This window comes from Kitasatospora sp. NPDC008050 (genome assembly GCF_042957465.1).
In the GTDB taxonomy this organism is placed as follows: Bacteria; Actinomycetota; Actinomycetes; order Streptomycetales; family Streptomycetaceae; genus Kitasatospora.
In genome coordinates this window covers 170,928-286,270 of sequence record NZ_JBIBIJ010000004.1, presented here as the reverse complement: position 1 = coordinate 286,270, position 115,343 = coordinate 170,928, and the positions used below count along the sequence as shown (strand labels likewise).

General features: G+C 72.3%; 86 protein-coding genes and 2 pseudogenes (2 of these 88 cut by a window edge). 47 read left to right on the top strand and 41 right to left on the bottom strand.

Going from position 1 to position 115,343, the window contains the following annotated elements; translation table 11 throughout:
- The 5 genes from ACFZB9_RS10470 to ACFZB9_RS10450 form a co-directional block, all read left to right on the top strand.
- On the top strand, nucleotides 1-1,837 hold the 3' portion of the coding sequence (locus tag ACFZB9_RS10470; RefSeq protein WP_391445602.1) for an amino acid adenylation domain-containing protein. Its footprint begins 1,328 nt before the window's first position; only the last 1,837 of its 3,165 coding nucleotides appear in the window; its start codon lies off the left edge, out of view; its stop codon occupies nucleotides 1,835-1,837.
- Nucleotides 1,834-2,511: a formyltransferase family protein gene (locus ACFZB9_RS10465; RefSeq protein ID WP_391445600.1), complete on the top strand. Its 678-nt coding sequence runs from the start codon at nucleotides 1,834-1,836 to the stop codon at nucleotides 2,509-2,511. Before ACFZB9_RS10470 ends, ACFZB9_RS10465 begins: the two co-directional genes overlap by 4 nt.
- Before the next feature lie 172 nt (nucleotides 2,512-2,683).
- On the top strand, nucleotides 2,684-5,119 hold the full coding sequence (locus ACFZB9_RS10460) for a helicase C-terminal domain-containing protein (RefSeq protein WP_391445599.1): 2,436 nt from the start codon (nucleotides 2,684-2,686) through the stop codon (nucleotides 5,117-5,119).
- 111 nt (nucleotides 5,120-5,230) lie between these two features.
- Nucleotides 5,231-6,085 (top strand): isocitrate lyase/phosphoenolpyruvate mutase family protein, encoded by an 855-nt coding sequence (locus ACFZB9_RS10455; protein ID WP_391445597.1) that lies wholly within the window; start codon nucleotides 5,231-5,233, stop codon nucleotides 6,083-6,085.
- A gap of 212 nt (nucleotides 6,086-6,297) precedes the next feature.
- A complete protein-coding gene (locus tag ACFZB9_RS10450; RefSeq protein WP_391445595.1) occupies nucleotides 6,298-7,023 on the top strand; it encodes a helix-turn-helix domain-containing protein in 726 nt (241 codons plus the stop codon).
- Nucleotides 7,024-7,169: 146 nt separating this feature from the next.
- Here the strand turns inward: ACFZB9_RS10450 and ACFZB9_RS10445 are convergent, their stop codons facing one another.
- Both ACFZB9_RS10445 and ACFZB9_RS10440 read right to left on the bottom strand, forming a co-directional pair.
- Nucleotides 7,170-9,371, bottom strand: a complete 2,202-nt coding sequence (locus ACFZB9_RS10445; RefSeq protein ID WP_391445593.1) for a tetratricopeptide repeat protein — start codon at nucleotides 9,369-9,371, stop codon at nucleotides 7,170-7,172.
- Between the two features lie 17 nt (nucleotides 9,372-9,388).
- A complete protein-coding gene (locus ACFZB9_RS10440) occupies nucleotides 9,389-10,648 on the bottom strand; it encodes a hypothetical protein (RefSeq protein WP_391445592.1) in 1,260 nt (419 codons plus the stop codon).
- Nucleotides 10,649-11,266: 618 nt separating this feature from the next.
- Here ACFZB9_RS10440 and ACFZB9_RS10435 point away from each other — a divergent pair.
- Complete coding sequence (locus ACFZB9_RS10435; protein ID WP_391445590.1) at nucleotides 11,267-12,073, top strand: TnsA-like heteromeric transposase endonuclease subunit; 807 nt, start codon at nucleotides 11,267-11,269, stop codon at nucleotides 12,071-12,073.
- Here the strand turns inward: ACFZB9_RS10435 and ACFZB9_RS10430 are convergent.
- The 11 genes and pseudogenes from ACFZB9_RS10430 to ACFZB9_RS10380 all read right to left on the bottom strand — a co-directional run bounded on the left by ACFZB9_RS10430 (nucleotide 12,004) and on the right by ACFZB9_RS10380 (nucleotide 19,920).
- Nucleotides 12,004-12,504 carry a hypothetical protein gene (locus tag ACFZB9_RS10430; protein WP_391445588.1) on the bottom strand — a complete coding sequence of 167 codons (501 nt, stop codon included), beginning with the start codon at nucleotides 12,502-12,504 and terminating at the stop codon, nucleotides 12,004-12,006. The two genes, ACFZB9_RS10435 and ACFZB9_RS10430, sit on opposite strands and share 70 nt — an antisense overlap.
- A gap of 372 nt (nucleotides 12,505-12,876) precedes the next feature.
- Nucleotides 12,877-13,272 carry a hypothetical protein gene (locus ACFZB9_RS10425; protein WP_391445586.1) on the bottom strand — a complete coding sequence of 132 codons (396 nt, stop codon included), beginning with the start codon at nucleotides 13,270-13,272 and terminating at the stop codon, nucleotides 12,877-12,879.
- Nucleotides 13,269-14,118, bottom strand: a pseudogene (locus ACFZB9_RS10420) (IS5 family transposase). The gene ACFZB9_RS10425 and the pseudogene ACFZB9_RS10420 overlap by 4 nt, the downstream one beginning before the upstream one ends.
- A gap of 113 nt (nucleotides 14,119-14,231) precedes the next feature.
- A complete protein-coding gene (locus ACFZB9_RS10415) occupies nucleotides 14,232-14,444 on the bottom strand; it encodes a DUF397 domain-containing protein (RefSeq protein ID WP_391445584.1) in 213 nt (70 codons plus the stop codon).
- A gap of 64 nt (nucleotides 14,445-14,508) precedes the next feature.
- Complete coding sequence (locus tag ACFZB9_RS10410) at nucleotides 14,509-15,654, bottom strand: tetratricopeptide repeat protein (protein WP_391445583.1); 1,146 nt, start codon at nucleotides 15,652-15,654, stop codon at nucleotides 14,509-14,511.
- 141 nt (nucleotides 15,655-15,795) lie between these two features.
- Nucleotides 15,796-16,308 carry a hypothetical protein gene (locus tag ACFZB9_RS10405; protein ID WP_391445581.1) on the bottom strand — a complete coding sequence of 171 codons (513 nt, stop codon included), beginning with the start codon at nucleotides 16,306-16,308 and terminating at the stop codon, nucleotides 15,796-15,798.
- A 557-nt stretch (nucleotides 16,309-16,865) separates the two neighbouring features.
- Nucleotides 16,866-17,297: a hypothetical protein gene (locus tag ACFZB9_RS10400; RefSeq protein ID WP_391445579.1), complete on the bottom strand. Its 432-nt coding sequence runs from the start codon at nucleotides 17,295-17,297 to the stop codon at nucleotides 16,866-16,868.
- A gap of 439 nt (nucleotides 17,298-17,736) precedes the next feature.
- Nucleotides 17,737-18,207, bottom strand: a complete 471-nt coding sequence (locus ACFZB9_RS10395) for a glycine-rich domain-containing protein (RefSeq protein ID WP_391445577.1) — start codon at nucleotides 18,205-18,207, stop codon at nucleotides 17,737-17,739.
- A gap of 93 nt (nucleotides 18,208-18,300) precedes the next feature.
- Complete coding sequence (locus tag ACFZB9_RS10390; RefSeq protein ID WP_391445575.1) at nucleotides 18,301-19,149, bottom strand: helix-turn-helix domain-containing protein; 849 nt, start codon at nucleotides 19,147-19,149, stop codon at nucleotides 18,301-18,303.
- A gap of 38 nt (nucleotides 19,150-19,187) precedes the next feature.
- Nucleotides 19,188-19,706: a DUF6879 family protein gene (locus ACFZB9_RS10385; protein WP_391445573.1), complete on the bottom strand. Its 519-nt coding sequence runs from the start codon at nucleotides 19,704-19,706 to the stop codon at nucleotides 19,188-19,190.
- Nucleotides 19,681-19,920, bottom strand: coding sequence for a hypothetical protein (locus tag ACFZB9_RS10380; protein ID WP_391445923.1), 240 nt, complete (start codon nucleotides 19,918-19,920; stop codon nucleotides 19,681-19,683). Before ACFZB9_RS10380 ends, ACFZB9_RS10385 begins: the two co-directional genes overlap by 26 nt.
- A 346-nt stretch (nucleotides 19,921-20,266) precedes the next feature.
- Between ACFZB9_RS10380 and ACFZB9_RS10375 the strand changes: the two genes are divergently transcribed.
- Complete coding sequence (locus tag ACFZB9_RS10375) at nucleotides 20,267-20,794, top strand: DUF1062 domain-containing protein (RefSeq protein ID WP_391445572.1); 528 nt, start codon at nucleotides 20,267-20,269, stop codon at nucleotides 20,792-20,794.
- A gap of 178 nt (nucleotides 20,795-20,972) precedes the next feature.
- On the opposite strand, the gene ACFZB9_RS10370 is transcribed toward ACFZB9_RS10375, so the two are convergent.
- Both ACFZB9_RS10370 and ACFZB9_RS10365 read right to left on the bottom strand, forming a co-directional pair.
- Nucleotides 20,973-21,740, bottom strand: coding sequence for an alpha/beta hydrolase (locus tag ACFZB9_RS10370; protein WP_391445570.1), 768 nt, complete (start codon nucleotides 21,738-21,740; stop codon nucleotides 20,973-20,975).
- Nucleotides 21,741-21,905: 165 nt separating this feature from the next.
- The gene (locus ACFZB9_RS10365; protein ID WP_391445568.1) at nucleotides 21,906-22,973 is read right to left on the bottom strand and encodes an ArsR family transcriptional regulator; all 1,068 of its coding nucleotides are present in this window, start codon (nucleotides 22,971-22,973) and stop codon (nucleotides 21,906-21,908) included.
- 177 nt (nucleotides 22,974-23,150) lie between these two features.
- On the opposite strand from ACFZB9_RS10365, the gene ACFZB9_RS10360 reads away from it, so the two are divergent.
- Nucleotides 23,151-24,062: an aldo/keto reductase gene (locus ACFZB9_RS10360; RefSeq protein ID WP_391445566.1), complete on the top strand. Its 912-nt coding sequence runs from the start codon at nucleotides 23,151-23,153 to the stop codon at nucleotides 24,060-24,062.
- A gap of 109 nt (nucleotides 24,063-24,171) precedes the next feature.
- On the opposite strand, the gene ACFZB9_RS10355 is transcribed toward ACFZB9_RS10360, so the two are convergent.
- From ACFZB9_RS10355 to ACFZB9_RS10345, 3 genes are all read right to left on the bottom strand, one after another.
- A complete protein-coding gene (locus tag ACFZB9_RS10355) occupies nucleotides 24,172-24,813 on the bottom strand; it encodes a DUF2461 domain-containing protein (RefSeq protein ID WP_391445564.1) in 642 nt (213 codons plus the stop codon).
- Nucleotides 24,814-24,930: 117 nt separating this feature from the next.
- The gene (locus ACFZB9_RS10350) at nucleotides 24,931-25,590 is read right to left on the bottom strand and encodes a hypothetical protein (RefSeq protein ID WP_391445562.1); all 660 of its coding nucleotides are present in this window, start codon (nucleotides 25,588-25,590) and stop codon (nucleotides 24,931-24,933) included.
- A gap of 149 nt (nucleotides 25,591-25,739) precedes the next feature.
- The gene (locus ACFZB9_RS10345) at nucleotides 25,740-26,411 is read right to left on the bottom strand and encodes a DUF4232 domain-containing protein (RefSeq protein WP_391445561.1); all 672 of its coding nucleotides are present in this window, start codon (nucleotides 26,409-26,411) and stop codon (nucleotides 25,740-25,742) included.
- 323 nt (nucleotides 26,412-26,734) lie between these two features.
- On the opposite strand from ACFZB9_RS10345, the gene ACFZB9_RS10340 reads away from it, so the two are divergent.
- From ACFZB9_RS10340 to ACFZB9_RS10325, 4 genes are all read left to right on the top strand, one after another.
- Entirely contained in the window at nucleotides 26,735-28,579 is a 1,845-nt protein-coding gene (locus ACFZB9_RS10340) for a gamma-glutamyltransferase family protein (protein WP_391445559.1), read from the top strand.
- Nucleotides 28,580-28,748: 169 nt separating this feature from the next.
- A complete protein-coding gene (locus ACFZB9_RS10335; RefSeq protein ID WP_391445558.1) occupies nucleotides 28,749-29,591 on the top strand; it encodes a siderophore-interacting protein in 843 nt (280 codons plus the stop codon).
- A gap of 189 nt (nucleotides 29,592-29,780) precedes the next feature.
- Nucleotides 29,781-31,124, top strand: coding sequence for a DUF3533 domain-containing protein (locus ACFZB9_RS10330; protein ID WP_391445556.1), 1,344 nt, complete (start codon nucleotides 29,781-29,783; stop codon nucleotides 31,122-31,124).
- A 198-nt stretch (nucleotides 31,125-31,322) separates the two neighbouring features.
- Nucleotides 31,323-32,087: an SAM-dependent methyltransferase gene (locus ACFZB9_RS10325; protein ID WP_391445554.1), complete on the top strand. Its 765-nt coding sequence runs from the start codon at nucleotides 31,323-31,325 to the stop codon at nucleotides 32,085-32,087.
- 214 nt (nucleotides 32,088-32,301) lie between these two features.
- Here ACFZB9_RS10325 and ACFZB9_RS10320 read toward each other — a convergent pair whose 3' ends face one another.
- The 6 genes from ACFZB9_RS10320 to ACFZB9_RS10295 form a co-directional block, all read right to left on the bottom strand.
- Nucleotides 32,302-32,667 carry a hypothetical protein gene (locus tag ACFZB9_RS10320; protein WP_391445552.1) on the bottom strand — a complete coding sequence of 122 codons (366 nt, stop codon included), beginning with the start codon at nucleotides 32,665-32,667 and terminating at the stop codon, nucleotides 32,302-32,304.
- A 45-nt stretch (nucleotides 32,668-32,712) separates the two neighbouring features.
- Nucleotides 32,713-38,037, bottom strand: coding sequence for a DUF6531 domain-containing protein (locus ACFZB9_RS10315; RefSeq protein ID WP_391445550.1), 5,325 nt, complete (start codon nucleotides 38,035-38,037; stop codon nucleotides 32,713-32,715).
- Between the two features lie 65 nt (nucleotides 38,038-38,102).
- Nucleotides 38,103-40,109, bottom strand: coding sequence for a choice-of-anchor D domain-containing protein (locus tag ACFZB9_RS10310; protein ID WP_391445548.1), 2,007 nt, complete (start codon nucleotides 40,107-40,109; stop codon nucleotides 38,103-38,105).
- A gap of 736 nt (nucleotides 40,110-40,845) precedes the next feature.
- On the bottom strand, nucleotides 40,846-41,460 hold the full coding sequence (locus ACFZB9_RS10305) for a DJ-1/PfpI family protein (protein WP_391445546.1): 615 nt from the start codon (nucleotides 41,458-41,460) through the stop codon (nucleotides 40,846-40,848).
- 20 nt (nucleotides 41,461-41,480) lie between these two features.
- Nucleotides 41,481-42,464: a GlxA family transcriptional regulator gene (locus ACFZB9_RS10300; protein WP_391445544.1), complete on the bottom strand. Its 984-nt coding sequence runs from the start codon at nucleotides 42,462-42,464 to the stop codon at nucleotides 41,481-41,483.
- Between the two features lie 115 nt (nucleotides 42,465-42,579).
- Nucleotides 42,580-43,743, bottom strand: a complete 1,164-nt coding sequence (locus ACFZB9_RS10295; protein ID WP_391445542.1) for an ADP-ribosylglycohydrolase family protein — start codon at nucleotides 43,741-43,743, stop codon at nucleotides 42,580-42,582.
- Nucleotides 43,744-44,012: 269 nt separating this feature from the next.
- On the opposite strand from ACFZB9_RS10295, the gene ACFZB9_RS10290 reads away from it, so the two are divergent.
- The 5 genes from ACFZB9_RS10290 to ACFZB9_RS10270 all read left to right on the top strand — a co-directional run bounded on the left by ACFZB9_RS10290 (nucleotide 44,013) and on the right by ACFZB9_RS10270 (nucleotide 47,950).
- Nucleotides 44,013-44,525: a hypothetical protein gene (locus ACFZB9_RS10290; protein ID WP_391445541.1), complete on the top strand. Its 513-nt coding sequence runs from the start codon at nucleotides 44,013-44,015 to the stop codon at nucleotides 44,523-44,525.
- Nucleotides 44,525-45,448 (top strand): hypothetical protein, encoded by a 924-nt coding sequence (locus ACFZB9_RS10285; protein WP_391445539.1) that lies wholly within the window; start codon nucleotides 44,525-44,527, stop codon nucleotides 45,446-45,448. Before ACFZB9_RS10290 ends, ACFZB9_RS10285 begins: the two co-directional genes overlap by 1 nt.
- A gap of 35 nt (nucleotides 45,449-45,483) precedes the next feature.
- Complete coding sequence (locus ACFZB9_RS10280; protein ID WP_391445538.1) at nucleotides 45,484-46,743, top strand: hypothetical protein; 1,260 nt, start codon at nucleotides 45,484-45,486, stop codon at nucleotides 46,741-46,743.
- A 125-nt stretch (nucleotides 46,744-46,868) separates the two neighbouring features.
- Nucleotides 46,869-47,501, top strand: coding sequence for an FxLYD domain-containing protein (locus ACFZB9_RS10275; RefSeq protein ID WP_391445537.1), 633 nt, complete (start codon nucleotides 46,869-46,871; stop codon nucleotides 47,499-47,501).
- A 149-nt stretch (nucleotides 47,502-47,650) separates the two neighbouring features.
- Nucleotides 47,651-47,950, top strand: coding sequence for a YciI family protein (locus ACFZB9_RS10270; RefSeq protein WP_391445535.1), 300 nt, complete (start codon nucleotides 47,651-47,653; stop codon nucleotides 47,948-47,950).
- A gap of 109 nt (nucleotides 47,951-48,059) precedes the next feature.
- On the opposite strand, the gene ACFZB9_RS10265 is transcribed toward ACFZB9_RS10270, so the two are convergent.
- Nucleotides 48,060-50,369, bottom strand: a complete 2,310-nt coding sequence (locus tag ACFZB9_RS10265; RefSeq protein ID WP_391445534.1) for an MMPL family transporter — start codon at nucleotides 50,367-50,369, stop codon at nucleotides 48,060-48,062.
- 271 nt (nucleotides 50,370-50,640) lie between these two features.
- Between ACFZB9_RS10265 and ACFZB9_RS10260 the strand changes: the two genes are divergently transcribed.
- On the top strand, nucleotides 50,641-51,885 hold the full coding sequence (locus ACFZB9_RS10260; RefSeq protein ID WP_391445532.1) for a sensor histidine kinase: 1,245 nt from the start codon (nucleotides 50,641-50,643) through the stop codon (nucleotides 51,883-51,885).
- On the top strand, nucleotides 51,882-52,568 hold the full coding sequence (locus tag ACFZB9_RS10255) for a response regulator (protein ID WP_391445530.1): 687 nt from the start codon (nucleotides 51,882-51,884) through the stop codon (nucleotides 52,566-52,568). The genes ACFZB9_RS10260 and ACFZB9_RS10255 overlap by 4 nt, the downstream gene beginning before the upstream one ends.
- A 48-nt stretch (nucleotides 52,569-52,616) precedes the next feature.
- Here the strand turns inward: ACFZB9_RS10255 and ACFZB9_RS10250 are convergent, their stop codons facing one another.
- Complete coding sequence (locus ACFZB9_RS10250) at nucleotides 52,617-53,258, bottom strand: LuxR C-terminal-related transcriptional regulator (RefSeq protein WP_391445528.1); 642 nt, start codon at nucleotides 53,256-53,258, stop codon at nucleotides 52,617-52,619.
- A gap of 675 nt (nucleotides 53,259-53,933) precedes the next feature.
- Between ACFZB9_RS10250 and ACFZB9_RS10245 the strand changes: the two genes are divergently transcribed.
- From ACFZB9_RS10245 to ACFZB9_RS10200, 10 genes are all read left to right on the top strand, one after another.
- Nucleotides 53,934-54,248, top strand: a complete 315-nt coding sequence (locus tag ACFZB9_RS10245; RefSeq protein WP_391445526.1) for a phosphopantetheine-binding protein — start codon at nucleotides 53,934-53,936, stop codon at nucleotides 54,246-54,248.
- On the top strand, nucleotides 54,245-57,727 hold the full coding sequence (locus ACFZB9_RS10240; RefSeq protein WP_391445524.1) for an amino acid adenylation domain-containing protein: 3,483 nt from the start codon (nucleotides 54,245-54,247) through the stop codon (nucleotides 57,725-57,727). The genes ACFZB9_RS10245 and ACFZB9_RS10240 overlap by 4 nt, the downstream gene beginning before the upstream one ends.
- Nucleotides 57,727-60,006, top strand: a complete 2,280-nt coding sequence (locus tag ACFZB9_RS10235; RefSeq protein ID WP_391445522.1) for a beta-ketoacyl synthase N-terminal-like domain-containing protein — start codon at nucleotides 57,727-57,729, stop codon at nucleotides 60,004-60,006. Before ACFZB9_RS10240 ends, ACFZB9_RS10235 begins: the two co-directional genes overlap by 1 nt.
- Nucleotides 60,003-63,254 carry an amino acid adenylation domain-containing protein gene (locus ACFZB9_RS10230; protein ID WP_391445520.1) on the top strand — a complete coding sequence of 1,084 codons (3,252 nt, stop codon included), beginning with the start codon at nucleotides 60,003-60,005 and terminating at the stop codon, nucleotides 63,252-63,254. Before ACFZB9_RS10235 ends, ACFZB9_RS10230 begins: the two co-directional genes overlap by 4 nt.
- Nucleotides 63,251-63,997, top strand: a complete 747-nt coding sequence (locus ACFZB9_RS10225; protein WP_391445518.1) for a thioesterase II family protein — start codon at nucleotides 63,251-63,253, stop codon at nucleotides 63,995-63,997. Before ACFZB9_RS10230 ends, ACFZB9_RS10225 begins: the two co-directional genes overlap by 4 nt.
- A 53-nt stretch (nucleotides 63,998-64,050) precedes the next feature.
- Nucleotides 64,051-64,239 (top strand): MbtH family protein, encoded by a 189-nt coding sequence (locus tag ACFZB9_RS10220; RefSeq protein WP_391445517.1) that lies wholly within the window; start codon nucleotides 64,051-64,053, stop codon nucleotides 64,237-64,239.
- 51 nt (nucleotides 64,240-64,290) lie between these two features.
- Nucleotides 64,291-65,883 (top strand): amino acid adenylation domain-containing protein, encoded by a 1,593-nt coding sequence (locus tag ACFZB9_RS10215; protein ID WP_391445515.1) that lies wholly within the window; start codon nucleotides 64,291-64,293, stop codon nucleotides 65,881-65,883.
- Nucleotides 65,884-65,906: 23 nt separating this feature from the next.
- Nucleotides 65,907-69,074 (top strand): condensation domain-containing protein, encoded by a 3,168-nt coding sequence (locus tag ACFZB9_RS10210; protein WP_391445514.1) that lies wholly within the window; start codon nucleotides 65,907-65,909, stop codon nucleotides 69,072-69,074.
- A 6-nt stretch (nucleotides 69,075-69,080) separates the two neighbouring features.
- The gene (locus ACFZB9_RS10205; protein WP_391445512.1) at nucleotides 69,081-69,968 is read left to right on the top strand and encodes a TIGR03621 family F420-dependent LLM class oxidoreductase; all 888 of its coding nucleotides are present in this window, start codon (nucleotides 69,081-69,083) and stop codon (nucleotides 69,966-69,968) included.
- 214 nt (nucleotides 69,969-70,182) lie between these two features.
- Nucleotides 70,183-70,635, top strand: a complete 453-nt coding sequence (locus tag ACFZB9_RS10200; RefSeq protein WP_391445510.1) for a DUF5709 domain-containing protein — start codon at nucleotides 70,183-70,185, stop codon at nucleotides 70,633-70,635.
- Between the two features lie 214 nt (nucleotides 70,636-70,849).
- On the opposite strand, the gene ACFZB9_RS10195 is transcribed toward ACFZB9_RS10200, so the two are convergent.
- Nucleotides 70,850-71,071 (bottom strand): hypothetical protein, encoded by a 222-nt coding sequence (locus ACFZB9_RS10195; protein ID WP_391445935.1) that lies wholly within the window; start codon nucleotides 71,069-71,071, stop codon nucleotides 70,850-70,852.
- On the opposite strand from ACFZB9_RS10195, the pseudogene ACFZB9_RS10190 reads away from it, so the two are divergent.
- A pseudogene (locus ACFZB9_RS10190) lies at nucleotides 70,985-71,344 on the top strand (response regulator transcription factor); the annotation flags it as partial. The gene ACFZB9_RS10195 and the pseudogene ACFZB9_RS10190 overlap by 87 nt on opposite strands.
- A gap of 30 nt (nucleotides 71,345-71,374) precedes the next feature.
- Here the strand turns inward: ACFZB9_RS10190 and ACFZB9_RS10185 are convergent.
- Nucleotides 71,375-72,208, bottom strand: a complete 834-nt coding sequence (locus tag ACFZB9_RS10185; RefSeq protein ID WP_391445508.1) for a helix-turn-helix domain-containing protein — start codon at nucleotides 72,206-72,208, stop codon at nucleotides 71,375-71,377.
- Between the two features lie 144 nt (nucleotides 72,209-72,352).
- Here ACFZB9_RS10185 and ACFZB9_RS10180 point away from each other — a divergent pair, with 144 nt between their 5' ends.
- Together ACFZB9_RS10180 and ACFZB9_RS10175 are read left to right on the top strand one after the other, a co-directional pair.
- The gene (locus ACFZB9_RS10180; protein WP_391445505.1) at nucleotides 72,353-72,730 is read left to right on the top strand and encodes a VOC family protein; all 378 of its coding nucleotides are present in this window, start codon (nucleotides 72,353-72,355) and stop codon (nucleotides 72,728-72,730) included.
- A 29-nt stretch (nucleotides 72,731-72,759) separates the two neighbouring features.
- Complete coding sequence (locus tag ACFZB9_RS10175) at nucleotides 72,760-73,176, top strand: SRPBCC family protein (RefSeq protein ID WP_391445503.1); 417 nt, start codon at nucleotides 72,760-72,762, stop codon at nucleotides 73,174-73,176.
- 122 nt (nucleotides 73,177-73,298) lie between these two features.
- Here the strand turns inward: ACFZB9_RS10175 and ACFZB9_RS10170 are convergent, their stop codons facing one another.
- Nucleotides 73,299-73,841, bottom strand: a complete 543-nt coding sequence (locus ACFZB9_RS10170; RefSeq protein WP_391445501.1) for a DUF1707 domain-containing protein — start codon at nucleotides 73,839-73,841, stop codon at nucleotides 73,299-73,301.
- Between the two features lie 202 nt (nucleotides 73,842-74,043).
- On the opposite strand from ACFZB9_RS10170, the gene ACFZB9_RS10165 reads away from it, so the two are divergent.
- Nucleotides 74,044-74,472 carry a nuclear transport factor 2 family protein gene (locus ACFZB9_RS10165; protein ID WP_391445499.1) on the top strand — a complete coding sequence of 143 codons (429 nt, stop codon included), beginning with the start codon at nucleotides 74,044-74,046 and terminating at the stop codon, nucleotides 74,470-74,472.
- Between the two features lie 66 nt (nucleotides 74,473-74,538).
- On the opposite strand, the gene ACFZB9_RS10160 is transcribed toward ACFZB9_RS10165, so the two are convergent.
- The 5 genes from ACFZB9_RS10160 to ACFZB9_RS10140 form a co-directional block, all read right to left on the bottom strand.
- Complete coding sequence (locus ACFZB9_RS10160; RefSeq protein ID WP_391445498.1) at nucleotides 74,539-75,492, bottom strand: Gfo/Idh/MocA family protein; 954 nt, start codon at nucleotides 75,490-75,492, stop codon at nucleotides 74,539-74,541.
- Complete coding sequence (locus ACFZB9_RS10155) at nucleotides 75,489-76,733, bottom strand: trehalase family glycosidase (protein ID WP_391445496.1); 1,245 nt, start codon at nucleotides 76,731-76,733, stop codon at nucleotides 75,489-75,491. Before ACFZB9_RS10155 ends, ACFZB9_RS10160 begins: the two co-directional genes overlap by 4 nt.
- 47 nt (nucleotides 76,734-76,780) lie before the next feature.
- A complete protein-coding gene (locus tag ACFZB9_RS10150) occupies nucleotides 76,781-77,998 on the bottom strand; it encodes an MFS transporter (protein ID WP_391445494.1) in 1,218 nt (405 codons plus the stop codon).
- Nucleotides 77,995-79,140, bottom strand: coding sequence for a zinc-binding dehydrogenase (locus ACFZB9_RS10145; RefSeq protein ID WP_391445492.1), 1,146 nt, complete (start codon nucleotides 79,138-79,140; stop codon nucleotides 77,995-77,997). Before ACFZB9_RS10145 ends, ACFZB9_RS10150 begins: the two co-directional genes overlap by 4 nt.
- A 120-nt stretch (nucleotides 79,141-79,260) precedes the next feature.
- Nucleotides 79,261-79,983, bottom strand: a complete 723-nt coding sequence (locus tag ACFZB9_RS10140) for a GntR family transcriptional regulator (protein WP_391445491.1) — start codon at nucleotides 79,981-79,983, stop codon at nucleotides 79,261-79,263.
- Between the two features lie 259 nt (nucleotides 79,984-80,242).
- Here ACFZB9_RS10140 and deoC point away from each other — a divergent pair, with 259 nt between their 5' ends.
- From deoC to ACFZB9_RS10105, 7 genes are all read left to right on the top strand, one after another.
- The gene (deoC, locus tag ACFZB9_RS10135; protein ID WP_391445489.1) at nucleotides 80,243-80,944 is read left to right on the top strand and encodes a deoxyribose-phosphate aldolase; all 702 of its coding nucleotides are present in this window, start codon (nucleotides 80,243-80,245) and stop codon (nucleotides 80,942-80,944) included.
- 695 nt (nucleotides 80,945-81,639) lie between these two features.
- Nucleotides 81,640-83,901: a WD40 repeat domain-containing protein gene (locus ACFZB9_RS10130; protein ID WP_391445487.1), complete on the top strand. Its 2,262-nt coding sequence runs from the start codon at nucleotides 81,640-81,642 to the stop codon at nucleotides 83,899-83,901.
- A gap of 93 nt (nucleotides 83,902-83,994) precedes the next feature.
- Entirely contained in the window at nucleotides 83,995-84,570 is a 576-nt protein-coding gene (locus tag ACFZB9_RS10125) for a hypothetical protein (RefSeq protein ID WP_391445486.1), read from the top strand.
- 133 nt (nucleotides 84,571-84,703) lie between these two features.
- A complete protein-coding gene (locus tag ACFZB9_RS10120) occupies nucleotides 84,704-87,007 on the top strand; it encodes a hypothetical protein (RefSeq protein ID WP_391445484.1) in 2,304 nt (767 codons plus the stop codon).
- Nucleotides 87,008-87,100: 93 nt separating this feature from the next.
- On the top strand, nucleotides 87,101-88,015 hold the full coding sequence (locus ACFZB9_RS10115) for a hypothetical protein (protein WP_391445482.1): 915 nt from the start codon (nucleotides 87,101-87,103) through the stop codon (nucleotides 88,013-88,015).
- Nucleotides 88,016-88,020: 5 nt separating this feature from the next.
- Complete coding sequence (locus ACFZB9_RS10110; RefSeq protein WP_391445480.1) at nucleotides 88,021-94,578, top strand: hypothetical protein; 6,558 nt, start codon at nucleotides 88,021-88,023, stop codon at nucleotides 94,576-94,578.
- 5 nt (nucleotides 94,579-94,583) lie between these two features.
- Nucleotides 94,584-95,156 (top strand): GNAT family N-acetyltransferase, encoded by a 573-nt coding sequence (locus ACFZB9_RS10105; protein WP_391445477.1) that lies wholly within the window; start codon nucleotides 94,584-94,586, stop codon nucleotides 95,154-95,156.
- 42 nt (nucleotides 95,157-95,198) lie between these two features.
- Here ACFZB9_RS10105 and ACFZB9_RS10100 read toward each other — a convergent pair whose 3' ends face one another.
- Nucleotides 95,199-95,939: a class I SAM-dependent methyltransferase gene (locus tag ACFZB9_RS10100; protein ID WP_391445475.1), complete on the bottom strand. Its 741-nt coding sequence runs from the start codon at nucleotides 95,937-95,939 to the stop codon at nucleotides 95,199-95,201.
- A 353-nt stretch (nucleotides 95,940-96,292) separates the two neighbouring features.
- On the opposite strand from ACFZB9_RS10100, the gene ACFZB9_RS10095 reads away from it, so the two are divergent.
- The gene (locus ACFZB9_RS10095; protein WP_391445473.1) at nucleotides 96,293-96,760 is read left to right on the top strand and encodes a DoxX family protein; all 468 of its coding nucleotides are present in this window, start codon (nucleotides 96,293-96,295) and stop codon (nucleotides 96,758-96,760) included.
- Nucleotides 96,761-96,908: 148 nt separating this feature from the next.
- Here the strand turns inward: ACFZB9_RS10095 and ACFZB9_RS10090 are convergent, their stop codons facing one another.
- The 6 genes from ACFZB9_RS10090 to ACFZB9_RS10065 all read right to left on the bottom strand — a co-directional run bounded on the left by ACFZB9_RS10090 (nucleotide 96,909) and on the right by ACFZB9_RS10065 (nucleotide 106,801).
- Entirely contained in the window at nucleotides 96,909-98,183 is a 1,275-nt protein-coding gene (locus ACFZB9_RS10090) for a peptidase S8 (protein ID WP_391445471.1), read from the bottom strand.
- Nucleotides 98,184-98,587: 404 nt separating this feature from the next.
- Entirely contained in the window at nucleotides 98,588-99,352 is a 765-nt protein-coding gene (locus ACFZB9_RS10085) for a class I SAM-dependent methyltransferase (RefSeq protein WP_391445469.1), read from the bottom strand.
- Nucleotides 99,353-99,449: 97 nt separating this feature from the next.
- The gene (locus ACFZB9_RS10080) at nucleotides 99,450-100,328 is read right to left on the bottom strand and encodes a hypothetical protein (RefSeq protein ID WP_391445466.1); all 879 of its coding nucleotides are present in this window, start codon (nucleotides 100,326-100,328) and stop codon (nucleotides 99,450-99,452) included.
- On the bottom strand, nucleotides 100,325-104,539 hold the full coding sequence (locus tag ACFZB9_RS10075; RefSeq protein ID WP_391445464.1) for an NEW3 domain-containing protein: 4,215 nt from the start codon (nucleotides 104,537-104,539) through the stop codon (nucleotides 100,325-100,327). Before ACFZB9_RS10075 ends, ACFZB9_RS10080 begins: the two co-directional genes overlap by 4 nt.
- Nucleotides 104,540-104,615: 76 nt before the next feature.
- Nucleotides 104,616-105,572: a chitinase gene (locus tag ACFZB9_RS10070; RefSeq protein WP_391445462.1), complete on the bottom strand. Its 957-nt coding sequence runs from the start codon at nucleotides 105,570-105,572 to the stop codon at nucleotides 104,616-104,618.
- Between the two features lie 209 nt (nucleotides 105,573-105,781).
- Nucleotides 105,782-106,801, bottom strand: coding sequence for a LacI family DNA-binding transcriptional regulator (locus ACFZB9_RS10065; protein ID WP_391445460.1), 1,020 nt, complete (start codon nucleotides 106,799-106,801; stop codon nucleotides 105,782-105,784).
- Nucleotides 106,802-106,977: 176 nt separating this feature from the next.
- Here ACFZB9_RS10065 and ACFZB9_RS10060 point away from each other — a divergent pair, with 176 nt between their 5' ends.
- The 6 genes in view from ACFZB9_RS10060 to ACFZB9_RS10035 are tightly spaced (at most 60 nt apart) and all read left to right on the top strand, a layout consistent with a single transcriptional unit that may run on beyond the window.
- Nucleotides 106,978-108,282 (top strand): ABC transporter substrate-binding protein, encoded by a 1,305-nt coding sequence (locus ACFZB9_RS10060; protein WP_391445458.1) that lies wholly within the window; start codon nucleotides 106,978-106,980, stop codon nucleotides 108,280-108,282.
- A gap of 33 nt (nucleotides 108,283-108,315) precedes the next feature.
- Nucleotides 108,316-109,188 (top strand): carbohydrate ABC transporter permease, encoded by an 873-nt coding sequence (locus tag ACFZB9_RS10055; RefSeq protein WP_391445456.1) that lies wholly within the window; start codon nucleotides 108,316-108,318, stop codon nucleotides 109,186-109,188.
- The gene (locus tag ACFZB9_RS10050; protein ID WP_391445454.1) at nucleotides 109,188-110,105 is read left to right on the top strand and encodes a carbohydrate ABC transporter permease; all 918 of its coding nucleotides are present in this window, start codon (nucleotides 109,188-109,190) and stop codon (nucleotides 110,103-110,105) included. Before ACFZB9_RS10055 ends, ACFZB9_RS10050 begins: the two co-directional genes overlap by 1 nt.
- A 37-nt stretch (nucleotides 110,106-110,142) precedes the next feature.
- Nucleotides 110,143-111,402, top strand: coding sequence for a glycosyl hydrolase (locus tag ACFZB9_RS10045; protein WP_391445452.1), 1,260 nt, complete (start codon nucleotides 110,143-110,145; stop codon nucleotides 111,400-111,402).
- Between the two features lie 60 nt (nucleotides 111,403-111,462).
- On the top strand, nucleotides 111,463-114,507 hold the full coding sequence (locus ACFZB9_RS10040) for an alpha-mannosidase (RefSeq protein ID WP_391445450.1): 3,045 nt from the start codon (nucleotides 111,463-111,465) through the stop codon (nucleotides 114,505-114,507).
- A 57-nt stretch (nucleotides 114,508-114,564) separates the two neighbouring features.
- Nucleotides 114,565-115,343, top strand: partial view of an ROK family protein gene (locus ACFZB9_RS10035; RefSeq protein WP_391445448.1) — the 5' portion only. 283 nt of this gene lie beyond the right edge of the window; 779 of the gene's 1,062 nt are visible here — the first part of the coding sequence; it begins with the start codon at nucleotides 114,565-114,567; the stop codon falls past the right edge of the window.

Sequence of the window (115,343 nt, the reverse complement as noted above, 5' to 3'; positions counted from 1 at the left end):
GGCCCGGACCCCGCAGGCCATCGCGCTCGACGGCCCGGCCGGCCCGGTCAGTTACGCCGAACTGGACCGCCGCTCGGACGCGGTGGCGGCGGAGCTGCTGCGCCGCGGCACCGGGCAGGCGGCCGTCATCGGGCTGGTCGTCGAGCGCTCCCCGGCCGGCCTGGCCGCGCTCTGGGGCATCCTCAAGGCCGGGGCCGCCTACCTGCCGCTGGACCCGCGGCACCCGGACGCCCGGATCGCCGACGTACTCCAGGAGGCAGGCGCCGTCGCCTGCCTGACGCAGCGTCATCTTCGGGAGCGGCTCACCGCCGCCACCGGCACCCCCGTCCTCACCGTCGAGTCCATCATCACGGCCCCGACCGAGGCCCCCACCCCGGCTCCCACCCCGGCCCCCGCAGTCGAGATCGATCCGGCGCAACTCGCCTACGTCATCTACACCTCGGGCTCCACCGGGCGCCCCAAGGGCGTCCAGATCGAGCACCGCAGCCTGGCCGCCCTGGCCCGCTGGGCGACGGAGCTGTGCGGGACCGACGCGGACACCCGCTTCGCCTTCCTCGCCTCGTACTCCTTCGACATCTCCGTCTTCCCGCTCTTCCTGCCGCTGCTGAGCGGCGGGACGATCGTGCTCGTCCCCGACGAGCCGAGCCGCCCCGTGCTGGACGAGCTGCTGACCCGGCACCGGCCCGACGCGTTCGCGATCACCCCCTCCCACCTGGAGCTGATCGAGCACCACGACCTCGAACTCAGTGGCCTGCGCACCCTGGTGGTCGCCGGCGAGCAGTTCACCCGGGCCGCCGCCGACCGGGCCCGGCGCCGGGTCGGGCCCGACACCCGGATCATCAACGGGTACGGGCCCACCGAGGCGACGGTGATCTGCCTGGCCCACGTCCTCGACGGCGGCGCGAGCGGACCGGTCGTGCCGATCGGGCTCCCCGGCCCGTTCGCGCAGGTCGAACTGGTCGAGCGGGTCGACGGCGAGGAGCGGCCGATCGGGCCCGAGCGCACCGGCGTGGTGGGCGAGATCCTGGTCTCCGGGCTCCAGTTGGCGCGCGGCTACCTCGGCCGGCCGGACCTGGACGCCGAGCGGTTCCCGGTCGGCGCCGACCAGCTGCGCCGCTACCGCACGGGCGACCTGGCCCGCCGACTGCCCAGCGGCGCCCTGGAGTTCGTCGGCCGCAACGACGACCAGGTGAAGATCGCCGGGCACCGGATCGAGCCCGCCGAGGTCCAGGCCGCTCTGGAGCGCCACCCGGCCGTGCGCCGGGCCGGCGTGGTGGCCCGCACCCGCCCCGGCGGCTCGGCCGCGCTGTGCGCGTACGTGCTGCCCGCCTCGGACCGGAGCCAGGATGGCGAACTCAACGCCACGCTACGCGAGTTCGTCGCCGAGCTGCTGCCCGCCCACTTGGTGCCGGCGGTCGTGGTGGTGGTCGCCGAACTCCCCAGCACGGTCAGCGGCAAGACGGACTTCGCCGCCCTGCCCGACCCGTTCGCCGGCGAGGACGCCCCGCTCGCCGACGAGGACGCCCCGCTCGCCGACGATTGCGCTCCGGAGCAGTCCGACGTCACCGAACGCCTGACCTCCCTGTGGTCCCGCATGCTCGGCGTGGACCGGTCCCAGCTCGGTCCCGACTCCGACTTCCAGGAGCTGGGCGGCGACTCGCTGGCGGTGCTGGAGATGCTCTCCGCCATCGCCGAGGAGCTGCTCAGCACCCCGCAGGCCGGCCTGTTCACCGCCGAACTGCGCGACTTCCTGGCCGAGTTGACCATCCAACGGGTCAGCGACGCGATCCACCGCGCCCAGCAGGCCACGCTCCCGGCCGCCGGAGTGCCGGCATGATCCTCGTCGGAAGCGGCGCCCTGCTCAAGCGGGCCACCACCCACGCACGGGCCACCGGCCACCGGATCGACCTGGTGGTCACCAACGACCCGGCCGACGCCCCCGTGGGCGAGGTCCCCCACCTGGTCACCACCGACGTCAACGCCGATGCGGCCCAGCTGACCGCCCGCTGCACCGACGGCGTGGTCTGGTCGATCAACAACTGGATGATCTTCCGCGCGCCCGTGCTCGACTCCGGCCTGCGGATCTACAACATCCACAACGGCCTGCTCCCGCAGCACCGAGGCCTGCCCTCGGCCGCCGTCGCCTACGCCCTGCTGCTCGGCCACACCGAGTACGGCGCCACCCTCCACGAGGTCGACGCGGGCGTGGACACCGGCCGTGTCCTGGCCGAGCAGCCCTTCCCGATCGCCCCCGACGCCCGCTACCACCAGGTCCTGCTCCGCGGCATCCAGGCCTGCCACCAGCTCTTCCAGCGCACCCTCCCCGCCATCGCCGCCGGCCGCCCACCCGAGCCACCCCTCCCCCGCACCCCGCACCCCGGCGCCTACTACGGCCGCCGCTCCCTGCGCGAACTCCCCTCCCACGCCGGCCACCCCGCCTACCCCCGCGCCACCGACCTCGGCGTCGCCGCCCCCTTCGTCCCCGAACTCGTCACCGCCCTGGCCGAATGAGGAAGCAAAACCCTCAGCCCACGGAGCCACTCTTTCGGGTGACGCGCGCACGCCCCCGGATGCGCCATTCTTGAGTTCTGTGCCCGGTGCCTCGCGCCCTGACTTCTGCTCAGGGCCGACCGGTCCCAGGCCGGAAGCAGCGTTCGTGATACGTGATGAGGTGCCGTCAGTCGTGAAGTCCAGTTCCGGATCCTCCCTGGCGGCCTGGCTGCACGGTCTCGACAGGTCGCAGCTGGAGACCGTCCTCGCGCTGCGCCGGGACGTCGCGGCTCCGCCGCTGCCGCGGTCGGCGGGTGAGCTGGCGGACCGGCTGCAGCGGCCGGGGTCGGTGGCGCTGATGCTGCCGCACCTGATGCTGCCGTGTCTTCAGGTGGCCGAGACCCTGGCGGCCTACCGGGCGCCCACGACGCGCGAGAGCCTGGCGGACATGCTCGGCGTGGCGGACAAGGAGGTCGAACTCGGGCTGGACGAGGCGCTGCTGGTGCTGACCGCCTGCGCGCTGGTCTGGCCGGACGACGACGGGATGCTCCATCTGGCCGAGCCCCTGCAGGACTTCTGGGACTCGCCGCTGGAGTTGGACCCGCCGCTGGCGGTGCTGCTGGCGAACACGACCTCCTACGAGCTGCGCGGCATGCTGGTGGCGCTGGGTCTCAAGCCGCTGAGCACCCGGGAGCAGCGCCTGGCGGCCCTGCAGGAGCACCACCTCGACCCGGAGCGGATCGCCGAAGTGGTCGCCCGCGCGCCGACGGCCACCCGCGAGCTGCTGGAGCGCCGAGCGCTCCAGGCACCGCGCAAGGACCTGTTCATCATGTTCGGGGGCGTGGAGCAACGCATCGAACCGGGCGCGCGCTGGGCGCTGGACCGCGGTCTGCTGGTCCAGTGGCAGCACGGGTACGGGCCCGCGCGCATGCCCGCCGAGGTGGCGCTCCTGCTGCGCGGGCCCGACTGGTACGCCCGGTTCACCCCCGCCCCGCCCGCCGTGCCGCTGGCGCCCGTCACCCCGCAGGAGGTCGACCGGGAGGCGGCGGCCACCGCCACGGCGTTCGCCGCCCAGGCCGCCGCGGTCCTGTCGGCGTGCGCGGCCGCCCCACCGGCCCGGCTGAAGTCCGGCGCGGTCGGGGCACGTGAGCTGGGCCGGATCGGCAAGGCCGCGCAGTGCGAGGACGCCGTGCTGCGCATCACCCTGGAGACCGCCCGCGCGGCCGGGTTGCTGACCCCGGAGGGCGACCACGTGGTGGCGACCAAGGCGTACGACGCCTGGGCGGAGCAGGAGCCCGGCCGACAGCTCACCGTCCTGCTCCAGGCCTGGCTGAACCTGCCGTTCACCCCCTCGCAGACCTGCGACGAGGACGGCAAGGTGCTGCCCGTGCTGGCCGGGGCGCCGCCCCAGGACGACTGCATCCATGCCCGCCTCGGGCTGCTCGATGCCGCGGCGCAGCTCCCGGCGGGGCAGGGCGTGCTGAGCGCCCCCGAGTTGGGGACGTTGGCTGCCTGGTACCGCCCGCTGGCCGAGCAGTCGCCGGTGGACGAGACGCCGTTCGCCACCACGGTCCGCGAGGCCGAACTGCTCGGCGTGCTCGCCCGCGGCGCCCTCTCCCCCCTCGGCGCCGCGCTGCTGACCGACGACACCAAGCAGCTGCGCGCCGCCGGTCGGCGGCTGCTGCCCGCGGCGACCACGACGGTCCGCATCGGCGCCGACCTCACGGCCGTCGCCGCCGGCACGCCGTCCGCCCGGCTCAGCGCGCTCCTGGACGGCGTCGCCGACCGGGAGACCAGCGGCACCGCCTCGGTGTGGCGGTTCAGCCCGGGCACCATCCGCCGCGCGCTGGACGCCGGCCGCACCCCTGACGGGATCACGGCCGACCTCGCCGCCGTCGCCACCGGCTCCCTGCCGCAGCCACTGGCGTACCTGATCACGGACACCGCACGCGGCCACGGCCGGATGCGCATCGCCCCCGCGCTCTGCGTGATCCACGGCGAGGAGCCCGCGCTGCTGGCCGAACTCGCCGCCCACCGCAAGCTCGCCCGGCTCGGCCTGCGGCAGCTGGCGCCGACCGTGCTGGTCAGCGCCGGCCCGCTCGACCAGACCCTCGCCGCGCTGCGGGCCGAGGGCTACGCCCCCGTCGCCGAGCACGCCGACGGGACGGTACGCATCGAGAGGGCCCAGCCCCGGCGCGCCACCGCCCCGGTACCGCCGCCCCGGACGCCGGGCGCCAAGCCCCGCAGCCGGAAGGCGGCCGCCCGCACCGTCGCGGCCACGACCGCTGCGGCCACCGACCTGAGCGCCCTGGCCATCGATCTGCTGGCCGCCCCGGCGATCCTCCCGGACCCCGACCCGCACCACGGAGTCCCCTTCGGCAGCGACACCGAGGAGATCATCGCCGGACACGCGCGCCAACTGCCCCTGGCCGACATCCGCCAACTCGCCCACGCGGTCAACGAGGGCCGGCTGGTCACCATCGACTACCTCAGCGCCGCGGGGACCCGCACCTCCCGCCTCATCAGCCGACTCGACATCGAACCGCCCTTCCTGACCGCCTGGTGCCACCTGCGCGACGCCGAACGCACCTTCACCCTCTCCCGCATCCAGGGCGTCATGCCGGGCTGAGGCCTGCGCGGCGGATCGTGGCCGGTGCGTCAGCGCGTCGTACCCGCAGGTCACACGGCCAGGTCGGAAAACCGCCGGACAGACGCCGCCGCAACCTGATCAACTGACGTCATGACAAACCTGCACGACAAGGCCGTCCTCTTCCGTTCCCTGCACACCGGCGACGAGGTGCTCGCCCTCGCCAACGCCTGGGACGCGGCCAGCGCCCGGCTGGTGGAGGCCGCCGGGGCCCGCGCGATCGCCACCACCAGCGCCGGGGTCTGCTGGGGGCTGGGCGCCGCCGACGGTGGCCGGCTCGGCCGTGACCGGGCCCTCGACCTGATCGCCCGGATCACGGCCACCGTCCGGGTCCCGGTGACGGCGGACATCGAGAACGGCTATGCGGACACCCCGAGCGGCGTGGCCGAGACCGTCGCGGGTGTGCTGGCCGCCGGGGCCGTGGGCATCAACCTCGAAGACGCCCACCACTTCGGCGACAGCCCGCTGCGCGCCGTCGCCGACCAGTGCGAGCGCATCGCCGCCGCCCGGGCCGCCGCGGATGCGGCCGGGATCCCACTCTTCGTCAACGCGCGCGTCGACACCTACCTGCGCGCCGTCGGCGACCCCGCCACCCGGCTGCGCGAGACCCTGGAGCGCGCCACGGCCTATGTCGCCGCGGGCGCCGACGGCATCTTCGTCCCCGGCGTCACCGACCCGCAGACTGTGACGGCGCTGGCCGACGGCCTGTCGGTCCCGCTCAACGTGCTGGCCGGCCCCGGCGCGCCGACCGTCGCCGAACTCGGCCGACTCGGCGCGGCCCGGGTCAGCCTCGGCTCCTCGGTCGCCGAGGCCGCCTACGCGGTCGCCCGCCGCGCCGCCGAGGAACTGCTCAGCACGGGCACCTACACCGCGCTCACCGACCCGATCGCGTACCACGATCTCAACACCCTGATGCACACCCCTCAGCCGACCACCGTCGCCCCGTAGACCAGCAGCCAGGCGACCTGGCGACCTGGCGACCTGGCGACCTGGCGCCGCGAGCCCGACCCCGCACCTTGCCGGGGTCGGGCTCGCGGCATGACGGGGCACGCCGGGGCACGACAGGAACGCCGGGGCGTGACAGGAACGCCGGGGCGTGACGGGCACGGCTGCCGGCGACGAGAAGAACCGATGCCGATACGAGCAATCCTGGCCATCTCATGGTCCAGGAGGTGTTCCGCCGTCAACTGCGGCCCCATCATGAGCTATTCCTCCACGCAACGTGCAGGACCGGGCCGCAAGGAGTGATCAACTCGATGACGTGGAACCCGAGGAACACCCGAGTGGATGGTGCGCTCGTCTGGACGGACACCACCGTGGCCGTGCGAGCAGGCAGCAGGCCGGCGCCGGAACCGGCGCCGACTGACACGACCGACGGGGCCGACCCGTGCGCCTCGCCCGGCCAGGCGGAACTCACCGATGCGGAACGCGAGTTGGGTCTGGCGCTCTATCGGTTACGGGCGGAGAGAGGGCTGTCCCTGAGAGCCCTGGCGAAACTGATGGGGTACAGCGCGCACAGTGTGTTCGCCGACGTGGAGAAGGCGCGGCGGCTTCCCTCGGAGTCGCTGATCCGGTGCTACGAGGAGCGGTTCGAGGTGCCGCCGAACTCCTTGACGGCCCTTCGTCGGCGCGCGCTGCGCGAGCGGGCCGTGCGGCTCACCGCCCGGTTCGCCGCCGACTCGGCCGGGTCTTCGCCGTCACCCTCGCGGTCGGCATCATCGGTGGAAGCGGCTCCTGCCCCGGCCGCACCCCAGGGCAGGTCCCCGATCATCGGCCGGCGCTTCGGCATCGTCGTGCACGGCCTTCTCGGGCACCTGATCAGACCCGGGCGATGTCTGGCGCACACGCTGCGCACGGGCGGATCCTGGCCGCGCCGACACCGCTGACCTCCCGCTACGGCCCCGGGGGCCATCGGCCCGTGCGGCCGTTCGACACGTGCGGCCGGGCCCGGCAGAGCCCGGCCGCACGGAATCGCCGATGCCGACGGCGCCGGAGCCGGAGCCGGAGCCATCGCTCCCGCGCCGCTGACGGCTCATCCCGCCGCGGCCTCGGCCCGGCAGGCCTCACGGGCTGCGAGGACGTCCGGATCGTCGGGCAACAGCGCGGCGACGATGTCGAGTTCGGCGAGCGCGGCGTCCCAGCGGCCGGCGTCCCGGAGCACGAACGCGTGGTTGTAGCGGACGCCGGGATCGTCCGGTGCCAGCTCCACCGCATGCCGCAGATCGGTCAGCGCGGTGTCGGCGTCCCCCAGTTGGTGCGCCACGGCGGCCCGGCCGCACAGCGCCGCGACCAGGTCGGGGTCGACCGCGAGCGCCCGGTCGAACGCCTGCCGGGCCGCCGTGTTCTCCTCGCGGGCGGCGTGCACGCGCCCCAGGACGGCCTGCAGGTACGGGTTGTCCGGGTCGCGCGCCAGGCCCGCCAGCGCGTCGCACTCGGCGCCCTCCACATCCTCCAGGTCCAGCCGGATCCCGGCCCGGTTGACGTAGGCGTCCACGAAGCCGGGGTCCAGTTCGAGGACGTAGCCGAAGTCGGCGAGGGCACCCTCGACGTCCCCGGCCGCGTTCCTGGTGTCGCCCCGGTTGTAGAAAACCTCGGGGAACGGCGGCCCCAGTCGCAGCGCCCTCTCGTAGGCCTCCAGTGCTTCCTCCTCACGGCCCATCCGGCGCAACAGGTTGCCCAGGTCGAAGTGGTACTCGGGGTAGGACGGATCGACGGCCAGCACCGCCCGGTACTCCTCCAGCGCCTCGTCCAGTCGGCCCAGCCCGGTCAGCACCTGCGCCCTGTTGTAGCGCAGCACGGAACGGTGCAAGTGGTGCTCGTCGGAGCCGAGTTCGCGGTCCAGTTCGGCCAGGCCCGCGGTGACGAGCTCCAGCGCGGCGTGCGGCCGGCCGCGGTGTCCTTCGATCAGCGCGAGCCCGTTGTGATGGAAGACCGTGTTGAAGGCGCGCAGCTTGGGGTCGGGCAGCAGGGAGGCCATCGCGATGGCCTCGTTGATCCAGGCCAGCGCACGCTGGTGGTCGCGACGGGTGGGCTCGCGGTGCCGGGTGTAGAGCATCGAGGTCGCATAGGCGCACTGGATGTGGATCGCCGGCTTGCGGGTCTGCGCGCGTGCCTCGTCGCAGATCGCCTCGGCCTCGTCGGCGCGGCCCAGCGCGGACAGCGAGGTGGGCATCTTGCTGGTGAACAGCCACCACAGGTCGGGGTGTTGGTCCCAGTCGACGAGCGCGCGGCCACGCCGGCAGAAGTCGATGGTGGCGTCATAGAAGCCGAGGAGCATGCAGGTGTCCATGGCGTGCGCGAGCGACTCCGCACCGGCTCCGAACGGGTCGGTGCCGCGCTCGCGGTGGTACGGGATCGCACCGAGCGCCAGCGACGGTTCGGCGGCGGCCACCAGTTCGTCCGCGCGCCGGTCGTGCAGGAGCCGGCGTTCGGCCACCGGGAGGCGCTGGTAGGCGCCGAGCGCATCGGGGTCGTCGTCGATCGCGTCGCCGGCCACGTAGCGGGTCGCCCGGGCCCGCGACGCCGCCTCCTCCGACAGCATCTCGCCCGACGCCATCTCGTTCGACGCCACCTCGGCCGGTGCGGCTTCGACCGGTACGGCCTCGACGAGTCGGCAGCGGCGGAGCAGGGCGGGCAGGTCCTCGCCGGCGGGCGTGCCCGGCTCCACCCACGGGTCGCGTGGCACCGGTTCGAACAGCCGGGCGGTGCCCTGCACCACCACGGTCAGCACCGCGGGATCCATCCGGCGCAGCAGGACGGCCACGAACTCCTGGTCGGTGGGGTCGGCATGGTCCAGGTCGTCGACGACGAGCGCGCGGGTGCCGGGCCCGTCCGCAGTCAGCAGTTCGTGCAGGAACTCCATGAGCCCGTGCGCGATCCGCAGGGTCCGCCACCGCGAGTAGAACCGGGTGCGCTCCTCGGGCACGGCCAGGGAGGTCAGCGTCTCGCGCGTGGCCGGGACCAGATCGCGCAGTTCCGGTGCGACGGTGAGGAGTTCGACCTCGTGCGCGGCGACCAGCGCCGGGTGGCGGACCAGGGCCTCGGGCACGACGGCCCGCAGCAGGGTGCCGGCCACCGTGTACGGGCCGCGCAGCCTCCGGTGTGCGGCGATCGCGGGCACCAGCAGCGGCGGCAGCGCGAGCGCGGCGCGGCACGCCGCACGGTCGCGTTGCCGTGCTCCGACCAGGACCAGGTGTCGATCGGCGTCCGGTGCGGCGGACCGAGTGGCGGACATGTTCTCCTCCAGGGACGTCAGGACGGGGACGAAGCGGTGGCCGCGGCCCGAACGGCTCGCCGGTTTCGCCGTTCGCGCAGGAACAGGCCGCCTGCCACGACGACTTCGCCGACACTCAGCAGCAGGAACAGCACGCTGTCGGTCAGCCCGGCGGCGCTGTGGGAGCCGTGCTCGGAGAGCCGGGCCAGCACCGTGGCGAACACCCGCACGGCACTGGGCAACAGGCCGAACACCAGCGTGCCCAGGCAGAAGGCGTAGCCGGCGACCATCAGCACCGCGTACCACCGGGCCACCGCCCGGTCGCGCGGATGCCAGGCCTGCGGGTCGAACCGGGCGGGGCGCCCGAGCAGCATGCACCAGCGGTTGGCGAGCAGTTGCCTCGTGGTCGTCTGCAGGTCCACGCAGCCGAGTACGGTGACCACCAGGTAGTACACGTCGGTCTGCAGGAAGAACCAGCACTGCCAGAGCAGCCGCAGCACCGTCAAGTAGGCCAGGGCCAGCGCGAAGGCGCCCACGAGCGGTAACGAACCGTCGCCGCGCCGGGTGACGGCGGCCAGCAGGGTGAGTCCGGCGAGGACGGCGATGTCGGTGAGGATGCCGGCGAGGATGGGCAGGAAGCGCTTGCGGCGCGGTACCGCCACCAGGCCGTCCAGTGCGGTCAGAAACACCAGGTAGTACAGCCGTCGCCCCACCGAGAGCCGGGAGCGCAGACCCAGCCTGCGGCCGGCCAGCGCGTGCGCGGCCTCGTGCAGCAGCACCAGCGGCATCTGGCTGAGGTACATCGACACCATCAGCACCGACATGTAGTGGGTGAAGAAGAGATGGTGGTAGCTCGGCGCGAGTGCGGGCGTGCGCACCATCGCGGCCAACCAGCCGGCGATCAGAGCCAGATAGGCGACCGCGCCGACCGGGGAGAAGATCGCCCGGCCCAGACGGCTCCACCGCACCGGGGCGGGCGGCGGGGTGTCGGGCTCGTCCGCTCCGCGCAGGAATCCCAACTCGCCGAGATCCGCGACGAAGTCCGCGATGTCGACCGTTTCCCCGAAGGTCTCCTGGTACCACTGGGCTGCCTGCGCACAGGTCTGTCCATCGACCAGTCGGCGCAACAGCGCGGCGCCGTCGGCCGGCAGAACGACGAACTCCCCCTCGTCCAGCCGCCCGACGGTCACGTCCTCGCCCTCGGGCAGGAAGGTGAGCGGGTGGAAGGCGAGCGGCTGCTCCGGCACATCCGGTCCTCGGACCTCGCCGGGTTCCACCGCCGCAGGCCTGTCTGGCATGGCTCCTCCGCGCGGAAGACGGACAGTGGGCTGCCGACCGGATCACCCGGCCGGTCACCGGCGGTGGGTTCGGGCGGACCCTGAACCCACCGCCGGCCAGCAATATGACGGACGATCACGCAGGACAGCCGCAGCCGCCGTACAGCGCGCCAACCGCGCTGGTGAGGCGCACGGATCCGGCCTTCCGGATGGCGATCTTCTTCATCTGGTCCACCTCCCTTCCTTGCTCACTTGGAAAGGCCCGGCACTCGGCCCGCATGCCGGTCAAGCGGCCGACAGCGGGACGGGAACCGGGGCGAGGCCCAATTTCTAGCAGCCGATCGGGGCGGACTCGGTGATCCAGAACAGACCGAGAACAGATCGCGAGCAAGCCGAGAACTCCGTGATGAACGCCAAAAGATGACGGCTCCTCGACCCGCGACGGGCCGAGGAGCCATCTGTCCTCTCAGAGGGCGGTTCGTGAGGTGATGGCTGATTTGTCGTCACCTGATGGTCTGGGGTTGAGGCGTCTCGGCTGATCAAGGCAGTCCGGAGTGCCGGCTGGATTGGTGAGTGAGCGCAAGCGGTATCCGAGCGACTGACCTCTGACAGGAGAGCCTGACCGTTTGCCATTCGATCTTGACCACCAGTAGGTTCCTGCCACCTGGTCTTGACCGGTGGCGGGAGGCGGTGGGGGTTGCTGCGGGGGCGTACGGCGATGCCGTGCTGGCGGAGTTCGAGCTCGGCTTCGTGGACGCCGACGGGGTCCGCCGGCTCCCGCTGGGGCAGGGGTGGAACCGGCGGTTCGAGGCGGCCGAGCCGGTGCGGAAGTTCAACTGGGCCAAGGGCGGCCAGGGCTTCGCGGGCTGGTACTTCTCGGCGACGGTGGGCGGCCACGTGGGCTACGAGTCGTGGCTGGAGCGCGACCGGCTGATCCTGCTGGACCGCGATCCGCAGGTGGTCGGGATCGCCTCGCAGCCGTTCTGGCTGCACTGGCACGACGGGAAGCGCCAGCGCCGGTACGCGCCGGACCACTTCGTGCGCCTGGCCAACGGGTGGGGCCGGGTCATGTACGTCCGGGCGGGCGATCGGATCGACCGGCCCGCGGCCGAGGCGTTCGAGGCGACGGAGCGGGCCTGCGCCGCGGCCGACTGGGAGTTCGTCCGCGTCGGTGAGCCGGACCCGGTGCTGATGGGGAACGGGCGCTGGCTCTCGCGCTACCGCCGGCGCCGCCGCCTGCGCCCGCAGGTCGCCGAGCAACGGCACCGCTCGGGCCGGTCCTGCCGGACCGGCCTGAGCGGTCTCCCGATCCGCGGCCCGTGGCGGACCGGCTGTGCCTGCAGGGCATCCTGTTCGTTCTCTACACCGGGATGCGTCTACCAGCCGCTGGGGAGGCTGGGCCACTGGTCGTGGGTCTTGCGAATGCCGGGCGAGTCGCTGATGTAGGTCTCGTCGCCCTGGATGACGCCGTAGGCGCCGCTGTTCTGCCAGTGGAACACGCAGTCAGGGTTGGCCCAGGGCAGCTCGTTGATCAGGTCATTGAGCGCCTTGGTGGTCCCCTGGCCCCAGTCGGTGACGTGCACCTCGGTGCCGCGCCTGAACCCCACTGCGCCGCTCTCGTACACCCACGCGTCCGTGATGCCGTCAGTCCAGTCGTTGGGGAGGCTGGGCCACTGGTCGTGGGTCTTGCGAATGCCGGGCGAGTCGCTGATGTAGGTCTCGTCGCCCTGGATGACGCCGTAGGCGCCGCTGTTGTGCCAGTGGAACACGCAGTCAGGGTTGGCCCAGGGCAGCTCGTTGATCAGGTCATTGAGCGCCTTGGTGGTCCCCTGGCCCCAGTCGGTGACGTGCACCTCGGTGCCGCGCCTGAACCCCACTGCGCCGCTCTTGTATACCCACGCGCCTGTGATGCCGGTCATTCGATCCTGCCCTCTTGTTCTCGAATGCGGTTCTGTACGGCCCTTCCCGGGAGGGGGTCAAGGGGAGACCGCCTTCGATCCGGGCCTCGTGGCGGGCGGGCCTGTCGTCGCACTACAAGCCGACGGTCCCACTCACGTGAAGGGCCGGGGCCGAGAGCGATGTGCGCTCCGCCCCTGAGGCAAGCCTCGCGGAAAGGAGATAGTAAGTGCAAGGACAGTCGTCTGAATGGCCCAGCGGCGAGCAGTGGCGGGCCTGAGAGGGCGGTTCGAGATTTGATGTCCGTTTCGAAGTGAGGCAGGACAGGACTGCTGGTCGCGGGGCTCGGTCGGCTACTGCTTCTTGGTGAAGCTGCCGGCGTCGACTTCGATGAGGACGTCGAGTTTGACGAGGCGTTTCAGCTTGGCGCGAGTGCCTTCGATGTTCTTCGGCAGTGGTTCATGGCCGAGGGCTCCGCAGACGTCACGGGCCCGCAGAGGGCCGGCTGCCTCGTTGAAGAGCGCGATGATGCGGGGGTAGTCCGGGTGCTCGGGCGGGGTGGTCTGGGCCGGGAGGCGGTCGGCGAGGGCGGTCACGGTCCTGCGGGTGATCGCGAGGTGTTCGAGCTGGGTCTCGGCGTCCCGCAGTCGGCCCTGCAGTTCCTGGATCTGGCCGCGGAGGTCGTCGGCCAGGGCCCGGGCGGCGTCTTCTTGGAGGTCGAGCGCGTCGAGGAGGGGCTGGATGCTCACGCCGTCACCTCCTGCGGGTCGCGCCAGGTGGGCGTGTTCGCGCAGGTGAGGCGACGGGCCATGACCTGAGTCATCGCCCAGTAGACGCGGGAGGCGGAGGAGGAGGGTCGGTGCTCGTAGTCCCGGACCAGGCGCCGGTGCAGGACCAGGATCCCGTAGGTCTGCTCGACCCTCCAGCGTTTCGGCTGCGGAACGAACCCCTTGTCCTGCGGGTTGCGCTCGACGATTTCGACGTCGATGCCCAGGCCGGCGCCGTGCGCGGCCACTTGCTTCTTGAAGCCCCGGTCGACCAGGGCCTTGCGGACGGTGCCGCCGGCGTGTTCGGCGACCTGGTCCAGAAGGGCGATGCCCGCGGCGTTGTCGTGCGTGCTCGCGGCCAGGACGATGACGGCGATGACCAGGCCCAACACGTCGACGGCCAGGGCCCGTTTGCGACCAGGCACCCGTTTCGCCGGGTCCAGGCCGGTCGTGGAGGCGGGGACCCCGGCGGCCACATGGACGCTCTGCGTGTCCAGGACCACCAGGGTCGGGTCCTCTAATCGGCGGGCCCGCTCGCGGACCTGGCAGCGCAGGAGTTCGTGGATGACCTGGTCGGTCCCGTCATCGCGCCAGGCTGCGAAGTAGTAGTACGTCGCCGCTCTTCGGCGGGAGGTCGTGCGGCAGGTAGGCCCACTGGCAGCCGGTTCTGCCCTGGTAGAGGATCGAGTTCACGATCTCCCGCATCGCATAAGCGCCCTGATGGCCGCTCACCGACCGATGCCGGTCCTTCCATGCTGTGATGACCGGCTCGATCAACGACCACTGCTCGTCGGATAAGTCGCTTGGGTACGGCTTGCGTTCACTCACGCCGCCACCCCAGCAGAGCAGCGACGCCGAGCGAGCGAACCCCAGTCCACAGTCACACCATCAGGTGACACCAGACCAGTCAAATACTCACAAACCGCCCTCTCAGAACCGGCTCAGCAGTCGCCGGAGAAGCCCCCAGCTCGCATCACCGTCACAAACGTCCGCCAGGCCGCCGGCCCGAAGACCAGCGCGGGCCCGTGCGGATCCTTGCTGTCCCGCACGGGTACGGCGCCCACCAGGCCGGCGCCGACCTCCACGCACGCTTGCTGCCCATTGCTGTGACTGGACTTGAACCACACCGCTGTCGTCAGCTCAACCTTGCTCACAGCTCCCCCTTGTACCGCCCGATGACGACCGGCAGCGCGGCCAGATCGGCTGAACACACCGGCACTACCCAGGGACCGGTGGGAGGTTCGTGATCGTGCGCGGAGCCTGGTCACGTGCGCGGAAGCCGAAGCTGATGAGGGTGACGCTCTCTCCGGCGCTGAGGGGCGTACGGCCGTGCGGCGTGAGCGCGCCGTCGAATACGACGCAGTCACCTGCGGCGAGATCGCATTCGAGGTAGCCGTCGGTGTTGATGAAGACGGTGGTGCTAACCCTGGGCGCACCGGTGGGGCGCTCGTGCTTGAGGCACAGGATCAGGTTGGCCTCGCCGAAGCCGAACTCGTCCACGTGGAAGTCGAGGAACTGCCCTTCCTCCAGGTACGCGATGTAGACGCCGGTGTGCGGCTGCTCAACCTCCAGACCGGTGGACCGCGCTACGACAGCGGCGAGATCGACCTGTCCGGCGAAGCGCTTCGCGGCGTTGCCGACGGCCGCGTTCCACTTGCCGTTGTGGAGGTATCCGTCAGCGGCTACGGCCTTCTCGGCCTCTTCCGCCATAGCGGCGACCAGCTCAGCGGGGAACGACTGATCGCGCAGATGGCGCGGGTGCCCGCGCTGGTGTGCGGTGAGCCCGCGCACAGCATCCCGGAGAGCGGGGAAGTCCGTTGCCCACCGGGCCGGTGTCCGGGCCGTGGTGCGCGACTGGAGCCATGAGGTCCACCGACCACTCCACTGGCTCGGTGTCCCGCCGTCTCCCGCTGATGCCTTGGCGTTGGCCTGGTCGATCAGCAGCGCGACACGGTCGAGTGCGGCCTTGGTGGAGTCGATCAGCTCTGGCTCACCTTTGGCGAGCCGCAGGCTCAGCGCTTCTTCCAGGTGGGCACGGGCCGGAGCGAGGTTGCCCTGCTCCGTGAGGTGCTTGCCGAAGTGCTGGAGGGCGAAGTCGACGAGTTCTGGGTGCTGGCCTCGCGCGGTGTCCAGCGCGCTGCGGTAGAGCGCGTCCGCAGCCTGAATGTCGCCGGCATACCGGTGTGCATCGCCGAGATTGAGCCCGGTGGCGACGACGGCCCGGGTGTTGCCGATGGCTGCGGCCAGATCGAGCGACTGCCGGAGGAACGTACGGGCCTCGCCATGGTTGCCCAGGCTCATCTGGCCGATGCCGATCCACCTGGTCAGGACCCGAGCCCTGGCGAGATCGGCCCCTTCGGGCAAGGCCCGCAGCTACTCGCGGAGTTGGTCGACCGCGGTGGTCAACTCGTCCCGGTCGGTGGGGACCATCCGCAGGCCGGTGTCTTGTGTGATGAGGTGCTGGAGCACTGGACCCTCCCTCGTTCGGTTCTGCTCAGCATGGCACTACAGCTGGTCGGTCTGGTGGCGCAAGTCGGCCAGCAGATCCACCCCGTGCGGGGAGAACTGCCCACTCAGGAGTTCAAGTTCGCGCATGAGGTAGCGGACAGCCGGGGTGGGTGCCCTCGTGCAGGATGTTCTCCGCCAGGAAGAGCGAACGAATTCGCACACACGGGCGAATCCCTCGGGGTGGACCAGCGACAGGCGGTCCAGGGCCTGGGTCAGCGCCGCGCGGCGCTCGTCGGTGTGCTGGACGATCTCGTAGTCCGTCAGGTTGATCTCGCCGGGAAGCTCGGCCTCGAACCAGTCGAAGTTCGCCCCAGCCACGGTCACGTTGTCACTGCGCAGGGAGCGGGCGTGCTCCGCGTAGCGTGTGCCCGACTTCACCAGGCGCTCCATCAGGGCGAACGGCAGAGCGCTCTCCGCGCCCACCTCGCGCAGACGGATCAGGTCCGGGTCCTTCCGGTCGAGGTCGAAGAAGGAGCCGGTGGGGACGCGGGGGGCGATGGCGGTCTTCAATGCGGACTCTCCTTGATTGGGGTGTGTGCGTCGCCGCGCGGCGGGTCGGCTCGGGTGATCATCCGAGCCGACCCGCCCATGCCGTCAACTAACCGGCATCAGTTCGGAACTGCGGTCAGACTTCGGCGTCCACCGGGGCGAAGTCGCCGTCCGGGACCGAGTGGTCCAGGCGGCGCGTCAGGTTGGTGACCTCCTGGTCACCGGGCTTGATGGTGGTGGTGCTCATGTGCCTCTCCCATCGGGGTGGCTCTGCTCGCCCAGGTGCGGGTGAGCAGTCTTGCGGGGTGGTGCGGCCCGGCCCGGCGATGACCCTTTCCACCGGGCTGGGGGCTGTGCGCCCTCGCGCCGGCCGGCCGGCGCGAGGGTTCCGCTGGGCCGTGATCGCGCCACGACCCCTTGGCCCGCCGTGAGAACGGCCAAGAAGCACGGCGGGAGTCTGTGGGCTGGTCAGCGGGTCTGGATGCGCGAATGCGTCTCGTCCGTCGTCCACGGCTTCGACGTGGGTCCGGCGAGCAGGCCGTCACTCCTGGGGCGGGCAGCAGGAGTGCCTCTCTCCGCTAGCCGTGCAGGCGCGTCCACCGCTCCGCCGCCTCTGTGAGCTTCACCCGCTGTGGCAGCGGGTCCTCAGCGGTACGGCTCGCCCAGAACGCGTGGATGGTCCGGGCGAAGACAGCCAGCCGCGCGGGGTCCGCGTCGCGGTAGGCCGGTACGTGCCGGGCCACGTTGTCCGCCTGGCTGGGCGTGTGCCCCGCAGCGATCAGGCGCGGCACCAGCAGGGCGGCGTCCGTCCACTCCGGCCCCGGGCAGGACAGAGCCCAGTCGATCAGCCGGATCCCGGAGCCGGTCACCAGGAGGTTGAACTCCCCCGCGTCGGTGTGGGCCAGGTTGTGGCCGTCCAATGCCCCCTCCTCACCAGAGGGCACGAACCGGGCCAGCCTGTCGCTCAGCGGCTTCTTACTGATCTCGGTCGGCCAGGAGTGACCCGACACGACCGTCAGGGTGTGGACGAGCGGGCGTAGGTCCGGCGAGTCGGGGGCGAGGCTGGGATGCCGGCCCGTGAGTGCGCCGTACCCATACAGCAGCCAGCCCCCGCCTTCGGCTTGCCAGAGCACCGGCGGGGCCAGCGGGGCGCAAGCAGTCACTCGTGCTTCGTGTCGGTAGGTCCACGCCATGGGGCTGTCCGCCGGGGTCGCTTTGACGAAGACGGGGCCGGATCGGGTGTCCAACAGGCTGGCGAAGGCTGACATGACTCCTGCCTCCGCGCTCCGCACGCTGAGCACCGGACCGATGTGCTCCTGAACGACCTCCCTTGCTTCTCTGGGGAGTTGGGCCCATTCGGTTCGCTGTGACGTCACTGATGTTCCTTAGCCTGAACGGGTTCAGCCGGTGCCCCAGTTCGGGGCACCGGCCGGGTGTGCTACGTCAGCCCTACTTGCCCGTGAACGGGCTGTCAGAGCAGTTCGCGTGGCACTGCGAGCAGTTCGCCAACTCGATCTCCGGCCAGAAGTCCGGTTCGAGCAGGAGCCCCAGGTCGGCGATGGCGTCGATGGCGCGGGCCCGCAGTACCTTGCCTCCACCGTGCTTTTCCGGGTCCAGGTAGCCAGGCTTGTGATGCATCATCTTGCCGAACGAGGACATACACCACGTCATGTACGCCTCGGTGTTGAGAACGAAAGCGTGCCAGTAGTCGTCCACCTCCGGCGACGGGCTCAGCGGCCGGTCGCTGGTGGCACAGGCGATCAGGAACGCCGCCATCTGCCCGACCCCCCGCTCCGCGCGCTCCTCGGTCACCTTCGGGTGCTGCGCCCGCATCGTGGTGATGATCAGGGCGCGGACCTCCGGGAGGATGAGGGTGCACGGGTCGATCCCCGCCGACACAGGCGTGACGGTTTCACTCATGGTGCGTACCTCCATGCGTCGAATGGCTGTGAGGTAGACGGTAGGGAGCGGCAGAGGCCGCGTTCCATGAGCTTGCGACTAATTGCGAGTGGGTCACCCGAGAGAGTTGATCGCCGATGTGATCAAAGCGCGGGCCTTCGCCCCGTAGACAGCCATCGCCGATAGCTCGCTGAACGTCCGGGCGTACATGGAGAGCTCGTTGGGTTGCGTCAACCTCAGGTAGCCAGATACGAGTTCGACTGAGGTCTGAACATCGTCGAACATGTAGAAGTCCTCAGCCGGCGATCGGGTGCGTCCGGTCGCCAGAGGGATCACTCCGAGACTGACGCTCGCCAGCGTGCTGATCGTGACCAAGTGCCCGAGCTGGCCGGCCATGACATCCGGGTCACAGACAGCACCTCGCAGAATGCTCTCTTCGATGACCGGAGCGAATGTCCTGCCGCCGGAGAACAGAATGCGCTGACGCTCCATCCGGGAGTCCACCGCCGCCTCAACGTCATCTACCGTGACACGGGAACGTTGTACGGCCCTGAGGACCGCCGTGGTGTATGCGCGGGTCTGGAGCATGCCGGGCACAACTCGGCTGGCATAGACCCGAAACGAACGCGTGCGTTGGTAGAGGTCGAACACCGACTCCTGGGCCTGGCGGAGCCCGGAGCGCTCCATGCGGCGCCACTCGACGTACATGGAATCGACGGCCCGGGAGGCCGTGATCAGTTCGTCCGCCTGCTCGTCCGCGCCACACACATGACACCACGCCCGAATGTCAGCCTCCGACGGCGCGGCCTGCCCATCCTGAATGCGCGACGTTTTGGACGCTTTCCAGCCGCACAGCTCCGAGAGCCTGCGCCCGGTAAGGCCCGCGTCTTTCCGAAGATCTTGGAGACGCACGGCCAGGGCCTTACGGGCGGCGACGACGCTTGATGACGGCGTGTAGGACATGGGTGATGGATCCGGCGCTCAATACCTTCTGCCATGGTTCAGACGCTGTACTTGTCGTGCGGGATTGCCCTTGCCCACACGGTCTCGAACGCTGCAGCACAGAGCTGGGCCGCTGCCGAGTCCTCAGTCAGCTCGCCCCCGAGGGAATCCCCGTCACCGGAAAAGTGCCCCCACCGCACGAGCTTGGCGTCGAACAGCCAGAAGTCGTTACCTGGCAGGCTGATATCGGACGCGTTGCGCCTCGGTAGCCAGCGGACCTGCTCGCCCGCCGCGACGTTGGGGAACGTCACGTCGTACTCATAGCGGATGTACTCGCTCACCGGCTCGGAGACGATCCGCGCTCGCCGGATCTCGACGCCTCGGCCGACCGCCTCGGCGATCACGTCCAGCCAGGGCCGCCACCAGGACGCCCGGTCTTCCGGGACCAGCCTGTGTCCGGACCGCCACGCGTGAAGGGCCGGGTCGTCCTGCATGTAGCCGTCCCGCATTTCCAGGTGTACTGCTGAGTACTGGGCGCGCCTCAGCAGCTCGTCAATCCGTGCCCCGCTCTGCGACATCACAAGCCTCCCTGATCGCCTGCGCAAGCCGTGCAGGCACTCGGACCACGGCCTCATGGTCCGGGATGTTGCCGACCGTGCGGCACTCGGCCTCGGTGTCGTCGTCGGCCTTCCACCCCTGGATCACCAGGTCGTTGTTCTCCTCATCCACCCACACCGTCGGCGAGTCCCCGTCCGGCGAGTCAGGATCCTTTGCGATGAACCGTAGCGACATGCTGGCCCACTCTCCGCATAGGGTTGCGAGATCGTGCAGGGGCATCCATGGTGCCCCTCTGGACCGACTGCTTGTCCGGGGAATCCGATTCTTCGGTGCTGGCCTGCCGAACTGGTAGGAGCAATGCATCACGAGGCTGGGCGGCCGAAAACCGGTGGAACGGCGCCGCCGTGCGCCACTACCGTGCTGCCGAACCACATCGTCCAGCCAAGGACACACCGTTGTACACCCTGTGAGACCTCCCGAGTGCTGATTCGTTGCGCGTCGCGCTTGTGCGCCGCGCTGCTTCTTGCTGCGGACTTCTCACTGGAACCGGTGTACTTCTGTGCTCAAAACCTGGGTGGTCATGCCCACCTGCCTGCCGCTCGTCCTCCGCCGTTGCCACGCGTGCGCGTCCGGGCGCCTTCGGGCAAACGGCAAGTTTCGCGTCAACGCGAACCACAAGGTCCTCGACGCCTGGCTCCTCGCGCTCTGTACCGCGTGTGGGGGCACCGCAAGGCTCACGGTCCTGGAGCGGATGAATGTGCGCTCGATACGACCTGAGCTGCTGGACCGGCTGCATGGCAACGACCCTGGCCTGGCAGCCGAGTTGCTCCAGGATCCGGTCGTGCAGCACCGCAACCGCATGGCCCTCGACTGGGACAACGCCTGGCGCCTCGACACCGGCGGATCAGATCGACTGGACCACGAGGTGATCGACGTCTCGGTCCGCTTTGCGGCACGGATCCCTGTCCGGCCGGTACGACTGATCGCTGAAGGTTGCGGTCTGTCGCGGGCCGAGGTCGAGAGGCTGATCGCGGAGGGGAAGCTCGTTTCGACAGTCCGACTGAGCGGCAAGCTCTCCGGCGACTTCACCTTCACGCTCAAGCGCTGATCCCTCCGGGCCCTTCTCAGGGCCAGGGGACAGGGGCCTGTCCGGCGAGCTCCGCCGGACAGGCCCTCATGCTGGCGAGGTGAGAGCGGGCCGAGCGCCGGCGGCCGCGTCGGCGCCGCCGGGCCCGGCTCGCGGTAGCGGCGCCCGATGGGTGGACCGGACGCCGCTACCGCTCGCCTCAGGCCGGTGAGTTGGCCGCCCGGCCAAGATGCCGGGCGAGGAACCGGGCCGCGCTGTCGGCCTCGAACCTGGGGAACTCGAAGTGCTTGCCCGCGTTGGCGTGCAACGTCTTCTCCTTGGAGGCGAAGGCGTCGAACAGCGCGAGGCCGGCCTCGCGCGGGATGCGCTCGTCGTCCCACTGCATGGCGAACTCGATCGGGATGGTGATCTGCTGCGCCTTCTCGACCAGGGCATCGGGCCACATCAGGCCGAAGACCGCGGCCGTGATCCTGGGCTCGATCGCCACCAGCGGCACCCCGATCGCGGTGCCCATGGCGATGCCGAAGTAGCCGACCGGCCCCTCGGTGCCGATCTCCGGGAGTTCCTGGAGGGCGTCCAGGGTCGCCCGGTACTCGGGCACGGCGAGCTCCGCCAGCCGGGCGTTGTAACGGACGACGATCGGGCCTTCCGGCTCGCCCGCCGCCTGCGCCTTGCGCAGCTCGGCGATCTCCTGCTCGTCGTGCGCGGTACGCGGCCGGTCGCCGTGACCGGGCGCGTCGATGACGGCGACATGGAATCCGCAGCCGGTCACGAGGCGCTGGGCCCGGCCCGCCATCGCCGGATGCTTCTTGTGGGCGCCGCCGCCGTGACCCATCAGGACCAGGGGCGCGCGATCGGCTGCCTTGGAGGCCGGCGACCAGAGGACACCGGGGACGTCACCCACGGTGAAGTCGCGCTCGACCATGCCGTTCGACGACGACTCGGCGGTGAACTGCAGAGAATGCACGGGTGTTGCCTTTCGGGAGTGCCTTGTTGTCGAGGCGCTCCCGGCGACACCTACGTCAATCGCCCGACCGTGACGGCAAGGGGGAGCACCCACATCGATACAGCGTTCATGGGTCTCACCTCCTCGGGCGGTGTCTCGGTCGACTGCAAGCTACCAGCCCGATCGTCATCCCTCCAACTCTTCTCCCCACCACTGATCACAGCTCCAGGCAGGCCCTGGTCGCACCGGCTTGCCACCGCTCGGAATTGCATCGGCAGCGGCCAGGAGCGACTCGGCCACCGCGGTGCGGGCGTAGAGCACCGAGCGGCCGGCGCGGTGGGCGCTGGTCAGGCCCGCGTCGCGCAGGGCCGTCAGGTGCTGGGAGACGGCGGGGGCGGAGAGGCCGGTGCGGCGGGCCAGGTCGGTGGTGGAAGCCGGCGTGTCGAGTTCGGCGAGCAGCAGGGTCTTCGAGCGGCCGAGAACGGCGGCGATGGCGGCGCTGCCGGTGACCGTCCGCACTTCCCAGAGCGAACCCACCCCACGTGCCGGGTAGGCGAGTTGGGGCGGCTCCGGCGGTGTCACCCGGGTAAGCGGAACCGGTCCGCTGAAGGCCGAGGGGATCAGCACCAGCCCGGCACCGGCCGTTGTACGCGACAGCGGGTTGCTCCGACGGCTCAGGCGCAGCACGTTGTCGTCCCACCCCACGGATGCGTGCAGGTCGTTGAGGAGGTGGACCGCGCCGTGCTCGGCGACCTGCCGGGCCCGGTGGAAGACCTCCGCGTCCAGCACCGCGCGGATCCGCGCCCAGTAGGGCGCCAGCGCGAGCTCCCAGTAGGTCTGGATCTCCTCGGTGACCCGGAGCAGGTGGGCGGCCGGCTGGGCGTGCAGTGCTCGCAGGCGTGGACCGAGCGGGCCCTGTTCCTGCCGCAGACGGTCGAGGTCCTGACGGACCCGCTCGGCGGGGGTGGCGAGGATCCCGGTCAGCTCGGCGGCCAGCATCGGGGCCGGTCCCGCCGGTGCCGGGTTGAGGAAGTCGGGGACGTACGCCGCGGGCCGGATCAGCTCGGCGAGCCACCCCTGGTCCAGCCCGGCGGCCACCGCCCGGGGGCGTACCTGGTCGATCCAGCGCTGGTGCACGGGGTGCGCGGCCCCTGAGTTCAGCAGCTTGAAGCTGGTCCCGAGCTCCCACATGGGCGAGACGGCGAAGCGCATCTGCGCCAGGTCGTTCGCCGAGAACGCCAGCTCCGCAGGCACGACGACCACTCCTCGGGAAGCAGGAAGCAGGGGACAGAGAGCAGCGGTCAGAGGTCAGACGACAGCGGACAGCGGACAGCGGACAGAAGGCATGTATCAGGGATCAGCTGACAGAGTCTGGATTCTGTCATTGCTTAATCAATAGCTGTTCCCTCTCCCCCTCGCGATCATCCGATCATGACTTCAGCAGCCATCACGACAGCAACATCCTCGGGTACTTGGCAGCTCGGTGACCTGACCGTCAACCGGATCGGCTTCGGCGCGATGCGCCTGACGCAGTACGGCGAGGCGTTCGCCGAGGACGCGGTGCCGAGTGACCGCGCCGAGGCGATCGAGGTGCTGCGCCGCGCGGTCGAGCTCGGGGTGAACCACATCGACACGGCGTCCTTCTACTTCTCGCCGCTGCGTTCCGCCAACGAGCTGATCAACCGGGCGCTGGCGCCCTACCCGGACGACCTGGTCATCGCCACCAAGGTCGGGCCGAGCCGGAGCCCCTCGGGCGAGTTCCTCCCGCACGCCACGCCCGAGCAGCTACGCGGCCAGGTGGAGGAGAACCTGCGCCAACTCGGCCGCGACCACCTCGACGTGGTGAACCTGCGGATCCTCGGCACCGACTCGATCGCCGAGCGCTTCGGGGCGCTGGCCGAGCTGCGCACGGCCGGGCTGATCCGCCATCTCGGGCTCTCCAACATCCACCCGCACCAGCTCACCGAGGCCCGGGCCATCGCGCCCGTGGTCTGCGTGCAGAACCGCTACGGGCTGGGCATCCGGCCCGACCACGACGACTTCCTGCGCGACTGCGGCCACCAGGGCATCGCCTTCGTGCCGTTCTACTCGATCGCCGGCACCGGCGGCCAGGCGGGCGCGCTGGGCGAAGCCGACGCCGAGGTGCTGGCCGTCGCCCGGGAGCGTGGGGTCAGCACGGCGCAGGTCAGGCTCGCCTGGACGCTGCACCGCGGCCCGCACGTGCTGGCCATCCCGGGCACCGGCAACCCGGATCACCTGGTCGCCAACGTGGCCACCGGGGCGCTGCGCCTCAGCGAGACGGAACTGGCCACCCTGGAGGCCGTGCACCGGCGCGGCGCGTGACCGTCGTCGCCCCCTCCGGACGGCGGCCGCCCAGCGACCTCAGCGCAGCGGCCTCAGCGCAGCGGCCTCAGCGCAGCGGCCTCAGCGCAGCGGCCTCAGCCCAGCGACCTCAGCGCGGTGGGAGTTCGCTGCGGCCGACGTGGCCGTCCAGCCAGTCCTTCAGCGGCTGCGAGGCGCGCAGGAAGGCGGTGACCCGCCGGTAGGGCTCGGACGTCCCCAGCCAGTCGGCGGGCTCCCACTCCTGCCAGGCGATCAGGCCCTTGTTGCGCAGCAGCGCGATCCGCGGATGGTCCTTGGGGTAGCCGCGCGGTGCGGTCTTCAGCGCGTCGCGCCCGGTGACCACGGGGCCGGTCCTGGTGACCCGGGCGATCACCCGCTCCAACTCGGCGCCGGTCACGTCCTCGGCCACTGCGGCTCGGTAGCGCTCCAACTGGTCGGTGGCCAGGTGGTACATGCCGTTGCCGCAGGCCAGTCCGTCGGCGGAGAGCTGGATGTAGCCGCCGACCTCCAGGAAGGCGCCGATATGCGTCTTGTACGGCGTCTTGTCAGCGCTGAACCGGATGTCCCGGTTGGGGCGGAAGATCTTGCCGGAGCCGAACTCCGGCTCCAGCCGGTCGAGCAGCTCCGCCATCGGTTGGCGCACCGCGCGCTCGTAGACCTCCCGGTGCTCGCTCCAGAAGGTCTTCGAGTTGTCGGTCTCCAGACGCTCGTAGAACTCCAGCGCCTCGTCCTGCCAGCCTTCGAAAGTCACCGCCCCAGGCTATCCAACAGGAGCTCGCAGCGGCCCGAGCCCCTCGGCGAAACGGGCAGCGGGTCTCGACGCGGGCTCTCGGCGGAGCCCCGTCCTCCCCTCCCCCGGGAGCGTCGGTCAGTGCCCGCCGCGCGGCATCGAGCAGCCGGTGCCGTCCGGGTAGCCGCCGTGCGCCACGGTCCGGACACCGGTCGGGGTCATCGTCCCCTCCAGGCAGACCGGCGCGAGGTCGACGGTGTAGCCCACGCCCGTCGAGCCGTTCTCCTGGACGCGGAGCTTGCCGGGGGCGTAGCCGAGAGCGGCGAGCCGGCTCTGGGCGTCGCCGGGGACGAAGTCCTGTGCGGTGCGCAGCGGTTCGAGCGCCGCGGCGATCCGCTTGACCTCGGCCAGCCCCTTGCAGCGGTCCTGGCCGAGCAGCGGGAAGGCTTCCTGGAAAGCGTGGTTGTCCGCGTAGTTGGGCGGCGCGTCCCGGTCCGGCCGGTCGGCGGAGCCGGAGGCCGCTGCGGACGGCGAGGCGGACGGCGCGGGGGTCTCACCAGGGCACCGCACGTCGCCCGGCTCAGCCGAGGCGGAAGCCTTCGCAGAGGCCTCCGTGGACGCCGTGGACGCCGTGGACGCCGTGGACGCCGTGGACGTGCCCGTGTCCGCCGCCGTGGTCACCCGCGTCGTCCCGCAGCCCGCCAGCACGAGCGCGGTGAGCGCGGTGACGGACGTGAGCACGGTGAGCATCAGCGGCCTCGCCGCACTGGCCGATCGGCGGGCACCAGGAGTCAGCATGGCCCCGATCCTGCCAGATTGGACACGATCGACCGCTGCGGGGGCCACCGCCGAGCCATCACCGCCTGGCGAACAAATCACTGCCTGACGACACATCGCTGCCGGACCATGGACCGCCGCCCGACCATGGATCGCCGCCTGACCATGGGTCAGCTCTTGACGACCGGCTCCAGGTACAGCGTGTCCGTGCCGCCGGCGTCCGCACCTGCGGCGAGCTCGTCGCCCGGCCAGTTCATCTTGACCGAGTGGGTCTCCCCGGGCGGGGTGATCGTCATGGTGGTCACCTTGGTGCCGGGGTGGCCCTTGGGGCTGGGGCGGTACGAGATGGTGAACATGCTGCCCTCCCCCTTGGCGAGGGTGACGGTGCCCGGCTGCTTGAAACCGCGCGGCACCTCGGTGGTCTTGCCGCCGATGGCCAGGTCGACCCCCGCGAAGCCGTACAGGGAGCAGGTGTCGCCCTTGTTGACGAGGGTGACGGTGACCGACAGGTTGCCGTCCGCCGCCGGCGCGGGGCTGCCCGCCGAGACGTCGGGGATCAGGTTGCTCGTGGTGCAGGCGGCGGGGGTCTTGGCGCCCGTGCCGCCCGAGGACGGGGCCTTGGTCCCGGCGCCGCCCGAGGACGAGCCCGTGGTGCCGGTGGCGGTGCCGGTGGCGGACGAGCCGCCTCCGGTACCGCCCGAAGCCTTGCCCGTGCTCGGCGCCGACGCCGTCTGGCCACCGTTCGAACTGGCGGAGACGGTCACGTCGTCCTGACAGGCCGTCATGCCGAGCCCTGCCACGACCACGACCGCACTTGCCGCCAGGGCACGCTGAACACGCATCTGAAGATCTCCCGTGAGTGGTGGTGGACCGCAGCTCCCCGCCGCGAACAACCAGAAGACTTCCACGCGCCGTCAGAGACCGTCCAGCCATGAACGCCCCCCGGGACAGAGCCGTGACGGTGTCCCGGTTCTGTCCCAAAGCGCCAGGTCACGCGCCCTCGACGGCCCCGATTCCGTCTCCCGCCCCAACCTCGCTCGGCTCAACGCCCCCGCACCACGGTCAACGCCCGCACCGGACGGAGCGTTCCCGCACGCGCAGGGCGGCGCGCCGCTGGGTAGTCATCTCCGAGCACGGGGGCCAGACCTGATCACGAGGAGTCGCAGTGTTCACCACCCGACCCACCCTGCAGGGCACCTTCGGCATGGCGGCCTCGTCCCACTGGCTGGCCACGGCCGCGGCGATGGCGGTGCTGGAGGACGGCGGCAACGCCTTCGACGCCGCCGTGGCCGCGGGCTTCACGCTGCAGGTCGTCGAGCCGCACTTGAACGGCCCGGCCGGCGAGGTGCCCATCATCCTCGCCCCGGCCGGCGGTCGACCGCAGGTGCTGTGCGGACAGGGCGGGGCGCCGGCCGGGGCCACCATCGAGCACTACACCTCGCTCGGGCTGACGGACGTGCCCGGCACCGGACCGCTGGCCGCCGCCGTCCCCGGCGCGTTCGACGCCTGGCTGCTGCTGCTCCGCGACCACGGCACCAAGCACCTGTCCGAGGTGCTGCGTTACGCCATCGGCTATGCGACGGACGGGCACCCGGCGGTGCCGGCCGTCGGGGCGGCGGTCGCGGCGGTGCGCGAGCAGTTCGAGACGCACTGGCCCAGCTCCGCCGCGCTCTACCTGCCGGACGGCCGCCCGCCCGCGCCCGGGGCACTGCTGCGCAATCCCGCACTCGCCGCCACCTGGCGGCGGTTGCTGGCCGAGGCGGAGGCCGCCGGGGCCGGGCGCGAACAGCAGATCGACGCGGCGCGGCGGGTCTGGGGGCAGGGGTTCATCGCGGCGGCGCTGGCCGAGTTCGCCGCGCGCCCGGCGATGGACACCTCCGGCGAACCGCACGCGGGGGTGCTCAGCGGCGCCGACCTCGCCGCCTTCGAGGCGACGTACGAGGAGCCGGTGAGCTACGAATGGCGCGGCTGGACGGTCTGCAAGCCGGGGCCGTGGAGCCAGGGCCCGGTCTTCCTCCAGCAACTCGCCCTGTTGCCCCATGAGTTCGGGCAGGGCAGCGGATCCCCGGCCTACGGGGACGCCGCGTTCGTGCACACCCTGATCGAGGGCGGCAAGCTGGCGATGGCCGACCGGGAGGCCTGGTACGGGGACAACGCCGGGCCTGCCGAGGTCACCGTGGCCGAGCTGCTCGACCCCGCCTACAGCGTCGAACGCCGGTCGCTGATCGGTGAGTTCGCCTCGGCCGAGCTGCGCCCTGGCCGCCCCGGCGGCCGACTGCCCCGGCTCGGCCGGCGCGCCCTCGACGCGCCCCGCCTCGGCGGGTCGGCGACAGCACCCGGCACCGGTGAACCGACCGTCAGCCAACCGAGCATCGGCGAGCCCAGCATCGCCGCCGACGGTGCCACCAAGGGCGACACCTGCCACCTGGACGTGGTCGACCGCTGGGGCAACATGGTCTCGGCCACGCCCAGCGGCGGCTGGCTGCAGTCCAGTCCCGTCGTCCCGCAGCTCGGCTTCCCGCTCGGGACCCGCCTGCAGATGGCCCAGCTCGAACCGGGGCTTCCCAACTCCCTCTCCCCCGGCCGCCGTCCGCGCACCACGCTGTCCCCCTCGCTGGCGCTGCGCGACGGCGAGCCGGTGCTGGCCTTCGGCACCCCGGGAGGCGACGCCCAGGACCAGTGGAGCCTGCACTTCTTCCTCGCCGTCGCCCTGCGCGCCCCGGTGCGCGGCGGCCTCGACCTGCAGGGCGCGATCGATGCCCCGAACTGGCACCAGGAGAGCTTCCCGTCCTCGTTCCACCCGCACGCCATGCATCCGGCCCGGGTCACCGTCGAAGCCCGGATCGGCGACGACGTCATCGCCGAACTGCGCCGCCGCAGGCACCGGGTGCAGGTCGCCGGGGCATGGAGCGAGGGCAGGCTCTGCGCGGTGGCCCGCGATCCGCGGACCGGGATCCTGTCCGCCGCGGCGAACCCGCGCGGCATGCAGGGCTACGCGGCCGGGCGGTAAGGGCTGTCCGGTCGGCAAGGCCCGTCCGGACGGTAAGGCCCGTCTGGCCGGTAAGGGCTGTCCGGCCAGTAAGGGCTGTCCGGCCAGTCGCCACGACACCGGGGGGAGTGTGGAACCCGGCGGGAGTGTTAAGTTAGGTAAGCCTAACTACTCATCCCGGGGGGATCCCATGACAGAGCAGCCGACCCGCAGAGCACCACGCGCCCGCGAGGCCCAGGTACTGCGCACCGAGCGGATCACGCCGCACATGGTGCGCCTGGTCCTCGGGGGCGCGGGGCTCGACGACTTCGACGCCACCGAGTTCACCGACCACTACATCAAGGTGCTCTTCGCCCCCGCGGGCGTGAGCTACCCGCAGCCCTTCGACCTGGCGCGGATCCGCGAGGAGTTCGCGCGCGAGCAGTGGCCGGTCACCCGGACCTACACGGTGCGGGCCTGGGACCCGGCGCTGCGCGAACTGACCGTCGACTTCGTGGTGCACGGCGACGAGGGCCTGGCGGGGCCGTGGGCGGCGAAGGCGCAGCCCGGCGAGACGGTGCTGTTCCAGGGCCCCGGCGGCGGCTACGCGCCGGAGTCCGACGCCGACTGGCACCTGCTCGCGGGCGACGAGAGCGCCCTGCCCGCGATCGCGGCGGCGCTGGAGCGGATGCCGGCCGGCGCCGTGGTGCACGCCTTCGTCGAGGTCTCGGACCCGGCGGAGGAGCAGAAGATCGTCTCGCCGGCCGCCGTCGAACTCACCTGGCTGCACCGCGGCGAGCGCCCGGTGGGCGAGGCACTCGTCGAGGCGGTGCGCGCGCTGGAGTTCCCCGCCGGCACGGTGTCGGCCTTCGTGCACGGCGAGGCAGGCTTCGTGAAGGAGCTGCGGCGCCAGTTGCGCGTGGAGCAGGGCGTCCCGCGCGAGCGGCTGTCGATCTCGGGCTACTGGCGGTTCGGCCAGAGCGACGAGGCCTGGCGGGCGGCCAAGCGCGACTGGAACGCCCAGGTGGAGGCGGAACAGGAGCAGACCGGCTGACCCTGGGCCCCACCAGCCCCGCCAGCCGCCCGGGCGGGGCCGGCCGCCGCCTCGGCCCCGCCCGCCCCGGCACCGCACGCTCAGCCACCCGGGGCACGGCGGCCGACGGGCGGGCGGGTCACGGGGCGGCGGGCGGCCGGGGCGGCTAGCTTGCCGGTGGATCGCACCGATGCCACCGGGAGCAGCAGCATGACGACTCCGCCCCACCCCGCACCGACGCAGGTGCGCGCCGGACAGGTGCTGCGCAACCCGAAGGTCTGGTACTTCCCCGGCGGCATCGTCGCCCTGCTGTCGCTGCTGCTGTCGCTGCTCTACCTGGGCGGTGTGGCGGACCCGAACGGCAACCTGCACCGGCTGCCCATCGGCCTGGTCAACGCCGACCGCGGCGCGCCCCTGCCCGGCCACCCGGCGAACCTCGGCGCCCAGCTCACCGCCGGGATCGCCGGTGCTCCCGACCCGAAGGAGCAGGTCTCCTGGCGGGTGCTGGACCCGGCGGGCGCCCAGCAGCAGCTGGCCTCGGGAAAGCTGGACGGCGTCCTGGAGGTCCCCGACGGCTTCACCACGGCGGTGACCGGGCTCGGCGCCACCGGGCCCCAGCCGCCCGCGCGCCCCACCGTGAAAGTGCTGACCAACCCCGGGGTGGGCAGCCTGGCCTCCTCGCTGGCCAGCTCGATCGCCCAGACGGCCGCCCACCAGGCCTCGCTCCAGCTCGGCGCCTCGCTGACGGCCGCCGCCTCATCGCCCCCGAGCGGCCCCGGCGGCGCACCGAACGGAACGCAGAGCGGCGCGCAGAGCGGAACCCAGAGCGGCGCGGCGCGTCTGCTGCTCGCCGACCCGATCACCGTCGTGGTCCAGGTCGGCCACCCGATCGGCTCCCACAGCGGGCTGGGCCTGACCGCGTTCTACTACACCCTGCTGCTGGTGCTCTCCGGCTTCCTCGGCGCCAACATCATCAGCAACGGCATCGACGTCGGCCTCGGCTACGCCGACAGCGAGCTCGGCCCCTGGCACACCCGCCGCCCGGTGGTGCCGATCAACCGCACCCAGACGCTGCTCGCCAAGTGGGGCATGTCGGTGGGGCTCGCCGTGGTGACCTCCTCGCTGGTGATGGTCGGCGGCATCGCGATCATCGGCATCGACGCCTCGCACCTCCCGCTGCTCTGGGTCTTCTCGTTCTGCGCGACCTCGGCGGTGGCTCTGGGCGTGCAGGCCATCAACGCCGCGTTCGGCGGTATCGGACAGCTCGTCAGCATGTTCGTCTTCGTCGCGGTCGCCCTGCCCTCCTCCGGGGCGACGATCCCGCTGCAGGCGCTGCCGACCTTCTACCGCTGGCTGGCCGTCTTCGAGCCGATGCGCCAACTCAGCGACGGCACCCGGGCGATCCTCTACTTCGACGCCCGCGCCGACGCCGGACTCGTCCGCGCCTGGGTGATGATCGCCATCGCTGTGGTGCTGGCGCTGGTCTTCGGACTGGCCGTCACCCGCTACTACGACCGCAAGGGCCTGCACCGGATGGTCCCGACGATCGCCTGAGCCCAGCCGTTCGCCGCGCCGACCCCAGCCGTTCGCCGCACCACACCGACCCCAGCCGTCCGCCGCGCCGCGCCGCGCCGCGCCACACCGACCCCGGCCGTTCGCCGCACCACACCGACCCCAGCCGTCCGCCACACCGACCCCGGGCAGGCGGAAATTCGCTGCCGATCCGGACTGCGCCGGTCTACCGTGCGCCCCATGGACGACACCGATCTCCCGCCGCGCCTGACCCGGCTCACCTTCCACGGCCCGCTCTCCGAGGCCCGTGCCGCACAGCTGACCAGCAGGCTGAGCCGGGCCGCGCCCGCAACCGTCCTGGACATCGGCTGCGGCTGGGGCGAGTTGATGCTCCGCGTCCTCGCAGCGACCCCCGGTGCCACCGGCCTCGGCCTCGATCTCAACGCCGCCGACCTCGCCCGCGGACGCGAGAACGCCCGGGCCCGCGGGCTGGCCGACCGCGTCCGGTTCGCCGAGGAGTCGGCGGTCGGCACCGCGCGCGAACCCGCCGACCTGGTGCTCTGCCTGGGCGCGAGCCACGCGCTCAGCGAGGCCGAGGCGCCGCACCACACCGTCGCGGCCCTGCACGCGCTGCGCCGGCTGGTCAGGCCGGGCGGGCGGGTGGTGCTCGGCGAGGGCTTCTGGCAGCGGCCGCCGACGGAGGCCGAACTCGCCGCCATGTGGCCGGGAGCCACCGCCGGCGAGCAGTACGACCTGGCCGGACTCGTCGACCTCGCCGTCGCCGCCGGGTTCCGCCCCTCCTGGATCGAGACGGCCGATGCCGACGAGTGGGAGGAGTTCGAGTCCGGCTACCAGTGCGACGTGGAGGAGTGGCTGGCCGCCAACGACACCCACCCGCTCGCCGCCGAGACCCGGGAGAGGGTCGACCGGCACCGGTCGACCTGGCTGCGCGGCTACCGAGGTGTGCTGGGCCTCGCGTATCTCACCCTGGTGCCGGTGGCCTGACCGGCCGCACGGGGGGCCGTCCCAGCAGGTCGCACACGCCAACAACGGGTACCACCTGGCGCAGGGCACCACGGGCCAGGCCGACACCGACACCGGCACCGGCACCGGCACCGGCACCGCCCTGATCAACGCCTCCTGCGCGCTCTGGAACGACGAACGGCGCCCGGCCGGGGAGAACCCGGCCGAGCGCCGTCACGCGTGCGGACCTCGGCTGTCAGGAGTCGAAGCGGAGCAGCGTGCTCGGCTCCCAGTACATGCCGTCGTCCTCGGTACTGACGTATCCGGGAGCGACGACCAGGCCCCGGATCTCCGTTCCTCCGAGCCCGTAGATCTTGCAGCTCTCCGGTGGCGCCTCGTACAACCCGCCCGAGTACCGGGCAAGCTCCTCGGTCGTGAGACCGAAGATGTTGAAGTGCTCATAGACGTCGCAGCCGAGGCTCAGGTACTGGACGGGGCCGAACAGGATCTCCATCCGCGACGCGCCGCCCATCCCCTTGTCGCTGCGGAAGAGCAGCTGTTGATGGGACGCCACATACCGGGCCAGCACGAACTCCCGGCCGGTCTCCCAGATCAGTTCCATCGCTCGGTCCCCAAACGTGTGGTCGATGTCTCCATCGGTCGGTTCCTAGAAGGGATTCTGCAGTGCGGCTCCGTCCTCGAAGAAGCTGAGTCGCGACAGCAGACCGGCCGCCCGCAGCTGGCTGACCTCCCAGGCCACCGGCCCACCGCGGTCCTGGTCCCCGTAATCGGCCAGGATGGTGATCCGGTCCTTCAACGAGGCTCCTGAGTCCAGTCCCAGGCGATCGGCTGACAGTCCGTCCATGTAGAAGTCGAACGTGGTGGTGGGATTGGCGCCCTGCGCCCGCTTGATCGCCTCCGTGAGTTCCGTCTTCCAGTCCAGCCCCGGGTCCATCAGATGCCGGGCACCCGAGTCCGTGGCCCGCTTGATGAGGCCGCGGGAGAGCCCCAGAGCGATCCGCTCCGTCGGCTTGCCGGCGACCTCCTTGCCGACCGCAGCGAGCCCTTGGGCCGCGAGCTCCGCCCCCTCGCCTTCGAGTCCGCCCCAGGGCGTGACCATCCCGGCCAGGCTGCCGGCGCGGAACGCCGGGTCGCAGGCGTTGCCCGGGAAGTTCGGGTCCAGCTGCGACATCAGACCGAAGGTCGTGCTGTCCAGGAAGCCGGCGCTGAAGTCGCCGCCCTTCTGGATCGCCTGGTCGGTGGCGCGCTCCAGGTTCTGGGAGGCCGCGGCGGCCAGCGGTGAGGTCTGGGCCGTCTTGGCGTCCTCGTCGGCGCACTTGCCCTTGTCGCCGTCGAGGCCCCAGTGGATGGTGACGAGGTCGGTGAGCCAGGCCTTGGCGCTGCACTGCCCGCTGGGGTCGACCAGGTCGGTCGGCGCGTCCGCCGCGTAGACGTAGGCGGAGCCGTACGAGGAGGCCGCGGCGGTGGGCAGCGGGTCGCGGCCGGTGAACCGTCCGGTGGACGGGTCGTAGTCGCGGGCCCGGTTGTCCTGCTTGCCGGTCAGGGTCGGGTCGTTGTCCTGCCCGGCGAAGCCGAACGGGCTGACCGGCGCATTGGCGGCGACGGCCGTGGTGCTCTGCTGGCCGAAGGCGTCGTAGGACATCCGGCTCTGCTGGGCGCCGTTCGCGTCCGTCAGGTCGGTGATGGAGCCGAGCCAGTCGTGGTGGTCGTAGGAGGTGGCGCCGCTGGTGCGCTGCGACTGGGGCAGGCCGAGCGGGTCGTAGGTGTAGTCGCCGGTGACGGCACCGGTCGCGTTGGTCTCGGTGGCGAGTTGCGGCAGCGCGTTGTTGATGTCCCAGAGGGCGGTGCGCACCGTGCTGCCACCGGAGCTGGTGGTGACGCGGTTGCCCTGGGCGTCGTTGGTGAAGGTGTAGCCGACCCCGGCCTGGACGGCGGCGATCGGGTGGTTGCTGAAGTCGTAGCTGACGGTGCTCGCCGAGGAGCCGTTGCCGGTGTAGTTGCCGTCGGCGTCGTAGGTGTAGTTCTGGCGGACGAACCCGCTGGCGGACGTGGTCAGTTCGTCGGCCGCGTCGTAGCTGTAGCTGGTGGTCCGGGTGCCGTTGACCATGGTCTTGCGGTTGCCGACACCGTCGTAGGTGTAGCCGGCGGTGCCGCTCGCCGTGGTGGCGGAGGTGACCCGGCCGTCCTGGTCGTAGCCGTAGGTCTGCTGGGGCGTGGTGATGCCCAGCCGGCTGACGCCGACCGTGGTGGGCTGGCCCGCGGCGTCGCGGGTCAGCTGCCAGGAGTCGAGCGTGCTGCCGCCCTTGGTGCTGCCGATGCTGCTGAGCCGGCCGTCGGCGTCGTAACCGCGGGACTCCACATAGCCGTTGGAGCTGGGCAGCGTGGTGCTGGTGAGGTGCCCGGCCGGGTCGTAGGCGTAGGTGGTGCTGGTGCCGTCGGCGGTCAGCTGGGTCTCGCGGCGCTCACCGTCGTAGGCGTAGCCGATCTTCTCACCGTCAGGGTACTGACGGAGCGTCAGATTGCCGTCGGCGTCGTAGGTGTAGCCGAAGCCACTGCCGCCGCCGGGGGCGCTGACCGAGGTCAGCCGGCCCGCCGCGTCGTAGCCGAAGGTCCGGGTGCCGGTGGCGTCGGTGACGGTGGCGGGGCGACCGGCCTTGTCGTACGTCTGGGAGACGGCCGGGGTGTTGTCGCTGTAGCTGGTGCCCGTCGGCAGGCCGCGCGGGTCGTAGCCGGTGGTGGCCGTGGCGCCGCGGGCGTTGACGGTCGTGGTGGTGTGGCCGTCCGGGTCGTAGCCGTAGGCCACCTGGTGGCCGAGCGGGTCGGTCACCGTGCTCGGACGGTGCAGTGCGTCGTAACCGTAGCCGGTCACATGGCCGTTGGCGTCGGTCCGGCTGGTCCGCTCGCCGAGGCCGTTCCAGGCGTTGGTGGTCACCGCGTTGGCCGGGTCGGTCACGGTGGTGACCTGGCCCAGGGCGTTGTACGCGGTGCTGGTGGTGCGGCCGAGCGGGTCGGTCACCGAGGTCGGCCGGCCCAGCGCGTCGAAGGCGGTGCTGGTGGTGTTGCCCAGCGGGTCCTTGACGCCGGTGGCGTGGCCGGCCGCGTCGTAGCCGTAACTGGTGGTGTAGGTGGCCGCGGTGGCGCCGGTGACGTTGCCGCGCGGGTCGACCGCGGTGGCGAGCCGGCCGTCGGCGTCGTACGTCCAGGTGGTCCGGTCGCCCTCCGCGGTGGTCTGGCTGAGCCGGTTGCCGGCCGCGTCGTAGGTGTAGCTCGTGGTCTTGCCGAGCGGGTCGGTGGTGCTGGTCAGCCGGCCCGCCGTGTCGAAGCCGTAGGAGGTCTTCGCCGTGGTCGGGTCGGTGACGCTCAGCGCGTGGCCGGTGGCGTCGTAGGACGTGGTGGTGACGTTGCCCAGCGGGTCGGTGACGGTGACCGGGCGGTTGACCGCGTCGTAGGCGGTGGCGGTGACCGCGCCGGTCGGGTCGGTCGCCGCGGTCTGGTTGCCGTTGGCGTCGTAGCCGTAGGACCAGGTGTAGCTCGCGGCCGTGGCACCGGCCGCGTTGCCGCGGGCCGTCACCAGGGTGGTGCGGTGGTTGTCGTGGTCGTAGCCGTAGGTGGTCCGGTTCCCGAGCGCGTCGGTGTCGGAGGTGACGTCGCCGGCCGAGTCGTAGGACGTGGTGGTGGTGTTGCCTGCCGGGTCCTTGACGGTGGTGCGGTGGCCGGCCGCGTCGTAGCCGTAGCTCGTGGTGTTGCCGAGCGCGTCCTTGGCGCTGACCAGGTTGCGGTCCGCGTCGTAGCCGTAGCCGGTGGTGTTGCCGAGCGGGTCGGTGACCGAGGTGGTCAGGTCGCCCGCGTCGTAGCCGTAGCTGGTGGTGTACGCCGCGGGGTTGGCGCCCGCCGCGTTGCCGCGCGGGTCGGTGACGGTGGCGACCCGGCCGTACGCGTCGTAGGTGTAGGTGGTCTTCTCACCGAGCGGCGTGCTGATCGAGGTGCGGTTGCCCGCGCCGTCGTACCCGTTGGTCGTCACCTGGCCGCGCGGGTCGGTGACGGTGGCCACGGCGCCGAGCGCGGTGTAGGTGTAGGCGTTGGTGGCGCCGGTCGGATCGGTGCTGGAGGCCAGCTGTCCGTGGCTGTTGTAGGTGTGCGTGGTGCTGTTGCCGAGCCCGTCCTTGTACGAGGTCACGTGGTTGGCGCCGTCGTAGGTCCAGGTCTCGGTGATCGGCACCGAGGACGGGGCGGTGCGGGTCAGCACGTTGCCGTTGGCGTCGAAGGTGGAGGTGGTGGTGTTGCCGTTCGGGTCGGTCAGCGAGGTGCGGTTGAAGGAGGCGTCGTAGCCGTACTTGGTGGTCTTCCCGTACGGGTCCGACTCCCAGCTGATCACGCCGCGCACGTACGCGTGGGTCCAGATGCCGCCGTCGGGCGAGGTGACGTAAGTGGTGCCCGGGTTGGCGGTGTCGTAGCCGAAGGTCGTCCGGCCGCCCAGCGCGTCGGTCTGGCCGATCACCCGGCCCGAGCTGTCGTAGCTGTTGCTGGTCACGACGTGGCCCAGCGGGTCGGTGACGCTGGTGAGCAGACCGCTGGTGGCGTCATAGCCGTAGCTGGTGGTCTGGCCGCGCAGGTCCTGCACGCCGGTGAGCCGGCCGCCGGTGTAGCTGTAGGTGATGGTGCGCTGGCCGGGCAGGGTCGCCGTGGTCAGCAGCGAGCCGGTGTAGCCGAAGGCGACGGTGTGTCCGGCGGCGTCGGTGAGCCCGGTGAGCTGGTTGCCCGTGTAGCCGAAGCTCAGCCCGACGCCGTAGGGGTCGAGCATGCCGGTGAGCCGGCCACTCGCGTCGAAGAGCAGCGTGTGCTGGTCGGTGGCGGTCAACTGGTAGCCGCCGGCGGTCTTCTGCAGCTTGGACCGGGTGTAGGGGCGGGTGTTCTGCAGCGAACCGTCGCTCTGCACGGTGTAGTCGGTCTGCGAGCCGTTCTCCGAGATGAAGCTGACCACCGACTGGCCCACCAGCAGCGAGGCCGAGTAGGGGAACACCCAGCCGGGGCCGAACACCCCGGTGGCAGCGTTGTCCGAGGTGTAGGTCCGGGTCAGCTGGAACGGCGTGCCGGGCGCGGCGAGTGCGGCGTCCGTGGCGTTCTCGCCGAAGGCACCGGTGGCGGTGTTGACCGGGTCACCGCAGGACTTGTTCAGATCGGGCGCCATGCTGGAGCTGTCGGGCGAACCCGGGCAGCCCAGCGCGGCGTTCGCGGGGATGCCGACGATCGGCACCGGCGGCACGGAGACCGAGGTCAGCCGGTCCGTGGTGCCGTCCTGATAGGAGTACACGACGACCGCGTAGTAGTTGACGCCCGCCACCAGCTGCGGCTGGATCGCGCAGTAGCCGGTCGACTTGTAGAGCATCCACGGCTGAAAGTCCATCTGGACGTTGTCCGAGGACCGGTAGAGATAGACGGAGACCGCTCCCAGCCCTCCCTGGGTGCCGATCTTGGCGGGCGGGTTCTGGGTGAAGTCCCAGGTCACGCACCAGGACAGCAGGGTGTTGCCGGCCTGGATGTTGTCCGTGTAGGGGTGCAGGTTGGAGATGTACGGGTTGCTGGTCGCGTCGGCCGGCTGGGCCGCCCGGCTCATCGACTTGGCCGGCCCGGTCGGGTGCGGGGCCGCGGGCAGCCCCTGCGGGAGCGGGCCCTGGTGCTTCTGGTAGCCGGGGCCGGTCGGCTGGGGCACGCTGCCGGCCGGCGGGGCCGGGACGGGGTCGGGTGCCTGGTTCAGCTTGGCGGCCTGCTGCCGTTTCTGGTCCAGTGTCAGTGGCTTGGGTGCCACCGCGGCCTTCGGCGGGGTGCCGCCGCCCGTCGCGGCCTGGCGGCCATGGCTCGCCGTGGACAGGGAGCGGTCGGCCGTCCCGGCCCAGGCGGCCGGGACCCCCGCCGCGGAGACGAGGACCAGTAAGAGGACGGATACGAGCAACCGGCGGATGCGGTCGGTCACGCTGTCATTCCCTTCGATCGAGGCGGGCGCCGACTACCGGCACCCTTGGGCTTGCTGACTGTGCGTCAGGCGAAGCGGACGGGGTTGGTGCCGATCACGTGCCACACCCTCGGCGCCGCCTGCTGCGCGACACCGCCGGTCGCGGTGCCGGTCGTCTTGGCGGCTCCGGTCGGGGCGGTGCTGAACACCGGGCTGTCGGCCTGGCCGTTCGGGTCGGTGATGGTCAGCCCCGCTAGCTGCGGCGCATTGGCCCGCACGGTGTTGCCGTGCCCGTTGTCCGCCGTGACGGAGACCGGGACCCACTGGAACCCGCTGCCGGAGGCCGGGAGTTGGGCGGTATCCGCGCACCAGGAGTACTCACCGGCGCTGCCGGCGTAGTTGCCGCTCGCCGTGTAGGCGATGGACCAGTCGCTGATCGGGTCCGGCTGGCTGCCGGGCGTGGTGGAGACCTTCTGGTAGTGGATCTGGCCGCCCACCGTGGCGGTGTTCGGTCCGGCGAACTGCCACAGCACGCAGTCCATCGGCGCCGAGGAGGCGGGGTCGGTGGTCGACCAGACGCCGAGGCCGGTCAGGCCGAGCGACTGCCCGGCGGTGATGCTGACGCCCCGCACGATGTGGTTGTCGTCGCTGCCGCCGTTGGCGCCGGTGAAGGCGGGCACGACGTTGGGCGGCAACTGCACCGCGGTGTCGATCACCTGGGTGCCGTCCAGCTGGACCACCAGGTGGCCGGCCGTGGTGTAGTCCACGGTCACGGCGTGGGTGGTGGCGCGCAGCGAGGCGATGGCGGTGTTGCTCGCGGTGTAGAGCAGGTTGCCGGTGGCGCCGCTGGTGGAGGCGGTGACGGCGACGAAGTTGGCCGAGTTCAGCTGGGCGTTGTTGTCGGTGGCCAGCGCGAGGGCGACACCCGAAAGGCCTTGGAAGCCGAGCCCGTTGCCGGGGGCGCCGAGGCTGGTGGGCGTGGCGGCGGCCGGGTCGAGCAGGGCGAAGGTGAGGCCGTCGGCGCCGGAGCCGCCGTCGATCTCGGTGGTGAAGGCCGCGTGCAGCCCGGCGGAGGGCACGGCCGTCGGGTAGACGGCTGACCCGGCACCGTAGCCGCCGCCGGCCTTGGTGAGCACCAGGTCGGAGCCGTTCAGGGTGGCGGAGCCGTTGCGGGTCCAGGAGGCGTCGGTGGGGGCCGGCAGCGCCTGGCCGTCCGGGGTGGCGGCGGCGCCGGTGCCGGTGAGCGGCACGGTGACGGTGCTGCCGCTGGTGGTGATCAGCACGGTGCCGCTCTGCGCACCGGTGGCGGCCGGGTTGAAGGTGACGGGCACCTGCACGCTGGCGCCGGGCGCCACCGTGGTGCCCACGGCCGGCAGGCTCGCGGTGAACGGCTGGGCGGGTGTGCTGACGGAGGTGATCGTGGTCGGTGCCGTGCCACTGTTGGTCAGCTGGAGCTGGAGGCTCTTCGTGTTGCCGATCGGCAGGGCGCCGAAGGCCAGGCCGCCCTGGGCCGGGGTCAGCGTCGCGGTGCCGCTCGCGGCGCCGTCGGTCAGCACGGTCAGGGTGCTGCCCGGGGCGGCGGTGCCGTCGCCCTCGGCCTGGCTGGCGACGGTGAAGCTGGTGGTCGCCTCGGCGACCGTGGTGGGCATCATCAGGGACAGGTCGGTGGTGACCGACTGGCCGTCGGCGAGCGGGGTGTCGAGTGCCGCCGAGTCGAGCCAGACCGTCGAGTCGGTGCTCGCGCGCACCGGCTGCGGAACGAGGTCGTTCTCCTTCGACCAGGTCTGGAAGCGGATGTTCTGGGTGGTCATCCCGGTGCCGAGGACACCCAGGGTGGGGGTGAAGTGCTGGTAGGCCGCGCCGGTGTGGTTGGTGACGGTGACGTGCAGCTCGAATCCCATGCTGCCGGCGGCGAAGCCCGTGTGGACCAGGGCGAGGCCGATCTCGGGCGTCCCGTTGTGGACCGGCGAGCCGGTGGCCGCGGCAGCGGCTCGGGCCGGGGTCGGGGCGGTCACGGCGCCGGCGAGCGTGAGGGCCGCCAAGCCGGCCGCGCCGGTGGCGAGGACCGGGCGCAGGGCGTGCCAGGTTTTCATGGGAGTTCCCCCAGGGGTGTGTAGGAGTGGTCGGGACCCGAGCGGGCCCGGGGTGCCGTGTCGCCGGTCGGCGAAGCCGGACCGGCATCTGACGCTTCGTCAGGAGCGTTGACAGGGCAGAACCGCCGAGCCCCGGCCGGGTGCGGCCGGGGCTCGGCGGTTCTGCGTCAGTGGGCTTGCTGCCAGGTGCCGAAGGCCCTGTCACCGACGTCGGTGCTCGGCACGGCAGTCGCAGCGGTGGCGCCCGCCAGGGCGGCGGCGCGAACGGCCCCGGGCCCACCGGCGCTCACCCCGGCGGCGGCGGTGGACAGCACCGCCCCGGCGAGACATAGGACAGCGGTGCTGCCGGCCAGGCGTCCTGGCATGACGCTTCCACCCCTTTGACGAATGCGTGAGCGCGACAAGAGTTCGCGGACAGTTCGCGCGCACGCCGAACTGCCGTGCGCGCGCGGGATGGAGGAGCAGTACGGGTACATCGGACCCCTACCGGGGCGCTCCCCCGGGCGCCTCCGTTCGCACCCCACTCTTCACAATCGTGGATCTTGCCGTCAACAGCGTTCCGCGTGGCCGGGCGCCTGGATTGTCACCTTCCTCTCCGACATGCACCGACAAAAGCGGCGCCCGGCGGCCCGCCGTGACCGGAACGTAATGGTCCGGCCTGAGCCGCGGGCGCCGCCCGGTCCGTCAGCACTCGGTCGTTCAGCGATCGGTCGTTCAGCGATCAGTCGTTCAGTACTCAGTCCGCCAGCGGCTCGTCCGCGAGGTACGGCGGGGCCGGCTCGTACTGGATGTACCGGCGCACGGCGCGGGCGTGGTCGCGCCCGTGCAGCCGCCCGGTCAGCCACAGGGCGAGGTCGATTCCGGCGGAGACTCCCTGGCTGGTGGCGAGCTGACCATCGATCACATACCGGGCGTCGCGCACCACCGTGATGTCGCCGCGCGCCTGCAGGGTGTCCTCGAAGGCGTGGTGGGTGGCCACCCGGCGGCCGCGGGCCGGGCTGGCCTCGTGCAGCAGCAGCGCGCCGGTGCAGACACTGGTGGTCCAGGCGGCCTGGGCGGCGGTCTCGCGGATCCACTCGACGAGCACCGGGTTGGCCACTTCGGTGCGGGCGCCCTGGCCGCCGGGGACCAGCAGCAGGTCCAGCGGCGGGTGGTCCTCGAAGGTGTGGTCGGGCAGCACCCGCATGCCCTTGTTGCAGCGCACCGGGCCAGGCCGCTCGGCGATCAGCACGGCCCGGTCGGTGTTCCCGGCCTCGGCCCGGAGCAAGGCCGAGACGGTGAACACCTCCCAGGGGCCGACGAAGTCGAGCTCCTCGGCGCCGTCGAACAGCAGAAGTCCGTAGGTCGTCATCGTTGCTCCTCAGGTCTTGGTCAATCCACGGAAACAGGGTCGGGGTTGATCGTCCGGAAGCGGTCGCGGTAGTCGGAGGGCGTCACGCCGACCTGCCGGTGGAAGGTGCGGCGCAGCGTCTCCGCCGTGCCGAACCCGTACCGGCGGGCGATCGCCTCCAGCGGGTCGTCGCCCTCGGCGAGCGCCCGGCGGGCCGCCTCCACCCGCACCCGCTCCACGTAGCCGGCCGGCGGGGTGCCGAGTTCGGCGGCGAAGCGGCGTTGCAGGTGACGGGGGCTCAGCCCGGCCTGCGTCGCCAGGTCGGCGATGGCGTGCCGGGCGCCGGGGTCGGCGTGGATCGCCGCCACCGCGGTGCGGATCGGGTCGCTGGCCGGCTGGCGCGACCAGAGCGGCACGCTGAACTGCGACTGGCTGCCGGGGCGGCGCAGAAAGAGCACCAGCTCCTGGGCGACGGCGTGGGCCACCGCCCGGCCCAGGTCGTCCTCCACCAGGGCGAGCGCCAGGTCCATGCCGGCGGTCACCCCGGCCGAGGTCCACACCCGCCCGTCCCGGACGAAGATCGGATCGCAGTCCACCAGCAACTCTGGGTGCTCGCGCGCGAGTTGCTCGCCACGCGACCAGTGGGTGGTGACCCGGCAGCCATCGATCAGGCCGGCGGCGGCCAGCAGGAAGGCGCCGCTGCAGACCGAGGTGACCCGGCGGGCCCCGGCGCCGGCGGCGGCGATCCAGTCGACCAGCGCCCGCTGGTGCCGGGCCCGGTCGACGCCCTCGCCGCCCACCGCCACCAGGGTGTCGATCCCCTGCGGATCGAGGTCGGCCACGCCGTACTCGGCGTGCACGGGCAGACCGCTGGCCGAGCGCACCGGGCCCGCGGTGGGCGCCACCACCTGGCAGCTGTAGCCGCCCGACCGGCGGCCCGCGTGCTGGAACACCTCGTACGGGCCGACCAGGTCGAGCGGCTGGAAGCCGTCGAAGATCACGAAGACGATGCGGGATGTGGCCACGCCTCCAGCCTGCGGCCGCGGCGATCGTGGCGTCAACGACACGCACCCCACGAATCGCGCCATCCATCCGCCCGGCCCAAGCCGGGCCGGACACGGAAGCGGAAGCGGAAGCCTTCTAGTAGATCCAGCGGCGCTGCTCGCCCGGGGCCACCTCGGCGGCGATGTCGTCGGCGAGGCGGGTGATCGCGGCGCGGCCCTCGATCCGGCCCAGCCAGTCCGGCGGCAGGCAGACGTCGCCGTACTGGGCGCCGAGCAGGTTGCCGCAGATGGAGCCGGTGGAGTCGCTGTCACCGGAGTGGTTGACCGAGAGCAGGAAGGCGGCCTCGATGGGGGTGCGCGGCGGGGTCGGGTGGCAGTGGGTGCCCTGCTGGTCGACGTAGAAGGTCTGCGGCCGGGTCTGCGCCATCGCGGCGTAGACCGCGATGGCCAGCGCCTCCTCGGCGACCCAGCCGGCGCCCAGGCTCTGCAGCTTCTCCGCGGTCGCCTCGCCGCCCTCGGTGGCCAGGTCGTAGGCCGCGCGCAGTGCGGTGCTGGTCTCCTGGTGGCCGGGGTAGCGGGCCAGCAGGTCCAGGGTGAGCAGCACGGCGGCGGCCGGTGACACACCGTCGAGCAGGTGGTGGACGATGGCCGCGAAGGCGCCGGCGGCGTAGTAGCCGGTGGGGTGGCCGTGGGTGATCTGGGCGCAGTGCGCCGCGGCTTCGAAGGCGGCCTTGGCGTCCCGGTCGGTGAAGCCGAAGGGGGCGGAGCGCATGACCGTGCCGCAGCCCTTGGAGTGCGGGTTCACCGGTCCGGGCCGACCGTCGAGCGGATCGTTCAGGCTCGGGGTGTGGGTCTGCCGCAGACCGGACAGGCAGGCGTTGCCGGGCGCCCGCCGGGCGTACAGCCAGGGCTCCTCGCGCAGCCATCCGGTGCGGTGGCGCAGCCCCTGGTGGGGCGGCGGCGCGGGCTCGGTCTGGGTCTCCAGCCAGCACAGGTAGGCGTCGCGCAGGATCGCGCCCTCGGCGCCGCCGATGCCCTTCGCCTTGGCGCGGGCGTATGCGCTCAGCCAGCCGGAGGCGGTGAAGAGCGTCATCTGGGTGTCGTCGGTGACCCGGCCGATCACCCCGTCGCCGTCGGCGACCGGACCGGTGACGCCGTTCTCGCCGTACTTGGCCCGGATCTCCGCCAGCGAGAGGAACTCGACCGGGTTGCCCAGCGCGTCCCCGATGGCGCCGCCGAGCAGGCAGCCGCGGAGCCGGGCATGGTAGGCGGTCAGTTCGTTCCATGAGCGCTCTTTCACGCTGACAGTCCCCCTCGGGTTCTCTTCCGCTGTTCACGGTGCAGTGCAGCATTCCAGCACAGATGATCACCGGGCGGCGGGCTCGGACCGCTGGGGGCGGCGACGACTTCCGCCGTGAGCACCCGGCGGCCGTGCGACTGCGCCGACCACGCGCCTCGGATGGACGGACGCGCTGCTCCGTCCGGCTGGTCGGCCGCCGGTTGCGGTGCTCGCGCCGCGCTGCCGGGGAACGCCTCGCGAGGCCCCGGCAGCCGGAGGGAGAGGCCGCTATGAGTGCGGGTGGCGCAGCGCGGCACAAGGTCCCGTCCAAGGGGCCGGTCCAGCACTGGCGACAGGCGTCGGACACCCACCTGACGCCCACGAGCCGGTCCCTGATGGTGACCTGGGTCGCCTTCGGCACCACCTTCGGCACGGCCCGGGTGATCACCCACGGTATCCGCGGTGGCTGGCTGCCCTGGGGCAACGTGTCGGCGGGCGGGCGGCACGTGCACCACTACAACTTCGGCATCGCGGCGCTGGCCGCCGTCGGGCTGGTCGCGGTCCGGGGCGACGAGCGGGCGGTGCGGCATCCGCTGGTGGCCGCCGGCTACGGCAGTGGCCTGGCCCTGATCGCGGACGAGTTCGCCCTGCTGCTGGACCTGCAGGACGTCTACTGGACCGAACAGGGCCGGCTCAGCGTGGACGTCGCGCTCGGTGCCATGGCCGCGCTGGGCACCTATCTGAGCGCGGCTCCGTTCTGGCACGAGCTGGTCCGGCTCACCCGCCAGGGCAGACCTGCTTGATGGCGCCCGACCGGCACAAGGTGCGCGCGCGGGTGTCCGCCTGGTCCCGGTCGACGCGTGACTACTGCGGGCGCACGATCAGCGAGGCCGAACGGCGGCTGCCGGTGCTGACCACCCTGACGGGGCGGCTGCTCGCCGCCCACATCATGGAGGCCGGCACCCGGCTGGCCGCGCAGATCTTCCTGACCGCCGTCCCGCTGCTCTTCGTGGTCGCCGCCACCGCGCCCAACACCGTGCGCACCAACCTGGTGAACTCGGTGCGCTCCGTCTTCGGCCTCAGCGGTGCGGGCGCCGCGCAGCTCCAGGCGCTCTACGCGACCGAGGGCGGGGAGCTGCGCGAGACCACCAGCGTGATCGGCACCCTCATGGTGCTGCTCTCCGCGACCGGCTCCAGCCGCGCACTGGCCCGGATCTGCCAGCGCGCCTGGGTGCTGGGGCCGGCGCCCACCCGGGTGGCGGTCTGGCGCTGGTTCGCCTGGATCCTCACCTGGATGCTGGTGCTGGTCCTGCAGGGCCCGGTGCGCAACGGCTTCGGGGCCGGGATGTGGGTCGGGCTGCCGCTGGGTTTCCTGAGCAGCGCCCTCGTCTGGTGGTGGACCCAGCACCTGCTGCTGGGCGGCCGGATGCCCTGGCTACCGCTGCTGCCCGCGGCGGTGCTCACCGCGGCCGCGACCTCCGCGCTGTCGATCACCGCGCACCTCTACATCCCGCGCGCGCTCAACCGGAGCCTGGCCGCGTACGGACCGCTGGGCTCCATCTTCACCCTGCTCTCCTGGCTGGTCGCCATCTGCGCCGTGCTCACGGGCGCGCTGACCATCGGCGCCACCCTCGCCCAGGAGACCTTCCTGGCCCGCTACCTGGGCACCCCGAAGATCCCCCCACCGTCGCCGTCACCGCCCGATGTCCCGGCGGCGGACGAGTAACGGCCGACAAGCGGGGGGAAGAACGGAGACCTGAGATGGCGACAGCCGATCCGAACGACGGCGAGCGCGCCGGCAGCGAGCGCACGGGACCGGCGGCGCGGCGCAGCCGGGCGGCCTTCACCTGGCTGCTGCTGGTGCTCGCGGCACTGCTGACCCCACTGAGCGTGGTCGCGGTCTGGGCCTCCGATCTGGTCGAGAACACCGACCGCTACGTGGCCACCGTCGCGCCGCTGGCCGGCAACCCCGCGGTGCAGAGCGCCGTGGCCGACAAGGTGGCCACCGCCGTCACCCAGAACCTGAGCGCCGGCTCACTGCTCCAGCAGGTCGCGCCCTCGGACCAGTCGGCGCTCTCCGGTCTGCTCGGGCAGCTGAGCGGGACGATCGACAGCGCGCTGCAGGGTCTGGTGCGCAACCAGGCGCAGAGCGTGGTCGCCGGCTCGGCCTTCGCCGGCTTCTGGGAGCAGGCCAACCGCACGGTCCACGACCAGTTCAACAAGGCGCTCACCGGCCAGGGCGGCGGCACGGTGCAGCTGACCAACAACGCGGTGACCATCGACCTGGCCCCGCTGATCGACCAGCTCAAGCAGCAGCTGGTGAACTCCGGGGTGGGCGTGGCGAGCGCGATCCCCACGATCCACGCCGAGTACACCGTGGTGGAGGCCTCGGAGGTCGGCACGGTGCGCACCGGGATCCGCCTGCTGGAGCTGGCGGGCACCTGGCTGCCGGTGTTCACGGCGCTGTTCGCCGTGATCGGCCTGCTGCTGGCCCGGCACCGCCGGCAGGCGCTGATCGCGCTCGCCCTCGGCGTCGCCGTGGCCACCCTCGCGCTCGGCATCGGCCTGAGCGTCTTCCGGGTGCTCTACCTGGACGCGCTGCCCGCCGACGTCTCCCAGCCCGCGGCGGGCGCCGTCTACGACGCGCTGGTGCGGCTGCTGCGGGTGAGCGTGCGGACGTACGTGGTGCTCGGGCTCGCGGTGGCGCTCGGCGCCTGGCTGAGCGGCCCCAGCCGCCTGGCCCGGCAGCTGCGCGACATCTGGCAGGCCGGTCCGCACGCGGCGCGCGCGGCGGCCGGGCGGGCCGGGCTGCACACCGGGCCGGTGGGGCCCTGGGTGCACCGGTTCAAGGCGGCGTTGAGCTGGACGGTGGTCGGCGCCGCCGGGCTCGCGCTGGTGTTCTGGTCCTACCCCACCGGGTGGGTCGTGGTGGTGCTGGGGCTCGCGGTGGTCTTCGCGCTCACGCTGATCGAACTGCTGGACGTGGTCAAGGAGGAGCAGACCCGGCCGCCGCTGGGCTGAACACCGACGCCCGGGTGCGGCCGGGCGCCGGTTGGAGCAGCGCGGGTGGCCGCCCGCCCCGGCCGCAGGAACGGTGGACCGTGACGGCACGGGAGCGGTTCCCGGCCAGTGAGTAGGGCGGATCCTTGAACAGAAGCCATGCAGGACGAGTCGCGACCGGCGCGCTGACCGGACGTCTGACGGCCGCGACGGCACTCATCGTGACGGCCGGTGCCGTCGCCGGCCTGGCGGCGTGCAGCAGTTCCTCCACGACCTCATCCGGCGGCGCCACCACCGCCACCCCGTTCTCCCCCGCGACGGCCTCCTTCTCCGGCTCGGTGCCCTCCGGGCTGTCCTCGCTCGCCTCCTCCGCGAAGGCCGCGGTGTCGTCGGCTGCCTCCTCCGCGTCGGGCGCGGCCGCCTCCTTCGAGGCCTCGGTCTCCGCGGCCGGGGCCAAGGCGCAGGCCTCGGCGTCGGCCGCGCTCGCCGACGTGACGGGCAGTGGCAACGCGGTGGGTGACATCACCCTCACGGGGGTGCCCAAGGCCACCACGGGCGGGCTGAACGCGACGGTGGTGAGCATCACCAACAGCACCTCCAGCGCGGCGAACTACGCCGTCCGGATCGACTTCCTGGATGCCTCGGGCACCAAGGTGGACAGCACCGTGGTGGGCGTCGAGCACCTCGCGCCCGGCCAGAAGGCGCAACCGGTGGCGTTCAGCACCAAGGACACGGACGTCACGCTGACCGCCAAGGTCGCGACGGCGGAACGCTACTGAGCCCAGCGACGCTCAACCGGCCCCACCACGGCGGGCGGTGGGGCCGGCTGGGCGCGTCAAATCCTTTACCGACAGCGATGTTTGACCGACCGTCGGACATTCTCCGGATCTGCGGCGGGTGGGCCGGGCCGGGGCCTATCCTGGCGATCATGTTCATTCTGGAGCTGACCTACATCGCACCCATCGAGCGTGTCGACGCCGCCCTCGCCGAGCACAACGCCTGGCTGGACGCCCACTACGCCTCGGGCATCTTCCTCGCCTCCGGCCGCAAGGTGCCGCCGGACGGCGGCGTCATCATCGCCGTCGGCGAGGACCGGGCGAAGATCGAGGAGATCGTGCGGAGCGACCCGTTCACCGTGGCCGGCGTCGCCGAGTACACGATCGCGGAGTTCATCGCCTCCAAGACCGCCGCGGCACTGGAGTCCTACCGCCAGCAGCCCGCCGGCTAAGCCCTCGCCACCGCCGGCTGTGGCCCCGCCGCTCGTCGCGGTGGGGCCACAGCCCTGCCGGGCCGCGCGGGACAGGGGAACGGGCGGGAATCGGGAATCAGGGAACGGCTCAGCGGTGAGTGGTGTCGATCCAGTACGGGTCGGCGCCCGGGCCCTGGTCCTGGTACAGGTCGTGGCCCTGTGGCGGGTACGGGTGCCCGCTCTGCTGGTACGCGGCCGGCTGCGGCGCGAACCCCTGGTGCGGCGGCTGCCGGTGGCCCGCCGCGCGGCCCGGGCGGACCGGCCACCAGATGCTGCGGCCCAGCAGCGCCGCCAGCGCGGGCACCAGCACGATCGACAGCACGAAGGCGGAGAGCAGGATGCCGAGCCCCGTGGCGAAGCCGACCTGCTGGGTGCTCGGCGTGGGCGTGACCGCCAGGCTGCCGAAGGAGCCGGCCAGCACCAGGCCCGCCGTCGCGATGGCCGGCGCGGTGTGCCGCACGGCGCGGGCCACCGCCGCGCGGGCCGGCCCCGGCCGCTCCATCTCCTCCCGGATCCGGTCGCTGATCAGGATGTTGTAGTCGGTGCCGAGCGCGACCACGAAGAGGAAGAGCACCAGCGGGAGGGTGAAGGTGACGCCCGGCTTGTTCATCGCGTGCTGGAACACCAGGGTGGCGGCGCCCAGGGTGGCCACGAAGCCGAGGCCGACCGAGAGCATCAGGACCATCGGCGCCAGCAGGCTGCGCAGCAGCAGGATCAGGATCACCGCGATCAGTGCGGCCGCCACCGGGAAGACCAGCCGCAGGTCGTGGTCGACCGCGGTGGAGACGTCGGCGAAGATGGCCGGGGTGCCGCCGACATGGGCCACCAGGCCGGTCGGCGTGGACTTGGCGACCGCCGCCCGCAGCGGGCCCGAGACCAGGTCACGGGCCTGCTGGGACTGCGAGTCCGCGGTCAGGAACAGGTCGATCCGGCCCGCCTGCGCGTCCTCGCTGAGCACCGGCTTCGCCACCTGGCCGACCCCGGCGACCTGGCCGAGGTCGTGCGCCAGACCGTCCAGGGCACCGGCGTTGAGCTTTCCGCCGTCCTTGGCCTCGACGAAGACGCTGGTCGGGTCGGACACCCCGGCGGGCAGCGCGCGGGAGATCTCGGCGGCGGTGGTCTGCGCAGCGGTGCGCGGGCCGCCGCCGCCCAGGCCGTAGTCCATCTTCATGCCGACCAGCCCGGCGCCGAGCGCGCCCATCAGGGCGAGGCCGGCGACGATCATGGCCAGCGGCCGTCGGGCCACCAGGTCGCCGAAGCGGGCGGCCGCACCCTCGCGGGGCTCGCGCTTGAGGGCTCGCGAGGGCCAGAAGAGCTTGCGCCCGCAGGCCGCCAGCACGGCCGGCATCAGGGTGAGGCTGGCCAGCAGCATGACCAGGACCGAGACCGCGATGGCGGGGCCGAGCACCCGGAACTGTCCGAAGGTGGCCACCCCGAGGGTGGCGAAGGCGGCGACGATGGTCAGCGCGGCCGAGGTGACGGCCGTGCCCACCCGCCCGCTCACCTCGGCGGCGGCATCGTGTCGGTGCTGCTGGGACCCGCGGCCGGTATCAGCCCGCAGGTGCTCACGGAAGCGGAACATCATGAAGAGGAAGTAGTCGATGCCGATGCCGAGCAGCACCACGCTGATCAGGCTCGGCACCGACGGGTCGAGCTTGATCCCGGTGAGCAGCGCGGTGCCGACCACCGCGCCGCTCGCCATGCCGCCGATGACGGCGACCAACAGCAGCGGCACCAGCGCCGCCAGGACGCTGCGGAAGACCAGCACGTGGATCAGCACGATCAGCCCGAGCATGACACCGGAGGCGACGGTCGACAGGGTCTTGGTGGAGTCGTCGGAGTCGATCTGGTCGGCCAGTGAGCCGGTGAAGCCGGTCCGCATGCCCACGGTGGCGAACTCGGCCCTGGTGCCGTCCCGGAACGCCCGGAAGGTGGCCTGCAGGCCCGGGTCCGCGGAGTTCCCGGTCAGGTTGGCCGACAGCAGCTCGAACGTCCGGTCCGGTGCCACCATGGCCGTACCGACCTGGGGGATCTGCGAGTAGTCGTGCGCCAGCGGCATCGTGTCCTTGGTCCTGGGCATGGTGACCTTCAACCGGCCCAGCTTCTCCGCCTCGGCGCCGATCTGCTGCTGGTCCGCGGCGGTCAGCGGCTTGCCGTCCGTCCGGGCCACCAGCACGGTCACCGGGTTGCTGTCGGCCTTCGTGCCGAACCGGTCCTGGGCGATCTTCATCGCGGCGGCCGAGTCGTAGCTCTTCGGCAGGAAGTCCGCGGTCTGGGTCTGGGTCACCTTGAACATCAGCGCTTGGCTCAGGATGGTCAGGCCTATTCCCAGGACCGCCCAGACGGCGATGACCTTCCACGGATTTCTGGTGGAGAACCCGGTCAGGGCGCGGATCACAATGTCCTCCGGCAGTGGTGCAGTTGCCGGGGGTTCCCGGCCGGTCTCCAGACCATCACGGCCAACCCCCCGTTCTCGTCCGAGCGCGGGACGAGAACACCACCAGGCCCCGGGTCCGCGCCGGGCCCCGGACCAGGACCCTGGTCCCGGTCCGGGGTCGGCCCTCGGGCCCGTGGTCGGCGCCGCGCGCGATGCGAGAATGGCTGGTGAACGACGGTCTCGACGCACCGGCGAAGGTCCGGTGCGCAGGCCGCGGGGAGGACCGACCACGATGGCCACGCGCCGGGCGCTCAGCGCGCCGAGCCGGCTGGTGCGGCGCGCACTGAGCGCCGACACGCTGCCCTGGACCCGCAACGACGCGCTGCTGTGCGTCGCGGCGGCCACCCTGGACCTGCTCGGCTACAGCATCGGCGGTCTGGAGCGCTCCCACCCGGTCACGGCGGCCGGTCTGATCCTGCTGGTGCTGACCGCCCTGCCACTGCTCATCCAGCGCCGCTACCCGCTGGCCGCGCTGGCGGCCGTGCTGACCTTCAACCTCACGCTGAACGTGGGCGTGCCGGCGGTGCCGAGCCACTTCGGCGCCACCCTCGCGCTGGCCCTGTTCGCCGCCGCCCGGTCCAGCCCCGCCGGGGTGACGGCGGGGGCCGCCCTCGCCTGCACCGCGGTATCGGCGGTGGGTCAGGGACGGGCGTTCCCCCCGTCCGCCGCGGACCTCCTGGGCTCCCTGGCCACCAGCCTTCTGGTCATCGGCACGGCCGCCGGTGTCAACCGCTACCAGCGCGGCCTGGAGGCCAAGCGCACCGTGCTGGCCGACCGCGCGGTGGCCCGGGAACGCCGCCGCATCGCCCGGGAGTTGCACGACATCGTGGCGCACCACATCACCACCATGCAGCTGATGGCCGGCGGCGCGCGGGCCAACCTCGGGGGCGACACCGAGGTGGTGCGCGATGCGCTGATCACCCTGGAGAGCTCGGGGCGCCTGGCGCTGCGCGAGATGCGCCAGCTGCTCGACGTGCTGCGGGCCGGTGACGAGGCCGAGGAGGCGCCGAACGCGCCGCAGCCGGGCACCGCGGACCTGGAGCGGATCATCCAGGAGTCCCGACTGGCCGGTCTGCCCACCGAGTTCACCGTGCGCGGCGAGCAGCGCACGCTGCCACCGAGCCTGGGCCTGACCGTCTTCCGGATCGTGCAGGAGGCGCTGACCAACGCCCGCAAGCACGCCGGCGGCCGGGCGCGGGCCCAGGTCCAGCTGACCTACCGGCAGGACCGGATCACCGTCGAGGTGCGCGACACCGGCCACGGCGTACCGGCCGGGGTGCCGGTGGCGGCCGGGGCGGGCCGCACCGGGGCGGTGGGCCCGGGGCCGGGCGGCAGCGGGTACGGTCTGATCGGAATGCGGGAACGCGTCGCACTGCAGGGCGGCACCATGGTGGCCGGCCCGCTCGAAAGCGGCGGTTTCCGGGTGGCGGCCAGCCTGCCGGTGGCGCCGGGCGATGGAGAGGAGCTGCCGGCATGAGCGAATCGCCGCAGCGGATCAGGGTGTTGATCGCGGACGACCAGCCGCTGGTGCGGCGCGGGCTGGCGCTGATCCTGGCCCCCAACCCGGCCTTCGCGGTGGTGGCGGAGGCCGAGAACGGCGAGCAGGCGGTCGAACTCGCCCGGCTGCACCGGCCCGACGTGGTGGTGATGGACATCCGGATGCCGGTGCTGGACGGGGTCCAGGCCACCGAGCGGCTGACCCGGGAGCTGCCCGAGTGCCGGGTGCTGGCCCTGAGCACCTTCGACATGGACGAGTACGTGGTGGCCGCGCTGCGTGCGGGCGCCTACGGGTTCCTGCCCAAGGACGTCTCGCCGGAGGAGCTGCTCGCGGCGCTGCGCACCGTGCACGGCGGCGAGGCCGCGGTGGCACCGCGCCTGCTCACCCGGCTGATCTCCACCTTCGTCACCGCCGCGCGGCGCCCGCAGCCGCCCGCCCCGGCGCCGGGCCAAGGTGAGCTGACGCCGCGCGAGATCGAGGTGTGGCGCCTGATGGCCACCGGTCTGGACAACGCCGAGATCGCGCGGGTGCTGGAGATCAGCGTCTCCACCGTGAAGAACTACATCACCAGCATCTTCGGCAAGCTCGATGTGCGCGACCGCGCGCAGGCCGTCATCGCGGCCTACGAGAGCGGCCTGGTGGCGGCCCGCTCGGGGAGCTGACCGCGCGCCGTGAGGTGACAGCGCGCTCTTGCCTGCCGTGACGGAACGTCAGATCACCCCGGTGCGTAAGGCGTAGACCACGGCGTGGGTGCGGTTGCGCAGGTTGAGCCGGGTGACCACGTCGTGCACGATGCTCTTCACCGTGCGCTCCGAGTAACTGAGCTTCGCGGAGATCTGCTTGGTGCTCAGCCCCTCGGCCAGGAAGCGCAGCACCTCGACCTCCCGGTCGGCCAGACCCGCGAGGTTGAGGCCGGCCGGCGCCAGCGCCCTGTCCCGCAGCGCCCGGATGTGGCCGATCAGCGCCTGCTGCACCGAGGGGTCCCGGCCGCCGGCGGCGGCCTCGTGCACGGCGCGCTTGATGTCGTCGAACCCGCTCTCCTGCCGGTGCAGGTAGCTCACCAGGCCGAGGTCGATGGCCCGCAGCATGTGGTGCTCGGGAAACTCCTGGGCGACCAGCACCATCGGCAGGACGCTGTCCGGCGTCTCGTGCTGGACCCGCTCCACCCGGGCGAGGGTGTCCGCGGTGACCTCGGTGGCCAACACCAGGAGGACATCGGCCGGGTGACGCCAGGTCCAGTAGCTGGCGGTGATGTCCTTGCAGGAGGAGAGCCACCAGACCGCCCCCTCGCCCGTCACCGGGTCGTTGGCGAGAACGGCCACCGTCACGGATTTCACGGATTTGTCACTCACGATTAGCCCCCCGGCTACGCGTTGGACCGAATTCCCTGGACGGAAATTCCGCAAGAGCCTGCCGAAGTACACCACAGGTACTCCCGAACCTCGTTCGGGCCGCTGGGCCCAGCGCTGGCAAATCGGCTCCGAACGACCGGAAGAGGCTAGATGGATCAACGTTGTCGGTGCAAGTTCAACTCGCCCCGGGCGAGTTGAACCCCGTCATTATGCGCCGTTCTCGGAACACCCCCGAATCCTGGGGGCAGAAGCGGACACACCCGGACATGACCGGCTCGAACGCCCCTGTCCCGCAGCATCGGACCCCCGGGCCGAGTGGCTGGATCTCGGCCCTGTCGGGCGTCCGCGAACTGCCCGAAGGGGCATCAGGGCGGCCTGCACCATGAGGCGCACCCGAACTGCCCGAAGAGGCATCCCACACAGTCCGGACACCTATCGGGCCAACGCCGCCGATACCTCTCCGTGATCGCGGCCGGGAAAGAACGGAATTTGGAATTCCGCTGCCCCTAAGTGCGACCGTCCGCGCCCCAAGGGGTGGGACGGGTTGCGTTCCGTCTGCCGTGCCGGGAATCTTTGGATCAGTGCCAGGCCCCGCAGACTGCGTGAAGGTCTTTGCAGCAGGCCCGAATTGACCCCCTTCCCACAACGCTTCGGACAGAGAGGACGCCTGCGGTCATGACCCTCCATGGGCAATCGACGGACAACACCGCACAGCAGGTGCAGGAAACACCGGAAGGCGTTGGTTCGCTGGACGAACTGCAAAGCGCGCTGACCCTCATCTGGCAGGACGTGCTGCGCCTCGACGGCCTGAGCGCCGACGACAACTTCTTCGAGCTGGGCGGCCATTCGCTGACCGCCTCGCAGGTGATCTCCCGGGCCCGCCGCACGCTCCAGGTGGAGATACCGCTGGTGGCCTTCTTCGACCACCCCACCATCGCCGGGCTCACGGGCTACACGGCGACCCTGCGCGCCGAGGCGGCCCACCGGTGACCGGTGACGCGCGGGAGTCGCTCTCGCCGCTCTCCTCGGCCCAGCAGCGGCTCTGGTTCTTCTGGCAACTGCGCCCGGACAGCAGCGAGTACAACGTGCCACAGGCCACCCGGCTGCGCGGCCCGCTCGACCTGCCCGCCATGACCCGGGCGGTGGCACGGCTGGCCGAGCGGCACAGCCTGCTGCGTGCCACCTTCCCGCTGGTGGACGGCGTGCCGATGCTGCGGATCGCGCCGCGGCCGACCGTGGAGCTGCCGGTCACCGACCTCACCGACCTGCCCGCCGCCGCCCGCGAGCGCGCGCTGGCCGAGGCGGTGGACCGGCTGGCCCTGAGAACCTTCGACCTGGTGAGCGGCCCGCTCTTCCGGGCCGGGCTGATCAGGCTCGCGGCCGAGGAGCACGTGCTGGTGCTCGCCTTCCACCACATCGTGGTCGACGGCTGGTCGATCGGCATCCTGCAGCGCGACCTGAACGCCGAGTACGCCGCCGCGCTCGACGGTGCCCCCGAGTCCGTCGCCGCGCTCGACGGTGCCGCCGAGTCCGTCGCCGCGCCGACCACCCAAGGGCCGGACGCCGACGCCTACGACTACCGGGACTACGCCGCCGACGAGCGACAGATGCTGGCCGGACCGCGCCGCGCCGAGGCCATGGCCTACTGGCGACGGCAGTTGGACGGTGCACCCGAGCAGCTCTCGATGCCGACCGACTGGCCGCACCCGCCGGTGCCCAGCGGCGCCGGCGCCTCCTCCCGCTTCCACTTCTCCCCGCAACTCGCCCAGCAGCTGCAGACCCTGGCCACCCGGTACCGGGTCACCAAGTTCACCGTGCTGCTCAGCGCGTACGCCGTGCTGCTGGCCCGGCTGGCCGCCACCGAGGAGGTGGTGATCGGCGTGCCGGTCAGCGGCCGCACCAGGCTGGAGACCGAAAGGATCGTCGGACTCTTCGTCAACGTGCTGCCGCTGCGGGTGCGACTGCGCCCGGGGATGACCTTCGCCGAGCTGCTGCCCCAGGTCCGCGACACCTTCCTGGCCGGTCACGAGTACCAGGACCTGCCCTTCCAGCAGGTGGTGGAGGAGCTCCAGCCCGAGCGGACCACCTCGCGGCACCCGATCTTCCAGAACGCCTTCTCCTTGGAGAGCGCCGCCGCGGCCGGGGCCGGGCCGCGCGGCCTGACCGCGAGCCCGGTGCCGATCGGGATCAGCACCGCCAAGTTCGAGCTGACCCTGCAGGTGGCCCTCGGACCGGAGCAGGCCAGCGGCTATGTGAGCTACCAGAGCGACCTGTACGAGGCGGGCACCGCGCGGCTGCTGGCCGAGCGGTTCCAGCGCCTGCTGACCGCGGCGCTGGCCGCGCCGGACGCGCCGCTGGCCCGGCTGCCGCTGCTGGGCGTCCAGGAGGAGCGCACCGTGCTGGCCGGCGCCGAAACGCCACCGGTGCCCGGCGCCGCGTGCGTGGACCACCTGGTGGAACGTCAGGCCCGCGAGCGGCCCGAGGCCATCGCGGTGCGTACCGCCGACCGCTCGCTGAGCTACGCCGAACTCGACCGGCAGGCCGGGCTGGTGGCGGCCCGGCTGCGCGCGGCGGGCGCCCGCCCCGGCGCCCTGGTGGCGACCTGCCTGCCGCGCGGCCCGGAGCTGGTCGTCGCCGTGCTCGGTGTGCTGAAGAGCGGCGCCGCCTATCTGCCGCTGGACCCGGCCAACCCGCCGGGCCGGCTGGCCGCGGTGCTGACCGAGGCACGCCCGCTGCTGGTCCTGACGGATGGTCCGGACCCCGCACTGCCCGAAACCCTGACGGTGCTCACGCTCGCCGAGGCCACGGCCGACGACGTCCCTGCCGACGACGTCCCTGCCGCCGGGGCCCCCGCAGCGACCGAGCGCGCCCAGCTCACCGACCTCGCCTACGTGATCTACACCTCCGGCTCGACCGGCCTGCCCAAGGGCGTGATGATCGAGCACCGGGCGCTGGCCAACCTGGTCGCCTGGCACCACCGCACCTTCGGCCTGACCGCGGGCGACCGCAGCACGCTGATCGCCGCTCCGGGCTTCGACGCCTCGGTCTGGGAGATCTGGCCCGCGCTGGCCGCCGGTGCCACCCTCGAAGTGCCGGACGCCGCAACCGTGCTGTCCCCGCGCGAGCTGACCGACTGGCTGGTCGACCGCGAGGTGACCAGCTGCTTCGTCCCCACTCCGCTGATCGAGCGGATGGCCGCCGCGCCCTGGCCGGCCGGCGGCGCGCCGCGCTCGGTACTGACCGGCGGCGACCGCCTGCGCGGCATCGGGGACCGGGAGCTGCCGTTCCAGCTGGTCAACAACTACGGCCCGACCGAGGGCACGGTGGTCGCCACCTCCGGCCCGGTGGCGCCCGACACGCATGGCCGCGGCGCCCTGCCGGACATCGGCCGGCCGATCGCGGGCGTCGAGGCCTTCGTGCTGGACGGGGAGCTGGGCCCGGTGCCGATCGGGCTGCCGGGCGAGCTGTACCTGGGCGGGGTGGCACTGGCCCGCGGCTACCTGGGCCGGCCCGAGCTGACCGCCGACCGCTTCGTCCCGCACCCGTTCAGCAGCACCCCCGGCGCCCGCCTCTACCGCACCGGCGACCTGGTGCGCCGGCGGGCCGACGGCACCATCGACTTCCTGGGCCGCAACGACCAGCAGCTGAAGATCCGCGGTTTCCGGATCGAGGCCGGCGAGATCGAGAACATCCTGCGCGCCCACCCCGGCGTGCGGGACGCCATCGTCGCGCTGGCCGAGGCGGATCCGGCAGGACACGGCGAACCGGAAGGACACGACGGCCCTGCCGAACCGGCCCTCACCGCCTACCTGGTGCTCGCCGACCCCGCGAGCCCGCCCGACCGGGCCGAGCTGCACGAGCAGGTCGGCCGCCAACTCCCGGGCTACATGCGCCCGCACGACTACCAGGTGCTGGACGCGCTGCCGCTGACCACCAACGGCAAGGTCGACCGCGCCGCGCTGGCCTGGCAGGCGGCGCCGCTGGCCGGCCGGGCCGCACCGCAGGGCGCCGCGCGCACCCCGCTGGAGCAGCGGATCGCCGCCGTCTGGGCGAAGGCGCTGGGGCACGAGAACTTCGGCACCCAGGACAACTTCTTCGACATCGGCGGCCACTCGCTGCTGCTGGCCACCGTCCGCGAGGCGCTGGCCGGGGAGTTGGACCGGGAGCTGAGCATTCTCACGGTCTTCGAGCACCCCACCATCGCCGCCCTGGCCCGCCGGCTCGACACCCGGCCCGCCGACCCCGCCGCCCCACCCGCCGCCGCGACCGGCAGCGCGGCCCCGACGGCCACCGACCCCGCCGCCGCACCCGCCGCACCCGCCGCACCCGCCGCACCCGCCGCCGACCGCCTGCGGCGCGGCAGCTCCCGACTGAAGTCGCTGCGCGCCCAGAACCGGCGCCCCTCCCCTGCCCGCACCCCCGACGAGACTTCGCAGCTCGCCGACAGCACCCCGAAGGACAAGAACTGATGACCGGCGAGGACTACGGCAGTGACGACCACGGCAGTGACGACCACGGCAGTGACGACCACGCCGCCGAGAACGACACGCACATCGCCATCGTGGGCATGGCGTGCCGGTTCCCCGGCGCCACGACGCCCGAGGAGTACTGGGCGAACCTGACGGCCGGGGTGGACTCGGTGCGCGCCTTCTCCGCCGAGGAGCTGCGCGCCTGGGGCCACGACCCGGCGGCGCTGGACGACCCGCGCTACGTGCCGATGCACGGCATCGTGGACGGCATCGGCGAGTTCGACGCGGACTTCTTCCAGTTCTCCAGCCGCGACGCCACCCTGCTCAACCCGCAGCACCAGATGTTCCTGGAGTGCGCCTGGGAGGCCCTGGAGCGGGCGGGCTACGACCCGCGCGCCACGCCCGGCACGGTGGGCGTCTACGCCGGCACCGGCCGCAACGGCTACGCCGCGCTGACCCAGGCCCAGGCCGAGCGGTTCCCCGGCGTCGACGCCCTGACGCTGACCATCTCCAACGAGCCCGAGCACCTGGCCACCCGCATCTCCTACAAGCTCGGCCTGACCGGGCCCAGCATGGCGGTGCTGACGGCCTGTTCGTCCTCGCTGGTCGCCGTCCACGAGGCCGGCCGGGCGCTGCTGGCCGGCGACTGCGACATGGCGCTGGCCGGCGGGATCACGCTGCGGCTGCCGCGCTCCGGCTACCGCTACCTGGAGGGCGGCACGATGTCGCCCGACGGCCGCTGCCGCACCTTCTCCGCAGGCGCCAAGGGCATCGTGGGCGGCGACGGAGCGGGCGTGGTGGTGCTGCGCCGCCTGCAGGACGCGCTGGACGACGGCGACCACGTGCACGCCGTGATCCGCGGCTCCGCGGTCAACAACGACGGGCACGAGCGGGCCGGCTTCACCGCGCCCGGCGTGCACGGCCAGACCGAGGTGATCCGCCTCGCGCACGCGGCGGCCGAGGTGAGCGCCGCCTCGATCTCCTACGTCGAGGCACACGGCACCGGGACCCCGGTGGGCGACCCGATCGAGGTCTCCGCGCTGACCCAGGCCTTCCGCGCCGAGGAGGAGGTGCCGGCCGGCTCCGTGCTGCTGGGCTCGGCGAAGACCAACATCGGCCACACCGACACCGCCGCCGGCGTGGCCGGGCTGATCAAGACCGCGCTGGCGCTGGAGCACCGGGCGATCCCCGCCACCCTGCACTTCGAGGGCCCCAACCCGGTGATCGACTTCGCCGAGACCCCCTTCACGGTGAACACCGAGCACCGCGCGTGGGATTCGGCCGGGCAGCCGCGCCGGGCCGGCGTCAGCTCCTTCGGCATCGGCGGCACCAATGCGCACGTGGTGCTGGAGGAGGCGCCGCGCGGGGCGGAGCGGGCCGGGCGGGACGAGGGTGCCCAGCTGCTGGCGCTCTCCGCCCGGACCCCGGCCGCGCTGGCCGCGATGGCCGAGCGGCTGGCCCGGCACCTGGAGCGGCACCCCGAGCTGCCGCTGGCGGACGTCGCCTGGACACTGCAGAGCGGCCGGCGCGCCTTCGCGCACCGCCGCCACGTCGTCTGCGCCGACCACGCCGAGGCGATCGCGGCGCTGTCGGCCATCGCGGAGGCCGCCGGGGCCGCTGGGGCTGGTGGGGCTGGTGGGACTGGTGGGACTGGTGGGGCCACCAGGGTCGCCACGCCGGACGAGCTGCTCGACCGGCTGGCGCAGGAGCTCCCCGCAGCCGAACGCATCGTCCTGCTCGGCGAGTTGGGTCAGCTCTGGCAGGACGGCAGCCCGGTCGACTGGGCCCGTCTGCACGAGGCCGCGCGCCCCCACCGGGTGCCACTGCCCAGCTACCCGTTCGAGCGCCGGCACCACCTGATCCAGCCCGAGCCGTTCGCCGCACCGGCCACGGACGCGTCGGCCGCCACTGCTGCCACTGCTGCCACTGCTGCCACTGCTGCCACGACCGTCTCTCCTGTCGCTGCCGCCGGCTCGGCGGCGCACCCGGCCGAGGGCGTGGACGACAGCGCGTCGATCGAGGAGCGGCTCGCGGTGCTCTTCGCCAAGGTGCTGGGCGAGACCGAGGACCTGGCGGAGCGCGACTTCTTCGAGCTGGGCGGCGACTCGCTCACCGCCGTGCAGCTGTTCTCGCTGGTCGAGGACGACTTCGGGGTCGCACCGCCGCTGGAGGCGATCTTCGACGCGCCCACGGTCGCCGAATTCGCGGTCGTGGTCCAGGAGTTGCTCACCACACTGCGGGCCACCGAGGCCTCCGACGACAGCCGGGGGACCTCGTGACCGACACCGACGTGACCGACACCGAGCTGATCGACACCGACCTGACCGGCAGCGCCCTGCCGGGCACCGGGCCCTCGCCGGCCCGGACCGCGCCGACCTCCCTCGCCCAGCGCCGGCTCTGGTTCCTGGACCACTTCACCGGCGGCAACGCCGCCTACAACCTGGTCTCGGCGCTGCGCCTGCGCGGCCCGCTGGACACCGCCGCGCTGCACCGCTCGCTCCAGCACCTGGTGGACCGGCACGAGATCCTGCGCACCACCTTCGCGGCCGAGGCCGGCGAGCCGCGCCAGCTGATCGCCGCCGATCTCCAACTCCCCCTGCCCGTAACCGACCTGAGCGGCATCCCGGCCGCCGAGCGGAGCGAGCAGGCCAGCGCCCTGGCCCGGACGGACGCCCTGCGCGAGTTCGATCTCGCCACCGGCCCGCTGATCCGCACCAGCCTGCTGCGGCTGGACACCGAGGACCACGTGCTGGCGGTGATCTGCCACCACGCGATCGGCGACGCCTGGTCGATGGGCCGCTTCCACCTGGAGCTGTCCACCCTCTACGCGGCCTACCGGGCCGGTGAAACCCCCCAACTCGACCCGCTGCCGATGCAGTTCGGCGACTACGCCGAGCACGAGCGGGTCGAACTGCTCGGCGAGCCGGCCCAGCGCGCACTGGCCCGGCTCTGCGAGCGGCTGGCCGGGGCGCCGACCGTGCTCGAACTGCCCACCACCTACACCCGCCCGGCCGTCCAGGGCTACGAAGGCGCGGTCCACCAGCTCACCCTGCAGCCCGAGTTGTGGCAGCGCATCCTGCTCACCTCGCGCCGGCACCGGGTCACCGCGTTCATGACCCTGCTGACCACCTATGCCCTGCTGCTCTCCCGGCTCTCCGGCGCGCAGGACCTGGTGATCGGCAGTCCCTCGGCCGGGCGCACGAGTTCCGCGACCGAGCCGCTGATCGGCATGTTCGTCAACACCCTGCCGCTGCGGCTGGACCTGACCGGCGACCCCACCTTCGCCGAGCTGCTGCAGCGCGCCCGGCGCACCACGCTGGCCGCGATCGCCGACCAGAGCGTGCCGCTGGAGCAGCTGGTGACCGCGCTGCGGCTGGACCGCACGGCCAGCCACGACCCGCTGTTCCAGACCATGTTCGCGCTCCAGCAGCCGGCCTCGTTCCCGGAGCTGGCCGGCATCGAGGCGCAGGTGCAGCCGGTACAGCCGTCCACCACCTTCGCCGACCTCTGGTTGGAGATCACCCCGCGCGGGGATGGCGCGCTGGTGACCTTCCGGTACCGCACCGAGCTGTTCGACGCACCGAGCGTGGCACGGATGGCCGAGCAGTACTGCAACCTGCTGGACGACGCGCTGGAGCGGCCGGAGGCGAAGGCCGCCGAACTCTCGCTGCTGAGCCCGGCACAGGCCGAGCGGATCCTGCGGGAGTGGAGCCGCAGCGCCGATCCGCACCCCTGGGACCTCCCGGTGCACGAGCTGATCGAGCGCCAGGCCGAGGCCACGCCCGAGCGCGTCGCGGTCGTCTTCGAGGGCGCCGAGTTGAGCTACGCCGAACTGACCGAGCGGGCCCACCTGTTCGCCGCCCACCTGGCCGAGCAGGGCGCGCGCCCGGGCCAGGTGGTGGCGCTCTGCCTGCCGCGCGGGCCGGAGCTGGTGCCCGCGATCCTGGCCGTGCTGCGCGGCGGCGGCGCCTACCTGCCGCTGTCCACCGAGGACCCGGCCGGGCGGCTGGCCCAGCTGGTACGCCTGTCGGGTGCCACCCAGGTGCTGACCTGCGCCGAGCTGGCCGGCGCCTTCGCCGAGGCGGGGGTGCCGGTGCTGGCGGTCGACACCCTCAGCGGGCCCGCCACGGCGCCCGAGGCTGCCCGCGTCGCCCCGGACGACCTGGCGTACGTCATCTACACCTCCGGCTCCACCGGCGAGCCCAAGGCGGTGGGCGTGCCGCACCGCGGGCTGGCCAACCGGATCCACGCCCTGCAGGACTCCCAGCGCCTGACGCCCGCCGACCGGGTGATGCAGAAGACCCCGTACACCTTCGACGTGTCGGTCCAGGAGCTGCTCTGGCCGCTGACCGCCGGTGCGACGCTGGTGATGGCCGCGCCGGGCGGGCACCGCGACCCCGGCTACCTGGTCGACCTGATCGAGCGCGAGGCGGTCACCACGGTGCACTTCGTGCCGCCGATGCTGGAGGCCTTCCTGGAGGAGCCGGACCTGGAGCGGTGCAAGTCGCTGCAGCGGGTCTTCTGCAGCGGGCAGGCGCTGCCGGCCCAGCTGACGCAGCGCTGCCTGGACCGGCTGCCGGTGCGGCTGACCAACTTCTACGGACCCACCGAGGCCTCCATCGAGGTCACCGAGTGGCAGTGCCCGCCGTCGCCGGCCGGCCCCGGCGCCGTGCGCGAGGCCCGGGTGCCGATCGGGCGGCCCATCGCGGGCGTCGAAGTGTACGTGCTGGACGGGCAGTTGCGGCCGGTTCCGGTCGGCGTGCCCGGCGAGCTGTTCCTCGGCGGGGTGGCGCTGGCCCGCGGCTACCTGGGCCGGCCCGAGCTGACCGCCGACCGCTTCGTGCCGCACCCCTACGGCAAGAACCCCGGCGCCCGGCTCTACCGCACCGGCGACCTGGTGCGCTGGCGGGCGGATGCCACCATCGAGTTCCTGGGCCGCAACGACCACCAGCTGAAGGTCCGCGGTTTCCGGATCGAGCCCGGCGAGATCGAGAACGTGCTGCGCGACCAGGCCGAGGTGCAGGACGCACTGGTCACCACCACGCCCGCCGCCACCCCCGGCGGCGAACCGGCGCTCACCGCCTACCTGGTGCTCGCCGCAGCCGGTGCCGGGGCGACCGAGGAGACCGACGGGTTCACGGCGGTCCTGCGCGACCGGCTGCGCGGCCGGCTGCCGCGCTACATGGTCCCCGGCCACCTGATCGTGCTGCCCCGCTTCCCGCTCAACTCCAGCGGCAAGGTGGACCGCGCCGCGCTGCCGCTGCCCGACCAGCACGGGACCGATCAACTGGTCGAGCCGCGCGATGAGTTGGAGCAGGCCCTGGCCGACATCTGGTGCCAGGTGCTGGGACGTCCGCAGACCGGCGTGGACGAGGACTTCTTCGAGATCGGCGGCGACTCGCTGAAGAGCATCCAGGTAGTCCATCGCGCCCGCGAGGCCGGGCTGACCGTCAGCGTCAGCCAGCTCTTCCACCACCCCACCATCGGGGAGTTGGCGGAGCGACTGCGACAGGAGCCGCCCCGATGAAGAGCCGCTGGCTGCTGCGATTCCCACCCCGCCCCGAGGCCCGGGTGCGGCTGCTCTGCCTGCCCGGCGCCGGCTCCGCCGCCGCGATGTACCACCCCTGGGGCGAGTTGCTCCCGGCCGCGGTGGAGCTCTGTGCCGTGCAGCTGCCCGGTCGCGGGGTCCGGCTGCGCGAGGCGCTGTACACCGCGATGGACCCGCTGGCCGACGCGCTGGCCGAGGCGGTGCTGGCCGAGCCCGCGCTGCCGACGGTGATCTTCGGGCACAGCCTCGGCTCGGTGATCGGCTTCGAACTGGCCGACCGGCTGCGCGACTCACCCACCCACGCCCCGCTCGCCCTGGCGGTGGCCGCCCACCGGGCCCCGCGGCTGGGCAGCGCGGCCCCGCCGTACCACCTGTGGCCGGACGCGGAGTTGACCAAGGTCATGCTCGAACTCGGCGGCACGCCCGAGGCGGTACTGGCACAACCCGAGCTGCTGCGGCTGGCGCTGCCCTCGATCCGAGCCGACTTCGAACTCGACCTCAGCTACCGCTTTCAGGAGCGCCCGGCGCTGTCGATCCCGATCAGCGCCTTCGGCGGCCTGAACGACGACAGCGTCGCAAGGCGCGAACTCGACCTCTGGAGCAGCCACACCACGGGCGAGTTCAGCCTGCACATGCTCCCCGGCGACCACTTCTTCCCCACCGGCCCAAGCGCCGCCGAGCTGCTGACCCGGCTCTCCGCGGACCTGCTCCAGCACGCCTGACCGGCCGGACCGGGTGTTCCCACCCGATCGACCCCGTACGAGAAGGACACGACATGTTCGAGGATGGCGACGACCGCCAGTACCTCGTGGTGCGCAACCACGAGGAGCAGTACTCCGTCTGGCCCGAGGGCCGGGAGCTGCCGGCCGGCTGGGAGGGCATCGGTGTGACGGGCGACAAGGCCGTGTGCCTGGCCCACATCAAGGAGATCTGGACCGATCTGCGTCCGCTCAGCCTGCGCTGAGCCCTGGCAGGTCCGATGCTGTCAGCCCCGACGAGGAATGGGAAAAGTTCCATGCAGTCAGAACTCTGCCTTCACCAGATATTCGCCCAGCAAGCCGCGCTGCGGCCGGGCGCCCCGGCCGTCTCCGACACCATCGAGGAGTTGACGTATCGTCAGCTCGAAGAGCGGGCCGCCAGGCTGGCGGCGGTGATCCTGCGCGAGGTGGCCGGCCCCGGCGCCCGGGTCGGCCTGCACCTGACCCGCGGCAACGCGGTGGTGGTCGCGATCCTGGCCACCTTGAAGGCGGGCTGCGCCTACGTGCCGCTCGACCCGGCCTACCCGGCCGAGCGGGTGCAGTACATGGCCGACGACGCCTCGGTCGACCTGGTGCTGACCGACGCGGACCCGGCCGCCGGCGGCACCACCGTCCCGGCGGCGAAGCGGGTCGTCACGATCGACCCGGACCTCTGGGCGGACGACGCCCCGCGGGCTGACGAGGTCGAGGTGTCCCCGCAGGCGCCGGCCTACGTCATCTACACCTCGGGTTCCAGCGGCACCCCCAAGGGCGTTGAGGTTTCGCACGCCAACGTGACCGCCCTGCTGGACGCCTTCGACCAGCTGGTGGAGACCGACAGCAGCGACGTGTGGACGCTCTTCCACTCCTACTGCTTCGACTTCTCCGTCGGGGAGTTGTGGGGCGCTCTTGCCCACGGCGCCAAGCTCGTGGTGGTCCCCGCCCAGGCGGCGCGCTCCCCCGAGGAGATGCTGGACCTGCTCGCCGCCGAGCAGGTGACCGTGCTCAACCAGGTCACCTCGGCCTTCCGTTACCTCTCCCGGGCGGCCACCGCACCGGGCTCGACCGCCGGCGCCAAGGCGGCCCAGGCGCTGCGCTACGTGATCTTCGGCGGCGAGGTGGCGGACATCGACGCCATTCGTGAGTGGCGCCAGGTCCTGGGCACGAACACCGCGTTCGTCAACGTGTACGGGATCACCGAGACCACCGTCTTCGCCACCGGCCGACAGCTGCTGCCCGCCGAGATCGACGTGCCGATCGGCTCCCCCGCCCCCGCGGGATCCGCCGACCCCGCCCTCAACATCGGCCCGCCGCTGGACGGCTTCGAGCTGGCCGTCCTGACGCCCGAAGGCGATCTCACCGAGCCCGGTGAGATCGGCGAAATCTACTTGGCAGGACCGCAGTTGGCGATCGGCTACCTGAACCGACCGGAGCTCGACGCCGAGCGCTACCCGGTCCTCGCACTGCCGGGCCAGGAGCCCCGCCGCTACTACCGCAGCGGCGACCTGGTCACGCTCCGGGCCGACGGCGCCTTGGAGTACGCCGGCCGCGCGGACGACCAGGTGAAGGTCAACGGCTTCCGGATCGAGATCGGCGAGGTCGAGACGGCACTGCGCGCCACCCCCGGCATCGGCGACCTGGTGGTGGTGCCGACCACCAGCCGGGTCGGCGAGAAGATGCTGGTGGCGTTCTACACCGCCCCCGACGGCGTCGGCGCGCCGGACGCCGGCCTGGCCCAGCGGCTGACCGAGCACGCCCGGGCTGCACTGCCCGCCTTCATGGTGCCCGGACGATTCGTGCACGTGCCCGAGCTGCCGCTGAGCCCCTCCGGCAAGACCGACAAGCGCGCGCTCGCCGCGCAGCTGCGCTAACCCACGGCCCCCAGGAGGACCCGATGGACCAGTCCGTGCCGACCCCGGCGATCCCGGCGACCCAGCTCCCGCTGTCGGTCAACCAGGAGGCGATGTGGGTGACCTGGCAGCTAGCCCCCGCAGTCTGGGAGCACACCATCTCGCTCGCCCTGGTGGTCGACGGTGAGTTGGAACTGCCCCGCCTGCGCCGGGCCGCCGCCCAACTGATGCGACGCCACCCGGAGTTGCGGGCCAGGGTAACACGCGACGCCGAAGGGATGATGTGCCTGGACTGGTCCGGCACCACCGAGGAGACCGTGCCGGTCACCGTGCGCGAGGTGGACACCACGCGCGCGGCGGCCCTGGCGGCGTCCCGCGTCCCGTTCGACCTCGCCGCCGGCCCGCTGAGCCGGGTCGAGCTGCTGACCGGGCCCGACTGGACGGTGCTGCTGATCGCGGTGCACCACATCACCTTGGACGGCGCCTCGGTCACCGTCCTGCTGGACGAGCTGCGCCGGGCCTACGCGGGCGAGCAGTTGGCGCCGCAGGACGACCTCGCGCCGCTGATCGAGCATGCCCGGCGCTCCCGGGCCGCGGCCGACGGGGCGAGCGGCGAGCCGCTGCGGTCGTACTGGCGCGAGGCGCTGGCCGAGCTGCCGGCACCCCGGTTGCTGCCGGATGCCACGGGCTCGGCGGATGCGGCGAACAGCGCGCAGGACGCGGCGGAGGCCAACCGGTGGCCCGCCGCCCTCGCACCGGAGTTGACCGAGCGGGTGCGTGAACTGGCCGTGGAGCTGGGGGTATCGACCTTCACCGTGCTGCTCGGCGCGTTCTTCGTGACACTGCACCACCACACCGGCAGCACCGACCTGATCGTCTCCACGCCCTACCACGGCCGCGCGGGGGAAGAGTTGAAGGGGCGGGTCGGCTACTTCGTCAACACGCTGCCGCTGCGGCAGCGCATCCGCCCCGGGGACAGCTACGCGGATCTGCTGCGCGAGCTGCGCGCGACCATCCGCACGAGCCTGCGCCACGGCGCGCTGCCGCTGCCCGCCATCCTGCGCAGCGCGAATCTGCTGGGCCCGGCCCGCCGGGAGCAGAACCGGCAGGTCGTCTTCCGGCACTGGAACACCCTCGCCGAGGACGGATTCGACGTCAGCGCCTTCGAACTCGTGGGTGACCGGACCCGCTGCTCGGTCTCGATGCTCGACCCGACGACGGTGACCAACTTCCGTCTCACCGTGCTGCTGACCGAGGGCAGCGCCGGCCTGCGGATGCACTGGATGAACTCGGACGGCTCGGTCGACCACGCCACCACCGACGCGCTGGCCCGCGACTACCTGACCGTGGTCGCCGACCTGGTGGCCACACCGGGCCGCATGCTGGCGGAGGCGGTGGCCCTGCTGCCCGCCGTCAGCCGGCCCGGCGTCGTCCTGGCAGTCGCCGCACCGGCTGATCCGGATCAGGTCCCGACGGTCACCGTCGCGGCGGAGACCGTCGCGGAGGTCGGCGCGATCTGGACCGAGGTGCTGCGGGTGCCGGACCTGCTGCCCGAGGACTCGTTCTTCGAACTGGGCGGCCACTCGCTGATCGCCGCCACCCTGCTGGCCCGGATCAACGAACGCCTGGGCGTGGAGATCTCGATCCGCGAGCTGTTCAGCCACCCCCGGCTCGTCGACATCGCCGAACTCGTCGACCGGCAGCGCGGTGCCACGCCCGCGGCCACCGTGGTGGAAGCCCCGGACAGCGAGGGTGAGGAGTGGGGCGAGGTGTTCCCGGCCGCCGGCTTCCAGGAGGGCATCTGGCTGGCCCAGCGGCTGGACCCGACGCACGCGCGCTACCACATCCCCCTCACCTGGCGCGCGGACGGGGAGTTGGCCCCACAGCGGCTGCGCGCCGCCCTCGCCCTGCTGGTCAGCCGGCACGAGATCCTGCGCACCCGCTTCGTCGACCATGACGGCCGGCTCTTCCAGGAGGTCGGCCCCGTCTGGGAACCCGAGGTCGATGAGCTGGAGTCGAGCACGACGACCGCCACCGAGCAGCGAAAGTGGCTGCGCGCGTGGTGCGATGGCGCCGCCGACCGCTTCGACCCGGCCGCCGGACGGCTGCTGGCGGCAGGCCTGTTCACGCTGCCCTCCGGCGAGCGGCTGCTCGCCCTGTGCATCCACCATCTGGTGCTCGACGGCGAGTCGGTCCCGCTGCTGTTGCGCGAACTGGCGGACTGCTACCAGCAGGCGGGCGAGCACCGGGCGCAGCCCGCGGAGCCCCCGAAGCGGCGCCAGTACCGGGAGTTGGTCCGCGCCCAGCAGGTCGGTGCCGGACGGGCGCGGGCGACGGCGGACCTGGCGTACTGGGCCGGCCAACTGGCAGGCGCCCCCAGCACGCTCGGGCCGAGCGGGGTTGCCACCCTCCCTGCGGGCAGCACCGCCCTGCCGCTGGCGAGCGACCTGGCAGAGCGGCTGCTCCCGGTACAACAGCACTGGCAGGCATCGCAGTTCATGGTCAAGGCGACCGCGCTGGCCGCGGCGCTGCACCGCTGGTCGGGGCAGCACGACCTCACCTTCGGCGTGCCGGTGGCCAACCGCGCGGGCGGCGCCTTCGACGAGGTGCTCGGCCCGTGCCTCAACACCGTTGTCCTGCGCTCGCGTTGCACCGCCGACACCACCCTCGCCGAGCTGCTGCGGGCGACCCGCGAGAACGTGATCGAGGCCTTCGAGCACCAGAGCGCGCCCTTCGACGAGGTGGTCCGCCGGCTGCGCCCCGCCCGCTCCGCCGGCCGTACCCCGTACGTCGACTGCATGCTCAACAACGTCAGCATCACCGGCTGGTCGGCCACGCTCGGGGCGGCCCGGCTGACCTCGCTCGATCACGACATGCAGGACGAGACGAGCAACAAGTTCGGGCTGACCGTGACCTTCAGCGCGCGCGAGGAGGGACTGCTGGGCACTCTCGCCTACCGCAGCGGCATCCTTGCGGCCGACGCCGCGGGGCAGTTGGCCGCAGAGGTGGCCGGCCTGCTGAATCACTTCCAACAGCTGGCCGACCAGCCGGTCCTCGCCCTCGCCCCGACCACCGGCCCGGACGAGAGCACCGGCCCGACCGGGACCACCGGCCCGACCGGGACCACCGGCCCGACCGGGACCACCGGCTCGACCGGGACCACCGGCCCGACCGGGACCACCGGCTCGACCAAAACCACCGAATTGAGCTGAGCCCCCATGCGAAACTTCCGCTTCGGCGTCAACCTGGTCCCCTCGGGCGGGCGCAGTCAGTGGTCGGAGAGCTGCCGCACCGCCGAGCGCCTCGGATACGACGTGATCGCCGTCCCCGACCACCTCGGCGTGCAGTCCCCGCTCCTCGCCATGGTGGCCGCGGCCGCCGTCACCGAGCGGGTGCGCCTGACCACCTTCGTACTCAACAGCGCCTTCTGGAACCCGGTGCTGCTGGCCCGCGACCTGCTGACCGCGCACGAGCTCACCGGGGGCCGGGTGGAGGCCGGCCTCGGCACCGGCTACGTGCGGACCGAGTTCGAGCTGACCGGCCTGGACTGGGGCACCGCCGGCAGCCGGGTCGGACGGCTGGCCGAGACCGCCACCGCACTGCGCGCCCTGCTGGCGGAGCCGCGCGCGATCGGCTTCACCCGGCCCGTCCAGACGCCACCGCTGCTGATCGGCGGCAACGGCGACCGGGTGCTGCGGCTGGCCGCCGAGCAGGCGGACATCGTCTCGTTCAGCGGCGCGGTGCTGGCCGCCGGTTCGAAGCGCGGCACCGTGCAGATGATCGACGCCGAGGCGATGGACGAGCGGGTGGCGTTCTTCACCGCGGCCGCCGGTCCGCGCGCCGCGGAGGTGGAGCGCAACGTCTTCGTCCAGACCGTCCTGGTGACCGACGACCGCCGCGCCGCCGCGACGACCGCCCGCCGCCGCCTCCCGTACCTCAGCGTGGAGCAGATCCTGCAGGCCCCCACCCGGCTGATCGGCACCACGGAGGAGATCGCGGCCGAGCTGCTGGCCCGCCGCGAGCGCTTCGGCTTCTCCTACGTCAGCGTGCAGGAGCACGACATGACCACCTTCGCGCCGGTCATCGAGCTGCTGGCGGGGCGCTGAGGCCCGCCACCCCACCCCGTACGGTCGCCATCCGGCTACCTTCGGTGACAAATCGCTCCGCGAGCGCCGAATTCCGCGCACCGCACCGCCCGTCCCGGCTCTCGGCGTGCCGGGACGGGTGAGGTGTTCCAGCCTGGGAACAGGCAGGCAGAACAGGATCCGGACCGACGCCCGAGGAAGTGCATGCACAGTGGGACGCGAGGACGACCGCGCCATGGGCGATGACGTGTACCAGCCCGATGGCAGCGAGGTGACCGACGACACGGGCATTCTCGACCCCGAGGACACGCTCAGCGCCCGCGAGGCCGATCCGTACGACGAGGGCTGGTCGCCGCCCGAACGGCCGCTGGCCGTCGAGCAGGTCGGCACGACGGCCCAGGAGCAGGTGGACGGCGAGTCGCTGGACCAGCGCCTGGCCAAGGAGCTGCCCGACCCCGCCCTGCAACCCTCGTCCGGCGAGGACACCGACGGTATCGGTGACGCCGCCGACACCGACGGTGAGGCGCTGGACGGCGAGGTGGGCGACCTGCGGGCCGGGCGGCTGGTCGCACCGGAAGTCGGCGTCAACCACATGCTCGCCCAGGACGTGGGGATCGACGGCGCCGCGGCCTCGGCGGAGGAGGCCGCGATGCACGTCATCGCGGAGGAGAGCGACAGCCTGCTGTAGTGGGCCCTGCCGCAAACCCGCCGCTGCTGCACCTTCAGAAACCGCGCCGCTGACTGGGTGCCGAAGGCATCGTCGAAGGGGGCCCGGGCGGCGCTGATCACCGCCAGGGCGAGCAGCACGGTCGTCGTGGAGCAGAACACCACCAGGCCGATCACGATCGTCTGGAGCCTGCGCCGCTTGACCGCCGCTCGCGAGGCCCGCCACACCGCACCGGTCATGAGCTCGGCTCCAGGTTGCGCTCGCGGGCCACCTTGCCGTCCGCGACCTCGACCAGGCGGCTCGCGCAGCGGGTGGCCAGGTTGGGGTCGTGGGTGACGATCAGCAGGGTCTGCCCGATCTGGTTGAGGTCGATCAGCAGGTCCATCACCTGCTCGCCCGAGCGGCTGTCCAGCGCGCCGGTGGGCTCGTCCGCGAGCAGCAGGGCCGGGCGGTTCATCGGTTCGCGGGCGGCACCCCGCGGCCGTCCGCCGCCGTCGACACCCCGGCGCTCCACCGCGACCTGGCCCCGCTGACGCCGCGCGAGGCGGAGGTGCTCGCGCTACTCGGGCGCGGGCTGTCCAACACCGAGCTGGCGGCGCGGCTGACGCTGAGCGAGTCGACCGTGAAGACCCACGTGGCCCGGATCTTCGCCAAGTTGAACCTCCGCGACCGGGCGCAGGCGGTAGTCCTGGCGTACGAGACCGGGCTCGTCGCGCCGCGAGGAGGGTGAAAGGCCACACCGTTTCTGGGACGGATGCCGTCAGGGTGCGCAGCCCACGGACGCCACCGACGCCACGAGCCCTCGCACCGCCGTCGGGGTGTGGCCCAGGTACTGGCGCATGGTCCGGGTCAGATGGGCCTGGTCGGCGTATCCGAGGTCGGCGGCGAGGGTACTGAGACTCTTCTCGCCGGCCGCCAGGCGGTCGACGGCCCTGCCGATCCGGACCCGGTGGCGGTAGCGGGTCACCGACACACCGAGCTCACGCGGGAACGCCCGGCTCAGCCGGTAGGGAGAGACGCCGAGCAGCTCCGCCAGGGAAAGCAGCGTGTCCGAGGCCGGGTCTCCCTCGATGATCGCCTCGCGGGCGGCGGCCACGAGGTCCTGGTCGTGTCGGGCGCTCGCTGCGCCGACCGGTGTGCGGCCGGTCGTGGTCCGGCCGATGGCGGTGGACAGGAGAGCCAGCAGTTCCTCACAGAGCGCGTAGTCGATGTCCCCCAGCCGGGCAGCGGCGAGCAGGCGGCGGTGGGCCAGGTCCAGAGGTGCGTCGACGTAGACGGTGCGCGCGGCCTGCACCGCGGTCTCCCCGGCCAGTGAGCGCCACAGCGTCGGCGTCACACTGATCGCCGTGCAGACGTCGCCGCCGGCGGGGTGCGCGAAGCTCTCCTCCTCGCCGGGAGCCGCCACGTAGGCCAGCGTCGCGTCGAGGTCGGCGGGCACGTCGGCGGCCATCCGGCGGAACCGGCCTCGGCGCACCAGCACCACGCGGTGGTCGTCGCGGACCTCCGGTGCCGACCAGCGGACATGGTCGGAGCGGCACGCCACCGCGCTGATGTCGAACTCGGGACGGGTGGCGACGGGATCGACGGTGAGCACCCGTCGAACGCTACGCGGTGGGTCCGACAGGCCGCCGCGCAAGGATGTTCAAGACGGGGGCCCGCCGCCAGGAGCACGCTGACGGAGTGCGCGGGGCTGTTCCTCTCGCGCCTTGCCCCTACCGACAATTCAGGAGTCATCGGCATGCCTGTTCTCCGGCAGCTCAGCACCGTCGTCATCAACTGCGCCGATCCGGCCGCGCTCGCCGCGTTCTACCAGAAGGCCACCGGCTGGGAGATCACCTCCAGCGACCCGGCCTTCGCCTCGCTGGGCGGCGACGGCACCCCGGTCCAGCTCGCCTTCGCCCGCGTCGAGGGCCACCAGGCGCCGGCCTGGCCCGACAGCGCCGCGTCCACGCACCTCGACTTCACCGTCACCGACCTGCACGGCGCGACCGAGGAGCTGCTCGGCCTCGGCGCCTGCCGACCCGAGTTCCAGCCGGGCGACGGCCAGTGGATCGTCCTCACCGACCCCGAGGGCCACCCGTTCTGCCTCACCGCCGCCGACACCACCGAGAACTGAGCACCCTCGCAGAGAACGGAGACCACCCCATGGCATCCATCCACCGCGACGTCCTGATCGAGGACTCCCCCGAGAACGTCTGGGCCGCGATCCGGGACTTCGGTGAGGTCCACCTACGCCTCGCGCCGGGGTTCGTCACCGACACCCGCGTCGAGGGCGACACCAGGATCGTGACCTTCGCGAGCGGGGTCACGGTGCGCGAACTGATCGTCGACCTCGACGACGAGGCCCGCCGCATCGCCTACGCCGTGGTCGGCGGCTCCCTGGAGCCCCGTCACCACCATGCGTCCATGCAGGTCCTCGGCGACACCGAGGGCCGCAGCCGCTTCGTCTGGATCATCGACGTGGCACCGCACAGCCTCGCGGAGCCCATCGCCGAGATGGTCGACCAGGGGATCCGCGTGATCAAGCAGACCCTGGACCGCGAGGTCGCGCCGACCCGCTGAGCGACCGGCCGGCCACTGGTGGATCATGCTCGACCCCGAGGGCAACGAGTTCTGCGCGGCCGGGTGAGGGGACGGAGCCCCTGCCGGGGCACCGCCCGGGCCGGCCGGGACCGGCTGGGGCCTCAGCGCCGTGCGTGACGGATCTTCAGGCGGCCGAAGCCCATGGTCCCGGAGATCCGGATCGTCGGCCCGCTGGGGCGGGAGCGCCGCCGGGGCTTGTAGCGCGAGTCCTTCCATCCGGTGCTCAGCTCCTCGACGTCGACGATCGCGTCGCGGGGCACCGTGATCACGGCCCGGCCGGTGCCGAGCTGCAGCTCGATGTCGATGACCGGATGCTCGATGACCGCCCGGGACAGGTCCAGGTGCACCCTTCCGAAGGCGGACTCGACCTTGAGGAAGCGAGGCACCCGCCAGACGCCGCGCCGCTGGATCCGTCCGGCGGCGACGGCGATCGTGGACGTGGTGCCCGCGTTCTGCGCCGGGAGCGAGGCCAGAGCCGACACGAGCGCGCCGCGAGTCCCGGCGGTGAGCACCTGGTGGAGGCCGCCGTCCATCTCCTCGTGCGAGATGTGTCCTTCGGCGTACGCCTGCTGCAGGCGCTCCACGGCCGCGCCGCGGTCGTCCTCACCGATCGGTGCCTGCGGGTCTTCGGGCAGAGAGGTCACCGTCTCACTCTACTGCCGTGCCGACGATGCGAACGTGCCAAGGCCCTTGGCGGGCGGGACAGCTGACCTCGCCTGCGCACGCCGATGCGGTGGAGCGCCGTCGATCGTCGGTGACTGATCGTCAATTCGCTGGCCCGGTCCGGCCTCGGTGTGGGATCGTGCCTCGGCGTACGATGATCAACCATCAGGAAGGGGGCTCCCCATGAGCACGAAGGATCCGAAGGTCGACGCGATCGAACGGTTCTTCACCGCCTACGCCGCCGGCGACGTCGAAGGCATGAGCACCGTGCTGGCCGAGGACATCGAGTGGACGATCCCGGGCCGCCATCCGCTCTCGGGGACGAAGCGCGGTATCGCCGAGGTCCGCAGCTTCTTCGACCAGTTGGGCAAGGCGGGCTTCAAGGCCGAGCCGATCTTCTTCGGGACGAACGACGAGTATGTGGTCGACGTTCACCGTGGCTGGACGACTGAGGGCGTCGGCAAGGTGGACACCACGTGGGCCCTGGTCTGGCACTTCCGTGCCGACGGAAAGGTCGACCGGGTCGTCAACCTGAGCGGCGACCAGCACCAGATGGACGCCTTCGTCTGGGACAACTTCACCCTCGCCCCGCTTCCGGACCGGCTGGCCTGACGGGTTCTCGTCGGCCGGCGCGGGCCGGAGGCGGGTGAGGGGCGAAGGGGGCGGGGGGCGAGGGGGCTATGCGTAGGCACGCACCGCGTCGATGACCTGGGCGATGGCCCGGGACTGGCTGAGTGGGACGAGGTAGGCCTCCCGGTCCTGGAGCGCCCGGGTCACCTCCGCGACCATCAGCTGGTAGGGATCGACGGCCTGGTAGGTGCGCGAGAAATCGGCTGCGGCATCCCCCGAGACCTCAAGGACCGACGACAGCGAACCGGCCGTGAACGCGGGGTCGACGAGTCGGATGCTGCCGGTGCTCCCGTCGATCCGCAGGGTCTCCCGCCAGTCGCCGGTGAGCCCGCTGAAGACGTCCGCCGAACCGCCGCCCGGGAAGTCCAGGACGAAGGAGGTCAGGCGGTCGGCGGAGTGCGCGCTCCAGCGCTCCTGCCGCACGTCGCGCACCGCCGGCTGCTGCCAGCCGAACGCGGCGAGCGTGGCGGAGACGGCGTAGTAGCCGACGTCGTACAGTGCTCCGCCGCCCTGCGCGGGGTCGAGGCGGTAGTTCCCCGGAGCGGGTGCGATCCCGTCGAAGTAGGCGGCGACATGCCCGACTTCACCGACGGCGCCCTGGTCGATCAGGGCCTCCATGGCGCGGGTCCTCGGGTGCCAGCGGTTCCACGCGGCTTCCACCAGGAGCTTCCCCGCGGCGTCGGCCGCGGCCGTCATCGAGTCGATCTCCGCGGTGGACAGGGCGATCGGCTTCTCGCAGACCACGTTCTTCCCGGCCGCGAGCGCTGCCTCGACCCAGACGCGATGGGCGCTGTTGTGCAGCGCGATGTAGACGACATCCACCTCGGGATCACCGAGGAGCTCCTGGTAGGCGGCGTAGGTCTTCTTCGGCCCCAGCGCGGCGGCGCGCTGCGCGTCCCTGGCTGCCACGGAGTGCAGCGAGGCGTGCGCGGTGGCGTGGACCGCCGGCGCCAGGCTCGATGTGGCGATCGATCCCGCGCCCAGAAAGCCCCAGTTGATCACGTCTGCTCCCAGAGATTCTCGGCGTGGATGAGGTCGAGCACCAGGGAGCTCCATCCGAAGGACCGGGCGCCGTGCCCGGCCGCGTCGTACGGCCCGTAGCACTCACGCGTTCCGGCGTGCGCCACGAACTCGACGGTCCGTTGCGCCAGTGTGGTGGCGGCGGCCTCGTGGCCCCTGGCGCGCAGCCCCCCGTGCAGGTACCAGTTGAGGTTCAGCCAGCTGGAGCCCCTGAAAATGGCCCGGGTGCTGAAGTCGGGGTCGAAGGAGGGTTCGGTCGCGGCCACGCTGGAGATCGGGTAGCGGTGCCAGAACTCCCGTTCGTTGAGCAGGTGTTCCTTGATGAGGCGCTCGGCGTGGTAGTCGGGCACCGACTCCAGGATGATGGGGAAGAGGGCGCTGGCCGTGAGGACGTCGACCCGCTTCCCGGTCACCAGGTCCAGGTCGAAGAAGGCGCCCGCCTCGTCGTCCCAGCAGTGGCGCAGCAGCGCGTCGGTGATGGCCTGCGACCGTGCGGAGAGGGCCTGCGAGGTCTCGCCAGGAAGCCCGGCGACGCGCGCGAGGCGCGACAGCGACAGCAGCCCGTCGGCGTAGATGCTGTTGACCAGGACGTCGTTCCAGACGAAGGTGCGGTGCTCCCGCAGGCGGCTCTCCGGCGTCCGCTCGTGCGCGTAGGAGCCGATCAGCCCACGCATCGCCTGGTGCCAGTCGTCGGCGATCCGGCCGGGCGCGGACGCGTGAATACCCAGCGCACGGTCGTATTTGGGGCTCATGTCGAGCCCGGACTCATCGGGCTGGTAGATCTCCAGCAGGCCCGTCTGCGGACTCGTCCGGTGCTCCGCGAGCCAGGAGAAGAAGGCGAGGGCCGGCGGCAGGACCTCGGCGAGCCAGTCGGTGTCCCCGGTCGCCTCGAAGACCCGCTCCACGGCTCTGGCCAGGACGGGCGGAGCGATGGTGACGGATCGCCACCCCTCCCACAGGTCGATCCGGAACTCCGCTGTCGCCTGTGCGCGCAGGTCGTCCTGCCAGAGCACCATGTGGGGCAGGAAGCCCGTGGGTGTCACCGCCGAGACCAGGGAGCTGATCTCGGCCCGGGCCCTGCGGGTGTCCAGGTGCAGCAGCGAGATCGCGTGATAGCTGCTGTCCCAGGCCCACTGGAACGGATAGGTCTCCGGGGACGGGCAGGTGCAGTCGTACGGGAGGCCGGCTCCGGTGGAGTGTCCCGACCGATGGTTTCGTTCCAACGTCTCCCGGGCGGCCTCGGCCGCTCGGGAGACAGCTGAGTGGTTCTTCACTGATCCCCCGTGAAATCCATTGATGCCAGCTGAAGTTCGACCCGCGCGGGACGCCCGCGACGGGCTGCGGTGCCCAGGAGCAGCAGCACGACGGCCGCCGTGAGCAGGACGCCCTCGACCGCGAAGGAGCGGCGGACCCCGAAGTGGTCGGAGAGGGTGCCGAGGATCAACGGCGCCAGCATGATGGACACCGCGACGATGAGCTGCACCCGGGCGGTGGCCTGGTCGGTCCTGCCCCGCGCGGCCGCCACCGCGAGGGACAGCGTCAGCGGGAACAGGTTCGCGATGCCGAGCCCGGTCACCAGCAGCGCCGCGAGGGCGATCACCGTGCTCCCGCTCGTCCACAGCAGCAGGAAGCCCACCACGGTGACCGCCAGGGAGACGAGCACGAGTTGGGTGGTGGTGGCGCGTGTCGCGGAGAGCCGGCTGCCGGCGAGCCGCCCGAGCAGTTCGCCGCCGTAGAAGAGGCTCATCGCGGTGGCGGCCTGTCCGTCGGTGAGGCCGATGCTGCTGGTCAGCTGCGGGGAACCGTAGAAGACCAGGCAGAACTCGGCGCCGACGACGACTCCGGCCAGGGCCGCCAACAGCCAGTAGGCGGCCGGGAGTCGGCCCGCCGGCGCGGCCTCGCCGGTCGGTGACCGGCGGGGCCGCAGGGTCTCCTGCCCGAGCGTCAGGTACAGGCCGCCGGCGATCACCAGCGGCAGCAGCATGCTCGGGCTCCAGCCGACGCCGGCGGCCTGGCAGGCACCGATCACCAGCGGCGCCACCAGGGCGGCCGCGCTGGCACCCGCGTTGGCCTCGACGATGGCGCGCTCGCGCAGGGGGCCGTGATGCTGCGCCAGGACGGCGAGGACCGTGGTCTGCACCAGCGCGCCGCTCACGCCCATCACCGCCGCCGCGCTCAGCGTGACCGCCACGCTGGGGCCCACGGCGAGCAGCGCCGCACCGAGCACCAGCGTGCCGAGCGAGGTCCAGAAGACCCTGCGGTACCCGAACGCCCCGGTCAGCCGCTCGATCAGCGCGTTGGCGAGGATCGCCCCGGCGGCGAACACCGTCGAATGCGCGCTCATCATCGAATAGGACAGCCTGAAATCGTGCCGCAGCAGGGGCAGCAGCGGACCCAGCGCGTACAGGGCGTAGGCGTAGACCGAGAGTCCGCCGTAGGCCAGGCGGGTCTTCCCGTCCCGGACGAACGGGGGCGCCGCAACCGTCATATCCCGATCCCCACCGCTTCCGCGCGGTTGCGGGCGGAGAGCGGCTCCGCGGCCAGGAGGATCTCCGGGGCGAGCATGGAGGTCTTCATGGACGCGCCCTGCCCGTACTCGGTGAACGCCCGCAGCACGCCGCTCTCGTCGTGGATCGAGACTCTGGCGGTCACCAGCGGACGGGCGTCGACCAGGCCGGTCTCGATGAGGCGCAGCGCGACGCCGGAGACGTTGGCCGACCGGGTCATCGGGAACAGGCGGACGTCGAAGGGGGTGGCGCGCAGCTTCAGCCCCTTGGCCAGGATCATCCAGGTGTTGATCTGCTGGGGCACCGCGGTGGCGCCGTACAGGACGTACTCGCCGCCCGGGCGCAGCAGCCCCATGGCCAGCTCGCGGATGTCCTTCTCGCCCGGCTTCGCGGGCCCGATGTGGGGCAGCGCGTCGAAGACGTAGTCGGCGTACTGGTCGTGGTGTTCACGGACGAACTCGTCCAGCGCGGTGAACTGGGTGTCCGTGTTGAAGGCCGGCCCCGCACCGTAGGCCCGGGCCAGGTCGAGCCGGGCCTGGTTCTGGTCGAGCACCATGATCGAGCCCACCCCCAGGTACCGGCTGAGGACCTGGACGGCGAGGAGGGCGCTGGGGCCGCAGCCGAGGACGACGCAGGTGTCGCCGGGCTTGGGAGGGTTGAGCAGCAGGGAGCGGAGCACCGAGGTGAGGGGCTCGATGATCGTGGCCAGATCGGACGGCACGGATTCGGGCAGAACGACGGCCGCCGCCTGGTCCGCGTCATAGAAATTGCGTTCGGTGTACCAGGTCGTCTCCATGTTCCGAGCGCCCGGGAAGATCGGGCGCAGCGCCCGGTACTCGGCCATTCCGCCGAAGTCGGTCTGTCCCCAGTAGCAGACCCGGTCGCCGACCTCCACGGACCCCTGCAGTTTGCGTCCGACCTCCAGAACACGGCCGACGTACTCATGTCCGGGAATGATCGGCCATGATTCCGGAAAGAGGTGCCCGCGGAAGTAGGACACGTCGGTCGAACAGATGGAAACGGCCTCGGTGCTCATCAGGATCTCGTCCGGCTGGCAGACCGGGTCCGGCACCGTGGCACGCTCGATATGCCCGGGTGAGGTCATCAGGTACGCATACATCATGCCCCTAGAGTTAAATTCTGAAGCTTCCCGAAAAATGACATGTCAGTGCACCCGCCAGGAGCGGTTGGCGAGGGGATCCCTATGGGTTTTTCTCTGCTCCCCACCGAGGAGCCGGCGGACCTACTCGCCCGACGCATCCACCTCGAAGGCGACGTCCAGCACATACCGGCTGCTGACGTAGCGGGACTCGGTGAGTTCGATGGGCCGGTCGTCCTGGTCCAGGATGAGACGCTTCTCGATGAGCAGCGCGGATCCGGTGGGAATGCCCAGCAAATGGGATTCGAGGTCTCCGGCGATGTCCGCCCCGATGGACGAGTAACCCCGCTGGGGATATCTCCCCAGGCTGACCAGCGCCTCATGGATCGAGTGCGTGGCAGCATCCATCTCCAGGAGGGCCGAGAGCTCCCCCGGGAAGACCGCCCGTTCCAGTGCCACCGGGATTTCGTCCGCGAGGCGGATCCGGGTGACGGCGACGACCTGGGCGGGGTCGGTCAGACGGAGGCGATGGATCTCGTCGGCTTGCGCCTTTCTGGATTCCGATGAAATGAGCTTCGACGAAGGCACACGCCCTCTTCGGCGCATTTCCTCACTGAAGCGGACCAAGTTCTCCGCACGCCGTCGGGCGGGTGGCTCGGAAACAAAAGTACCGCGGCCGGACACTCGGTAGATCAGACCTTCGGCAACCAGGCCCTGCAGGGCCGCCCGGGCAGTCATACGACTGACTCCGAACTCGGCGCAGAGGTCGTTTTCCGAGGGCAACGGGTCATGTGCTCGCTGTTGCGCAATCCTCCCCCTAAGGACCTGCTCGATCTGGTGGTACCTGGGGGCAAAGTCCGCGCTCATACGCCGTTCCCTTCTGGATCGAACCATCTGTCCAGCTGTCTAGTCAACCGGATCAAACAGGACTTATCCGGACATAGATCCACAGAATGCTGCCCGAAACCGTGACACTCGCGGTATCGGATGCGACACATGGTCACCGTGCCGGGGGTCGCCCTCCTACCTGTATAGACAGCTGGAGCGCTCCTGCTCTATGGTGCCAGGGACGCGCTGATTCCGCTCATGCCTCGATTACCCATCACCAGGTAGGGACAACAGGCCTGTGAACACCACCAGCCTCACCGTCGCCCAGGTCGCCAAGATGATCGACCACTCGCTGCTGCGCCCCGAACTGACCGCGCGCGACGTGCACGAGGGCTGCGCCCTGGCCGCCCGCTACAACGTCGCCTCGGTCTGCGTGAAGCCGGCCGACGTGCAGCAGGCCGCCGAGGCGCTGGGGGACACCTCCGTCCTGGTCGGGACCGTGGTCGGCTTCCCGCACGGGGCCTCGGTGACCGCGGCCAAGGTCGCGGAGGCGCGGGCCGCGCTGGCGGACGGCGCGCGCGAGCTGGACATGGTCCTCAACATCGGCCGACTGCTGGGCGGCGACGACCGGGCGGTGCTGGACGACATCCGCGCCGTCGTCGAAGTCGCCCGATCCGGTGGGGCCTTGGTGAAGGTGATCTTCGAGAACGCGTACCTCACCGACGAGGCGAAGGTTCGCGCCTGCCGTCTCACCGAGGAGGCCGGCGCCGACTACGTCAAGACCTCCACCGGCTTCGCCCCGAGCGGCGCCACCCTGGAGGACGTGCGGCTGATGCGCTCCGCCGTCTCCGAGCGGGTGAAGGTCAAGGCCGCCGGGGGCGTCCGCACCCTCGACGTGCTGTTCGCCATGGTCGACGCCGGAGCCGTGCGGTTCGGTGCCACCACCACCGCCGCCATGCTGGACGATCTCGCCGCCCGCCTCGCGCAGGGCCTCTCCTAGGGTCTGTCCCAGACGCTGCCCCAGGGGCTGTCCCGGGGCCTCCCCCGGAGCCCGTCCGCCCGAAGCCCGTCCCCCTGACTCCGTATCAGCCGGTGCCGCACCTGACAGTCGGCACCGGCTGATACGGCTTTCCCGCTGATACGGCCTTCCCATGGCGCCGGTGCCCGCCGGTGCCCTTTCGGGCAGCCTTCACACATGAAATTTGATCAACCACCAGCAACATGGTCTGATATCCCCGCCAGGCACCACGAGGGGGATCGATGAGCCTGTCCGCATCGTCTTCAGCCGTGCCGCCAACCGTGGCCATGGGGGAATCGGACGTCTCGCGCGGATGCGCGGATCGGGCCGGAGGCGCTGCTCAGAGCGCGAACTCCACACCCTCGGAGGTCATGGGCCTTGACGTCCAGCCAGCTGCGGGAAACGCCCCGCCACCCCCGCTCCCGAATTGACGGGAACCGCCCCCGTGTTGAGGGGAACCGCTCGCGGGTTGCCGTCGTCCTATCGCGGGAGTGCTTGACGTCGCGTCAGGTCTACGCCCGTAGTTCGCGCCCCGCGCGAGCGACGCCGCAGCCCTGACTCCGTACCTCCTCCGGCACCGGCCCGCACGCGGCCCACGCGCGCCGAGCCCCTGCCCCGGAGACCCTGCTGACCACTGGTCGGCCCTACCAGGTGAGTGAACAGGAGAGAGGATCCGCATGTCGGAGATCGCCGGACCAGCCAGCGCCGAACCAGCCGGCGCCGGATCGGCCGTTGCCGGCCTACGGCTGCTCAGCGAAGGCGCGGACCACCTGCCGGGTGGTGCCACCGAGGTGTTCCTCGGCCTGGACGGCGCGTTCCGCGTGACGGCCGGGGCCCAGGTCCGGACGGGCACGGCCGACACCGCGTTCCTGCGCCGGGTCGCCACCGAGCTGCGCACCGCACCCGCCGGTGCGCCGGCGGGTGCGGCCCCGGCGGGTGCGACACGCAGCCTGACCAGTACCGGCGTTCCCGGGAACGCCGACGCGGTGTGGAGCGAGGGCACCGCTCACCCGGTGCCCGCGTTCGCCGCGCTGCTCGACGCGCTGGCCGCACGGGTGCTCCGCCCGGCCGACCCGGCCGCCCTGCCCGCGGCCCTGCTGCGGCTCGACCCGGCCACGGCGGCGGTCGACACCGGCCGGGCCGTGGCCACCATCGGCGTGGTGCGCGGCCGCACGGCCTACGCGCTGGCCGAACCGGACGGCTCGTTCGGCCTCACCGCCCTGGACGACGCGCAGCCCCTGGGCGGCTCGGGCCCAGAGGCGGGGCTGCTGCCGACGGCGGTGGCGCTCGGCGCCGTGGCCGGCCGCGAGCTGTTCGCCGTCGGCGGTGCGGACGGTGCGGTGCAGGTCTGGGACGCCGTCTCGGGCGCGGTGCTGCACGGGACTTCGGGCGGCGAGGGCGCCCAGGCCGTGGCGGCGGCCCTGGTCCAGGACCTGCCGCTGGCCTTCTCCGGCGGCGCCGACGGGGGTGACGTGCGGGCGATGCGCGCCGACACCGGCCAGGCACTCGGCACCCTCTCGGTCAACGGCAACGGGGCCGACGTGCTCTGCGCCGCACGCTGCGCCGACCTCGACCTGCTGGCGGCGGCCGGCCAGGACGGGGTGATCCGAGTCTGGGACGTGGCCTCCGGAACGCAACTGCACCTGCTGGTCGGGCACATCGGACCGGTGGCCGCGCTCGCGGTGCTGAGCCTGGGCGACCAGGCGGTGCTGGCCTCGGGCGGCGCCGACCGGCGGATCCGGCTCTGGGACCTGGCGACCGGCCAGCCGGTGGCCGAACTCGACGGACACACCGCGACCGTCACCGGGCTCGCCTTCACCGAGGTGGCGGACCGCCCGGTGCTGGCCTCCTGCGCGCTGGACGGAACGGTCCGCACCTGGGACGTCCGCCGGGCCGAGGCCCTGCACGGCTGGCCGGTCGGCGAGGAGTGGCTGACCGGCATCGTCGCCGTCGCCTCGGGCGCCGGCCCGGTGCTGGTGGTCGGGCAGCAGAACGGCCGGCTCTCGCGCTGGGTCGCCGCGACCGGCTCGACGCTGGGCGAGTTCGCGGTCGCGGGCGCGGCGGTGCACCCGGTCACCGCGCTGGCGGGCGGCGAGCTGACGGGCCGTCCGATGCTGGCGGCGGGATACGGCGACGGCACGCTGCGGCTGTGGGACGCGGGGATCGGCGTCGAGCTCTACGCGCTCGCCCCGGACGGCGGCCCGATCACCTCGCTGGCGCTCGCTCAGGGCGGCCCCGACGGACCGGTGCTGGTCTGCGGGACGGCCGCCGGCGCCGTCCGCAGTCACGCGCTGCGCGACGGCGCGGCGCTCCCCGTGCCCGCCCCGCACGCGGGCGCCGTGACCGGGCTCGCCTTCGGTGCCGGCGGCGCCGGCGCCGTCCCGGCGCTGGTGTCCGCGGGCGCGGACAGCACCCTGCGGGTCCGGTCGGCGCTCGACGGGACGCCCCTGCTCCAGCTGGCCACCGGCCAGGGCGGTGTCACCGCGCTCGCCGCGGGAGAGGCCGGCGGCCACCTGCTGCTGGTGAGCGCGGGGCGCGACCGGACGGTACGGCTCTGGCACGGCGTCAGCGGGCAGGCGGGCCCGGTCTGCGAGGGCCTGGCCGCACCCGCCGAGACCATCGCGTTCGGGGTGTTCGGCGGGCGTCCGGTGGTGATCGGGGGCGGCACCGACGGGTCGGTGCTGGTCTGGGAGGTGCACGACGGGAGCCGGGTCGCCGCGCTCACCGGCGGTTCGGCGGCAGTGCGGACGCTGGTCGCGCAGGAGCTCGACGGTGAGACCCTGCTGGCCGCCGGCGACGAGCAGGGCACCCTGCGGCTCTGGCACCTGCCGAGCGGCACCCTGCTCAACGAGGCGGGCCTGGCCCAGGCCGCGCTCGCCATCAGTTTCGCGGACACCGGTCTCACGGTCGTCGGCCCGGGCGGGGTCACCACGCTCTGACCTCCGGGCCGGCGCTGCGCGTCGGCACCCGGAGGTCCGCTCTGTCGTCCCGGCTGTCCACAGCCGACTCTAGGAAGCCCGCGGGGGGAATTGATGGCTGGTACCGGCGTACAGATCGACCTGGACACGGTCGAGGCGACCGCGAAAAAGATCCACGGCCTGCTGGACGAGCTGACCACCGCCACGGCGAAGCTGAACGCGGTGATCCAGCAGGTCCAGCCGTCGGTGTACGGCACCGACGCGCTCGGCAAGGCGCTGACCGGCGGCAGTTCCTCGGTCGGCGGCCTCGCCGACCACCAGAAGCAGGTGCTGGCCGGCATCCAGGACTACCTGACGAACTCCACATCGATGGCGCAGAACCTCACCCTGATGTGCCAGCGCCACCGCACGAACGACGGCGAACAGGCCGCCAACCTGAAGGGCATCGGGAACAACGGCGACACCACCTCGCCCACCCTGCCGGACCGGGAGCCGATCAGGACCGATCCGACGCCGACCCCCACGGACGACCCGACCAAGGGCAAGGCCTACCAGGACGACCCGACCAAGGATCCGACGTACAAGGATCCGACCGCGCCGACCCTGCCCGCCGACAGCACGAAGAAGCAGCCCGCCAACGACGTCGGCGTCCAGCGCGGCGCCGGGGGCGGTGGGCACCAGCTGATCTGAGCAGGACCCTCCACCGGGCCGGGCAGACCCGGCCCGGTGGAGCCGCGGCGCGCCGCCGCACACCCGTTCACCCGTCCTGGCTTTCACCCGTCCTGGCCAAGCCGAACCGTCCCGTCGAGGAGAGTGCGTCGCCGTGATCGAACTGCCCAGTGATCTCGCCGAGGTCCTGAAGACCGTCCAGAGCAACAAGGACGGTTCGAGCATCGTCTTCCCCAACGCGGACGAAGACCTGATCGGGCAGCTCGCGCAGGCCTGGGACACCTGGAAGTCCGTGGCCGAGAGCCACATCCCGGCCATCGTCAGCAGCGCCTCGCAGGCCGCGTCGTCGATGTCGGGCGAGGCGGCGGACAGCTTCCAGGACTACCTGCGCAAGTACGGCAGCGGGGAGGACTCGCACGCGGCGACCACGCTGGCGGCCGGGCGGGCGATCGGCGACTCGCTGCACTCGGCGAGCACCGCCGTCGCGCACACCAAGACCGAGATGATCCGCGAACTCCAGTACACCAAGGAGTGGATCGCCAACAACCCGGCCGGGAAGCACGACGACATCGCGCAGTCGGACGGCGTCAAGAAGGCCGCCGACCTCTACAACTCCTACATCGGCCAGGTCGGCGCCAACGTCAACACGATGCTGCGTCAGAACAGCGGCTTCGTGGAGGCGATGACCGGCGCGGGCGCGGTCTGCAAGCTGCCCGGCGGCGGCCCCTCCGGCGGTTCGGGGATCAACCCCGTCACCGGCCTGCCGAACGGGACGACGTCGGGCCCGCCGCTGCCCACCGGCGTCGATGCGCTGGGGCCCAACGGCCTGCCGCTGCCCACCCAGGTCGACGCGCTGAAGATGCCGGACGGCACGATGGCCGGCGGCCCCGGGGGCACGGGGACCCCGGGGATCACCCCGTACAGCCTCGGCACCAGCGGCACCTCCGGCGGCCCCGGCGGGACACAGGCGCCGCTGCCGTTCCAGATGCCCAACGCCACGATGCCGTCCCTCCAGTCGAAGGACGGCACCTCACCGTCGTTCAGCCTGCCGGGCACCGGGCAGCTGAAGCCGTTCATGACGGACACCGGCACCGCCCCCACATCGCCCATGAGCAAGGACGGCATGCCGGTCTTCCAGCCGCTGTCGACGACCGCCCCGAAGCTGGACCTGGCCGGGCTGGACGGAACGCCCGGGTGCACCCCCAACATCTACTCCACCGGCAACACCGGCACCTCCAAGCTGAGCCCCTGGCAGAGCGGGTCCCCCACGCTGCCCTCCTTCACCGGGCGCGACCCCCTCAACACCGGCAACCCCTCCTCCAGCGGCGGGCCGATGACCGGTCTCAACTTCCCCGCGCCGATCAGCACGACCGGCGGTTCCGACATCGGCAGCGGGACGAAGATCCCCTTCAACCTCCCCACGCCCGGCGGCACCGACAAGCTCGGCTCGCTGTCGCTCGCCGGGCTCAACGACGGCACCGGCGGCACGGGTGGCTCGGGCAGCTTCGGCGGGGGCGGCGGCGGAGGCGGCGGAGGCGGCGGCCTCGGGCTCGGCGGCTCAGGCGTCGGCGGCGGGGGCGGCAGCGGCCTGAACCTCGGCGACGCGAGCGGCAGCGGAGTGGGCGGGGCCAACCTCGCGGGGGCGGCCGGCAGCGCGGCCCTGGGCAGCTCCGTCGCAGGGGAGGTCGGCGCGGCCGAGTCCACCGCCGCCTCGCTCGGCTCGCAGGCGGCGCGGTCCGCCGGCGGGGCCGGCAGCGCCGCGCGCAGCGGGACGCCCATGGCGGGCGGGGCCGGCGCGCTCGGGCGAGGCGGCGGCGCGGGCAAGACGGAGCGCAAGGGCAAGTCCAAGTACGTCCGGCCAACCCGGTTCGGTGCCGAGATCGCGGACGAGGAGGACGAGGCAGCGCTGACCGACCGGGGCATCGTCGGGGTGGCCGGCGACGCGCGGCAGGGCGACCGCAGCTGGCAGCGGCTGCGCCGCAACTGGCTGGACGGCGCCCGCACCGAGGGCGGCGGGGCGGTCGAGGACCGCGCTGCGGAGCCGACCGCCGGACCGCAGACCACCGAGGAAAAGCACACCCTGGCCACGCAGTTGACCAGCGCGATCCTGGGCACCGACCCCGACGCGGCCCCCGCGGCCGGGCCGGGCGGGGACGGCACGGCACTGGTGGGCGGCGCGGCGCCGGCCCACGAGGCGCGGGTCCACGAGGAGGCGGCGGATCGGACGGCGACCGAGGCCGCGCCGCCGTCCGCCGAGGACTCCTACTTCGACCGGGCCAGGAGTGCCGCCGCCCGTCGCGGCCACCCGGACGCACCCCAGTCCGACGCCGCGCCGGCCGCTCCCAAAAAGGCGCCGCTGCGGGAGGAGGGCGGCTACCAGGTGCCCAGCCCCTTCCTGCGGGCGGCGCTCGCCAAGCTCGCCGACGCCGGGGCGCTCGAAGGCGCCGGAGCGGCCTAGGGATCTGCGAGCCCCGCCCCCGTGACGCGGGCGGGGCTCGCAGACTCCGGACGGACCCACCGACCACGTTCCTCAGACTGATTCGGAAGACCCATGGCTGACGACTCCCGCACCGCCGCGGATACCACCATGACGCCGTACTCCGCCGACGCATCCGGCGGTGGGACCAGCACGACGCCGTACCTGGCCGAGACGCCCCGCAACCTCACCACCGAAACACCGCTCTACGCTGTCGACGCCACACCTCGCAACCTCACCACCGAAACACCGTTCAACGTCGACGCCACCACCCCGACCAGCGTCACGCCGTACCTGGCCGACGCACCCAGCAACCTCACCACCGAGACACCGCTCTCCCCCGTCGACGCCACACCCCGCAACCTCACCACCGAAACACCCCTCTCCCCCGTCGACGCCACACCCCGCAACCTCACCACCGAAACACCGCTCTCCGCCGTCGACGCCACACCCCGCAACCTCACCAACATGACGCCCTACTCCAGCAGTTCGACAAGCAACCCGACAGGTGGCACATCCGGCGGAGCGGCCGGCAGCGGCTTCGCGGTCGACCCGTCGCGCTACCGCGCGGCGGTCTCGCCCCTGCTCGCCGCTGTCGAACAGCTCACCGAGCTCAGCACCGGCATGACCGCCTTCCTCTCCACCATGGAGGGCCAGGCGCCGTGGGGCAACGACGAGTCGGGCAAGAAGTTCGCGGACGGCGACAAGGGCTACCTGAAGTACAGCGCCGACACCTTGAAGACCCTCAACGGCATGCCGGACGGCCTGAAGTACGTCGCCGACGGGCTGAAGGCGATGGCCGACGGCTACGAGGGGGCCGACGGCTCCGTCCAGGGCGACATGAACAGCGCGGACGCTCCGGCGTCGCAGAGCGCGCCGCTGCAGCCGATGGAGACGGTGGCCGGCCAGGTCAGCCCGATCCTGCCCCGCGAGCCGATGTACCGGGTCGGCACCGTCCAGGACCGCACCCCCGTGAACGGGAAGGGCTGAGCACCATGGCAGTCGAGTTGCCCGAACCCCTGCAGTGGGTCCTGATGCTGCTCGCCGGCACCCGTTGGCCCGAAGCCGACGAGGACGCTCTGCGGGAGATGGCGGACCGCTGGCGCAAGACGGCGAAGAGCGTGGAGGACGCCGGACACGCCGCCGACAACGCCGTCAAACAGGCGCTGGACGGGCAACAGGGCGCCGCGGCCGAGTCGTTGACCACCTTCTGGGCGCAGTACACGGTCGGCAAGGGCACCGCGGACCAGCCCGGCTACTTCCCCGGGCTGGTCGACTCCTGCAACAGCATGGGCGACATGCTGGAGGAGATGGCCAACTCCGCCGAGACCGCCAAGATCCAGATCATCGCGTCGCTCGCCATCCTGGCCTTCGACATCGCGACGGCCGAGGCCGAGGCGCCGGAGACCCTGGGCGTCTCGCTCGCGCAGATCCCGATCGCCATCGCGGCCGGCCGCGCGGCCGTGCAGGCGCTGCTCAAGGCCTTCCTCAAGGAGGTCGTCACGATGGCGGCCAAGCAGGCGGCCCAGATGGCGGCCATCAACCTGATGGCCCAGGGCATCGAGGTGGCCCAGGGCCACCGCAAGAGCATCGACTTCAAGGAGGTCGGGCAGGCCGCGGAGGGCGGAGCGGTCGCCGGTGCGGCCGGGCACCTGATCGGCAAGGGCGTCGGCGAGGGCGGGGCCGCACTCGGTCTCAAGGGCGTGATGGGGACCGTCCCCGGCAAGATGGCCACCGGAGCGGCGGTGGGCGTCGCCACCGACGCGACCACGCAGGCGATCACCACCGGGCACGTCGACGGCAGTACCCTGCTCGGCTCGGGTCTCGGCGGGGCCGGGGCCGCCGGTGCGCACGCCGCCGCCGGCGCGTTCCGGGGGCACTCCGGGCCGCCGTCGCCGGAGATCCCGCACCACGACCTCCCCCCGGGGCAGCCCCACCTCGACTCGACCGGGAAGCCCGTCTTCACCAAGAGCGGGAACCCGAACCTCGGGGACCGCGAGGGAACCGGGCTCGACGGCACGGGCTCGGGCACCGGGTCCGGGTCCGGGTCCGGGTCCGGGTCCGGCTCGACGTTCCGCGGGGTGAAGGACACGTCGTCCCAGGACGACGGCGGCGGCACCGTTCCGCACGGCCTGTCACCCTTCACCCTGGAGCGCGACACCGGCTCACCGACCGGCAACGGCGCCGACCGCGGCGGCTCGACGGAACCGATTGGCTCGACGGGGTCGACCGGTTCGGTCGGCTCGACCGGCGGGCGGACGACGGGATCCTCACGCGTCGAGCCCGAGCCCGAGCCCGAGCCGCAGCCCGCTGCTCCCGTGCAGTTGAACGCGGACCGCTCGCCCACGCCGACGGACCTGCCGGCCGAGAACCGGTCGGCCGTGCACGAGCCCGAGCCCATGGCGCCCACCGTCGAGACCCCGCGGGAGGCCCCTGCCCCGACGCCGGTGGAGACGACGCAGATCCGGCCCGAAGCTCCGACCCCGGTCGAGACCACCCAGATTCGGCCCGAAGCCCCGACGCCGGTGGAGACCACCCAGATCCGCACCGACGCCCCGGCGCCGGAGGAGACTGTCCGCCCGACGCCCACCGTCGAGACCCCGCGGGAGGCCCCTGCCCCGACGCCGGTGGAGACGACGCAGATCCGGCCCGAAGCTCCGACCCCGGTCGAGAGCACCCCGATCCGCACCGAAGCGCCAACCCCGGTGGAGACCACCCAGATCCGCACCGAGGCACCGACGCCGGTCGAGACGACCCAGATCCGCACCGACGCCCCAACCCCAGTCGAAACCACCCAGATCCGGCCCGAAGCTCCGACCCCGGTCGAGACCACCCAGATCCGCACCGACGCCCCGACCCCGGTCGAGAGCACCCAGATCCGCACCGACGCCCCGACCCCGGTGGAAGCGCCGGCCTCCCAGTCGTCCGCCGTCCCGCATCCGGTCCTGTCCGGCGTCCACCTCGACGACACGAGCATGCCCGCGCCCGTCCACAGCGCGGTCGCCGTCGACCCGTCCGCCGTCCACGTGCCGTCCCCGTCGGCCGCGCCCGCCTCCTCGCACGGCGGCGGCGACCACGAGGCCCAGCAGCAGCCGGTCATGGCCGGCGCACCGCCCGTGAACGTTCCGGCGGGCGCGGGCGCGGGCGGTGGTGGCCGCGCCGAGGGCTCCGCCTTCGCCACGCCCACCGCCGTGCCCCGCCACGACACGCCGGACACCCCTCCGCCGCCACCGGCGCCCGGCGCCCCCCGCTCGACCACTTCGTTCGGGGGGCTGCGTCCGGCTCCGGAGCGCCCTGCCGGGCCGCGTCCCGGCTCGGACCGGCCCGCGCCGCCACCCGGTACCAGCACCGGCACCGGCACCGGCCGGTCGGCCGGGGGCGGTACGCGGCAGGCGGCCACCAAGCCCGTGGACAACCGGCCGCCCGTGCTGACCTCCCACACCAAGTGGATGGCGGAGGGTCACAGCCGCGACGTCTTCCGCACGACGGACCTCGGTCACGCCAACGAACTCGTCGACAAGCTGCCCGGGATGACACCGGCCGACCGGGCCAAGGCCATCAGCAGCCTGGACGCGAACGGGCGGCGCTGGCTCGCCCGGAACCCGGAGCTGGTCGACCGCCTGCGCGACGAGCTGCCGCCGGAGGAGTTCGCCCACACCGCCGCGCGCTTCATGGTGGAGGCCGACCCGCGCAGCGAGCAGCCGGTCGCGGCCCGCGAGGCCGCCCGGGCCCAGGTCGCGCGGATGCTCCAGGACCCGCACGTGGCAGCCGAGTTGCTCAAGCGCGGCGCCGCCGTGACGGTGGTGCCCAAGGGCGTCAGGATGACCGACGTGCCCGCGTTCGAGCGCCTGGCCGGCGCCACGGCGGGAGGGGCCTCCGGTGGCGGCCGCGCGTGGGACACCGTGCGCGGTTCGGGCGGACTGCACACGGCCTTCGCCGAGGAGAACCTGCTCGGTGGGCACACCACCGTGCCGGGTGCCGGGGACTACGCGGACGGCTACTCCACCTCCACGCACGAGTTCGCCCACAACATCCACCAGTACGGCCTGTCGCCCGCCGACCGGAAGACCATCACCGAGGCGTACCAGGGCAAGATCAACACCGACGACATGACCAGGATGTTCGGCGAGGAGACGCCGATCAACTGGTCCGACGGTTCCCGGAACCTGCACGACACCGACAACGACAACTACGCCTCGCGCGACGAGTTGGAGTACTTCGCCCAGGTCAGCAACGCCTACCTCGGCACCAACCACGGCACGGACCTCTACACCGGCGAGGCGCGCAACAACGGCCCCGAGTGGGTGAAGGAGAACGAGCCGGACCTGCTCCCGCTGATGGAGCGGCTGTACGGCAAGGACCCGCAGGCGATCCACCCGGAGCCCGCCAACCCGATCAACGCGGTGCAGGAGGACCACGACCTGCACGAGGCCGTCCGCACCATGCTGGGCGACGACGGGACCCCTCCCCCGCCGCCGGGGCACACACCCCCCGCCGTGCCCGGGCAGCACGTGCCCCCGCAGCACCAACCCCCCGCCGTGCCCGGGCAGCACGTGCCCCCGCAGCACCAACCCCCCGCCGTGCCGGGACAGCACGTGCCCCCCGCCGCACCCACGCAGCACCACGAGCCGGCGACCACCGTGCTGGAGCACCACGACCCCACCACCGTCCAGGAACAGCACGAACCCCCGACCATCAACCAGGAGCACCAGCAGCCGGCGGACACCGGCATGGACCACCAGCAGCCCGAGGCCACCGTGCCCCCGCAGCACGAGCCCCCGCTCGCGCCGCCGCCCCCGCCCATGCCGAAGCAGCACGAGCCGACGGCCCGCCCCGGCTCCTCCGCGCGCCACGACCCGCCGCCGGCACCGCCGGTGGCGCCGTTGAAGCGCGACGGCTCCGACGTCTCCATGGGTTCCGGATCCGAGCGCGAGAGTGACGACGACGCGTCGATGGGCCGGGTGTCCGACACGTCCATGGGCCGGGGCTCCGATGCCTCCATGGGCCGGCACTCCGAAACCGAGTCCGAGAGCGACTCCGACGAGTCGATGCGCAGTGGCTCGCAGGATTCCCGGACCGGCCCGCCGCGCCCGCCGGTCGAGCAGCGCCGCCCGCTGCCGGTGGGGGTGCACCTGGACGTACCGGAGGACCGGACGGACAAGCTCGCCGGCCACGAGGTGACGGTGAGCGAGATCTCCATCTCCGCCGACCGCCCGATGACCCGCTACGGAGGCAACCAGCGCTCGCACACGGTGCCCTGGACGCTGACCCGGCGCGCGGTCGGCGGACTGGCGGGGCGCAATGCCCACCAGCTGTGGACCGAGCTCAAGACCGAAGTCAAGGAGCTGCGGGAGTACAAGCCGCGCGGCACCGGGGCCGAGGCCAAGGACGCGGCGAAGGTGGCGACCCGCTGGGACGACATCCTCGACCGGCTCGACCGGCTGCCGGAGGCCCCGCCGGGCGAGCAGCCGCTGCACGAGTGGCATGAGCAGCTGGGCGACCTGCTCTCGGGCTACGTCGAGCTGTCGCAGCTGACCAGCTTCGCCTCGTTCGCCGACGGCCGGGCCGTCGGCCGCGGTGAGCACTCCACCATGAAGGGGCTCGACCAGGCCGAGCAGAACGCGGCGAAGGAGCCGAAGCCCCAGGAGGACAAGGGCACGGGTGACGAGAGCGACGAGGAGCCGGTGGGGGAGAACAACATCGGGAACGTCGTCCGCAACAAGCTGCTCGACCTCAAGGAGAACAAGTCGCTGACGCCGGAGGACGTGGTCGCCGCGAAGCGGCACCTGGCCCGTGGCCTGATCCGCTCCTTCCCCAAGCTGATGGAAGGCAAGGAGGGCCCGGCGATCCTCGAGGATCTCGGCTTCACCAAGACCAACCCACCGCCGGACACCTACGGCTCCGGGAAGCAGCCGAAGCAGGGCTTCCTCGCGGACGTCTCGGTCAAGCCGGGCGGAGCGGACGGGCCCCGGGTCGGCCGCATCATGCTGAGCGACAAGGACCGTCCCCCCACGCAGTTCGGCGGTGGCGGACAGCTCTCCCACACGGGGTCGTGGTCGCTGCTGCGCGGAACGCTGCTCTCCTTCGAGGGGCGGGGCACCAGGGAGCTGGGCAACTGGCTCGGCGACCGGTTCAGCGGTATGGAGACCGTCGTCCGCGACATTCCGGGCCACGCCGACGACCTCAAGGCCATCAAGGAGGCCCAGAAGCAGCTCAGCACACTGGACTCCGCAAGCGACCACGAAGTGTCCCGGAAGCTGGGCGGCCTCCTGGAGACCTTCGTGACGGTCCACCAGAAGATGCCGTTCGCGAGCTTCCCCGACCACCTGCAGGGCGGCACCGCCAGCGGCAGCGGCGAGATCGATCTGCCGGTCGCCAAGGGCGGGCACGACGGGGCCCCCGTCGGGCCCAAGGCGCTGGCGAGCCACTTCGACGGGGCGGCGCCGTACGGCATGGGGCTGAAGGACCTGGCGCACTCGTACCAGGACTGGAAGGCGCACGCCGAGGTCCTGGGGCCGGTCGACCAAGAGGCGATCAACCAACTCGCAGGCCGCACGTTCACCAAGAAGAATCTCCGCCCCCTGAGGTCGGGGACCGAGTTGCCCCCGATCACGGCCAGGGGCTACCTGCGCGGGCTGGAGAACTGGGACCGCGGGATGTCCCTGGTCTTCAAGGACAAGGGCGAGCAAGCGGTGCAGCAGGCGTGGGCCGAGCACCGCGACGAGTTCACGCTGGGGGCCCTCGGTACGTTCCACGCGGGACCGCACGCCAAGAAGCTCGGCGACTGGCTGGACGCGGTCACCAGCGCCGACCGTCCGACGAACGCGCCGAAGGCGCTGGCGGCGCTGACCACGTACTACGACGCGATCCCGACCGGGGTGGGCGCACGGAGAAAGGCGCAGGAGAACGCCACGAACGCGTTCCAGAAGGCGCTGGACGAGTACGAGGCGACCCCCGAGGCCACCCAGCCGAGCCAGGGCGACTTCTCGCTCCGGCTCGAATCCGCGATGCTCGGCAGCACCATCCCGCGCGACGGCGACTGCCTCTACCACGCCGTCAACGCCGCGAACGGCACCGCGCCCTCGCACCACGCCGCGCTCGACCTCCGGAGCCGGGTCACCGACTGGGTGCTGCAGGACGAGAACCTGAACGAGGTCCGGACCTACGCGCAGCAGAACGGGGTGACCATGGACAAGGTCGTCGAGACCCTGGCGACCACCGGCAACTGGGCCGGGGATGCCGGCGACCTCGCACCCCGGATCGTCGCCTCCGCGCTCGGCGTGGAGATCCGCATCCACCGGCCGGGCGACCTGCCAGTGCTCAAGGTGTCGCCACTGATCCTCCAGCCCGGCCGGGTCCGACCGCCCATCGAGCTGGACCTTCAGAACGACCACTACACGGTTCACGTCCCGGACGACGCCACTCTCATCGGCAAGCGCCAGGGGCCGGAGGTCAGCGAGCCGGAGTACAGCGCGGACGAGAGCAGCGACGAGGAGAGCGGCGACGACAGCGACGGCTACAGCGTCCAGGACCTCAAGCGGCCCAGGTCGTGACCGGCATGCGACCGCCGAGTTCGCTGCCCGGACCGCCGACCCTGGTCGACGGTGACGTCCTGCTCCGGCCGCCCAGCGCCGAGCAGGACGCCGACACCGTGCTGGCCGGCACCCGGGATCCCGTGGTGCGCGAGTTCCTGCAGGGCGTCATCCCGCACCGGGACCGGTCGGCCGCCGCGGAGTGGCTCGACCGGGTTCCGCCGCGGTTGTGGGCCGAGGACCGGGCCGCCTACTTCGCGGTGGCCCTCGGCGCGGGGCCGGCGGTGGGGTGGGCCGAACTGGTCGACTTCCGGGCCGAGACGGAGAGCGCCGAGGTCGTCGTGTGGCTGCTGCCGGAGGCCCGCAGCCTGCGGACGGCGACCAGGGCGCTGCGGCTGATCTGCCGGTTCGGCTTCGAGCAGCTGGGCCTGGCGCGGATCGACGCCTACGCGGCGGCCGACAACATGCCGAGCCAGGTGATGGGCGCCTGGATCGGCTTCCGTCGGGCGGGCTACCGGCCGGCCCTGTTCCGCAGCTCCGGCAGCCACCGGCTGCACGACGCCGTGCACGCCACGCTGGTCCCGGAGGATCTCTGCTGAGCTGGTCCCGGAGGTTCCCTGCTGACCGCGCGGTGCGAGCAGTTACCCGCGGCGGGCGATCGTGATGATCTCGCGGCTGGACCCGTCGATCGGCGCGGCGTCCCAACTCCCGTGCTGCGCCTCGATCTCGAAGCCCGCCTCGGCCAGGAAGCCGCCCAGCGCCGCGACGTCGAGGAACCGCAGGCTCTCGCTCAGCACGCGCAGCACCGTGCCGTCCGGGTCGGCGACCGTCCCGTGGAAGGTGACCACGTCGCCGATGACGGACTCGACCTCGTGCCAGTAGCGCAGGGCCCGGCCGGTCTCGGTGACGACCTCGCTGATGTCCTCCGGGTTCGCCGCCGTCCAGCCCTCCCAGGCGCGGGCCTGCGGGTGCCGGGTCTCGAAGGCGAACCGGCCGCCGGGGCGCAGGGCGGCGTGGATCGCGGCGAGTGAGGCGCGCAACTCCTCGTCGGTGACCAGGTTCTGGAAGGCGTGGCCGGTCATGACGGCGAGGTCGAAGCCGGCGCCGCTCCTGGCCTCGGCCGCGGTGCCCTCGATCCACTCGACGTCGCTCCGGCGGCGGGCGCGGTCCAGGGCGGCGCGGTCCGGGTCCAGGCCGACCAGGCGGCCCCGGTGGCCGCGGTCGCGGGCGACGTGCAGCATGGCGCCGGTCCCGCAGCCGACGTCCAGGACCGACTCCGCGCCCATGATCAGCGGGAAGTAGAAGCGGTCCCCGGGCCGGCGGTCGGGATCCCAGGGGTTCAACAGGTCGTACAGGGCTGCTGCTTCGGCATCTGAGAACACCGCGCCAGTGTCCGCTCCCGCCTCCCCGGCGGCAACCGATTAAGGCGCTCCCCTAGGGCTCGACCGGCGATCGGGCCACCCCCTCAGACGATTCTCTGAGCATCGAGGGGTGGTCAGGCACCCTGAGCAAGGCCAGACTTGACGCCATCACGTCAATGATGATCACCGGCGCGCGGCCGGCACGGACGGCCCTCGGTCCAGCCCCGCCCACGCGTCGCGCTCGGACACCGCACCTCGCACTCCCGCACTCCCGCACCCCCGCACCCCCGCACTCCCGCACTCCCGCACTCCCGCACCAGGCTCCGCGCGCCCGCGCGGCAACCCGTCCCCCATCGTCACCGAAGGAGCCATCGATGGCCGTCACCCCCCGCCGGCTGCCCGAGCAGGCGACGCCCCACGTGTTAGGGCTGTTCCGGATCGTCACCGCACTGCTCTTCGCCTGCCACGGCGCCTCCTCGATCTTCGGCGTCCTCGGCGGCACCCACGGCGGCCACAGCCTGCCGGTCGGCCAGTGGCCCGGCTGGTGGGCCGCGCTCATCCAACTGGTGGGCGGTGTCCTGGTCCTGCTGGGCCTGGGCACCAGGGCGGCCGCGCTGCTCTGCTCCGGCTCGATGGCCTACGCGTACTTCACGGTCCACCAGGAGCACGCGCTGTGGCCGATCCAGAACGGCGGCGAGCTCTCGGTGCTGTTCTGCTGGATCTTCCTGACCATCGCCGTGATCGGCCCCGGCAGCCTGGCACTCGACTCGCTGCTGCGCCGCGACGCGGTCGCCGACCTGGGCACCGCCCCCGTCCGGCGGCCCGCCAAGCTGCCTGCCTAGCAGGCTCGTCGGACACCGCACAGCAGGCACGTGCGACGGCCGACAGCCCGCCGGTCTTCGGCCGACAGCCCGCTGCCGCGGAGCGCCTGCCTGGCGCTTCGCGGCAGCGGTTCGGTCGACTTGACGATCAGTCGACCCGGGCGTGAGGTCAGCCGGTGAAGGCCGCCAGGCCGTTCGGGGTACCGAGGCCGGTGGGGCCGTCGTAGCCGGCGCCCGCGGTGCACAGGTACGAGGCGCTGCTGTCGCAGCTGCCGTTGGAGCCGCTGGTGACGTCGTTCAGCGCGGAGGTGTTCGCGTAGGCGTCGGCCGCCGGGACGGCCGCGCTCGGGTTGCCGGCCAGCGCGTACACCGAGGCGATGATCGGCGAGGAGGCGCTGGTGCCACCGTAGACGTTCCAGCCGGAGGCGCCGTAGGTGTCGTAGACGGCGACACCGGTGGCCGGGTCGGCGACCGCGGAGACGTCGGCGACGGTGCGGTTGCTGCAGCCGCTGTCGGTCTGCCAGCTGGGCTTGGCCTCGTACTGGGAGCAGCCGGAGCCGGTGCCCTCGCCGCCGGCGCTGGTGCCCCAGACCGACTCGCTCCAGCCACGGGAGCTGGAGTCGGCGGTCAGCGAAGTGCCGCCCACCGCGGTGACGTAGGGGGAGGCGGCCGGGTACTCGACGCCGTAGCCGCTGTCACCGGCCGAGGCGGTGATGGCGACGCCCGGGTGGTTGTAGTACTGGTCGGCCGAGGAAACCTCGTCCGAGCTCTCCGAGCCGCCGTAGCTGTTGGAGACGAACTTGGCGCCCATGGAGACCGCCTGGTTCACCGCGGTGCCCAGGTCCTGGGTGCTGGCCGAGGCGGCCTCCACCAGCAGGATGTTGCAGTTCGGGCAGGTGGCGCTGACCATGTCCAGGTCCAGGGAGATCTCCCCGGCCCAACCCTGGTCCGGCGACGGGTAGTTGGTGCCGCCGGTCTCGTCGACCTTGGTGAAGCAGCCGCCGGCCGAGGTGCAGGCGGGCAGGCCGAACTGGCTGCGGTAGGCGGCCAGGTCGGACTCGGCGTTCGGGTCGTCCTGGGCATCGACGATCGCGACCGTCTCGCCGGCGCCGTTGGAGGCGGCCGCCGAGGTGAGGTTGTACGCGCTCTGGATGTCGGTGGGGCCGAAGCCGGAGACCGAGGCGTCGGCCTTGGCGGCCTTGGCGTTGGCGTGCAGGCCCTTGGCGTGGGCCTTGACGGTCCCGCCGGTGACACGCAGGGCGTTACAGGCCAGGTAGCCGGGCAGCGGGTCGGCACAGGAACGCGCGAAGCTCACCCCTTGGTGAGCGGTGCTCGCCGGGGCGGCCGCTGCGGGTATCGCGGCGAAACCGGAGACGGCGAGGCCGGCGGCGGCGGTGACCGCCAGGACGGCGCGCCGGACGGCGGGCGTGACGGAGGTACGCAAGGTAACGTGCTCCTCTGTTCTGGTGAACCGGAATGTGGGGGTCGGTCCTGGGCGTGGGGTGCCGAGGACTCCAGCCGCACGCGGACACTGACGGTGGTTCACCCCGCCGTGACGCGCCTTGATTGCGGCTGGGCATGACCTTAGATTTGCATGAACTCGTCAGACAACGGGTGCGGCAGGGTCGGCACACGATCCCCTCCCCTCACCCGCTGTCTCCATCTTCTCCGCACGGTCATCACCAGTGCTTGGGCTGACGATGGGCCGCGGCGCGAAAGATGCCTGACGGGGGCTCAGTCGCCCGCCCTGACGGACTTTTGGTGGTCGGCCAGGCCGCGTTCATCGAGATCAGCGCCCTCACTCAGGTACTTGGTCCAGTCCTTCAGCAAACACTCAGGAATGGGTCGTCACTCTCGGTGCTCTCCCGTGCCATCTCGGGGCGCCTTCTCCTCCAACGGCCGGCCCAGCACGAGGAGCAGGAACACCGGCTGCGCGTACACCGCGTCGAAGGCCGCGCCGTACGCCGCGCGGTGCGCGGGGTCGGGGCGCGGCTCGATCAGGTCGAGCAGCACCAGGCCCGCCTGCCGGGCACTGTCCAGCGAGGAGCTCAGCGGGCGGCGGAAGAAGTGGACGGCGAGCGGCGGCCCCTCCTCGGTGGGCCATTCGTCGTGCACCTCCTCCACCGCGTGGTAGTCGCCGCTGGTCGACAGGCGCACTTCGGCCATCGGGTGGCCGGTGGAGATCAGCACGACGCCGCCGGGCACCAGCACCCGGCGCAGCTCGGCCAGGGCCGGTACCCAGTCCCGCAGATAGTGCAGGCAGAGCGAGACCACCACCACGTCGAAGGCGGCGTCCGGTGCGAAGTGGAGCGGCTCGCGCAGGTCGTGCACGATCAGGCGCGCCGCATCACCGACCCGCTGCCGGGCGATCCGGACCATCGCGGCGCTGGCGTCGAAGCCGACCACCGACGCGCCGCGCGCCACCAGCAGCTCGGTCAACCGGCCACCCGCGCAGCCCACTTCGAGCACTCTGCGGCCGGCCAACGGCGGGCAGGCGGCCAGCACGGCCGGCCGCTCCAGCAGGGTGTTGTACGGGCTGACCGCACTGTGCCGGTCGTACCGCCGCGCTATCGCGTCGTACTGCGCGCGCTGCGCCGTCTCCTCGGATGTCATCTCGCCGGGCCTCCTGATCAAGGGATTCGACCAGGGCTCACGCTAACCATCCGGGCTTCCTTGATCAGCTGATTCACCCAACGCGGTGGCGGCCCGGTCAGTGCCGGTGGTGGTTGTCCGGCTGGGCCGGGTCGCCCGGGTGTTCCAAGCCCGGGACCAGGGTGAGCCGTTCGGCGCGGGCCCGGTCGAGCCAGCGGACGAAGGAGATCCGCCGCGCGCAGTCGCGCAGCTGTCCGGCCATGGCGTCGATGTCGGCGTCGGCATCGGGACCGCCGTCGGCCGCGTCGACCGCGCCCGCTGCCGGCCGCCGACCGGTCAGGGCCGCCGTCCAGCCCCCCACCGTGACCGGCTCCCCCGCCGGGGCGCTGCGCAGGGCGGCGGCGAGGTCGGCCGGGAGGGAGTCCGGGTCGGCCTCGAAGTCACCGTCAGGAGTGCTGAGTTGCCAGCGGGTGACGGCCGGGTCGCGGGCGCCCGCGACCGAGTCGCGGTAGGCGGCGACCTCGGCCGCGGTGGCCTCGACGGTGGCCGTCACGGCGGCGAAGACCGCGCGGACGGCGGCGCTGCCTTCGTACGCCGCCGCGGCGATCGAGCCCAGCTCGACCGCGGCCCGCTGGTCCAGGCGCACCGGCTCGGCGGCGGCGCAGTCCAGCCCGCGCGCGGCGGCCTCGGCCCGGCAGAGCTGCTCGGTGAGCACCACCTGGGCCACCCAGCGGGTCAGCTGCCGGTCCTCGCCGCTGCCGGGTAGGGGCAGCGCCGAGGCGCGCGGGCCCTCACGCAGCGCGGCGAGCCGGCGGTCGAGTTCGGTGCGCGGCAGCGGGCGTCCGTCCAACAGCCCGAGCAGGCCGACCGGTTCGGCGAGCACCGGCATGGCAGACACGGCAGGCACAGCCGGCACGGCCGGCACGGCCGGCACGGCCGGCACGGCCGGCACGGCCGGCACGGCCGGCACGGCAGGAGCGGCAGGCACAGCCGTCACGGCGCCACCACCAGCGCGACGGTGGGCGCGTACTGGCAGCGGCCGAACCACATCACCTTGGTGACCGCCCAGTAGGAGCCCGGGTCCATGTCCAGCGGCGGCGCGACCTCGAAGCCGAAGGTCTGCCGCTCCCCCGGTGCCAGCGTGAAGCCGGCCACCGGCGCGCCGAGCGCCGTCCAGGTGCCCCACGGGGAGACGGTCTGCAGCTCGCCGCGGATCTCGCCCCGGGTGCGGTTGGTGAGGACCACCTCCAGCCAGCCCCGCCCACCGGGTGCCACCCGCAGCTCGGCCGCGGCGGACTCGACGAGCAGGCCGGTGTCGCGCCCGATCTCCGAGCTGGTGCCCTGCGCCTTGCCCCAGTCGTCCAGCGGCTCGCCGGGGGCCGGCAGCAGCTCGGGCAGCTCGCCGATCGCGACGGTGGTCACGTCCTCGATCCACTGTCCCGCGTGCTCGGTGCGCACCGCGACGAAGTACAGGCCGGACGGCGTGCCGGCGGGCGGGGTCACGGTGACCGGGAAGCGCAGGTGTCCGGCGGCGTCCAGGCGGTAGGGGCGGCGGCGCAGGTCGACCTGCCAGCCGTCCGGCGCGATCACCTCGGCGGTGCCCTCCACGGCCGCGTCCCGCAGCTGCGAGGCGAGCACCACGGACAGCTCCAGCGGCTCGCCCGCCGCGTCGGCGCAGGTCAGCAGCCCCGGGCTGATCCCCACCGAGACCGGCAGGTAGCCCATCGGGGCCGGGCCGCGGTTGTGCAGCCAGTAGCGGGAGTGCACGGGCTGGGCGATCTCGGCGACCGGGCCGAGCGGCTCAGCGCCGGCCGGTGCGCCCACCGCACCGCGCGGGTGCGCGGTGAGGGTGGCGACCTGCGCCCCCGTCAGCTCCAGCTCCCCCGTCACCGGCGCCTGCGGGCGCTCCAGCAGGTCGGCCCGGTGCAGGCCGTCGAACTCCAGCGCGCCGCTCAGGCGCGCGGTGCGGCCGAGGCCGGTGGACTCGACCAGCCGCAGGGTGATCCCGGCGGCCGGGTCGAGCACGGCCGCCGACCCGGCGGCGATCGGGTCACCGGTGGGCTTGAGGGTGCTCAGCCGCACCTCGCGGGCGGGCTCGACCCGCAGCCAGGACCGGGTGGCCGGCAGCGGTCCGTCCTGCGCCGGCACCACCCGGGCGAGCAGTCCGTGGTTGAACTCCTGCCCCTGGGCGGGCAGCGTCAGGTCCCGCCAGTCGCCCTCCCCGTTGACCAGGGCGTAGCTGAAGTCATGCGTCCAGTGCTGGAGTTGGAAGGAGGATCCGTCGGGCACGGTGCGCCGCGGCGGGTCGATCCAGACCCCGGAGGGCCAGCCGGTGCAGGAGCGCAGCAGTGACAGGTGCAGCGCGCCGGTGGGGTCGACGGCGAAGCCGGGCAGGCCGTAGGTGAGCAGCGCCGCGGTGTGGTCGGTGAGCCGCTCGGCGGCCGGCAGCTCGCCGGGGCAGACCGCCTCGATCCGGGCGTCGGCCAGGTCGGCGGCCAGCGGCCCGGGGTCGGTGACCACCAGGGCGGGCAGCGCGCGCAGGTCACGCAGGTCGGCGCCCGGCTGCCAGACCTCGGTCAGCGGCTTCTCGGCCGGCACCCAGACCCGGCCGTGCTCGGCCAGCACGGCCGCGTACTCGGCGCCGGCCCGCTCCAGCAGCTCGGCGGTGGCGGCGTTGGTCCCGGGGCCGCCGAGCAGGATCCGGAAGTCCGGCAGGTTGGAGTCGACGTCCAGCCAGCCGTACCTGGACCAGTCGGCGCTCGCGGTGGTCGCGGTGACACCGGCCGCGGCGAGTGCGACCACCAGGTCGCGGGCGTCGGCGGCGGCCGCCAGCTCGGGGACGACCACCTCGGCGACGCCCAGCGCGCGCTCGCCCAGCGCGCCGCCGTCTGGGCCGGTGAGCCTGACCCGGGCGGTGGCGCTGAGGCCGAACCAGGTGTTGGCCGGGTTGTCGAGCGTCCAGGGCGCCTCGGCCACGTCCACGTCGGGCAGCGCGAAGCCGCGGCCGACCACGGCGTCGGCGACCTCGCTGACCGGCAGGGTGCCCGGCAGGTCCAGCGGGAAGCGCAGCCGCAGCAGCCGGTCGGCGCTGGTGTGGTCGATCACCCGGGTGCGGCAGTCGACCCGCGCCACGCCCTGCCACAGCGTGACGGTCTGCTCGTAGGCCAGGCCGTCGACGGTGCCGGTGACGACCAGCCGCTCGCCGAGCGGGCCGGCCTCGCGCCGCACCTCGGCGGCGCCGGAGCGCGAGCCCACCACCGGTCCCTTGGGGACCAGGTGCCAGGGGCCCTCGCCGAAGTCGGGGTGCTGCGGGTACTCCTCGTACATCCGCAGCTCGTTGCCGATCTGCTCGGGGCTGATCAACTCCCGTCCGTGCACCTTGTCGTGGACGCTGCTCAGGCCGCCGCCTCGCTGCGGGTCGGCGGTGACCCGGTACCGCGCGTTCTCGATGGTCAGGCCTTCGAGGCTCTGCCACAGAGCATCTGACGGTCCGTCGACCACCCGCCAGGTGCGCCAGCCGAGCGCGGGCACCTGGTCGGCGTGGAAGTACAGGGTGCCCCGGTCGACGGCGCAGGCCACCGGCGTGCCGCTGTCGTCCAGCACCCGCACCTGGGTCAGGCCCACGGGCAGCCGCACCGCGACGGTGCCCGAGCGGTCGAAGGAGAGCGTGTTGGTGACCGCCACGGCGTGCCGGCCCTCGCCGGTGGTGTCGATCCGGGCGACCAGCGCGTCGAGTGCGGTGTCCCGCACCTGGGCGGCCAGGTCGTGCGCCTCGCGCCAGCCGCCGAGCAGGTCGAGGTAGACCTGGTCGGACTCCGAGCCGGTGATCGCGTCGTGGTGCGCGCCGTAGGCCAGGTGCCGCCAGACCTTGTCGAGCGCGGCCTGCGGATAGCCGCCCAGACCCTGCAGCGCCGCCAGGGTGGCGAGCTTCTCGGCATCCAACGCCGCGACCTCGCCTGCCCGTTGGGCCTGCTTGGTGTCGATGTAGGAGACGTCCTTGCCGGTGTAGACCGGGTTCATGTCGCGGGTCTGCGGGCTGGGACGTCGCCCGGATCGGGCGAGCTCCTCGCGCACCGCGGTGAGGAACTCGCGCGGGGTCGCGCAGACGAACCGCGGCCAGAGGTACTTCTTGGCCCAGGAGCGGTGGATCTCGGTGACCCACTTGTTCGGCGGGGTGTAGTCGGTGCCGACCGGCAGCAGCAGGTTCCTGGTCGCCCCGACCGGCTTGAGCTTGCGGTACAGCTCGTAGACGGCCGCCTCGGCGGTGGCCAGGTCGGCGGAGGAGTCCATCCACCAGCCGGCCGAGTAGTGGTTGGGCATGTAGTGGGTGAGCACGCCGCGCCCCGAGGGCGAGAGCCACTCGAACTCGCTGGGGAACTGCATCACGGTGGCGTCGTCCTTGGCCACCTGGAAGTTCTTCTGGATCGGGCCCCACTGGTGGAACGGGCCGCGCGCCCAGGCGCTGCCGGTCAGGCCCGCGTCGGCCAGGTAGCCGGGGAACTGCGGGTCATGGCCGAAGACGTCCAGCTGCCAGGCGGTCTGCGGGTCTCCGCCCAGGATCTCGCGCTGGTACCCGATGCCGTAGACCAGGTTGCGGATGGTGGTCTCGGCGCCGGTCAGGTTGGTGTTGGGCTCGTTGTAGGTACCGCCGACCAGCTCCACCTGGCCGCGCTCCAGCAGTCGGCGCAGGTCGGCTCGGCGCTCCGGGTGCTGGTCGAAGTAGGGCTTGAGGTAGTCGACTTCGGCGAGCACGAACTTGTAGACCGGGTCGCGCAGCGCCAGCTCCAGGTGCGCGTCCACCAGGGCGAAGCCGTTGCGCTCCCAGAGCGGGCGGGTGGTGGCGTCGCCGGAGAGCAGTTCCCACGGGGAGGTGTAGGCGGCCTGGGTGTTCCACCACACCGGGTCGTAGTGGAAGTGCGAGATCAGGTACATGGTCCAGCCGGGCTCGGCGACCGTGACCACGGCCTCGGCGCTCGCCTCCCCCGCCGTGACGGTGACCGGGAGTTCGGTGCCCGGGGCGGCGTCCGCGGGCAGGTCGAGCGGGACCTCGACCGTGCCCGTGCCGGTCGCCCCGCCCCGCACACCCGGTCCGTGGACCGCGATCGGGGTGGGCGGACCTTCGATGGTCACCCGCAGCACCTGGCGGGGTGCCTGTGCGGTGCCGACGAACAGGTCGGTGCATTCGACGGCGGTGATGGCGACCGGCACGGGTCGATCCTCTCTGCTGAACAGTCAAACGGTGGAACGGCTATTCGATGCTGCTACCGGGCGAGTTGGGCGACCCTCAGCCCATCGCACTCTTGGCCGCGGCGTACCAGGAGGCCGGGCCGGTGCCGTTCACCGGAACGGCGTTGAAGTACTCCCAGCCCGCCACGCCACCGAAGTTGGCGTACTCGCCGACCAGCGAGCCCAGCGTGCCGCTCAACTGGCCGGGGTCGATGTAGCCCGAGCAGTTGGCGGAGTTGGTCACCGTGCCGGCGACCACCCGGGAGGGGTCGAAGCCGTTCTGGATCACGGCGTCGTAGGCGGAGGTGTCGCTCAGGTCGCCCCAGCCGCAGTAGAACTGGGCGTTGTACCAGGAGATCTTGCTGCCCATGTCCTGGTCCAGCTGGCTGTAGCTGAAGCCGCCGGAGAAGTTCGAACCGCCGGACAGGTCGCTGGCCACCGGCGCGAGGTTGATGATGAAACCGCTGCCGAAGTCGGTCCGCAGCTGGTTGATCAGGTGCTCGGTGTCGGCCAGCGAGAAGGTCTCCTCCATGTCGAGGTCGACCCCGTCGAAGTGGTAGGTGCGCAGCGTGTCGCGCAGCTGCGGGTAGTACGTGTTGAAGTCGTTGTGCAGGTCGGCGTAGCTGCCCTGGGCGGCGCCGCCGAGCATCGCCTCCACGTGCGCACCGGACTGCTGCAGGGTGGCGAGGTCCTGCCACATCTGGGTGTACTTCGGCGAGGACGGCGGGTCGTCGTTGAGCGTGATGCTCTTGCCCGCGTTGAGGTGGAAGGCGGCCACGTCGATGTCGGTGGCGGTGTTCTTCAGCGGCAGCGGCGAGACGTAACTCCCGTTGCTGTACTGGGTCTGGTAGTAGGCGACGACATGATGTGCGGGGCTGCCGCGATGGTGCAGCGCGGTGGCGTTGTGCTGGGTTCCGCTGTCGGCGGGCGCGTGGGCACTGGCTTGGCCTGCGGTGAGCGCGAGGGCGCCGACCGCGAGCAGGGCCGTGCAGGCACGAGCGAGGCGACCCGACATGGTTACCTCCCGGTGTGGGGGTGGATGAGGGTGGTCGCGGAGCGTCCGCCGATCGTCGGACGCTCCGCCCCGGGACGCTAAAGCGATTTAGCTCACCCGTCAATGCTCTCGCCCATGTTCGCCCGTCCTCGACCCTGCCTCAGCCGGATTGCTGCCCTTTCGGCCACCGCGACCGCCCCGGCGGCACGGGTGCACGGGCACCCGCGCCCTCAGCGCCGCGGCATCGCGGTGCTCTCCCGCACGGTCAGCCGCGGGGTGGGCGTCTTGAGATCGGCCGCGGCGGCCGGGTCCTCGACCACCGCGAGCAGCGTCCTGGCCACCTGCTCGCCGAGCGTGAAGGTGTCCCGGGAGAGCGCCGTCAGCGGCGGGTGCACGATCCTGGCCAGCACCGAGTCGTCGAAGGAGACGATGGACAGCTCGGCGGGCACCGCCACACCCATCTCGGTGGCCACCCCGAGCCCCGCCACCGCCATCACGTCGCTGTCGTAGATGATCGCGGTCGGCCGCTCCCGGCGGGCCAGCAGGGTCCGGGTGGCGGCGGCCCCCTCGGCGTCGCTGAAGTCGGTGGGCAGCGACAGCGCCTCGGTCAGGCCCAGCCGCTTGGCCGCGTCGCGCAGCGCGCGGATCCGGCGCTGGGTGTGCTGGAAGGCGGGCAGGCCGGCCAGGTGGGCGATCCTGCGGTGCCCGAGCGCGGCCAGGTACTCCACGATCGAGAGCATCGCCTCCCGGTCGTCGGCCCAGACGCTGGGCAGACTGCCGTGCTTGCCGGGGCCGCCGAGCACCACCGTCGGCATGCCGAGCTCCTCCAGCACGTCGATCCGCGGGTCGCGCACCTGCAGGTCGACCAGGACGAAGCCGTCCACCCGGTGCTCGGAGGCCCAGCGCCGGTACACCTCGATCTCCGCCGCGGTGTCCTCGACCACCAGCAGCTGCAGCGCGGTGGAGTGCACCGAGAGCCCGGCCTGCAGGCCGGAGAGCAGCTGGGCGAAGAACGGTTCGAGCCCCAGCGTGCGCGCCGGGCGCGCGAGCACCAGGCCCACCGCCCCCGCGCGCGCCCCGCCGAGCGCCCGGGCCGCGCTGTGCGGGCGCCACTTCATCTCCTCCGCGACCCGCAGGATCCGGGTGCGGGTCTCCTCGCTCACCCCCGGGCGTCCGTTGAGAGCGAACGACACCGCGCCCTTGGACACCCCCGCCTGTCGGGCGATGTCGGCGATCGTCGGTCTGCCCATCGTGTTGTGTTTCCTCTCTTGACACCTTTGCCGTGCTGGAGCATAGTCCAGCATCAACTGGACCGGTTTAGTAAATCGCTTCAGTACCCCACCCAGCGCCACCGAACCCCCCGTGTTCCCCCACGCACCCACCCTCGAACCTCCCTCACCTCGTCGGGCAGGACCAGGAGTTATCGATGCGAAGAATCCAGGCCGGCATCACCCTCGCAGCCCTCACCGCCCTCACGGCCACCGGCCTCACCGGCTGCGGCGTCGGCAGCGGCAGCGGCTCGGGCGCCGCCAAGCAGACCGTCGCCGCGGACGCCCCGATCAAGGGCGAGATCACCTTCCAGACCTGGTCGCTGAAGAACGACAAGTTCACTCCCTACTTCAACGCCCTGATCAAGGACTTCGAGACCCAGCACCCGGGCACCACGATCACCTGGGTGGACCAGCCCGGCGACGGCTACGCCGACAAGGTGACCAGCCAGGTGACCAGCAACAGCCTGCCAGACGTGATCAATCTTCCGCCGGACATCGCGCACTCGGTCGCCAAGGTCGGCGCCCTGCTCGACCTCACCAAGAACGTGCCGACCCTCTCGCAGGACTACGTGCACAGCGGCCTGGCCGCCTACACCTACTCCGACATCGGCAGCGACGGCTTCGGCCTGCCCTGGTACCTGGGCACCGACGTCAGCTACTGGAACAAGGCCATGCTCCAGCGCGACGGCCTGGACCCGAACAACCTGCCGAAGACCTTCGACGACCTGGTCGCCCAGGCCAAGACCGTGCACGACAAGTCGGGTGGCAAGGACTACCTGATGAGCCGCCCGCCCGGCCTGTCCGACATCGTCAACTCCGGCACCGCGCTGATGAGCCCGGACGGCAAGAAGTTCACCTTCAACACCGACGGCGCGGCCGCCATGCTGGACAAGTACACCGCCGCCTACGCGGCCGGCTACCTGCCGTCCAACGTGCTCACCAGCACCTACGAGGGCAACTCCGCGCTGTTCAACAAGCAGCAGGCGGCCTGGACGGTGGCCGGCGGCAACTACATCACCAGCGTCGGGCAGAGCAACCCGAGCCTGGCCCCGCAGATCGTCCCCTCCCCCGCGCTGGACACCCCGCCGCTCTACGTCCAGGGCCTGTCGGTCTCCGCCAAGAGCAAGAACCTGGCGCTCGCGCTGGCCTTCGGCAAGTTCGTCACCGACGACCAGAACCAGGTCGCCTTCGTCAAGCTGGCCCCCGGCTACCTGCCCGGCAGCGCCGCCTCGGCCAACGACCCGGCCTACAGCAAGAGCGACGGCACCCCGCAGGGCGACGCCTCGGTGATCGCCTACCAGGACATGCAGAAGGCGGTGAACTTCACCCCGCCGCAGTGGACCGACTCCATGGACACCTACCTCAACCAGCAGGTCGCCCTGGCGATGACCGGAAAGGAGTCGGCCAAGCAGGCCCTGGACAACGCCGCCAACCGGGCGAACCAGCTGCTCGGCCAGTGAGCCAGTGATCCGCCACGCTTCCAGGAGGACCCGATGAAGGCCCACCGCTGGTACACCCCCTGGCTGTTGATCGCCCCCGCGCTGATCTGGCTGCTCGTCTTCAGCCTCTGGCCCGCGATCAACACCGGTGTGCTCTCCTTCACCAATGTGCACACCCTCAGCGGCGGGCAGTTCATCGGAGTGCGCAACTACGCCCTGATGTGGCACGACCCGCTGCTGCGCGACGCGATCCTCAACACGCTGATCTTCATGGTGGTCTGCGTCCCGCTGCTGACCTTCCTGCCGCTGCTGCTGGCCATGCTGGTCCAGCGCACCCTGCCGTTCATGGGCTTCTTCCGGACCGTCTTCTACTTCCCGGTGATCGCCTCCGCCGTGGTGGTGGCGCTGATCTGGCAGTGGCTGCTGGACGACCGCGGTCTGGTCAACGGGCTCGGCAAGCAGATGGGCCTGATCCACCAGACCGTGCCCTTCCTGACCGACCGGTGGCTGCTGCTGTTCAGCGCCATCACGCTCACCGTCTGGAAGGGCCTGGGCTACTACATGGTGCTCTACCTCTCGGCGCTCGGGAACGTCCGCCGCGAGCTGCACGAGGCGGCCGCGGTGGACGGCGCCGGCGCGGTGCGCCGGTTCTGGGCGGTGACCGTGCCGGGCGTGCGCGGCACCATGGCGCTGGTCTCGGTGCTGATCGCGGTCAACGCCATGCGCACCTTCTCGGAGCTGTACGTGCTCGGCGGGCGCACCGGCGGCGTCGGCGGCCAGGACGTCTCGCTGGTGATGCTGATCCAGGAGGCCGCCTCGGGCAGCGACGGCCGGCTCGGCTACGCCTCCGCACTCAGCGTGCTGCTCTTCGTCCTGACCATCGGCCCGCTGCTGCTCCTGGCCCGCTGGAACCGGAGGACCGACTGATGACCGCCCTGTCCGACCGGGTCGCGACCGCACCCGCCCCCACCCCCGCCCCGCCCCGCGCACCCGGGCGGCGCCGCTCCCCCGTCTTCGACGCGGTGACCCCGCTGGGCCTGACCGCCCGCTACCTCACCCTGCTGGTGATCCTGGCCATCACGGTCGGGCCGATGCTCTGGGAGCTCTCCACCTCGCTGAAGAGCGCCTTCGAGGACGTCTACACCGCCACCCCGCAACTGCTGCCGCAGCACCCGACCTTCGCCAACTACGGCAAGGTGGCACGCACCGTGCCGATCGGCCACTTCGCGCTGAACTCGATCACCGTGGCGGCGCTCTGCGTGGGCGGCAACCTGCTGGGCGCCACGGCCGCCGGCTACGCGCTGGCCCGGCTGAGGTTCCGCGGCCAGCGCCTGGTGCTGGGCCTGTTCCTGTCCACCCTGGTCCTGCCCGGGGAGGTCACCATCATCTCGCAGTACCAGACGGTGACCACGCTCGGCTTCGGCAACTCGCTGGTCGGCGTGGCACTGCCCGCCATGATCGGGGCACTGAACGTGCTGCTGATGCGCAACGCCTTCCTGGCGATCCCCGCCGACGTGGAGGAGGCCGCGGTGATCGACGGGGCCACCGTCTGGCAGCGCATCCGCTACATCGCGCTGCCCAGCGTCAAGGGCACGCTGAGCGTGGTCGCCATCCTGACCTTCATCGGCGCCTGGGACGACTTCCTGTGGCCGCTGCTGGTCCTGCAGAGCCCCGACAAGCTCACCCTCACCGTCGGCCTCTCCTATCTGCAGAGCGTCTTCTCCGCCGACCCGCGCACCCTGGCGGCCGGCGCGATGATCGCCCTGCTGCCGATCCTGGCGCTCTTCGTGGCGCTGCAGCGGTTCTTCTTCCGCGGCGTCGGCGAGGGCGCGGTGAAGGGCTGATGACCAGCCGACACGTACCGGAGAACTGAGACTACTGATGAGCGACGCGATCGACGCGCCGAGGTTCGGCGTCAACTACACCCCGGCCAAGGGCTGGTTCCACCACTGGCTCGACTTCGACCTCGACGCGGTGCGGGCCGACCTGGACTCGATCGCCGGGCTGGGCCTGGACCACCTGCGGGTCTTCCCGCTCTGGCCGCTGTTCCAGCCCAACCGCACGCTGATCCGCCCGCGCGCCGTCGAGCAGTTGGTCGCACTGGTGGACGCGGCGGGCGAACGCGGCCTGGACGTCGCGGTGGACGGCCTGCAGGGCCACCTGTCCAGCTTCGACTTCCTGCCCTCGTGGACGGCCACCTGGCACCGGCGCAACATCTTCACCGACCCCGAGGTGATCGAGGGGCAGGAGAACTACCTGCGCACCCTGGCCGGCGCGCTGGCCGAGCGGCCCAACTTCCTGGGCCTGACCATCGGCAACGAGATCAACCAGTTCTCCGGCGACCCGCACCCCGACCCGGACCGGATCACCCCCGAGCAGGCCGCCGCCTGGCTGCGCCGGGTGCTGGCCGCCTGCGAGCAGGGCGCGCCGGGCCGGCTGCACCTGCACGCGGAGTACGACGCGGCCTGGTACCAGGACGACCACCCGTTCACCCCGGCGCAGGCCGCCCGGATCGGGGCCGCCACCGCCGTGCACTCCTGGGTCTTCAACGGCACCGCGCAGCGCTACGGCGCCGACTCCACCGCCTGCGGCCAGCACGCCGCGTACATGGTGGAGCTGTCCAAGGCCTGGGCGAAGGACCCGCACCGCCCGGTCTGGCTGCAGGAGGTCGGCGCCCCGGCCCCGCACATCGCCCCCGAGGCGGCGGGCCGCTTCACCGCGACCACGGTGGCCGCCGCCCTGGACTGCCCCGATCTGTGGGGCGTCACCTGGTGGTGCTCGCACGACGTGGACCGCTCGCTCGCCGACTTCCCCGAACTCGAGTACAGCCTCGGCCTGCTCACCAACGACCAGCAGGTCAAGCCGGCCGGGCGGGCGCTGGCCGACGCGGTCGCCGAGGCCCGCGCGCACGGCCGCCGGCCGCTGCCGCGGACCACCGCGCTGGTGCTCGACCTGCCCGACGACGCGCCCAAGCGCTCCACCTGCGCGCCCGGCGGCGCCTTCTTCGAGGCCTTCATGCGGCTGACCGCCGACGGCGCGCGGCCCACCGCGCTGCTCGCCGAACACGCCACCGACCAGCAGCACCTGACGGCCCGCGGCATCACCGAGGTCGTCACGGTCGAGGACGTCGACCACACCTGACCTACGCTCACCTCAGCCCACTTCGCAGCCACCCCACCCTCGCCCTCTCCTGGAGCCCACATGCACGACGACCGCAGCCTGGTCGAGTCCCGTCTCAAGCGCGTACTCGACGAGCGCATCCGCCCGGCGGTCTATCCGGAGTCCGTCCCCCTTGAGGTCGGCATCTGGGCCGCTCCCGACGAGCCGGTCCCGGTCGCCGAGGGCCTGGCCGCGCCGCGCAAGCCGATCGCGGTCGGCGACGAGTGGGGCGCCCCCTGGGGCACCAGCTGGCTGACCGTCTCGGGCACGGTGCCGCAGGCCTGGGCCGGGCGGACCGTGGAGGCCCTGATCGACCTGGGCTTCGACAAGAACATGCCCGGCTTCCAGTGCGAGGGCCTGGTCTACCGCCCCGACGGCACCCCGGTGAAGGGCCTGAACCCGTGCAACCAGTGGGTGCGGGTGGCCGCCCCCGCGGTCGGCGGCGAGCAGGTGCTGCTGCACGTGGAGGCCGCCTCCAACCCGGTGATCCTGGACTACCACCCCTTCCTGCCCACCGAGCTGGGCGACAAGACGACCGCCGGTGACCAGCCGCAGTACAAGCTGGCCCGGATGGACCTGGCGGTCTTCGACGAGACCGTCTGGCACCTGGTGGCGGACCTGGAGGTGCTGGGCGAGCTGATGGCCGAGCTGCCGGTGGACGGCCCGCGCCGCTGGGAGATCCTGCGTGCCGTGGAGCGGGCGCTGGACGCCGTCGACCTGCAGGACATCAACGCGACGGCCGCCGCCGCCCGCGCCGAGCTGGCCGCGGTGCTGGCCGCCCCCGCCGTCCCGTCCGCGCACAAGCTCAGCGCGGTGGGCCACGCGCACATCGACTCGGCCTGGCTGTGGCCGCTGCGCGAGACGGTCCGCAAGGTGGCCCGGACCACCGCCAACATGACGGCCCTCCTGGAGGACGAGCCGGACTTCGTCTACACCATGTCCCAGGCCCAGCAGTACGCCTGGATCAAGGAGCACCGGCCCGAGGTGTACGCCCGGGTCAAGCAGGCGGTGGCCGAGGGCCGCTTCGTGCCGGCCGGCGGCATGTGGGTGGAGTCGGACACCAACATGCCGGGCTCGGAGGCGATGGCCCGTCAGTTCGTGCACGGCAAGCGGTTCTTCCTTCAGGAGTTCGGCGTCGAGAACCAGGAGGCCTGGCTGCCCGACACCTTCGGCTTCACCGGCGGCCTGCCGCAGATCATCAAGGCGGCCGGCTCCAAGTGGCTGCTGACCCAGAAGATCTCCTGGAGCCAGGTCAACACCTTCCCGCACCACACCTTCTGGTGGGAGGGCATCGACGGGACCCGGATCTTCACCCACTTCCCGCCGATCGACACCTACAACTGCTCCATGAAGGGCAGTGAAATCGCCCACGCGGCGCGGAACTTCAAGGACAAGGGCCGGGCCAGCCACTCGCTGGCACCCACCGGCTGGGGCGACGGCGGCGGCGGGACCACCCGCGAGATGATCGCCAAGGCGGCCCGGATGCGGAACCTGGAGGGCTCGGCCACCGTCACCTGGGAGAAGCCCGCCGACTTCTTCACCAAGGCGCAGGCCGAGTACCCCGAGCCGCCGGTCTGGGTGGGCGAGCTCTACCTCGAACTGCACCGCGCCACGCTGACCAGCCAGGCCAAGACCAAGCAGGGCAACCGGGCCAGCGAGAACCTGCTGCGCGAGGCCGAGCTGTGGGCGGCCACCGCCGCCGTCCAGGCCGGGCTCCCCTACCCCTACCAGGAGTTGGACCGGATCTGGAAGACGGTGCTGCTGCACCAGTTCCACGACATCCTGCCCGGCTCCTCGATCGCCTGGGTGCACCGCGAGGCGGAGCGGACGTATGCCGCGGTCGCCGAGGAGCTGACCGGCATCATCGCGAACTCGCAGCGGGCACTGGCCGGTGACGCCGCGTCAGGCAGCGAGGTGGTCTTCAACGCGACCCCGCACGAGCGGGGCGGGGTGCCGGCCGCCGGCGGGCGCCCGACGGCGGCCGGCGGGCGCGGCAGCTGCTCGCTCCAGCAGCGCCCCGAGGGCGGCTTCCTGCTGGACAACGGCCTGCTGCGGGTCGCGGTGGACGGGCGCGGCCTGGTCGTCTCGGTCTACGACCTCACCCAGGAACGCGAGACGATCGCCCCCGGCGCGGCCGCCAACCTGCTGCAGATCCACCCGGACTTCCCCAACATGTGGGACGCCTGGGACGTCGACCAGTTCTACCGCAACACCGTCACCGACCTGATCGAGCTGGACGAGCTGGCGGTGGCCGCCGAGCAGCCCGAGGCGGTCGCGGTGCGGGTGACCCGCTCCTTCGGTGCCTCCACGGTGGTGCAGACGCTGACCCTGACGGCCGGCACCAAGCGGCTCGACCTGGACACCGAGGTGGACTGGCACGAGACGGAGAAGTTCCTCAAGGCCGCCTTCCCGCTGGACCTGCACACCGAGCGCTACGCGTCCGAGACCCAGTTCGGCCACCAGCACCGCGCCACCCACACCAACACCAGCTGGGAGTCGGCCAAGTTCGAGGCCTGCAACCACCGCTTCGTGCACTTCGCCGAACCCGACTGGGGCGTGGCCCTGGTCACCGCCTCCACCTACGGCCACGACGTGACCCGCACGGTGCGCCCCGAGGACCACGGCACCACCACCACGGTGCGCGTCTCGCTGCTGCGCGCCCCGCGCTTCCCCGACCCGCACACCGACCAGGGCCTGCACCGCTTCCAGCACGCGCTGGTGGCCGGCGCCACGATCGGCGACGCGGTGCGCGAGGGCTACCGGATCAACCTGCCCGAGCGGCGGGTGCCCGGCGACGCCGAGGTCGCGCCGCTGGTGGGCGTGGACAACGACGCGGTGGTGCTCAGCGCCGTCAAGCTGGCCGACGACGAGAGCGGCGACGTGGTGGTGCGGCTCTACGAGGCGCACGGCGGCCGGGCCAGGGCGCTGCTGCGCACCTCCTTCGCGCACACCGCGGTGCGGGTCTGCGATCTGCTGGAGCGCCCGCTCGGCACCGAGGCGGAGGTGCGCGAGGATGGCATCGCGCTGCGACTGCGCCCGTTCGAGCTGGTCACGCTGCGGCTGACCCGCGCGGCGGCCGCCTCGTAGCGCCACGCTCCACCCGTCCCGTCGTCCACCGGCTCCAGCCAGTTCCCGAGGCCCACCATGTCCACCGCAGAGCCCCCCGCAGAGCCCCCCGTACAACCCACTGCCCAGCCCACCGCACAGCCCACCGCCCCGCACCCGGCGCAGCAGCCCACCGGCCTGATCGCCGCCCTCGACATCGGGGGCACCAAGATCGCCGGTGCGCTGGTCGACCAGCACGGCACCCTGCTGCACCGGGTGCAGCGGCCCACCTTCGCCCATGACCCGGGCGAGGCGGTCATGCTGACGGTCCACCGGGTCCTCGGCGAGCTCGCCGAGCACCCGCGCTGGTCCGAGGTGCGCGCGGTGGGGATCGGCTGCGCGGGGCCGGTGGACATCACCCGCGGCACGGTCAGCCCGGTCAACATCGCCGGCTGGCGCGACTACCCGCTGGTCGCCCGGGTCGCCGCCGACCCCGCGGTGCTGGGGCTGGCCAAGGAGGCCGGGCCGGCGCCGGAGCAGGGCGTGCCGGTGCGGCTGGCCGGGGACGGCGTCGCGATGGCGGCCGGCGAGCACTGGTGCGGGGCCGCCCGGGACAGCTCCGACGCGCTGTGCCTGGTGGTCTCCACCGGGGTCGGCGCCGGGCTGGTGCTCGACGGCAGCGTCCGGCCCGGCCCCAGCGGCAACGCCGGACACCTGGGCCACCTGAGCGTGGACCTGAACGGCGAGGCCTGCCCGTGCGGCTCGCGCGGCTGCGTGGAGGTGCTGGCCAGCGGCACCGCCATCGCCCGCCACGCGCTGCGCTCCGGCTGGCGCCCGGCGGCCCGCGACGCCGCCACCGACGCCGCGGCCGTCGCCGA

What these genes read in the sequence shown, in the direction of transcription:
- ACFZB9_RS10095 (WP_391445473.1), top strand. Translation starts at nt 96,293, where the DNA reads ATGGCCGTCACCCCCCGCCGGCTGCCCGAGCAGGCGACGCCCCACGTG.
- ACFZB9_RS10345 (WP_391445561.1), bottom strand. Translation starts at nt 26,411, where the DNA reads ATGCGTGTTCAGCGTGCCCTGGCGGCAAGTGCGGTCGTGGTCGTGGCA.
- ACFZB9_RS10220 (WP_391445517.1), top strand. Translation starts at nt 64,051, where the DNA reads ATGTTCGAGGATGGCGACGACCGCCAGTACCTCGTGGTGCGCAACCAC.
- ACFZB9_RS10455 (WP_391445597.1), top strand. Translation starts at nt 5,231, where the DNA reads ATGACAAACCTGCACGACAAGGCCGTCCTCTTCCGTTCCCTGCACACC.
- ACFZB9_RS10380 (WP_391445923.1), bottom strand. Translation starts at nt 19,920, where the DNA reads ATGTCGCTACGGTTCATCGCAAAGGATCCTGACTCGCCGGACGGGGAC.
- ACFZB9_RS10145 (WP_391445492.1), bottom strand. Translation starts at nt 79,140, where the DNA reads ATGATGTATGCGTACCTGATGACCTCACCCGGGCATATCGAGCGTGCC.
- ACFZB9_RS10375 (WP_391445572.1), top strand. Translation starts at nt 20,267, where the DNA reads ATGCCCACCTGCCTGCCGCTCGTCCTCCGCCGTTGCCACGCGTGCGCG.
- ACFZB9_RS10225 (WP_391445518.1), top strand. Translation starts at nt 63,251, where the DNA reads ATGAAGAGCCGCTGGCTGCTGCGATTCCCACCCCGCCCCGAGGCCCGG.
- ACFZB9_RS10465 (WP_391445600.1), top strand. Translation starts at nt 1,834, where the DNA reads ATGATCCTCGTCGGAAGCGGCGCCCTGCTCAAGCGGGCCACCACCCAC.
- ACFZB9_RS10450 (WP_391445595.1), top strand. Translation starts at nt 6,298, where the DNA reads ATGGTCCAGGAGGTGTTCCGCCGTCAACTGCGGCCCCATCATGAGCTA.
- ACFZB9_RS10060 (WP_391445458.1), top strand. Translation starts at nt 106,978, where the DNA reads ATGCGAAGAATCCAGGCCGGCATCACCCTCGCAGCCCTCACCGCCCTC.
- ACFZB9_RS10320 (WP_391445552.1), bottom strand. Translation starts at nt 32,667, where the DNA reads ATGGAACTGATCTGGGAGACCGGCCGGGAGTTCGTGCTGGCCCGGTAT.
- ACFZB9_RS10255 (WP_391445530.1), top strand. Translation starts at nt 51,882, where the DNA reads ATGAGCGAATCGCCGCAGCGGATCAGGGTGTTGATCGCGGACGACCAG.
- ACFZB9_RS10110 (WP_391445480.1), top strand. Translation starts at nt 88,021, where the DNA reads ATGGCAGTCGAGTTGCCCGAACCCCTGCAGTGGGTCCTGATGCTGCTC.
- ACFZB9_RS10335 (WP_391445558.1), top strand. Translation starts at nt 28,749, where the DNA reads ATGACAGAGCAGCCGACCCGCAGAGCACCACGCGCCCGCGAGGCCCAG.
- ACFZB9_RS10045 (WP_391445452.1), top strand. Translation starts at nt 110,143, where the DNA reads ATGAGCGACGCGATCGACGCGCCGAGGTTCGGCGTCAACTACACCCCG.
- ACFZB9_RS10360 (WP_391445566.1), top strand. Translation starts at nt 23,151, where the DNA reads ATGACTTCAGCAGCCATCACGACAGCAACATCCTCGGGTACTTGGCAG.
- ACFZB9_RS10285 (WP_391445539.1), top strand. Translation starts at nt 44,525, where the DNA reads ATGGCGCCCGACCGGCACAAGGTGCGCGCGCGGGTGTCCGCCTGGTCC.
- ACFZB9_RS10040 (WP_391445450.1), top strand. Translation starts at nt 111,463, where the DNA reads ATGCACGACGACCGCAGCCTGGTCGAGTCCCGTCTCAAGCGCGTACTC.
- ACFZB9_RS10330 (WP_391445556.1), top strand. Translation starts at nt 29,781, where the DNA reads ATGACGACTCCGCCCCACCCCGCACCGACGCAGGTGCGCGCCGGACAG.
- ACFZB9_RS10235 (WP_391445522.1), top strand. Translation starts at nt 57,727, where the DNA reads ATGACCGGCGAGGACTACGGCAGTGACGACCACGGCAGTGACGACCAC.
- ACFZB9_RS10350 (WP_391445562.1), bottom strand. Translation starts at nt 25,590, where the DNA reads ATGCTGACTCCTGGTGCCCGCCGATCGGCCAGTGCGGCGAGGCCGCTG.
- ACFZB9_RS10085 (WP_391445469.1), bottom strand. Translation starts at nt 99,352, where the DNA reads ATGACATCCGAGGAGACGGCGCAGCGCGCGCAGTACGACGCGATAGCG.
- ACFZB9_RS10305 (WP_391445546.1), bottom strand. Translation starts at nt 41,460, where the DNA reads ATGACGACCTACGGACTTCTGCTGTTCGACGGCGCCGAGGAGCTCGAC.
- ACFZB9_RS10050 (WP_391445454.1), top strand. Translation starts at nt 109,188, where the DNA reads ATGACCGCCCTGTCCGACCGGGTCGCGACCGCACCCGCCCCCACCCCC.
- ACFZB9_RS10325 (WP_391445554.1), top strand. Translation starts at nt 31,323, where the DNA reads ATGGACGACACCGATCTCCCGCCGCGCCTGACCCGGCTCACCTTCCAC.
- ACFZB9_RS10290 (WP_391445541.1), top strand. Translation starts at nt 44,013, where the DNA reads ATGAGTGCGGGTGGCGCAGCGCGGCACAAGGTCCCGTCCAAGGGGCCG.
- ACFZB9_RS10440 (WP_391445592.1), bottom strand. Translation starts at nt 10,648, where the DNA reads ATGCCAGACAGGCCTGCGGCGGTGGAACCCGGCGAGGTCCGAGGACCG.
- ACFZB9_RS10150 (WP_391445494.1), bottom strand. Translation starts at nt 77,998, where the DNA reads ATGACGGTTGCGGCGCCCCCGTTCGTCCGGGACGGGAAGACCCGCCTG.
- ACFZB9_RS10165 (WP_391445499.1), top strand. Translation starts at nt 74,044, where the DNA reads ATGAGCACGAAGGATCCGAAGGTCGACGCGATCGAACGGTTCTTCACC.
- ACFZB9_RS10385 (WP_391445573.1), bottom strand. Translation starts at nt 19,706, where the DNA reads ATGTCGCAGAGCGGGGCACGGATTGACGAGCTGCTGAGGCGCGCCCAG.
- ACFZB9_RS10245 (WP_391445526.1), top strand. Translation starts at nt 53,934, where the DNA reads ATGACCCTCCATGGGCAATCGACGGACAACACCGCACAGCAGGTGCAG.
- ACFZB9_RS10130 (WP_391445487.1), top strand. Translation starts at nt 81,640, where the DNA reads ATGTCGGAGATCGCCGGACCAGCCAGCGCCGAACCAGCCGGCGCCGGA.
- ACFZB9_RS10125 (WP_391445486.1), top strand. Translation starts at nt 83,995, where the DNA reads ATGGCTGGTACCGGCGTACAGATCGACCTGGACACGGTCGAGGCGACC.
- ACFZB9_RS10270 (WP_391445535.1), top strand. Translation starts at nt 47,651, where the DNA reads ATGTTCATTCTGGAGCTGACCTACATCGCACCCATCGAGCGTGTCGAC.
- ACFZB9_RS10065 (WP_391445460.1), bottom strand. Translation starts at nt 106,801, where the DNA reads ATGGGCAGACCGACGATCGCCGACATCGCCCGACAGGCGGGGGTGTCC.
- ACFZB9_RS10055 (WP_391445456.1), top strand. Translation starts at nt 108,316, where the DNA reads ATGAAGGCCCACCGCTGGTACACCCCCTGGCTGTTGATCGCCCCCGCG.
- ACFZB9_RS10260 (WP_391445532.1), top strand. Translation starts at nt 50,641, where the DNA reads ATGGCCACGCGCCGGGCGCTCAGCGCGCCGAGCCGGCTGGTGCGGCGC.
- ACFZB9_RS10180 (WP_391445505.1), top strand. Translation starts at nt 72,353, where the DNA reads ATGCCTGTTCTCCGGCAGCTCAGCACCGTCGTCATCAACTGCGCCGAT.
- ACFZB9_RS10070 (WP_391445462.1), bottom strand. Translation starts at nt 105,572, where the DNA reads ATGTCGGGTCGCCTCGCTCGTGCCTGCACGGCCCTGCTCGCGGTCGGC.
- ACFZB9_RS10175 (WP_391445503.1), top strand. Translation starts at nt 72,760, where the DNA reads ATGGCATCCATCCACCGCGACGTCCTGATCGAGGACTCCCCCGAGAAC.
- ACFZB9_RS10105 (WP_391445477.1), top strand. Translation starts at nt 94,584, where the DNA reads ATGCGACCGCCGAGTTCGCTGCCCGGACCGCCGACCCTGGTCGACGGT.
- ACFZB9_RS10280 (WP_391445538.1), top strand. Translation starts at nt 45,484, where the DNA reads ATGGCGACAGCCGATCCGAACGACGGCGAGCGCGCCGGCAGCGAGCGC.
- ACFZB9_RS10390 (WP_391445575.1), bottom strand. Translation starts at nt 19,149, where the DNA reads ATGTCCTACACGCCGTCATCAAGCGTCGTCGCCGCCCGTAAGGCCCTG.
- ACFZB9_RS10210 (WP_391445514.1), top strand. Translation starts at nt 65,907, where the DNA reads ATGGACCAGTCCGTGCCGACCCCGGCGATCCCGGCGACCCAGCTCCCG.
- ACFZB9_RS10445 (WP_391445593.1), bottom strand. Translation starts at nt 9,371, where the DNA reads ATGTCCGCCACTCGGTCCGCCGCACCGGACGCCGATCGACACCTGGTC.
- ACFZB9_RS10310 (WP_391445548.1), bottom strand. Translation starts at nt 40,109, where the DNA reads ATGAAAACCTGGCACGCCCTGCGCCCGGTCCTCGCCACCGGCGCGGCC.
- ACFZB9_RS10195 (WP_391445935.1), bottom strand. Translation starts at nt 71,071, where the DNA reads ATGAACCGCCCGGCCCTGCTGCTCGCGGACGAGCCCACCGGCGCGCTG.
- ACFZB9_RS10200 (WP_391445510.1), top strand. Translation starts at nt 70,183, where the DNA reads ATGGGCGATGACGTGTACCAGCCCGATGGCAGCGAGGTGACCGACGAC.
- ACFZB9_RS10115 (WP_391445482.1), top strand. Translation starts at nt 87,101, where the DNA reads ATGGCTGACGACTCCCGCACCGCCGCGGATACCACCATGACGCCGTAC.
- ACFZB9_RS10140 (WP_391445491.1), bottom strand. Translation starts at nt 79,983, where the DNA reads ATGAGCGCGGACTTTGCCCCCAGGTACCACCAGATCGAGCAGGTCCTT.
- ACFZB9_RS10215 (WP_391445515.1), top strand. Translation starts at nt 64,291, where the DNA reads ATGCAGTCAGAACTCTGCCTTCACCAGATATTCGCCCAGCAAGCCGCG.
- ACFZB9_RS10205 (WP_391445512.1), top strand. Translation starts at nt 69,081, where the DNA reads ATGCGAAACTTCCGCTTCGGCGTCAACCTGGTCCCCTCGGGCGGGCGC.
- ACFZB9_RS10395 (WP_391445577.1), bottom strand. Translation starts at nt 18,207, where the DNA reads ATGAGTGAAACCGTCACGCCTGTGTCGGCGGGGATCGACCCGTGCACC.